The sequence below is a fragment of the Halobacillus sp. B23F22_1 genome (assembly GCF_043497005.1).
Classification (GTDB): domain Bacteria; phylum Bacillota; class Bacilli; order Bacillales; family Halobacillaceae; genus Halobacillus_A.
On record NZ_JBIEKE010000003.1, the window covers coordinates 55921 to 169388 of the forward strand.

A 113468-nucleotide genomic window follows, 5' to 3' on the forward strand; every position below is an offset into this window, starting at 1 on the left:
CGTTATTAAAATCCGTTTCGTTTTTTTCTTCATACCTTCTTCCGATCACAACAAATATTAGTTGTTTAAAACTATTTCCCCATACATTGGCTTTTCAAAAAAATAAATATTTTTTTATACAGGTTCTATACCGAAAACAGGTCTCATATATTAATGTTGATCAACCAAACCCGTTAGTTTAACGTCAGGATAAGTCAATGTATTTCAGATATAGGACTTCGTCTACTTGATATCATGTAGAAATTAGCATATAATTGTTATGAAAATAAAAAAACCAAGGTGCCCCAACACCTTGGAAAAGTTCAGAATGAGTGAAATCTTCTTTATTGTTTATTGTGTACTAGTACCGCTATCAGCATCCCAAAGCTTAGCATTACGCTTATTGCTTCAAACGGAGTCACAAGCTACCACCCCCTTCATAGAGGTTTAACTCATTCTGATACAGGTCCTGCGATTTGAGTATAACATACGTTCGTTATAGTATGTGTAATTATTTCCATTTTTCTGAAAATTGATAAAATAGTATCGGTTATTAGGTACTAAATACGTGAAATTCACTGACGGGCAGCCGTCTTTTTTTGTGCTTTTCTTTAACTTTTCTCCAAATTCCTCCACATTTCTTCTTTTCGCTTTCTACAAGATTGCCTCGTTTCATGAAGAAACTGCACCCTCATGGAAAGTGCAGTCACTTTTTATTTATTCCCTGCTTTCTGAACTTGAGGTTTGATAGGATTAACAGGTACGTCTTCTTTGAGATCGACGGGTTTCTTTGACCATATGGTAGCTAATATCGGTCCGGATATATTATGCCAGACCGCAGCAATTACATTTGGCAGCGCAGCTAATGGTCCAAAGTGGGCTGTGGAGAGGGCGACACCCAGTCCGGAATTTTGCATTCCCACCTCAATAGAAATCGCACGCCTTTTACTCTCATCGAGCTTCATAAGCATAGCTGTTACATATCCAAGGAGCAGTCCCATTAAATTATGCAGCATAACAGCTGAGAAGATGATCAAACCTGAGGTCGCAATGCTTTCTACGTTCGCCGCTACCACTGCTGACACTATAACAATGATCGCCACAACGGATATGAGCGGGATTACGGTACTGCTCTTATTAACCGCTTTAGGAAATACTCTTCTAATCAAAACCCCTAGAGTAATAGGGATAATAATTACTTGAACAATAGACAGAAACATAGCTATCGGATCAACCGGCAGCCACTGGCCGGCTAAAGTCAGTAAAATAAGCGGGGTAGCAATTGGCGCCAGCAAAGTAGAGAGCGACGTCATAGCTATGGATAAAGCTAAGTTTCCACGCGCTAAGTAAACCATGACATTTGATGCTGTACCCCCGGGTACGGACCCCAGTAAAACAAGCCCCGCAGCCAGTTCATTTGGCAGACGCAAAGCCACAGCAATAGCTAAAGCCACTAAAGGCATGATGAGAAACTGAGCTAACACTCCGATGATGACAGGTAAAGGTTTACTGGCTACTAATTTAAAGTCAACAAGTTTCAGGGTAAGACCCATCCCAAACATGACCACACCAAGAAGAAGCGTAATGTAACTGTTTAAGAATAAAAAAGGATCTGGCATAAAATAAGCAATAATTGCAATTCCTATAACCCAGAAAGCAAAATACTTACCTGCCATTTGACTGATCGCTTCTAATATTCTCATTCGTTCTCCTCCCTTTGGTGCACAAGCTTATAAGGGTTGAAGCGTCCATTCGGATCAAGAGCCCTCTTGATTTTTTCCATTACATGAAGGGCACTGCCATGTTCTTTTTCTTGATATTTCATTTTGCCTATTCCTACTCCATGTTCTCCTGTACAAGTGCCTCCACGTGCTAGTGCGTATTCGACGATCTGTTCATTTAATTGTTCAGATTTGTTCAATTCCTCGGGATCTTCCATATCCATCATTAGCAGGATGTGATAGTTTCCATCACCTACATGGCCGACAATTCCGCCGTTTAAAGCTAACTCATTCACTTTTTCTCTAGCATGCTTAATGGCTCCAGCAAGCTCAGATATAGGAACGCAAACGTCTGTGACCATAAGTTTTTTCCCAGGATGTCCATGCACAAAAGCATGAGCCAGGTTATGTCGTGCTTCCCATAATTGGTTTCTAGCCGCATTGTCATCCTCAAAATAGATTTCTTCACACTGATGATCTTGAACAATTTCCTGAGTAAACTCTACGTCATGCTTGAGACCAGGCTCATTGCCGTGAAATTCTAAAAATAATGTAGGCTGCTCCTTGTAATGGGTCTCACTAAAAAGGTTTGCCTGCTTCATAGATGGTTCATCGACCAGCTCTACTCTTGCAATCGGCACTCCTGCCTGCAGAATTGAAACGACAGCTTCTACCGCATCATCTACAGTTGGAAAAGAGGCTCTTGCAGCCGTAACGTGTTCGGGAATTCCATATACACGTAACGTTAATTCCGTAATACACCCCAGCGTCCCTTCAGATCCCACGAAAAGGCTGTTTAAGTTGTAACCTGAAGATGATTTCTGTGCCAAGTTTCCCGTATGAATGACTTCTCCATCTGCTAGTACAATTTCTAAATCACGTACTTGATCTCTCATCACTCCATACTTAACCGAGGTCGTCCCGCTGGCATTGGTGGCGGCCATCCCCCCTAAAGTTGCGTCTGCTCCGGGATCAACAGAGAAAAACAGCCCATATTTTTTCAACTCTTTGTTTAATTGAGAACGTGTCACCCCGGGCTGAACTTTCACGAGGAAATCATTCTCTCTCACTTCTAATACTCGATCCATTTGCGAGAAATCGATCGTGATTCCATGATCGTAAGGGATGATGTGACCTTCTAAGCTCGTCCCTAACCCGTAAGGAACAACAGGTTTATCGTAAGCGTTTGCAATTTTCACGACCGCTTCCACATCTGCTGTACTTTCTGGAAACACAATGAGGTCTGGAGCGCTCGGATGATGATAAGATTCATCATGACTATGCTGTTCAATCAGCGTCTCATTATTTGAGATTTGATGGTCCTTAAGGGACTGTCGCAGTTCTTCGTATAAACTCTCTGTTGTATTCATATGTAATTCTCCTTTTATAATCAACTATTGACTAGAATTATACGTAATAATCAGAAAATTACAATACACTATAATCCCCGCCTGCCATTTTTATTAATATACGCTTTAAAAATAACTACTTGAGAGAAAACATGAAAAAAGTAAAATTCTATTCTTGCTCAATTTATAGGGTTGTTAATCCTTTCAAAATACTTCAAAATAACAATATAAAAAAGGTTTGGAGAAAGGAGGGGCAGCTTTATTATGGAAGCAATGAATTCATTTGGTTCCTATGGGTATCGTTTTTCTGATTCCAAATTGCAAAAAATTGCTCAAATTTGGTCTTTAGGCTGGGAGGAACAAACTTCTTCTCTTTATGATTGGGATGGTACAAATCGTAGAGATACTGGAAAGTTTATTTTTCAATATACGATATCAGGAAAAGGTGCCATTCATATTAATGGAAAATTACATAATTTAGCACCTGGGCAAGCTTTCATTGTGAATATTCCAGGCAATTATCGGTATTTCCTTCCAGATGATAGTGATAAATGGGAGTTTATTTACCTCACTTTATATGGAGATGTTGTAGAATATTACTGGAACCTCATTCAGAAGAAAGCAGGAAATATATTGTACTTTCAGCCGGATGCTTTTCCTATTACAGAATTCCTGGAACTTTTTAAAATGGCCTCAAATCATAACATTTCCAACGCTCATCAGGCCTCTGGTTATGCTTACCAATTCACAATGGAACTTTACCACTATTGCTCTGCTTTAGAACACAACATGACGCATTGGCCTGATGAAATGATTGAAGCTGCAATGTTTGCAAAAAATCATTACGCGGAAGATATCGGTCCAGATGATATGGCTGTCTCTTCCGGTATATCTCGTTATCACTTTACAAGACAGTTTAAAAAGCTTGCCAACCAAACTCCTATACAGTATCTAACGGATATTCGTATTAATAAAGCTAAAGAGTTAATGCAAAATACGAAGTACTCAGCGGAGGATATTGCACAGAGCATTGGGTATCAGAATTCCAACTATTACAACAAAGTTTTTAAAAAAGTAACAGGAATGACTCCAGGCCAATACAAAAAAAGCATCGTATTAAAAAAATGAGACCGTTTTGAATAACGGTCTCATTTTGAATCTACTTCAATGGTTACTGAGCGACATCATAATTAATCGTCATGATTTTTCCCGAATCTACAAAGTTTTCCAGTACGTCTCTTGAGAGCTGTAAAGCAAATTCGGTACGTTCAATTTTTTCACTTACTGCCAGTTCTTCCTCCTCTACATTTTCTTTAAGCCCTAAAGCTTCCTCGTGAAGTTTTCCTAACGTCTCGTAAACTTTATGGTAAAAGGTTTCAACTGTTTGATGTAAATCACTCATCCGTCCTGCCTCCATCTATATATCATTAATGTAAGTATATCAAATGAAGGCAAGAGTTCACTTGATTATAATATACCGGCTGGTGAAAACAGAACGTAAATCAAAATCATAGCCATTGTTGCTGCAATACCTACTGGATAAACGAGCTTCCATGGTTTCATATCTACTTTAGCTTTTTCTTCTAATACGAATGCTGTGTCACGAGGCCAGAACTTCCCGATTACTACCATTAATCCCGTACAAACGACGAACAAAACTCCTAAAATGTGCAAGAAATGAATCCCTGTATCCCAAAAGAGCTGAGTGATGGCATACACAGTAATAAATAGAAATAAAGAAATTTTTGCTGCAATCGCAGGGACTCGCTTCGTTAAATAGCCAACAATGAGTACTGTGAAAATAGGTACATTATAGAACCCGTTTACAATCTGCAAGTACTGGAAAAAACCTTGCGGGACTTTATCAATTAGTGGAGCAAGACACATAGCAAAAAGGGCTAATATGATCCCTACATATTTTCCTTTTCTTACAATCTCTCGATCTGGCGCACTTGGTTTAAAGTAAGGTTTATAAATATTTAAAGATATTAAAGTAACAGAAGAGTTTAGAGCTGAATTGAATGAGGACAAAATAGCACCAAACAATACAGCAGCAAAGAATCCAACGAGAGGAGTCGGCAAAACCTCCCCTACAAGCATCGGGTAAGCATCCGCAGATTCAATGTCGGGGCCAAACATATTGTAAGCAATAATCCCTGGAAGAATTAAAAACACAGGACCAAACAGCTTAAGAAATGCGGCAATTAATACCCCTTTTTGACCTTCTTTTAAATTTTTAGCTGCGATCGCTCTTTGCATAATATGCTGAGCTGTTCCCCAATAAAATAGATTAACTAGTAACATTCCTGTGACCATCGTACTAAAAGGTACCGGACTATCTGCACCTCCTATTGAATTTAACTTCTCAGGAGAGTTTTCCATGATTGTGTTGAACCCGCTTCCAATCGATCCATCACCTAATGCATAAAGACCAAGAACAGGAATGAGCAGCCCGCCTAATAACAAACCAACCCCATTAATAGAGTCCGAAACAGCTACGGCTTTAAGTCCGCCAAAAACAGCATAAATGGAACCTACAATTCCAATTGCAAATACGGTTATCCATAAACCAGCTGTTCGACTGACGCCTAACACTTCAGGGATATCAAACATTCCATTGATAGCTACTGCACCAGAGTAGAGAATCGGCGGCAGTAAATTAAATACGTAACCAAACAAGAATAAGACTGTCACAATCTGTTTAGTTCCAAAATCATATCGATCTTCTAGAAAGTCAGGAATCGTGGTTATACCGCCTTTTAAATATCGAGGAAGCAAGAAAAAAGCCACGATTACTAAGGCAATGGCAGATCCTACTTCCCACCCCATAACCGCCAGCGTATCTGTAAAGCCCTGCTGGTTTAATCCGATAAGCTGCTCGGTCGATAAGTTTGTCAACATGAGAGAACCTGCAATTACCCAGGCTCCGAGGTTTCTTCCTCCTAGAAAATACCCGTCTTGTGAAGCCAGGTTTTCTTTACGAGTAAGTAGATATGAAATGAGGGCAACCATTCCTGTAAAAAACAAAAACGATAAAATAGTCAGTGCATTCATCTATTCTCTCTCCTTTTATGTATGCAGTATCAAAGTTGTCGCTAACCTATGTATGCGTTTTAATACTTGTTGTACATTCTATCTTTTAATATGTAAGCGATTCAATGGTAAAAATATAATTGAAAAATGCACTTTTTTGCTTTATTAATGAATTAAAAATCGTTTCTTTGCTCCCATTTACAAGCTGGATAGTAACTCTTCAATGCTTTATAGTATTTTGATAGATTAGAGAATTCACTTTTTTGCTCTACAGAGGATCTATCACTTTAACAGTTTACAAATATCGTTTCTTCGGCTACCATAAAAACTGAATCACTTAAACTGCATAACATTTCGTCAAGCACTAGGGGAGCTGTGTCACACGGCTGAGAGGAGAAGGCTCCGACCCTTATTACCCGAACTAGATAATACTAGCGTGGGGAAGTGCAGTCGACTTTCGTAGGTATTATTATAAGTAAAGCCTTATTCGATTGTAGACTGCATTCCCATGGGATGCAGTTTTTTTGTGCTTCAAAATCGAAGGAGGGAAAAGAATGAACGAAAAATGTGAAAATTCACGTGTTGCAGGGTGCTCCTTTTCGGTCCACCCCATGTCTGATCACTTTATTAAACATATTCTTGATAGCTTAAAAGAGGTGGATACATCGAAGGTTTGGCTTCACACCGATAATGTAACAACAACGATTCGCGGAAGAATGGAACAAGTATTTGATGTGACAAAAGCGATTTTGCTTACAATTGCGAAAAGCGGGGTTCACGTGGCTTTTCAAGGAACGTATTCGATTGGCTGCCCGGGAGATTCCGCTGGGGATGTGTATATGGCGGAAACCAGCGAACGTGCAAATGAACACTTCGTTCACACGATTCAACAGCCTATTGCAGCTAAGTTCTCACTCTATCCAATGGGCGGTGGTAACTATATGGATACGATTTATCAGCAGATTGAACACATGAAGGAAAACGGAGTAAATGTTTCACCTGCTCATTACTCCACCAGACTGGACGGGGATACGAATCTAATTTTCACTGGACTGGAAAACGTTTTTCGTGAAACGGAACAAAACGGCTCTTCCCATACGGTCATGACAGTAACGGTTTCAGCCAACAGTCCTTCAACAAAGGAGAATGATGCATGAAGAACTGGAGACTAAAAGAAATTGTTGTAATGTCAGCCTTATCAGTTGTGTTCGCTGTCGTTTATTTAGCTTTTTTACCTGTAGGAAAAGTACTCGTAGGTTTTTTCGGTCCAATTGGGTATGATTTCATTTTCGGCATTTGGTTTATCGTTTCCATCATTGCTGCCTATATTATCCGTAAGCCTGGTGCCGCATTTTTATCAGAAACGATTGCAGCCACTATCGAAGTTCTGCTTGGGAATGCATTAGGACCTATGCTTATCATAACCGGTATAGTTCAAGGCTTAGGTGCGGAATCGGCATTTGCAATGACGCGATATAAATACTACAACGTGCAAACATTAATGCTCGCAGGTGTTATGGCAGCTGTCTTCAGCTTTGTTTGGGGATATTTCACGTCTGGTTATGCTGCTCTCAGTTCTGCCTATGTGTTAGCAATGCTCGTGACCCGGATGATTAGCGGAGCCATTATTTCAGGACTGCTAGGAAAAGCATTAAGTGATGCGTTAGCAAAAACCGGGGTTCTCTCAAGTTTTGCTCTAGGTAAAGAACAACGAAGGAAGAAAGCCGCATGAGGAAAGAAATAATTCAAATAGACAACCTTTCTCTCTATTATGAAGAAGAGGAAACTCCAGTTATTAAAAACCTTCATTTCAACGTGAAGGAAGGAGACAGTATGCTGGTTTTAGGTCCAAGCGGCTCTGGGAAAAGCTCTCTTATACAGTGTTTAAATGGACTTTTTCCAAGAGAGCTGGATGGTCATATGGAAGGTCAAGTCACCATTCACGGAAAAGATTCACGCCATTATAAACCCGGTGAAATTAGTAAGCATGTTGGAGTGGTCTTTCAAGATCCAGAAACCCAGTTTTGTATGTTAACCGTTGAAGATGAAGTAGCCTTTGGTCTTGAAAATTTACGTACGCCTCCGGATAAAATGGAAGCAAAAATAGAAGAAGCTTTGCATCTTGTAGGATTAGGTGAGGAGAAGAAAACGCCTATTGCTACATTATCAGGGGGGCAAAAACAGAAATTATCATTAGCTTGTGTACTTGCTATAGAACCAGAAGTTATTGTCTTAGATGAGCCAACAGCCAATTTAGACCCTGTCGCAACTAAAGATTTTATAGACATTCTTGCTCATTTAAAAGAGGAGCTTAACCTTACTCTTATTGTGATTGAGCATCAGTTAAGCGAATGGTTCCCATTGCTTGAACGAGTTTTTATTTTGCAAAAAAATGGTGAACCTCTTTATGACGGTCAGATTCGAAAAGGGATTGAGAAGCATAGTTCCTCTTTACAGGAGCAAGGCATTTGGATGCCGATAGCTTCCAAATTAGCCATTGAGCACAAAATTCCTTATGTTCAATTTCCGTTAACTTTACGAGAGCTAGTCTCTCAAACACATGAGCACCAGTTAACACTTGGAGAAAATGTCAAGACCCAGGAGCGAGGGAAAAAGATCTTGGAAGCGAATGAAATAACCTGGAATTCGTCCCGGAAAACGATCATCCATTCCCTCAACCTCAGTATTTACCAAAACGAATTCATCGCAATTGTCGGGGCAAATGGCAGTGGAAAAACTTCGCTCAGTCGTTTACTTGCAGGTATCACGCAGCCCTCAAGCGGTTCCCTTATGGTTAATGAAAAGAAGCTCAATCAATGGAAGGAACGAGATTTATATCAAAAAATCGGATATGTGTTTCAAAATCCAGAGCACCAATTTATTACTGATTCCGTGTATGAAGAAGTCGCTTTTGGTCTTCGCCTCACAGGGGGATCGAATAGGGAGATTGAATCAAAATGTGAGGAGATTCTCTCTGTCTGTCAGTTAGCCCACGTAAAAAACAAAAATCCATTCACACTAAGTCAGGGTCAAAAAAGGAGATTAAGTGTAGCATCTATGATTGTGAGTGACCAATCTCTTCTCATACTTGATGAACCAACATTTGGGCAAGATGCCGGGTCTACCGAGAAACTTATGAATTTACTGCAGCAAAAATACGAAAGCGGCACCTCCATCCTCATGATTACACATGACATGGATCTCGTTGATCACTATGCTACACGCGTACTTGTGATGGAGGCTGGTTCTTTATCCGCAGACATTCATCCATCCGAATTGTGGATGCAGTCTGATTTAAACCACCATCATTTAGATTATCCTTCTCGTAAAAAGCTTGCGGAACTTTTTAATGAAAAGGAGTCATCTTATGTACCTTCATAATGTTAATCCAAGCATTAAAGCACTAACCATCCTGGGGCTGGTTTTTGTATTGGCTTTTCTTTTTGATCCAATTACGCCTCTCCTGTTTATCATTTGGACCTTATCAATAACCATGATATTTGGCTCATTCCGAAAAAAATATTATTTTCTTTATTTTTTCACCTTTTTTATATTTGCTGCCGGCATGCTTTGGTCTACGATTGCCTTTGCTGATACACCAAATAATCCGGCTGACCAGGTTACATTGGCTGGCTGGGAGGTTCCGAAAGAAGATTTGTTCGTCGCAATTTCACTATCGTTACGAATCCTGGCGTTTGCAACGCTCTCTTTACTCTTTATTTTTACAACAAATATGGTTCATTTTATTTTAAGCTTAATCCAGCAGCTAAAACTCCCGCCTAAATTAGCTTACGGTATTTTAGCCGGGTATCGCTTTTTGCCATTAATGAAAACAGAATTTCAGCAAATTAGAGCAGCTCATCGCATACGAGGGATGAATCAAGCCAGCTCTTTAAAAGAAAAAATAAAACAGTATAAGCGCTTTGTCATCCCTCTGCTTGCTGGTGCAATCCGCAAGGCAGAACGAACAGCAATTGCTATGGAATCAAAAGGGTTTACAGGCGATAGAAATAGAACCTATTACCGTAACTTATATGTAACTAAGAAAGACTGGCTGTTTCCTATCATTATGTTTACTGTACTAGGCGGGTTAATCACGCTGTCTATTATCTTTAACTACTTTGCCTGGTACAACGGCCAATTTTAAAAAAGTGGTCTGTGTAGAATTTAGCTTTCACGCAGACCACTTTTCTTCTCACTTTTAAGAGAATTGCGCCTTCTATTCCTTCATAAGTTAACCGTTCGTTTCACATTAACTGTAAAAATAACCATCGCATTTTATAACATACGAATGGTTTCATTATTGTTCACTCCTTGAATTCCACAATCAGCGTCCGGTGGTGACGCCTCCGGGGAAATAGCGAGCAGAAGATCCACTTAGTCAATTGAATTTTTGAACAGGTTAGCTGAGGCCGGGCTCACGGCAAGCGTTCACTGCCAAGTTATCCAATCGACTGCCTAACAGAATTACGTTGATATCCTTGGTTTCCTATTTCAATAATCTTTGTTCAAAAGGAAAGTCAGAGAAATTTTCTACGCCATCCTTTGTAACGAGAAGCTGCTCCTCCAGCTTAACTCCTTCTTTTCCTCCTGGAGAACCAATATAACTTTCTACCGAAAGAACCATATTTTCTTCGATTAGACCATCATATCCCTTTTCTTCAAAGTCCTGCGGATAAACAATATACGGATATTCTCCGCTAAGTCCTGTGCCGTGTGCCACAGTAAAGTAACGGTTAGGGAAAAATTCATCTGGAATCTGCCAGCTCTTCTCTGCATACTCTCTAAATGTCATTCCAGGTTTTAATAAATCAATATTGTATTGAATCTGCTCGTAAGCGACTTGGTACAAACGTTTCTGTTCATCACTTGGCTCACGATCTCCACAATAGAACGTGCGGCTAATATCTGTAAAATAACCGAACGGTCCATTCATATCGGTATCAAAAGCGACTAATTCACCTTCATTAATTACTTTATCACTACACTCTTGAAACCAGGGGTTTGTACGATCTCCAGAACTTAACAGCCGTGTCTCAATATAATCGCCGCCTTGAGCAATATTCGTTTGATGGAGGTAAGACCATAATTCATTTTCAGTAATGCCGGGCTTCAGGGCCTTCTGCATCCGAATCATACCCTCTTCCGCTGTTCGTACAGAGATTTTCATCGCTTCTAACTCTTGTTTATTTTTTATACTGCGGGCATGCTCAATCGGTTCTTGTCCATCTTTCACTTCGATGCCCAATTTAGCTAATTCAATGGCCCCTACAGACGGGATATAATCAACGGCCAGCTTTTTATTATCCCCCGCATGCTGTCTCATTAAATCTTCTATTTCTATCGCCCACTGTCCGGCATTATCATATAGATTATCTCCAGATGCTACATATGATAGAGTAATCGCTGGACGTACTTCATCAATTGTTTCTATTCCCTCCGATAAATGCTCACAGTTTGGAAAGTCAAACAATGTCACAGGACCATCAGTTGGAATAAAAACATATCGTGCTGGATTTCTCAGCATAAACACCTGCATGTTTCGGCTTCCTGTCGCATAGCGCAAATTTACTGGATCAAAAATGACGATGCCGCCGTACCCCAGTTTCTTCAACTGCTCTCTTACTCTTCCTAACCGGTATTGCCTCATGCGAACGAGGTCAATTTGAGTCTTATCATGACGGATACTTTGTAATTTACCCATCTACATCCTCCCCCTAAGGTAATACTTTTACGTTACATATTACAATAAGATAAAACTTATTACAATAAGATATTAATTTCCTATTTCAATTCTGTAGTGAAAAGAAGTTGGCAGATATTTCGTTCGGCTGTATTCAATCGGCATCTGATCCATCCCTAGCGTAATTCGTTCAATATCAATTAACGCTTCACCTGGTGTGATACCAAGCAGGTCTGCTTCATACCTAGTAGCATTACAGGCGGATACATCTTCTTTAATTGTAGAGTAGTGAATATTGTGCCTGCCAAGGTGGGGGAAAAGATCGAAGTCTTCATCGACTTTATCGTTTACTTTTTCTCCAATACTCTTTGGCATAAATAATTGTTGAATAGCAATAGGTTTCTGATCCGCTAAACGAAGCCTTGCTAAAACAAACACCTCTTCGTCTTCGGAAAGGTGCAATTGACTTTTAGCTAAATAATGAGGCCCACTATTTTCAACGCGTAGTACTTTTACATCCATGTCTTCCCCCAGTTCATGGTGAATAACTCCTGGATTGGCTGCGTTTTCTTTGGGCTGACGGAGTACTTTAGTTGGGGCTCCTCTTCGTGTTTCCAATATCCCTGCTTGCACAAGATCTCGTACTGCTTGTCTAATCGTCGTACGACTGACATTATACTGTGCCATAAGTTGACTTTCAGATGGGATCGACGCTCCAGACGGCCACGTTTCATCATTAACATTTTGAATCATTTTGTTTTTTATTTGTACATATAAAGGCATTTTTTTTTGATGGTTAAACATTTTGACTTAACTCACTCCAAACATCAAACTGATTCCCATTCAAATCGTAGAATACAAAATTCCTTCCTGGGTGGCCGCGGTCCTCAATTTCTCCAACTTGAATTCCATTATTAATAAACGTTTGATGTAAGTTTTTCAAAGCGGTTTCTCCGTTCACTTCGAAAGTAAAGGAAAAGCAGCGGCGCCCTTTATAATCTGTAAAATTTGATGTTTCTCCTCTTTTAGATTTAACGAGAAAGAAACTTTGATTCGCCAGATTCACTATCGCTTTTTCTTCATCTTTGTAACTTAATTCAGCCCCAAGTTTTCTCATATACCACTGGGCAGATGCTTCTACATCATTTACCGGCAAATATGTTGTCCCCACTCTTACTAACTCTCTCATATCTCCCTCTCCTTCACGTTCATACTTAATTATAATTATACAGGGCATTCTTAAGTTGAACACTCCTTTGTTTCAGCCTTACATCTAAGACAACGGAAAGGAAATAAGCAGAAAACTTACGAAAAAATTAGTGGTTGCAAAGCAATTTACTCATTCATCAGGCTCTTATGAATCCAAAGTGCAGCAATAGAAGCCTCTCCCATCGCAGCAGTTACAAGTTCTGAATGAGCCACCGTATCCCCAGCAGCCCAAAGGCCTTGCACAGAGGTCATTTTTGTCTGGGGATCTACTATAAGGTGGTTGTTCTTTAAGGTTTCCGCTCCTAGTTGTACCGCTAAATCAGAGCACACACGATTCCCGCCGAAGGCCACAAATGCTTTTTCTACCTCATACTTTCTTCCACTAACAGTTTTTATCATTTGGATTTGGCCGTTCTCATGAATCACTTCCTGAATTAATTCATTCTCCACTGCAATCGTAAGTTCATGTAATTTCGCCTGTAACTTTTGGGAGACTTGTTTGCTGTTATGATTGATATAAATAAGGTCTGAACTCCAATAGGACAACGTTAGCGCCATCCCAGCACCAACGTTGCCTGTACCTAAAACAGCTGTTTTTTTCTCCTTTACTTCATAGCCGTCACAATCTGGACAGACAAACACCGACAATCCTAAACATGTTTCAATTCCAGGAATATTTGGGATATGATCTTTAACGCCAGTAGCCAGCAGAACCGTCTTTCCTTTAAAGCTGAGCTGCCCTTCTGCTTCAAACCCTCCGCTTTCCTTATGTAAATTACGAATCTCATCTTTGTAAAAATGCACGCCTAGCCGCTCTGCATGCTCTCGTCCTGCCTGGCGAAGAGCATCTCCACTGACTCCATGTGGGAATCCTAAAATATTGTTGTACTTCTGACATAACGTTGAGCGACCTTCCTCAGCATCTATAACAGCTACCTTCCTCATATATCTACCTAACTGAATGGATGCCTGTAAACCAGCTATCCCGCCTCCTATAATGATACAATCATAATTCATCGTCAGCTTCCCCCTTCTCTTGTTATTTTCTTTACCTTTCCCTTATATTAAAAGATTTACTATAATGAAAAATAGTTCGAGGCGCTTTCGTTCATAATAACTACACACTAATCATAAGGGGATCCGGTTATGAGCATGCAAGACGTTATTACGCGGTTAACAAAGTTTGATCATCCTTTAAATTTTCACCAGCCTGTACAGATGAATAGTGATATCGCTGCTTATTTAAAGTTTTATGGCCTGAATATTGAAGACGTTGAGTTTAACTTGGGCAAGCTGGAAATTGATGAAACAGAAATTGCGGTACAGATTTTCACCCCACAAAAAAGTAAAGCCACCGTCTTTCTTTTGCATGGCTATTTAAATCATGTTGGTCATTTAAATAAAATTATTCGACATTTAACGAGCCATCATTACCGCGTGATCAGCTATGATTTACAAGGTCACGGATTATCTAATGGGGATCGCGCCTCCGTCAGTAGTTTTGGGGATTACGTTGCGACGTTAGAAAAATTAATGGAAAAGGTAAAAGCAGAAATGCCCGATCCTTTTTACGTCATCGGGCATAGTACCGGCGGGGCGATCATTCTCGATTATTTACTAAGATACCGCACCCACCCTTTTGATAAAGTTATTTTATTAGCTCCCCTTGTTCGGTCCAATCACTGGTACTTAACGAAGATAGCTTACAGTTTCGTTCAGCTTATCCCTTTTATAAAACAAGTTAAAAGACAGATCAAAAAGCGAGCGATGAGTAAAGAATACGTAGCCTTTTTAAAAAGAGATCCACTGCAGCCTAAAGCTATTCCATTAAGCTGGCTGAGGGCTTTAATGGAATGGAACGAAACCATCCACCGCTATCCTCCACTTTCAGCAGATTTGTTTATCATCCAGGGAAATAAAGACGTTACAGTGGAATGGGCCTATAACATCTCCTTTATCCACAAGCGTTTCAGTAACCCAACGACCGTGTTGATTGATGAGGGACAGCACGAATTAATTAATGGTGATCCAGCTACACGAGAGATTGTCTTAAAAAAAATCGTAAACTTTTTCGATCACTAAGGTCCTTTTACAGAACAAAAGCGCAAGCGCCCTGGTAGACTAAGCAAAACAGCCGCAGGAAGACGGCCTTCCCTTGCGCAAGGCGGATTGCTTATGACGCGAGTGACTAGGCGCCCGATCTGAATGTCGCTCTTTAAAGCATATATCTAAAGTTCCTAGACAATGAAAAAGTGGAAGCCATCGTAATCAGCAGCTTCCACTTCTTTTACCTTATTAAGTTGTTAAACGCTCTATAAGTTCATGCATCGGCCTCAAAGATGTCACTTTTTGATTACATATCATACTTTCCTGACAAATATAGTTGCCTCTTTTCACCGTTTGCTGCTCCGACTCTTTAATGGTTGTGGTAAACATCCCCACTTTCTCATACTCTTGACATATTGAACAAATGCCCTTGGTTCTTGATTTAGCAAAGTCTCCCGCAATCCCTTTTAAGCTGCTGTCGTCTGGAAACACAATATACTTTCGATGGGCACTATAGTCATTCCACCCTAGATAAGTCAGCTCTCTTCGGTCTATATTATTTAGCACAGGGACTTTAACCTTTTTTACTTTAGGAAACATTTCTTTAATATCATTCACTTGGACCTCTGGAAAAGGGATCACATAATGTTTTAACTGGGAAAGGATCAGTACGGCATCCGTCTGATCTTCAATTCCAGTTACTTGTTTAATCATTCCTGCTTGATCAGTTGATAATTCCTCAAATATATTAAGCACTTTTTCTTCAGAAATAGATTTCAGGGCTTGAATAACCCCGTGATCGTTTACCGTAGAATGTCCATGAATTAAATGATAAGTTTGTTCTTTAATAAAATTAAACTGATCACTGCGGATGAACGATTCCAAGGCGATTCCTCCTTTTTGGAGTCTTTCTATTTGTTAAATTCAATTAAATTACCGTCTGGATCACTAATGAAAACTTGATGCCACTCTGTTTTATTATCCGGCTTATCCACAAATTCAACATTGTGGTCCTTCAAATTCTCAATCACAGCTTCTATGTTTTTAGCGCGGATCGCAAAATGTCCATCCCGGCTGTCAATTTCAGTCGTCCCTCTTAACGTATTACCATCTTCATGGTTAATAAGGTGAATTTGGGTGCTGCCTACTTGATACCAGGCACCAGGGAAACCAAAATCAGGCCGTTCGCTGCTTTCTTCAAAACCTAGAACTTCTCCATAGAAATGCTTTGCACGTTCGATATCAGTTACAATAATAGATACATGATGAATACTTTCGTACAATGCTTGCAACCCCTTTCTTTATACTATTATCCTACTACATCTTCTCCTGAAAAGTCAGCTAGTAACTTTTTGAAAGATAAGGCATCCTAGATAGAGAAAGCATAGAAATTGACAGGCTCATGGGCATCGTTTATCGTAAGGAAAGTCAAATTCGTAGTAAATCGATAAGAATTATAAATGTATGACAAGGAGGCAGCGAAATGAGAAGTTTTTTCAAAGCTTATGCAGGCATATCTCTTATTAAAAAAATCACCGTTGCTTTATTTCTCGGGATCTTAGTTGGACTTATCTTTGGAGATAGTGCCGGCGTATTACAACCATTCGGCGACCTATTACTTCGCTTACTGCAATTTATTATTTTACCGCTTATCCTTTTCACCTTAATCGTAGGAGTAAATCAAACGAATATTGGAAGTCTTGGACGGATGGGCGGAAAGGTTTTCTTCTATTATTTAGCTACTTCCGCCGCAGCCATTATTGTGGGAGTGACGGTGGCCAGCTTATTTAATCCTGGAACAGGCGCTTCATTAAGTGGTGATGAAAGCTTTGAAGCGCCGGATAATCCTGGCGTAGTAGCAGTCTTATTAAATATTGTCCCGGATAACATTATAACGGCTTTTTCAGAACTTAATTTACTGGGAATTATCTTTACGGCACTCGTCTTCGGGATAGCTATTTCGTATTTACGTTCAACAACTGATTACCACGAAGCCGGGGATAAACTTTTCAAAGGAATTAACGCATTAAATGAAGTAACCCTCACGGTAATGAAAGGTATTCTGCAATTCGTTCCAATTGGAATTTTTGCTATTATTGCAAATGTCGTCGGTAGTCAAGGGACGGATACATTGCAATCTCTCGGGAATTTTATTCTCGTTCTATACATTGCTATATTTGTTCAACTTGCCTTCTACCTTGTTATTCTACTCATAAGCAAGATTCGTCCGGGCGGCTTTTTAAAGGAAGCACGTACACCGGTGGTGACTGCCTTTGTAACGCAAAGCAGTTCAGGTACATTGCCTTTAACGTTAAATGCAGCTCGCAATTTAGGGTTGAATAAAAGTTTGTACGGCTTCAGCCTGCCGCTTGGTGCAACCATTAACATGGACGGAGCTGCCATTCGCATTGCCGTATCGGCCGTATTTGCAGCAAATGTTATTAATGAACCGCTAAGTATGGCTGCCATTTTACAAATCGTCATTGTTGGTACGTTGGCATCCGTTGGAACAGCTGGTGTACCAGGTGCAGGCATCGTTATGATTGCTACCGTATTCGCTCAAGTCGGCCTTCCTATGGAAGCAGTCGCTTTACTGACAGCCGTGGATGTTCTTGTTGGTATGGGCGCTACCGCATTAAATGTAACCGGTGATTTAGTCGGTACATCGGTCATTAACAAAACGGAAAAAAGGTCATCTCAATCATAATAGCTTGAATATGGACACGATATCACACTCTTTCTCCATTTTGGTCTTGCGATAACTGAAGGCCAATGAAAGGTGAAATTTAGAAAAGCGGACGGTGCAGAAATTAAATTCCACACCGTCCGCTTTTCTTCTAACTATTAAGAGATCTACGACCTTTACATACTAGCTGGCCCTTGATGCGCATGCCTTCGAGACACTAAGATGAGACGACCTTGTATCTGTGTCTATTCCACTTGGTCAAGTGGTCTTCTTGACCAAGTTAGCTGAGGCCGTACCCGCGGCAAGCATCCACCGATAAACGATTCGTGAGACTCTCCTACAAACTTTAAAAGCTTTGTTAGATTAAAAGGAACTTTTCAGTGGCCTTAGTCGTTTCCTAAAGTCCTTTACTCTTTATAACGCAAGGAATTTTTACACCTTTTTATTAAAGACTGTATTAAAAGAAAGGCGGTTCACGTGTTACGAGCGGCTTATAAAAAGCAGTACGCCTTGTAAGAATTAACTTCTCCTGATCAAGCCACCAGTCTGTTTTCATGGTGTGAAATTTGTTCACTAATACAGATTCATCTATTTCTGAAGCGATCACTGTTTCATCTTCTGTATAGTTCTGATCAAGATTGTAAATTGCACTTCTCCCTTTAAAAATTTTCTCAGTGCCTACAAAGTTAGCCACGATCGTAAAAGATTGAGCACCTTTGGCAACCGCGTCCCACGTGGAGACGGTCCCTTTAGGATAAGGCTTTTCAAACATATCGTCATTCATGGAAAGCTCTACACCGTATTGGCCTTTCCAGCTAGTCGGGATGCAAATCATATCAGCTCGCTTTACAGCCATCACACTTGTCACTTCGGGAAAAACAGCATCATACCGACTCGACCAAACCCATTAACAGGGGTTATAGATATCTGATTGCCAGGCGTAGCCCAATGTTCATCCCAATCATCCAAGTGAATTTTTCGGTGCTTTCCAATCACTTCTCCTTCTGGACTTATGAGAATCGCAGAATTGTAATAATGAGGTAGTTCTTTTTCTGCGAAACCAAATACAATGTGGGCACTCTTCTCTTGAGCAATATTTTTCATTTCCCGAACGGTTGGTCCATCGTCTGTTTCTGCAAAAGAATGAATGTCTTGTTTTTTCTTCGTTTTCACTGGACCGATCACTGACACTTCAGGAAGAACAATTAAGTTAACATCTTCATCAACTTTTTCCTCTATCAACTGTTTTACTTTGTGTAAATTGGTCTCTTTATTACCAATGACTGGCTCGTATTGAATCGCTGCTGCTTTAATATGGCGTGAGTGTGTGTTTTTCGTGTAATCCCATGGACCGAGAAACAGCATCAAGTCCTTGTAAGAATCCATTCTTCGTTCCAGCAATCGATCTTTCGCAGGGTTATGATAATCTGCCGGGTTAACCTCTCCAATGAGTAAACCAGGCCCCTCTCCCTCCTCTTTACAAGAAACGGGAGCTTCAGCTATTTTATCCCCATAAGGCGACCAAATCGCACTGGCGCCAATCATTTGAAAATCTTCTTCCTTATCCGAACGGTTTGCACTTACAACGTATAGTCCGTTCATTTCAGCCCAATGCTGCAGCATAGAAATGGAAGCACTCGAAGAATTCGTAGGGAAACACAAGATATCCGCCCCATTTACTGCAGCTAACCGTGCGGATTCTAAATAAGTAGAATCCTGGCATATAATCATCGCGATTTTTCCGATTTCCGTTTCATATACAGGACAACCGATGTCGCCCCAGCACGACCAATAGTTTTCTACGACCCATTGATGAATTTTACGATATTTTCCTATATATCCTTCCGGGCCTACAAGAGCAGATTAATTGTAGTAAAGGCCTGTTTCTAAATCTTCTTCTGCGATGCCAATCACAATATATACACCATATTCTACGGCGATTTCAGAAAACTGATCTGTCGTCAGACCAGGAATGGTATCCACATAGGTGCTAATAGCTGAACGATCTAAATAATGATACCCTGTCGTCGCCATCTCAGGAGTTACGATTAACTTAGCACCTTGCTCTGCCGCTAGTTTAACGCATGATTTTAACTCTCTAATATTTGCATTGCGGCGATTCAACTTCGGATTAAACTGAACTGATGCTGCTTTAAATGGTTTGTCCATGCCCCTCCACCCCCTGCTAGCTTAAACATTATTATGTTATGTTCAGTTTATCGAAAACAGAGAATAGATACAAAAACCGCATCCCTTTAGGAGAGAAGCGCCTGAGGATATATTTCAAAAATCAGCTTACAAACAAACGAAGTAAAAATGGCGACACTACTAATAAAGCAGCACACCAAATTAAACCGAATGTTACACCTTGAGGAAGCTTTTTCCTGCCTTTTCCCTGATACCATCCCGAGAACTGCCACCGGTTTCGGTAGAGTACGAATAAATATACATAGACCCCGAGACCGGAGATCCACTGATACTTAGAAGTGACTGCATTTAGAGCATACAATTCGGTAAGGAAATACATGAAAAAACTGCCTAAAAGTCCGAAAATCAATATAATACGTATTAGTTCCAACATAACTCTCATGATTTACCACCTCTCCCCCCTTTCACCTTCGCATATATACAAGTATCTCTAAGCTGTTGACCATCAACGGCAACATCGTCATTATTTAAAATACCTTCTAATGTAAAACCTAATTTCTCAGGGATCGCTCGACTTCGAAGATTAAGAGCATCACAGCGAATTTCCACCCGCTTCGCCTTTAACTCACGAAAGGCAAACGCAGTTAAACCTGCTACGGCCTCCGTCGTATAACCTTTTCCACTAAATCTTGAGTCTACCCAATAGCCAATTTCAAACTTTGGAACCTCCCAATCCATACGGTGTAAACCAGTAGAACAAATAAGTTCTCCAGTTTCTTTATGAAAAGCCAGCATTCTAAGGTCTTCTCGCTGAAGAAACCGGATATGGGATTCCCTTATATTTATTTCAGTTTCTTCTTCCGTCTGTTCATTTTGGGCGAAAGGCAGCCATGGTTTTATTTCGGCCCTGGATGCTTGAACGGCTTGATAGACTTTTAGGCCGTCCCCCGGCTTTGGCATTCGAATATGTAATCGTTTGGTTTCAAACTCGCTTGGAAAATCAATAAGTATTGGATTCATGCGTCAAGCTCCTCTTCCTTAATTATCTAAATCATCATCCAGCCACGATACTCTTTTATCCTCCTCATTTAATTCGATGCCGTTTCTTTCTGCCAGCGCTTTTCCTAAACGTGACTTATCTATACCATTCTTTACGGCCGTTTCAATGATGTAATAAAAAACTGCCAAAGATGCTGCAATCAGCATTACATATAATAAAAGCCCCATCCAATCCCCCATTTCTATTAAACTTTCTAGTAAATATATCACAAATTTGTATTAACGCTTAGTTATTCCATAAATTTCTTTAAATCTAAATCTTCTTATCCATCAAATGTCTCATTTTACTCGTTTAAATCAATAAATGGTCCCCCTTGCTATCTCAGTGATACCAACAAATTCTCTTCTTCTACAATAAATGACAAAATCTTTTCATTTTTTACGCTTTTTTTAAATCTATTTAAATTTTTGAAACATCTAATATAATGATATTTACGTTTTTAAAATAATTTTACTTTTAATTTTCAGAAAATTTTATTACTTTAGTGATTTTCTGATGGAGAAAGGAGATGTTGAAAACATGGAAAAAGCCCGAAGAGGAGTATTCCAACGTTTTCTTGACGGGGTGGAGTATCTGGGAAATAAACTCCCTCATCCCGTTACATTATTCGCTATTTTAGCGCTTGCTGTGTTAGCGCTGTCAGCCATTATTTCTGCTACTGGAGTTAGTGTTGAGCACCCGGGTGAAGAAGGAGAAATGGTAGAGGTATCAAATTTATTAAATGCTGAAGGAATTCAATATATCTTTGAAAGCATGGTAGATAACTTTATTGGGTTTGCTCCATTAGGTGTGGTACTTGCTACAATGCTTGGGATCGGGCTAGCTGAAAGAACTGGTTTGATCAGCGCATGTTTACGTGGATTTGTACTTTCTGTCCCTAAAAAATTAGTAACACTTGGTCTTGTATTTGCAGGGATTATGTCCAGTGTTGCTTCGGATGCGGGTTATGTCGTGCTTCCTCCATTAGGAGCCGTTATTTTTGCTGCTCTGGGAAGGCATCCGCTGGCAGGTTTAGCTGCAGCTTTCGCCGGTGTATCTGCGGGATTCAGTGCCAACTTGTTCTTATCTGCAACAGACCCTATGCTTGGTGAATTAACTATTGATGCAGCCTCTGTAGTCGATCCGGCATATGCAGAAGGCATGAACATCGCTATGAACTATTACTTTATTTTTGCTTCTGTATTTTTACTTACGTTTGTTGGTGCATGGGTAACAGAAAGAATTGTTGAGCCTCGTTTAGGTAAATACACCGGAGAATACACAGAAGATCTTAAAGGGCTTGACACTATAGAGAAAAAAGGCCTAATTGCTGCCGGAATTACTTTACTTATTGGACTTATAGCCACAGCTCTGCTCATCGTTCCGCCTAATGCAATTATGCGTGGAGAAGACGGTTCGATTGTTCAATCTCCATTTATGAGTTCACTCGTACCAATCATTGCGCTGTTGTTCTTTATTCCAGGACTTGTATATGGAAAAGTTACGAAAAGTATCCGCAATGATAAAGACGTAGCCGAGCAGCTTTCCGATACGATGGCCTCTATGGGGATGTTCATTGTTCTAGCTTTCACAGCAGGTCAATTCGTCGCTTACTTTACCGAATCCAATATGGGATTAGTCCTGGGAGTATTCGGCGCTCAGTTCTTAGAATCGATAAACCTCTCAGGGATTCCATTGATTATCATGTTCATTTTAGTTGCAGGATTTATTAACCTGTTTATCGGGAGTGCTTCTGCTAAATGGGCAATGATGGCACCAGTTTTCGTACCGATTATGATGCAGCTGGGATATTCTCCTGAACTCACACAAATGGCTTACCGTGTGGCGGATTCAGCGACAAATATTATCACGCCATTAATGACATATTTTGCGATTATTATCGCGTTTGCTCAAAAGTATGATAAAAAGATGGGAATTGGTACACTTATCTCTGTTATGTTCCCATATTCCATCGTATTCTTAATAAGTTGGACCATTTTCTTGATCCTGTGGATGTCATTAGGTTCTCTAGACTTCCTTCCATTTGAACCTAATCTTGGGCCGGGCTCTCCTATCCATTACGAAAAATAATCTAAAAATGAACGATCCTCCTTTGGATCGTTCATTTTTTTATGTTCACTTTAATTTCTCATAATGGTACCAGGTACCGTGGTAGTGATCTACCTTTATTCACAGCTAATAATCCATCACACCACTATTTCGTCGGTGTATTTGCGTCATGCTGCTTTTTATCGCCTTTTTCACGTTTTAATGCATTTAAGTCTTCTTTGCTTTTATTCTTAGCTTTTTTACCCACAGCTCTTCCTCCTCTCAATTTTGGCGTACTCTTATAGCTTGTCTAATTTTCAACAAAAAATGAAAAGGAAGTCAGCTCGCTCTGCTTCCTTTATTATATAAACTAATTTGTGGGGAAGTGTGAATTCCACTACATCATCTCTTATTCGACTTCATAATCACCAATAATATCCACTGCTTTTTCCGTTAAAGAGGTATCAATAGACTTATCAAAATCAAATTCACCTCGGGTCGCGCCGTTCATTTCGTACATTTCATACTGTTTCTTAATATCTTCAATAAACATCCGTCCGTTTGGATCTAATCCTGTAATTGAAACTTTCTCCCAGATTTCAGGATCCTTTAAAGCCGTATGTTTTGTCATGATGTCGATAATCTCAGCTTTTCCTTCGCCGCTCATAAATGCATCATTATAATCCCGGACCCCTTTTAAATATGCGGCCATGAAACGTAAAGACACATCTTCTTCTTCGAGAACAAATTTAGGAGAACCTAACACCATAGCAATTTGAGCATTTGGAGCAAAGTCTGTAGCATCACCTAAACGAACGTGAATTCCTTGCTCAATCCCTTGCGTAATCAATGGTTCAATTTGAAGGGCAGCATCAATAGAACCATTTCCCATCGCAGCCAGCATATTTCCAAAGTCTGACATTAACACAAACTCTACATCTTCTTCCGTAAGCCCTGCATGCTTCAGCATTTCCTGAAAAATATAATCATCCACCGCATTACGAGAAGAGACGGCAATTCGTTTGCCTTTTAAATCTGTATAGTCTTTTATTTCATTCTGTAAGTCTTCTCTAATGACAAAAGAGAAGTAAGAATTTCCATCTATATAGTGACCTTTGTCAGCAATTATTTTTACGTCAATGCCTTGAGCAATCGCATTAAAAAAGGATGATGTGGAAACACCTCCGGCAATGTCTACTTCTCCTGCAGCTAATGCAGGAAGCATATCATCGCTATTGGCAAACTGGGTGAATTCAACATCTATATTGTAATCATCAAAGTAGCCCATTTCTTTTGCAATATAAAAGCCTGCTCCCGAAGCCGCTCCATCTTCTGCAATAAACACGGATGCTTTTTTCTCTAATGGAGCGATGTCTCCTGAAGGGTGGTCTTCACTTACATCTACGTTTTCCCCTTCATCGGATTGTTGATAGAAACAACCTCCGATGATGGCAAACAAAAAGAAAATAGGCACACATATAATTAATGCCAACTTTTTCACGATCTTCATCCTCTCACTCTTGAACCTTGAACCTCATCATGAAGATGGTTCCATATTTCTACGAAATGTTCAGCCATTTTAGGGTCGGCACGTACCTGTTCCATCGTACGCGGCCTTGGTAAATCAATAATCTTTTCATCAATGATCTGCCCTGGCTGCGAGCTCATTAATAAAATTCGGTCACTTAGCAGCAGAGCTTCATCAATGCTGTGCGTGATAAACAACACGGTCTTTTTCGTTTCTGACCATATGTTCAACAGTTCTTCCTGCAGAATAAATTTATTCTGTTCATCAAGCGCTGCAAAAGGTTCATCCATTAATAAAATCTCCGGGTCATTAGCGAATGCGCGGGCAATACTCACCCGTTGCTTCATCCCTCCCGATAACTCCTTAGGATACAGCTTCGCAAATCTATCGAGCCCGACTTTTTCTAAATAATAAGCTGTTCTTTCTTTTATATAGACTTTCGGTAAATGACGCATTTTCAGCCCGAACGCTACATTTTCTTCTACCGTCAGCCAAGGAATGACCCCGCGTTCTTGAAAAACCATAGATTGCAGGGGACGGCCTTCTTTTCGCTGATCGATCGTGAATTCGCCGGTACTCGGTTTTTCTAATTCAGCGAGAATTCGTAATAGCGTCGTTTTGCCGCATCCACTTGGGCCAATTAAACAAATAAACTCTCCATCCTTTACGTCGATAGATATATCCTGTAAGGCAGTCACGCTGTTTCCCTTTTTATAAAACACTTTCGTTAAATGACGTATAGATATTTTCGGATGATTCATTGCGGCAGTCACCTCCATGGCAGCAATTTATTTTGAAACCCTCTAAGGATGAGCGAGAATAAATAGCCAAAGAAAGAGATAAGAACGAGACCTACATACATTTCTTGTAATAAGAAAGCTTTATATGACGTCCAAATGAGATAACCAATCCCAGAGTTAGCTCCCATCATTTCTGCCGCTACGATTGTTAATAACGCGATCGCCTGCCCCATTTGAATCCCCTCTAACATGACGGGAAGCGAACCAGGCAGCGCAATTTTAAAAAAGAAGTTCTTTGAATCAGCTCCATAGTTTTTAGCCACATCTAAATAAATACGATCTATGTTAACAACCCCTGCGACTGTATTAATAATAACTGGAAAAAAAACACTGCCAGCGATCGTTACAATTTTGGAAACTTCCCCGACACCGAAAATAATTAAGATAATGGGGAGAAGCGCAAGGGTTGGGATTGGCATGAGCGCCATTATCAACGGTGAAAAGAAATGCCGTACTGGAGAATACAGCCCCATGATCAGCCCGAGAATGACAGCGGGGATCACTCCAAGTAAAAATCCGGCGAATATTCGGTATAGCGATATCCCGATGTGATTAAATAACTCCCCGCCCGTTCCCATCACAAGAAACGTCCCCACAATATCAGTTGGAGGCGGGAAAAACCTGGCGTCCACTAAGCCTGTGCGAGATAAAAACTCCCATAACAGCAATATAAAAATAGGTGAAGAAATTGTAAGTAACTGTTTAAAACGACCTTTAACCTGTCTTTTTCTCCACTCTTCCTGTTCAACCGCAACCGGGTCATGATTATGTTTATCCATGGCTTCCTTCATCCTTCACCACCTCTTTATGCAAATCATCATATGTGCAGCCGCCCAGAAGTGTGAAAATAATCCTTGAAGATATTAGCCTGGAACGAGGAGCCTCATCTTTTCCAGCAAAACAAGCATAAAAAAACAGCCCATCTCGTGATGGAGCTGTTCCCGAAATCTTCAATTAGACTTAGTCTCAATTGTCACTTGATTCATCTTCTCAGCCAATTCATCTTGCATCTGCTGCTTGACTGCTTTCTTGTGCTTTTTCTTACTTTCTAATTTGTCGAAGTGTTTTTCAAATGCATCAAGCCAATCTTTTAAGTCATTTATATTACCGAACTCATCTTGAAGCTTTTCATAAAAATCGACCTGCTCTTGGAAGTCCTCTTCATATATTTCGTCTAAATATTTATAAATGTAACGGAGGTACTTCGACTCGATACGTACGTCATGCAAAGCCTTAAGAGCCTTCTTAGAGGACCTGCCTTTTTCTTCTGACACCTCATTAAAGCCATCTACTGCCTGATTAAACCTTTTCTCATAAACATCCAGCCGCTGTTTTATATTTAATGCCATAACATATTGGCGTATGTTATCCTCCACAAACGCATTCCATTGATCATAAAAACGCTCGCTTATGACCTCAGGTAACTTCTCTGCCAACTTTTTGCGATGCTTCTCTCTCTTTTTGAATACTCTTTGATAGACTTGAGCATATACATCCGCTAAATTCTGATTTTCTTCTTCTTGCGCGCGAATTTCAAACCCATTGATCAAGACATCTCGTTCTCTTACTGCACCTAAAAGCTTATGGGCTTCTTTTAGATTCTGGAATATCTCATGATGAGAAGAAACATTTAAAAACTGAAGCAACGCTTCGATTCGACGGCCTTTCACTCTTGCTTGGTGAATATCTTCCGGATCTTCAAAATTTAATGCATTCCTGCAATGTTCCCTATACTCTTTAATAAGGGAATCCAATTTGGAGGCCCATCGATTAGACATTTGAAGATTTCCGTCTTCCAAGCAATCTTCACAAAGGTATTTGCTTTTAACCGGGAAAAGTGACTGTTCATGTTCACATACAGCACATACTTGAGATTGATCGCTAATAATAACTTCTTTGTTATTAACTTTAATCTCTACCTGTTTTCCTTCCTCCCAATGAAGCAGCTGTCGTAACTCAATCGGAATAACGATTCTCCCATAACGATCCAGCGTTTTTACTTCGCCTTCCGCTTCTTCATTAATTACTTTTATCCCTCGGCCGCTTCCAATTTCATAAACCCCTAAGTGGCGCCCTTTTAAATCCAAATCTTCCCTTATATCCTTTGGAATCACGACGCGCCCCATCTTATCCAATTGCCTCACGTATTTTGCAGCCATACGTAACCATCCACCTTTTGGAAGTTTTTTATAGTCTTCCCTTAAATGAATCGTGCCTAACTTTAACCTATTCTTTTACGCCAACGTATAGACTGTTTTTCCTTAAAGGCCAAACCCAAAAAATACATGAGTACGGGACAAAACTGAATAAAACATAAAATAATCCGAATGATTTTGTAGAAATCAGTTCGGATTATTTTATGTTAAAGAGAATTCAAACGATCGTTCCGTCAATCCACGGGCACGGCCTCAGCTTCCTCTCACTGGGTACCAGATACCGAAATTCACACTTGGCACTTCGCTCTTTTACAGCTTTTCGGTACCTGGACCTTTATGGTCCCTCGCTGCAATAGAGTTTCTCCACTGTTGCGTTTTGACTACGCTGACGATCTGCGTTTATACAAATGTTCGTTTTTTGCGATCACTGCTTTACTTATGTCCCAGACTCATGTATTACTATCATTTATGCGTTCATTTTTTTCAATTGTTCCTCTGCCATCTTTCCTGTCACCATTAAATGGTACCTTTCTCCGCGATAAGCTTTCACCATTAATATGAGCCACAAGATTAGAGAAACAGGGGCGATGATTAAACTAATTAAAATGCCTATAATCGGAATAAAGTTCACAACTAAACTTACTACAAACAGCCCACCAAATACAATCGTCGATTGCATCGCATGGAAGCGGATAAAACTGTTCTCTTTCTCAATTAGTAAAAAAACAATCCCACTAACAAAACCTAATAAGTAAGCGAGCAGACCACCAACATTTTCATCCAGTCCAGTCGATGATTTCTTCATACCAGGTGTACCTTCCTCATTTGGAGGTAACGTATTTTTGGTTTCTTTCTCCACGCTTCTGATTCCTCCTTTTGCTTTTATAACTAAAAGCTGCCCCGCCGCTCCTCGGTAAAAGGATAGAACACCAGAAAGTTTTCAAACTATTCTGTACATTAATTATACAAAGTAAAAAGAAGATCGTCAATCACACATTATAATCTACTCTTCTTAACGATAGGTATTAATATATGAAAGTGTGGATCGTTGATATCTCGGTCTTTTGGATAATGTTCATGCTTAATCGGCAGCTCATCGAAGTATGTAACACCCTTCTCCCTATAAGGAACATAGGGGCTTGTTTTAAACCATTCTCGTATGTGTGCGTACGTGAGGCCGATATCCTTGCCCTTATGATGATGAACCTTTACGTACGTCTGCCGCGGCATGTTAAATTCTATCATTCCCTCAGGAATTTCTGCCTCTCTTTCTACTTCGTAAACCGAATAATGTATAAATCCATCAGGTCTTAGGTGGTAGGATAATCCTAATTGGAGGTGAGGGTTAAGAGCTTGAGGTATATCCTGCACTCGTTCACTCATTGTCTGAATCATTTGTTTTAATGAACTTATTTCAGAATACGCTCCGTCCCATTTCATGCCGACTGCTCGATAAGCAGGAATTTCAATAATTTTTCTACTCTCACTCACGCAGGTAGCTCCTCTCAAATTTGTTACTATTACATTTCTGTTTATCTTCTCAAATTCCTGCTAGTCATGAAAAAAGACGCGTGCATAAAACGCGCCCTTATGATTAAACGGTATATACTTCGTGCGTAGGAAGCTCTAATATTGTCAGTTTACCACCATAGACAGCTCCTGTATCGATGTCGATTTGATCTTCATAATAAGCAATATCCCGGACAGGGGTGTGGCCATGAATAACTGTTTTCCCTAGTCCTATTTGCTCTGTATGCCGTGTCCATAACATCGTAAATTCATCCTGTTTTTCGAGAGGAGTATTAGGCTTAAGACCGGCATGTACAAAGATATATTTATCTGTCTCATAATACAACCATAAGTGTTTACTCATCCACTCCTGGTCTTCGCGCACGGCCTCTGCATTTCGATTGTAGGAATCAAACGTACTGGAGGCTCCATTCATTTCCCATTGAACCAATGCTTTTTTCTCATCTTTCGCTCGTATAAATAAGTCATCATGGTTTCCTTTTAAGGCAATCGCGCCATCATTTTCAACTAATGACTTCACTTTCTTAACTACTTCTCTTGATTGAGGACCACGATCTACATAATCTCCTAACAAAATAAGCTGATCCGACTCAGGACAATAAGACGCTTTATCTAGCACACGTTCAAACTTTTCCATTTCTCCATGAATATCAGAAATGACAAGGTAACGCATAACTGCCTCCTCCTCTTAAATGAAACACACTCCTAGTTGTCTATTTCTTTTTTGGATGAATTTCAAACATAGGAACGATTAATCAAACCAAACAGGGTTTCACCTTTTTAATTTTTTCCAACGGATTAGTTCCCCCTGTCTTTCGGTCCAATTTGGTCCCTCCCTTAATACTAAAGATTTAGAATTTAAATACGCTTAATCATTTACTGTATTTACACCTGTTTATATTTTCCTGCCTGACTTAACTGACAAAACTACCCGCTCTTTAAAAATTCCTTCTTCATTTATTTGAGACAAAGTATCTCTTACATCTTGTTCAAAATCACTTACTCTATCTCCTAAAAACCGCCTTGCCCCATATGACGTGGAATATAGGTTTCCCAGTATAGTATCCACCGTCCATTCGATATCATAGGGAGGTATAGAAGCCTAAGCTTCTTCAAGAGGCTGTTGAGTTTATTTTCCCTAAATGAAAAATAACTGCTTCGAACAAACCTGAATACAGCATAAAATAATCCGAACGATTTTGTAGAAATCAGTTCGGATTATTGATGCTAACGAATTATTACGCCCTCTTTCAATGGATAGAAGGCTCCGCTTATAAAATACGCTATTAATCTAACATCACTTCTTTATTTATATCCCGGTCTCTTATATATGAAATCTAATAAACGATTAGTTAGTTTTCGGTTTTCGTCTAAATAATAGCAGACCGCCAATTCCAATCATAAGCATTCCAGACAATACAAGGAGCGGACTGTTCGTAGCAGTATCCGGTAATTCTCCACCTTCTTCCATCATTTCGTCTTCTAACGGAGTTGCTTTATCGACCACCTCTTGAGGAACAGTGATCTCATCTACTCCGTTAAAGTTACTTAAGGTCATGTCGATGGTCTGAATCGTATTGGTACTTTCACCTTCCATTTCCATCTCCATTGACGTATTCAGCAAAAGGTTTGTCATGTAGTGAGTTTCTTTGTCGATGGTCATTTCATAGCTAAGGTCATTTATCGTCATGTCCCCCATCATATCTTCCATCATTGAGGACTCCTCATCAGCCATCCCGGCCCCATACAATTCCTGGGCCTCTTCCATAAGATCTTCCCCGTCTCCCTGATAGGTTAATAGATAACTATCACCTTGATCTTCAACATTCATGTCTTCAGCAAGTTCTTCCGCTTGAGCTACGTGGTCCTCTGCCATCGCCGTATTTATTAATTCATCGATACCTTCAGTAAATTCAGAAGGAAGCTCAACCCATCCTTGTTCGGGATCTTCTTGATAGAATCCATCATCCGTCCAATAAGACTCAAGAGATATTTCCCCCTCTTTCGGACTCGACGTCGTAACTACTTGCTGCATAGCAAATGGGTCAAAGGTAATGTCTTGCTTGGAATTGGAATTAATAGTAATTGTTTCTCCCGCAATCGTCATCGTTTGCTCTGTATTCGTTTCGCTGGAATAACTTTCGAGTTCCGCCATAGCTTCACTCGATTTTCGAAGTACGTCTGAAGCACTGTCCTCACCTAGAACCTGGGCGGGAGTCACAGCCATGAGTAACACTGCTAAGGACAAAGGAACAAATTTTTTGAACATAAAAACTCCCCTAATGTATGATTTGCAAGTCGATGAGATGAATAATTACGTACGTTATGTATACAACAAAGAGGTTATACACGTAAAAATTTTCCTTTCAACTTTACTCTATTCCCATATCCCACTTTTTACAAAATAAAACATTGTTCACACTTTTTTATTAAATTTTTCCATATTAATCTACGAATGGCTCTTTATCAGGAGAATTTAAATATTCATAGAAAAGTAATAATTGTGATTTGGTATTACGACTCTCAGATAGTTTGGGAAGATGGTCACGTTCAAAAAATTGCACCTCACTTGTTTCTAATGTTTCTTTAGCTGCCACACCTGATATATCACATTCTAAGAAGAATTTATAATAATGAAAAGGCTGGGGTGGATGAGAATGTTTATGATAATCCAAAACTGCTAATATACTCTTATATTTTGCTTTGTATCCAGTTTCCTCTTCTATTTCGCGAACTACATTTTCAGTTAAGGAGGATCCGACATCCGCAAACCCACCTGGCAGCGCCCATTGATCATCTGCCTTTTCTTTCACAAGTAACATTTTATTTTCCTGAAAAATTACACCTCTAACATCTATTTTAGGCTTCTGATACCCTTTTTCATTGTGAAATAAATGAACAATAGAATCCATAGAGGTATGGGAATAAGCAGCCATGATTTCAGCACTTAGTTCTAGTAACTGTCTATATCTTTCCACGTCAAATGGATCCTTCGAAAAGGTAAGTCCAGCTTGAGCAGTTGATTGTATTTGTTTAGCCCATTTCAGCCATTGATCATTCATAAATAAGCTCCAATCTAATTAATTCCTTCCCAACTGTTAATATAATCCAGATATTCTTCTGTCAGATTGTCTGGAAGGTTATCTTGGTTAAAGAACCTTACTTCTCTGCCCTCCGCCTCATTATTCTGGAACTCTCCTTCAAAAACATCTGTTACATACACAGCAGTAACGGAATAAAATTGATCGCCGTGATCAAGTTCGAAATAATACTTTTCTCCAGAAAAAACCTGCAATAGTTTAAAATCCTTAACCCTCAAACCTGTTTCTTCTCTAACTTCTCTTTGTCCCGTTTCTTCTAAACTCTCTCTTAATTCCTGAAGACCGCCAGGAAGCCCCCATTTGCCATCATTTCTATTTTGAAGAAGAATTTGATCTTCCTCATTAACAATAATAACGACGGCACCTGTAAGAATCAGTGTTTTGGTACCAATTATCTTTCTTAAATCACTTACATAATCGATGAGACCCACTCCTTTTAATCCACTGAATAAGTCGTTGCACTAAGCCCTATACCTTCACTCACATGCCTGGAAAATCATCACACCCTACTGCTCCTACCCACACTAAGCCAACTTTCCTATTATGTAATAAAGACGAGTTAGTTCAACATTCGTTTCAGGTTATCTATAAAAAAAGGCGAACCTCCCCTATATGAGAAGGTTTCACCTCTAACTTTGGTTAACTAGCTGATTCTGATTCTTCTATGATTTTTTCCTTTTTTCTTTTTTTCCTCGATTTCCAAAAACGAAAGCGTGCGTTAGCAAATAGACGATAAACAGCTGGAATCAACAGTAATGTAATTACTGTGGCAAAGAGCAATCCAGAAATAATTACCGTTGCCATGGGAGATTGATAGTTTCCTGATGTTCCTGTAGCTAAAGCAAGAGGCAGCATACCTGCAGCAGTCGTTAAACTTGTCATAAAGATCGGACGTATTCGGTTTTTACCTGCTTCGACTAAGGAATCCTCTATTTTAAACCCTTGGTTTCTTAGTTGATTCGTACGGTCAATATATAGAATGGCGTTATTCAACACGATTCCTATCAGCATGATAACGCCCATTCCTGACATGATGCTAAGCTCACGCTGAGTAACAAACAGCCCCAGTATGACACCCACAATCGTCATCGGGATCACGGACATAACAATTAACGGGTGGGCTAAATGGTTAAATTGAACAGCCATCACTAGATACACAAGAAATATGGCGATACCCAGGATTAAGAGCATCTCTTGAATCAATTCTTGCTGCTGTTCCAGGTCTCCCGCTACTGACACACTGTATCCGGCTTTAGTTTCGTAATCATTAATAAGGCTTTGGACTTCCCTGTTTACTGATCCTAAATCAGTACCTTCAATATCAGCTGTCAGGGAAACAAACCTTTCCCCATTTGAATGAGTAATTTCATTCGGTGTTTCTACTTCAGACAGATCAATAAAATTCGATAAATTCTCTTCTCCAGAAGAAGTCATCACTTTTAAATCGAGTAGAGCAGATTCAGATCCTGTTCTTTCTTCCCATTTAACCGTTAAAGGTACGTCTTCATCTTCGATCGACATTTCTCCAATAGGTCTTTCTAAGAAGGCTTGCTCAATACTTTGTCTAACCTGACTTTCAGATAATCCTGCATCCTCAATTGCATCTTTTTTCAGAACGATCTCTTGTTCGGTGGACGTTCGTTCATTTGAACTTTCGACCCCAACGATGCCTTCAATACTCTCAAGTTCCTTTTTAAAATCATCAGAGATTGCTTGAAGTTCTTCAAAATTTTCACCTTTAATATTCACCTGTACCGGCGAACCTCCAGCGCCTGCGGACATCATACTTTCCACCGAACGTATCGGCTGACTGTCTTCAAGCTCCCTTAGAGACTTTAATATTTCTTCGTTTACTTCATCCTGCTCTCTTGTGACTTCGTCTTCTTTAGTCATATTGATCATCGTATAGAACGTACCGCCCATATCAATTACGTAGTTAGACTCTACATCTTGAATGTCGGATAGCGTCTCATTCATTTCCTGGGCAATATTTTCTCTGTCATCATTTGTCAAACCTGTATCTAAATCCACCATTAACTCTGAATAACGATTAAAGACATCCGGCATGATCGTCATGGGGACTTTCGTAACAAGAAACATTGAACCAACAAACATAAGAACGAATATAGAAATAACAGCTAAGCTGTGACGTTTCTTTCTCACCGTCCAAGCAACTATTCTGCTATATTTTTCAATAATGCGGCTTTGTTTAATCGTCTTTTTCGATTGGCTGAGTTTTAAGAAATTCTCAGACAGCGAAGGAATGAGCGTAAATGAGACGATTACAGAACTAATCAATGTAATAGCCACTACGACTGAAAGCATAATCATAAACTGCCCTGTCTCTCCTCCGAGAAGACCAATTGGTAAAAATACAACAATAGTCGTAAGCATCGAAGCAATAACTGCCGTAGCTACTTCTTTTGTTCCTTCCATGACCGCATCCATATTCGCTAGACCCATCTCTTTTTTACGATAAATGGATTCTAAAATGACGATCGAAGCGTCTACCATCATTCCAATACCTAATCCTAAACCAATCAACGTTAAAATATTGAAACTGTAGTCAAACAGCCACATCGAAGCAAAAGTTAAAAGAATAGAAGTAGGAATGGCAAGCCCGATTATGAAGGTAGCTCTAATATTTCGAAGGAAGAGCAACAATATAACAATGGCCAACAGCCCGCCTATAAGGATATTTGTTGTCACTCCGTCAAGTGATTCCTCTACATAATCAGCCTGGGCTACCATTTCATTCAACTCAAACCCATCGACTAACCCTTCATCACGGATCTCCTTCACTTCTGCCCGGACTGCTTCCGCCATTTCGATTTGCGTCGCTTCAGATACACGTCCTACCTGCACAAACATAAAATCACTTGAACCATTTTTCCATACAAACGATGAACTTTCTAAAGGTTTTAAGGTGACTGTTGCTATTTCATCGAGCTGCACAAACCCTTCTTCTGTTTGGATATCAATTTCCTTAACATCGTCCACTGTTTCAAGATTCGTCGTCCATCTTAGGGAGGGCGAACCATCGTCTTCACTTAATTCACCTAGTGTGGATTCATTATTGGCTCCTTCAATTGAACCTATCACTTGATTAACGTCCAGGCCCCGTTCAGTCAGTTCCTCGCGATCAAATTCGACCGCTACTTCTTTTTCTTCTTGTCCGGAAATGGAGACGTCTCTTACTTCTGCTAAGCTTTCTAAACGCGGTTCTAATACTTCCTCCGCAAACGTACTCATAGCATCCGTATCGCCTCCCGATACGTCCATATAAAATTCATACCCTTGAGTTGTTGCGTATTGCCCAGCTTCTACTTCATCAATGGAGTTATTATCCGAAACCATTGTATTTACAATAGACTCTACATCTTTGTAAACTTCATCTCCTTCCCCTTGCTCAAAAGTCAACTGGAAAGAGCTTCTCCCCATATTTGTCGTGGAATTAATATCTGCCACACCTTCAATTCCTTCTATTTGTTGTTCTAACGGTGTGGTGATCGATCGTTCTACTTCAATGGCGGCCGTATCACCTGCATAAATTTCTATGTAGGCCCCATCCATAGTTACTTCAGGAAATAATTCTTGATCTAATTTTAGTAAGGCATAGCTTCCTAATAAAATGATGAGTACTACCATTAGACCAACTAATATCTTTCTTTTCACAATAAAACGCAATAAATTCATACTTTCCCTCCCTGATTCTAATGAATTATTTTTGTGTTATATTTTTACAATATAAGCATTATTATAGCCTAATTAATCTCAGATGTGTTGTTAATTTTGTTAAAAATATTTCATACTTAAATCATACCTTTCTTCCTAATTTTAGACACTGAGCCATGGACCTAACTTTTCTAAGACTACAGACTTATATATGAATATTTTTCTGTAATTAGAAGACTGTTTCTAAAGTCAGACAGTATGTTATAATGATAAAATCAATAAAATAAAGTCTGCCATTAAGCAGGAGAGGTTCTAGCTACACCCTCTATAAAAAACTAAGGATGGAACTGTACCTTGCCTTAGGTGCGGTTTTTTTATGGTTTTTGGGTTACTGGAATTCTCTTTTTCACAATTGAAAGGGGAATTTTTTTATGAAGAAAAATAAAGCAGTAGTTGTGTTCAGCGGCGGGCAGGATAGTACGACCTGCTTGTTCTGGGCACTAGATAAATATGATGAAGTCGAAGCGGTCACTTTTGACTATAACCAGCGTCACAATGAAGAGATTGAAGTAGCTGAAGAGATAGCAAATGATTTAAATATAAAACATCATGTACTCGATATGTCTTTGCTGAGCCAATTGGCCCCAAATGCATTAACTAGAGACGATATAGAAGTGACAGACGGAGGGGATGGCGAACTTCCATCTACCTTTGTTCCTGGAAGAAACCTGCTGTTCCTATCATTTGCTACGATTCTGGCAAAACAAATTGGGGCAAAGCACGTGATTACGGGCGTATGTGAGACAGATTTCAGCGGCTACCCTGATTGCCGGGATGTTTTTATTAAGTCACTTAACGTCAGTCTAAACCTTTCAATGGATGATCAGTTCGTTGTTCATACACCGTTAATGTGGCTGGATAAAGCGCAGACGTGGGAATTAGCTGACGATTTAAATGCATTCGATTATGTTAGAGAATATACGCTTACTTGCTATAATGGTGTGCGCGGAGATGGCTGCGGAGAATGCCCTGCATGTAAACTGCGACGTAATGGCTTAGAAACGTACCTTAAGCAGAAAGCTGAGGTGGCTGAATAATGTTTGGTTTTACCATTGTTGAAAACCTACAAAAAATCAATGAAGACATTCAAAAACATGAGCTAAAGTATCACACTAAACGAGTGCTCGTAAGCAAAGAGTTTACTTTCGACGCGGCTCATCATCTTCATTGCTACGAAGGAAAATGTAAAAACCTTCACGGCCATACGTACAAGGTAGTTTTTGGCATCAGCGGCTACACAGATGAGATTGGTCTCGTCATTGACTTTGGCGATATTAAAACCATTTGGAAAGAGCAAATTGAAATTCATCTCGACCATCGATATTTAAATGATACGCTGCCAAAAATGAATACTACGGCGGAAAATATGGTCGTATGGATCTTCGAAAAGATGCACGAAGCTTTAGTGGAAGAACGTGAAGATTATCGTGTAGAATTTGTGAAACTGTATGAGACGCCTACGAGCTATGCTGAGGTACGACGGGAGTGGATGGAAGATGAATAAGTTCCCCATTCTTGAAATATTTGGTCCGACGATCCAGGGAGAAGGTATGGTGGTTGGTCGAAAAACGATGTTTGTACGTACGGCTGGATGTGACTACAGCTGTGCATGGTGTGATTCAGCTTTTACGTGGGACGGAAGCGCAAAAGAAGAAGTACGTCGTATGACCGCAGATGAAATTATAGCAGAGCTTCGGGAAGTGGGGGGCGAGAAGTTTGATCACGTTACGATTTCAGGCGGAAACCCCGCCTTACTGAGAAACCTTCATGAGCTCATTGATCCGCTTCACCAGCAGCACATTGAAGTAGCACTTGAAACACAAGGAAGCCGCTGGCAGGATTGGTTTATTTCAATCGATGACTTAACTATTTCTCCCAAACCTCCCAGCTCAAAAATGAAAACGAACTGGGGAATTTTAGACGATATACTTCAACGTCAAGCTGACCATGAGCGACTTCCAAATACAAGTTTAAAAGTAGTCATCTTTAATGACGATGACTTACAATATGCAGAAGAGGTCCATAGGCGCTACCCTCATATTCCTTTCTTTTTACAGGTAGGTAATGATGATTTAGAAGAAGAAAAGCCGGATCGTCTGGCTTCTGAATTGCTAAATAAGTATGAATGGCTGATCGATAAAGTAATGGACTCTGCCTCCCTGAACCATGTTCGCGTCCTGCCACAAGTCCACGCTTTACTATGGGGAAACAAACGAGGTGTATAGGAACAAAGGCGCAAGTACCCTGGTAAACACGAAACGAAACGCATAATAAAATGGCCGGAGGAAGGCGGCCTTTCCGCAGTGCGGATTGGAGCTGGATGTCACCCACAGTTGGAATTTTATAATTCTCTAGTCAAAATAAAAAGCACATTGGGTACTGGACCTAATGTGCTTTTGCTTTATCATAATGTTCTTTAACAACAACAGCTGCATGAATGGCTCCTGGTACAAAGAAGATCATTGTCAGCAGTAAATTCAATAATGCTTTTCCAAATTGTCCGGTAAATAAAACGGCTACTGGTGGTAGAAATATCGCTAAAATATAAAGCATAAACACAACTTCCTTTCTTTTATTACGTTAGGTTCTTTCTTCTCCCGCGCCACAGCATAATTTCTAAAGCGGCAATACATATGAGCAGCCAGGAGAACCCTAAAGCTAATCCTCCTAGAATATCTGTAAAGTAATGAACGCTTAAATATACACGGCTTAATGAGATGGATAAAATAATGACAAACAATAGACCATTAATCAGCCACTTCGCTGATTTTGTTAATGGACTGATCAAAATAAGATAGATCAAAAAACCGTAAAACACGGTCGAGCCTGTTGTATGACCACTGGGAAAGCTGAAGCCAGTACCGTCATACTGCTCTAATAAGTCAGGCCGCTCGCGCCCAAACGCCACTTTCAACCCTTTCGTCAGTAAACTTATCCCTATCATGCTGATCGCGAAATAAATGGCTACCCACTTGCTAAATGGGATAACAAAAAGCAGACAGATAAATAAAATAATCGATAAAATAGTAATCACTGTGACTGAACCCGCTTCGGTCACCCATCCCATCGTATGAGACAGCCACGAAGCTTCTACAGCACTCACGATGTTAGATGCTGCTGCATCCACTGCAAACTTTTCCTGTTCCAAAACCTCATCTGCAATCTCCGCAAATAGGTAAGACCCGCTCCCCACGATCAGCAGTCCCACTACGATCATAACAATTGACGTTTTAGAGAGGTCCGAAACCTTCGTTCCTGAAAATAGCACATCCGGCCCTCCTCATTCTTAGAATAAGCTATGAGCAAGACTATCTATAGCTTAAGCTGTTGACTTAAAATCTATTCCCCATTTAGAGCACACTAAAACGAGCAGAGAGACTACAGGGGAAATTGAGTGTTTCACAAGCAAACCTAGAGGTTTTGAACGCGAGAATTTCAGCTTACGTATTGTAACCAACATTAAAAGTTGAAAGTAAAAAACTTTTTCATCATCGGAAAGGTTTTCTTGTCATATTTTTTCAATTCACATTGCCTTTTTTGTAAAATGTTGATAAAATTATTAGAAAATTACTAATTTTTCATACAGCTTGGAGGATCATACATGAAGTTATACCTATCGGTCGACATGGAAGGCATCACCGGTTTACCTGATGCGACTTTTGTAGATGCAAGCAAACATAATTATGAACGAGCAAGAAAAATAATGACAAATGAAGCCAATGCTGTCATTCAATCAGCTTTTGACCTTCAGGCAGAAGAAGTACTCGTAAATGACAGTCACTCTAAAATGAATAATCTTCTCGTGGAGCATTTACACCCTGAAGCCCTCCTTATTACGGGGGATGTAAAACCATATTCCATGATTCAAGGCTTAGATGACTCATACGATGGTGCCGTTTTCCTCGGATATCATGCTCGTGCCGATCAGCCTGGCGTTATGTCGCATTCGATGACATTTGGGGTTCGAAACTTTTACATAAATGACACAGTCGTTGGAGAATTAGGTTTGAACGCTTATGTCGCTGGCTATTATGGAGTTCCCCTCATTATGGTTAGCGGAGACGACCGAGTAGCACAAGAAGCCAAACAATTAATCCCTAACATAACGACGGCTTCTGTAAAAGAGAGCATTTCAAGGTCAGCTGTGAAAACATTATCACCAAAAAAAGCCGGGGAGTTATTAGAGGCGAAAACTGCCGAAGCAATACATAATATTAAAAACATTAAACCTTTAACCCCTCCTGACACACCAACGCTGCGCATCGAATTTGCAAACTATGGACAGGCTGAATGGGCAAATTTAATGCCGGGTACAGAGATAGAGCCTAATTCTACAACCGTTTCCTTTCAGGCAAAAGATATATTAGAAGCCTATCAAGCGATGCTCGTCATGACAGAGCTCGCCATGAGGACTACATTTAATTAGGGGGAGCAAAAATGGCCAGATACATATTAAAACGTTTCATCTTAATGGTCGTTACGGTATTAATCATAGCGACCCTCACATTTTTTCTCATGAATTTGCTGCCAGGGTCTCCTTTAAATGAAGAACGATCAACGAATGAAACTGTCCAGCGTAACCTTGAAGCTCATTTCAATTTAGACGAACCGCTCGTTGTTCAATACGTTCTTTACTTAAAATCAATCGCCACCTTCGATTTTGGTCCATCGATTAAACAGCCGACAGAAACCGTTAATTCTTTATTAGGACGCGGATTTCCTATTTCTGCGGAACTTGGCATCTGGACAATTTTAGTTGCCGTTGTATCCGGGATCACGTTGGGCGTTTTTGCTGCATTAAAGCATAACGGAATTATTGATTACATTGCGATGACGATTGCCGTACTTGGGATCTCCATTCCCAACTTTGTGCTCGCCACCATGCTGATACAGGAACTCGCGGTTAACCGGGGATTTTTCCCGGCTGCGACTTGGAGCACACCAAGTCATATGGTACTTCCCATACTCGCTCTAGCTACTGGCCCAATGGCCATTATCGCCCGTCTAACTCGTTCGAGTATGCTTGAAACATTAACACAGGATTATATTAAAACGGCGCGTGCTAAAGGCCTTTCCCCAGTTAAAGTCGTAGTAAAACACGCTTTAAAAAATGCATTAATGCCAGTCGTGACCATCTTAGGGACATTAATGGCCGGTATTCTAACAGGTACGTTTGTTATAGAAAAAATCTTTGCGATTCCAGGAATGGGAAAGTATTTCGTTCAAAGCATCAACCAGCGTGATTATCCCGTTATCATGGGTACTACCGTTTTCTACAGTGCCTTTTTAGTCTTTATGCTGTTCTTAGTCGATATCGCCTATGGACTATTGGATCCACGGATTAAACTTCATGAAAAGGGAGGTGGGTGATATGCTTCCAGCGACGAAACAAAAGAAATACAACCATTCGGACATTCCTGATGAGTGGTTCCAACCGAAACAAAGAGACGAAGAGCAGGCAGAAACCGTCGTCCGCCCATCCCTCTCTTACTGGGAGGATGCTTGGCGCAGGCTGAGGCAGAACAAATTAGCAATGTCTGGGCTTATCTTTCTTATATTTTTAGGATTTATGTCCATTTTCGGACCGATCCTTTCCCCCCACTCCGTATCTGATCAAATATTGTCCAATCAAAACCAGTCTCCTTCCTTAACACATTGGTTTGGAACAGATGACCTTGGACGTGATGTCTTTACGCGTACCTGGTACGGAGCGAGGATTTCATTATTCGTTGGGTTGATGGCAGCCTTAATTGACTTTTTTATCGGTGTTACATATGGCGGCATTTCTGGTTATAAAGGAGGCCGTACAGACAGCTTCATGATGCGTATTATTGAAGTTTTATACGGCTTACCATACTTACTCGTTGTTATTTTGCTTCTAGTTGTCATGGGGCCGAGCTTATTAACGATCATTGTGGCATTAACCGTCACCGGCTGGGTAGGCATGGCCCGAATTGTTCGCGGCCAGGTGCTGCAAATCAAGCATAACGAATTCGTCCTTGCTTCCCAGTCGTTTGGCGCAAAAACAAAACGGATCATACGTAAAAACCTGCTCCCCAATACAATGGGACCAATTATCGTTCAAATGACGCTTACTGTGCCGACTGCTATTTTTGCTGAAGCATTCTTAAGCTTCTTAGGATTAGGTATCCAATCGCCTTTTGCCAGCTGGGGTGTTATGGCTAATGATGCTTTAGGTACCATTTTGTCAGGCCACTGGTGGAGACTGTTCTTCCCTGCCTTTTTCATTTCAGCCACGATGTTCGCTTTTAATGTGCTGGGTGATGGCCTGCAGGATGCACTTGATCCGAAATTAAGGAGGTAACCTCATGGAAAAAATTCTCGATATAAAAGACCTCCACGTCTCATTTGTTACTTACGGCGGTGAGGTTCAAGCTGTTCGTGGAGTTAATTTAGAGTTATACAAAGGAGAAACACTGGCTATTGTCGGGGAATCCGGCTGTGGCAAAAGTGTAACCGCAAATAGCATTATGAAGCTGATCCCCTCGCCTCCTGGCAAAATTAAAAAAGGCTCTATTTACTTTAAAGGCAAGGATATGACGAAATTATCCAATAAAAAAGTCCGTAAAATACGCGGGGTTGACATCTCAATGATTTTCCAGGACCCCATGACAGCTCTTAACCCCACCTTAACAATCGGCAACCAGCTGACAGAGGGCTTAAAGCAGCATCGCAGTATTTCATCAAAACAAGCAAATGACCAGGCAATTGAAATGCTTAATCTTGTCGGAATCCCAAATCCCGATGAACGAATGAAGCAGTATCCGCACCAGTTCAGCGGCGGGATGAGACAGCGAATTGTCATCGCCATGGCTCTAATCTGTGAGCCTGAACTCTTAATAGCGGACGAACCCACTACTGCATTAGACGTTACGATTCAAGCTCAAATTCTACAGCTTTTTCAAAAAATCCAACGTGAAACCGGCGTATCCATAATTTTAATTACACATGACCTGGGTGTAGTAGCTAAAATCGCCAATCGCATAGCCGTGATGTATGCCGGGAAAGTGATTGAAACAGGTACAAGACAAGAGATTTTCTACCGGCCCAATCATCCATATACACAAGGACTATTAAATTCAGTGCCCCGTCTCGATCAAAAAGGAGAAAAATTAGTACCTATTGTAGGAACGCCTCCGGATTTATTCTCCCCACCTGAAGGATGTCCTTTTACAGCCAGGTGTCCAAAGGCGATGGAAGTTTGTTCCCGTGTTTATCCTTTTCAAACGGAGCTCAGCGACACGCACGCTGTCGACTGCTGGCTTCAAGACGAAAGGGCTAAAAAATATACAGCTTCAACGTAACAAAGGGAATCATCATTAAAATTTTGAAAGGGGAAGAGAAAAGATGAAAAAATGGTTAACCGTTCTGCTTGGTGTTCTACTTGTAGTCGCACTTGCTGCTTGTACAGCCGATGAAAATGCCGGCGAAGAAGATGGAGAAGACAATGGAGAAGAATCAAGTGGTGAAGACACAAGTACCCTTCGTTTAAATAACGGGGTTGAACCGACTTCGCTGGATCCACCCATCGGTTTTGATGCAGCTTCTTGGAATGTATTGAATAACTTAATGGAAGGTATGACTCGCTTAAGTGAGGAGCATGAGCCTGAAGAAGCTACTGCTGAAAACATTGAAGTATCAGAGGATGGTACAGAATATACCTTTACGATTCGTGACGACGCGAAATGGTCTAACGGCGATGATGTAACAGCGGGAGATTTTGAATTTGCCTGGAAACGCCTATTAGATCCTGAAACAGCTTCATCTGCAGCTTTCTTAGGTTACTTTATTGAAGGTGGAGAAGAATTTAACAACGGTGAAGGTTCTAAAGACGATGTAATGGTTGAAGCTGTGGATGATAAAGAACTACACGTTACGCTTACAGCACCAACGAACTACTTCTTAAATATCATCTCAAACCCAGCCTTTTTCCCAATTAATCAAAGTGTGGCCGAGGAAAATGAGGAATGGTATTCAGAAGCTGACAGCTTTGTAGGAAATGGTCCTTTTACTCTGGCTGAATGGGAGCATGATAATGAAATGCTTCTAGAAAAAAACGAGGAATATTGGGATGCTGATACCGTAGAATTAGAAGAAGTACACTTTGCTATGGTCGATGATTCCAATACTGAATACCAAATGTATGACAGCGGCGATCTTGATAATTCTGAAATTCCTGCTGACATGGCTGATGAACTATTAGAAAGTGAAGAAGTAACAATTGACGATCAAGCAGGTAACAGCTTCTATCGTTTTAATGTTGAAGAAGAACCTTTCCAAAATGAGAAAATCCGTAAGGCCTTTGCGATGGCTGTCAATCAGGAAGACATCGTAGACTACGTAACCAAAATGGGAGAAGAGCCTGCTCACGGGTTTGTGTCCCCTGGATTTAATGATGCAAACGGTAATGACTTCCGTGAAGAAAATGGCAAGTTAGTTGAATTTGATGCTGAAGAAGCGAAGCAGCTTTTAGAAGAAGGTATGGAAGAGGAAGGGTATGACGAGCTTCCTGAAGTTACTCTTACTTACAATACAGATGACACAAACAAAGCGATCGCTGAAACCATTCAAGAAATGTACAGTGAAAACTTGGAGGTGGATGTAAACCTTGAAAACACGGAATGGAACGTCTTCCTTGAAGACCAGAAAGCGCTGGAGCATCAGCTTTCCCGCAGTTCCTTCCTGGCTGACTATGCTGATCCAATCAACTTCTTGGAAAGCTTTACAACAGATTCTTCAATGAACCGTACAGCTTGGTCTAATGAAGAATATGATGACCTTATCGCTCAAGCGAAAGAGGAAACAGATGAAGAGCAGCGCTTCGAATACATGTACGAAGCCGAACAAATTCTATTTGATGAGATGCCGATTTTCCCAATTCATTTCTACAACCAGGTTTTCCTTCAAAAAGATAATGTTGAGGGAATTGTCCGTCACCCTGTAGGCTATCTTGAATTGAAATGGGCTACAAAAGAATAAACCAGGAAACGGAGAGGACCCATACGTTTAGTATGGGTTCCCCTTCTTTTTACTAAATGGGAGGTAAATCAGATGATCATCCCCAAACGGTTAAGACACGGAAGTACGGTGGGTGTTATTGCACCCGCCAGTCCGCCAAATTTACGATCACTGCAAAAAGCCATTCCATTTCTAAACGGACTTGGTTTAAATGTAAAAGTTGCCCCTCATGTCTCCAGTATTTATGGTTATTTAGCTGGCTCAGATGAACAACGTTTACACGATTTTCATATGATGTTTGCGGATTCCGAGGTCGATGCTATTATTTGTGCAGGCGGCGGTTTCGGTACGAGCCGCATTGTTAATTCAATCGATTATAAAATGGTTAAACAAAATCCTAAAATCTTTTGGGGATACAGTGATATTACCTATTTACATACAGCCCTACGGCAAAAAACGGGTCTCGTGACTTTTCACGGACCAATGCTTAGTTCAGATGTCGGAAAAAAAGAATTCGATCCTCTTTCCAAATCTATGTTTTCACAATTGTTTCACCCCACTCTCCTGGAATACTCAGAGTCTGTCTCCCCACTCCACGTTATTTCAGAGGGAGAAGCCGCCGGAAAGCTTGTAGGGGGTAATTTGTCATTACTCGTTAATACGATTGGTTCTAAATATGAAATCCATACGAAGAATCGTCTCTTATTAATCGAAGATATTGGTGAAGAACCTTATCGCATTGATTCATTTCTAAGTCAATTGAAGCTGGCTGGTAAATTGGATGAAGCAGCTGGAATTGTTGTAGGCGACTTTAAAGATGCCGCTCCTAAGAAAAGAGAAGAATCTCTGTCTTTGCAGGAAGTACTTGATTACTATTTTGCAAACTTAAATAAGCCAGTCATTTCTGGTTTTAAGATTGGCCACTGCCTCCCCCATTACGCGGTGCCTCTCGGAAGTGAATCTACGCTATCAAGCAGGAGTAAATCTTTAAGTGTGCAGCCTGGCGTATCCTAAACGTAGAAAGGAAGAATTACATGGAGATTCAATCCGTCGATACTTACTCTATAGCCGTGCCCTTACATACGCCTTTTAAAACAGCCCTTCGCACCGTTACAGTAGCCGAGTCAATTTTTGTAAAAGTAACGTGCACGGACGGGACGATCGGGTGGGGAGAAGCTCCTCCCACTCATGTCATCACAGGAGAAAGCTTAGCAAGCATCAAATATACGGTAGAAAGTATTTTAAAACCTGCTGTTTTGGGGAAGAGACTGGTAGAAAGAGAAAGAATTTTTGAAAGTCTCCATCGTGCTGTCGTTGGGAACACGAGTGCAAAAGCAGCTGTTGACATGGCTTTATATGACTGTCTTTCTCAAATATGCTCCCTCCCTCTTCACCAATTCCTCGGAGGGTACCACGAAGCTATCGAGACAGACTACACAGTTAGTGTCAATGAGCCGGCACAAATGGCAGCTGATGCAAGTCAGTATGTTGCGAATGGATTCAATGTATTAAAAATTAAAGTTGGAAAAGATGACATTGAAAAAGATATTAAACGGATTGGAGCTATTCGCGAGCGTGTAGGCCACGACCCTCTCATCCGCCTCGATGCCAACCAGGGATGGAGCGTAAAGGAATCGATTTATGCCATCCGAAAAATGGAAGATTTGAACTTTAATATTGAACTCGTTGAACAACCTGTAATCGCTCACGACATTAAAGGGCTTAAACAAGTGAAAGACCACACCTTCACTCCTATTATGGCGGATGAAAGTGTCTTTTCCGTTCAAGATGCCAAGCGGATTTTACAAACAGAAAGTGCAGATTTAATAAATATTAAGTTGATGAAAGCTGGAGGCATCGATCAAGCCTTAAAGATTAATAGGCTGGCTGAGGCTCACGGCATCCCTTGCATGGTCGGAAGCATGATCGAAACGAAGGTCGGAATATCTGCAGCTGCGCATTTCGCAGCAAGTCAGAAAAACATTACGCGTTTTGATTTCGATGCACCTCTCATGCTGGCCGAAGATCCTTTAGATGGAGGCATTGATTTTCAAGGACGCCACATTTCTTTTTCATCCAAAAGCGGTTTAGGCATAACAAATATTCATTTAGAACGTATACTTTCACAGCAAACATGAGGAGGAACATAAATGACGCAAGCTGAAGCTACACGAACAACGTGGGTGGTTCAAGTCCCGGTCGCTACTGTATGGACATCTGAGAACTCTCCTCGTTCCATTGATTTACCTGGTATATCCAATCCATCTCAGATAAAAGAATGGCTGGATAATCTTACGTATGAAACTAGTTTAGCGCTAAGTGATAAAAACTTAGTCCAATCCCAGCTTTTATATGGTGAAGAAGTGATCGTTGATGATGTTGAGGAAAAATGGGCAAGAGTGGTCATCCCGACGCAGCCTTCCAAAAAAGATGATCGAGGGTATCCAGGCTTTGTGCCCATCGACCAATTAAAAGAAGTTCCTGAACATGAATGGATCGGCCAGGGAGTTGCCGTCGTTAATAAGAATACAACTCTTCTTATCGATGAAAAAGGAGAACCGATGTTTGATATAAGCTATCTCACTTCTTTACCAGCACTCGCCCATGAAGAGGGATTTATTAAAGTCCGTACACCTCACGGAATCGGCTATGTTCCTGAACCCGATGTTTCGGTCTACCCATCAAAGGAAGATATCCCAAAAGGAGACGGAGCTGCCATTCTAAAAGCAGGAGAAACATTCGTCGACCTTCCTTATTTCTGGGGAGGCATGAGTTCATACGGCTATGATTGTTCCGGTTTTGCCTACAATATGCATAAAGCTAATGGCTATCAGATTCCCCGTGATGCAACGGATCAAGCCCTATCTGGCGAAAAGGTAGAATTAGATAACATTGAGCCCGGAGATTTGCTTTTCTTCGCTCACGATAATGGAAGCGGAAATATTCACCACGTCGGTATCTATTACGGGGATGGAAAAATGCTCCACTCTCCTAAAACAGGAAAAACAGTAGAAATTATCGATTTAAAAGGAACAATCTATGAAAGAGAGCTTTGTTCGGCCCGCCGGTACTGGAAAGAAGCGGAGGATCAATGATGAATGAAGAAAAGACCTTGCAAGTCCGAAATTTAAAGAAGCACTTTAACTTAGGGAAAGACCGCACTCTAAAAGCGGTAGACGGAATAAGCTTTGATATATATAAAGGAGAAACATTTGGTCTTGTAGGAGAATCAGGCTGCGGAAAATCGACAGCGGGACGGACCATTATGAATCTTTATAGGCGAACCGAGGGAGAAGTGTTATTTAACGATAAGGATGTTCACAATCTCTCAGACGAAGAGAATTTCAAACTAAAAAGACAAATGCAAATGATCTTTCAGGACCCTTATGCTTCTCTAAATCCACGCTCTACCGTAGCTGATATTATTTCAGAGCCTATGATTATTCACAAGCTTTACAAGACGGAGAAAGAGCGTATGGCTAGAGTATATGAATTACTAGAGGAAGTCGGTCTGAATCGAGACCATGCCAACCGCTACCCGCATGAATTCAGCGGGGGCCAGCGTCAGCGAATCGGCATTGCCCGAGCACTTGCACTAGACCCTGATTTAATCATTGCAGATGAACCGATTTCAGCATTGGATGTTTCCGTTCAAGCTCAAGTCGTAAATCTGCTCGAGCGCCTGCAGGAGGATAAAGGTCTCACGTATCTCTTTATCGCTCATGATCTTTCGATGGTTCAGCACATTTCCGATCGAATTGGTGTGATGTATTTAGGGCATATGATTGAACTGACAAGCAGTGAGCAGTTATATGACAAACCGTTGCACCCTTACACCCAGGCTCTTCTATCTGCTATTCCCATCCCTGATCCTGACGTGGAAGACAGCAGGGAACAAGTCATCATTGAAGGAGAAATTCCAAGTCCAATCGATCCACCGAGCGGCTGTGTATTTCGGACACGCTGCCCGCTTGCCATGGAAGCCTGTGCGGAGGTTAAGCCTGTGTGGCAGGAAGTTGAAAGAGACCACTTTGTCGCCTGTCACTTGTACAATGACGCCATCGAAGATAAAACACCGCTGAAAGACCAGCCCGACTTAATAAAAAATTAAAAAAACAACGTGGCCGGTATAAAAGGTAGATCTTTAGCACAATTAAAATGCGAAGCGTTTAGAAAATTTCTTAAACCTAAATAATCCGAACTGATTCGATTCGAATCGTTCGGATTATTTTATACTTTATTCCTTTTCCCAAGATCGTTTATCACTTTAATTGAAGGCTTAACCATTGAAATGCCTGTTTTCCATTTACTTCATGTCCCCCGTCAAATACATTGTTAGAAAAAGCATTTGGGGTATCAAGATTCTCATAAATAGATTCTACTTTTTCAATAGCTTCACGCGCTGTTTCAATAGGAAAAGTTTCATCCCTTACTCCAGCTTCAATAAAAAGCGGCTTGGGCGCAATTAATCCAAGCAACGCCGGCAGTTCACCCACTTTCAGTAAGTCTGGAATATAATTATCCAGGCAATGATCAGCAGCCAAAATACTTCCTTTAAACGTATTGGCAAACCCACTCAAAACAGCGGCTTGCACTCTTCTATCGAGTATAGCTGCGAATGCAGCAATCATCCCGCCACCTGAGAAGCCGGCCACTCCGACTCGAGGGACTCACAAAGAATCATTGTAATCACTTCTGTAGTTCACCTGTAAATGGCAATGATAAATCCAAAACTCATAAGTAAAAAAGAAGCCCTCCTCCTTGGACTGGAAAAGGTGCTTTCATTTTTTATGACATCCATTTGGGAGGCGTGTTTTTATCCCAGTATATTTCACCGATGTCATGATGTTCTTCAAACTGATCTTCATTCAAGTGATAATGAAAATTAAACCAAAATCCTTCACCAGGACGATTGTCGCGTCGTACATCGAAACGAGCAACTTCTTCTTTCGTACGAGCATCATAAATCGTAAAAATCTTTTCACCATATCCTGCTCTCGATTCCTCTGTAATTTCGTAATAAGGAATTTCCTCTTCACCGGCATCACTTACAATCATTTCTAAAGCATATTCTACTTTAGGGAAAATATCTTTCTCAAACTCATCTTCTACTTTATTTAATATTCTAGGGCCCATCTTTGAAATCATCTGATCTTTTGCCTGGGCTGTTATAGTATGTACGTAATCATCAGGTGTCTCACTGGACTCAACAGCACCATGCTCCACAGCCTCTTCCGTGGAGAAATTCAATCCATTTTGGTCTTCTTTAGAAGAAACCTCTTTCTTCTCAGAAGCATCCATCTCCACATCTGTAGGAGGAATATATAAGCCCAGCGTCATAATGGCGACTAAAACGACGAATATTTTTCTAATCCAAAGTTTCATAGAAATAACTCCCTTACACATACTCTATTTAAATTCTACCACTTTTGTGGAAGATGTCTATCCTACATTGGTAATTTTTGAAATCGTTTTCAATAAAATAAAGCACCCATGTGTAGATGGGTGCTTAGTCGAGACGATTAATTCTTGGCTTTGCAGGATTACATGACGGATTTTTTCCTTGTGTTGATTCAGCGAGTTTATATAAATAATAACATTCTTCCCTCGCCATGTGATCTGCCATTAAAGCTGAGAACGTACTTAATACTTCATCAGACAATTCCATTTCTTCAAGTTCCTGCAAGAAACCCATAAACAATTGCATCTCCACTTCTACTTCATTGTTAAATCTCGCTAAAGCCGGAAAACTCTCAAGATTAGTACGCAAATATCCCGTTAACTCAACCGCTTTTAAATAAAACTGTTCAAAGTGTTTCGCAAATTCATCACTTTTCTTCTTTAAACGCTTCTCTACTCCATCTAACTCGTCATGAATAGCACCAGCATGACCTCCTGCATCCAGCAACCACAACGTATGGTGATGCAACTCATGAAAAACCGGCGGCAATTCCCCTTTAGCTAAATAGCCAATAACCAATACGTACTCTTCCAGTTCATTAACCATATGATTAATAAAAGTAGGAGATAAATGAATGCGAATAGCACCTTGTAATTGTCTCTCTAATATTGACAGTTTAAATTGTTTGAACTGATTAACCACACCTGCTATATTTCTCGAAAACCGCGGCATATCACCTACACCTTCAGTTTTTACCCTGCTTAAGTAATCATCAAATGTTTTTACATAGTCCTTCGCCTGTTGAATGGCTTCCCGTTCATCAGGGTACAAAGAGTCCCTAATAAACCTTGCATGATCTCCTAATATCTGCAGCCAAAAAGAATGCTCAAATTCAGCACTTTCCTCATAATTTTTCATGATATTCCCCCCCAGTTATGAACTACACACTTTATTAATGTATGAAGAAAGGGAGGGCACTTATAACAAAAGAAACCTCGCATCAGCTGCCAAGGTTTCATCATGAAGTCATTCATTTACGTTCTTTGTCATTAATCATTTGCTTCAACTCATTCAACTCGTTCATTATTTTACGAGTATCCTCACTCTCTTGCTCAGAGTGTTCAGAAAGCTTTTGAGCATTATTTACAATTTCACCAACAATTAAATTTAAAATAATGAAAGTTGAAATAATAATAAACGACACAAAATAAAGCCATGACCACGTCACTTCAGCAAAAACCGGGCGAAAGACCCCGCTGGCCCAGCTTTCTAAAGTAAAAACCTGAAATAACGTTAGCGTACTAAGACCAACATTTCCAAAATATTCAGGTGCCAGCTCCCTGAAAAAGGTTGTTCCAATAATGGCGTAGACATAAAAAATAATTCCCATTAAAATCGTAACAGAGCCAATGGCAGGAATAGCCAAGAAAAGAGCTGCGGTCAATCTGCGTAATGAAGGGACTACGGAGATCGTTCGAAGGACCCTGAGAACTCGTAGAATCCTTAACACACTTACTAAGTGGGTGTTATATAGAACTAAACTGCCTATTACAATAACAAAATCAAAAATGTTCCATCCATCTTTAAAGAATTTCTGGCGGTACACGTAGAGTTTTAAAACAATTTCTATGGTGAAAACAGCAAGGATTAAGGCATCCAGCCCTAGAAAAATAGTTTCATAGTTATTATATAAAGAAAGATTAGTACCTAGCCCGATAAGCATAGCATTAATTAATATAATGGCTAATATGAACCTTGAAAACCAGGGGTGTTCAATAAAACTTTGCAGCTTCAACTTCTTTCCCACTTTCTATCGACTGTTTTAAGTAAAGTTTTTTAACAAGTAACTTCGCCCATAGTAAAAGCCCCTGCACTTGCGCAAGAGGCTCGATTATTACCCATAAACCATGATAACATACATACATCTTTGGATTCGTGTCGTTTGTTCACAAATTTCCAGATATCTACGAGGCTATAGCTAAAAAAAAGCAAAGTAAACTGCAAGTCAATTTGATAAATATGCCCTTTCTGAAAAATTCGTCAACAAATCGTCAACAACAAGCTAATATGTCAATTTAACAGACATAAGAAAAAACCCTTGCGGCGCAAGGGTTTTATTAGTGGAGCATAGCGGGCTCGAACCGCTGACCTCTACACTGCCAGTGTAGCGCTCTCCCAGCTGAGCTAATGCCCCATATATTTTCTCGACAAAAACTATTATATAATGACTACACTCAAAATATCAAGGGGAAAATTTGTTTACTATAAAGTCTCATTTCGATTACATCTGTTTAGGCAATTTTTATAACGGGAAACTCTCGTACTAAGGAGGCGATCTTATGAAACCCAAATTTAAAGTCTTTCACGACGACGAACAATTGAGTGAATCTATTGAGAGCATCCGTAAAGATGGAGTAAATGATGATGACATTTACATCCTGGCTCATGATAACGACCATGTTAGACGCAGTAAGAGAAAAACAGATGCAAATAAAATTGGTGTTAAAGAGACGGGTCTTGGAACAGCGACAAAAAACATTTTCAGAGGTAAAGATGACAAATTAATATCAAAAATGAAAGAAATAGGTTTTGAACAGGATAAAGCACAAAAACTGGAGAAAGAATTAAATAAAGGAAAATCCTTGTTAATTGTAACCAATCATGATCAGGTAAATTTCTAATGGCCTTAATTAATAGGCCATTTTTTCTTTCACCACTAAAAAACCTATCTTCCCACCTCACTTGTGTTAGGTAAAAAGATAGGCTCAGTTTCTAACTACTCAGCTACAGCTTCTTCTTTTTCTTCCTTCAGCTGATCCACTAAATTTTTCAACAGCTGCATTCCATCATTTGTGCCGATGGATTCGGGGTGAAATTGGACGCCTTCAATAGGGTATTCCAGATGTCGGATGCCCATAATTTCACCTTCGACAGTCGCTGCTGTAATTTCAAAGCACTCAGGAACGTCTTTTTTATCAACGATCAGAGAATGATAGCGCATCGCTTCCATAGGGTTGTTAAGGTCTTTGTAAATCGAACAGCCGTCGTGAAATATTTCGGAGCTTTTCCCGTGCATCAGACGGTCAGCACGTACGACCTTGCCTCCGAAGACTTGGGCGATCGATTGATGACCGAGACACACCCCAAACATCGGAATCCTTCCCTTATAGCGGTCAATAACATCCAGGGTAATTCCAGTTTCATCTGGGGAACAAGGCCCCGGGGATAGAAACAAAAGGTCTGGCTTCCGTTCGTCGATCTCTTCAAATGTTACTTCATCATTCCGTCTTACAATCACTTCTTCTCCAAGCTCACCCAAGTACTGGACAAGGTTGTAGGTGAAAGAATCGTAGTGGTCGATCATATAAATCACTCTGCTCAGCTCCTCTACTCTAGATTCATTTTACGAGTTCATGAATCTCTTGATAAAAACGTTCGAGAGCTTCTTTTTCTTTCCCGTTCTCAAACGCTTCCAGCTCGCCTTCAATCAATCGAATGATTTTACTTCCAATAATGACACCGTCGGAATGCTCTCTCACAAGCTGTACGTCGTCGTTTGTTGAGACGCCGAATCCTACGGCCACCGGAACACTGCTGTGTTCTTTTACTTTTTTTATAAACGATAACGTTTCAGCAGACATTTGATTGCTTCCACCTGTAACGCCTAGTGTGGAAACGCAATATAGAAACCCTTTGGCATGCTCAGCGATTTGCTTAATACGCGTATCAGAATTAGGAGCAACTAAAGAAATAAACTCCACGCCTTTTTCTTCTGCCAGTCTACGAATTTCTTCACTTTCTTCGTATGGAAGGTCAGGGATGAGTACACCCTCTGCGCCATTTTCCTCAAGCATTTCGAAAAATTGGGCATAGCCCAGCTGCAGTACAGGGTTATAATACGTAAATATGACGACAGGTATCTCAACACCCGCTTCACGCAGCTTAGGTACAAGCTCAATGGCCTTCGTTAGAGACATGCCCTGCTTTAATGCACGCTGTGCGGCACGCTGGATCGTGGGGCCGTCAGCCAGCGGATCAGAATAAGGTACTCCTAATTCAAGAATATCCGCACCAGCTTCCTGCAGCTTCAGAGCAAATTGTATCGTTAATTCAGGAGTTGGATCGCCCGCTACGACAAACGGGATGAACAAATCGTCTGTTTTAGTCAGCTTCCCTTGAAATGATGTTTGCATAAGCATATTACTCCTCCTCCTGAAAGTGTTCCATCAATGTCGCCATATCTTTATCTCCGCGTCCTGAGAGATTGATAAGAATCGTCTGATCAGAAGACATGTCTCCAGCTTCTTTAAATGCCTGGGCTAAAGCGTGTGCACTTTCTATGGCCGGAATAATTCCTTCTTGCTCCGTTAACAGCTTCAGTGCATCTAAAGCTTCTTTATCTGTAATCGATTCATAACGGACTTTTTTAGACTGAAAAAGGTGCGCGTGCTCGGGTCCTATACCAGGATAATCCAGACCCGCAGAAATGGAGTAGGGCTCTGTAATTTGGCCGTTCTCATCCTGCATTAAATACGTCATGGAGCCGTGAATGACGCCTGGAGTCCCTTTGGTTAAGGTGGCTGCGTGTTCTGGGGTATCAATCCCTTTTCCTGCTGCTTCTACTCCGATCAACTCAGAAGAATCTTCTAAGAATGGGTAAAAGATGCCCATTGCATTACTTCCTCCGCCTACGCAAGCATAGATACGGTCAGGCAGTTCATCTTCTACTTCTAAAAACTGCTTCTTCGACTCGTCGCCGATCACACGTTGGAAATCCCGCACCATACGTGGATAAGGATGAGGACCTACGACAGATCCAATTAAATAGAAATGGTCTTCGCAATTCGCTACCCAGTACCGAATCGCTTCGTTCGTTGCGTCTTTTAATGTTCCGTTCCCACTGGACACAGAGATCACTTCTGCACCTAACAGCTTCATCCGAAAGACGTTAAGCTCCTGACGGCGAATGTCTTCTTCGCCCATAAACACTTTACATTCCAATCCGAACTTAGCAGCTACAGTGGCCGAAGCGACTCCGTGCTGACCTGCTCCAGTTTCTGCAATGATTTTCTTTTTGCCCATGCGTTTCGCTAATAAACCTTGGCCAATCGCATTATTAAGCTTATGAGCGCCTGTATGGTTTAAGTCTTCACGCTTCAAGTAAACCTTCGCGCCTCCTAGATGCTCACTCAGCTGATCAGCGTAGCTTAAAGATGTCGGGCGGCCCGCATATTCTTTTAGTACGTGATGATATTCATCTACAAATGCTTGATCGTTCATAGCTTCATCGAGCGCTGCTTCCAGCTCTTGTAAAGGTCCCATTAACGTTTCAGGGACGTATTTTCCGCCAAAATCTCCAAACCGCCCTTTCATATCAGGAAATACTTGCAACATGTCGGCCCACCTCTTTCATGATCGCTTGAATTTTATATAGATCTTTCTGTTCGTTTGTTTCAATACCGCTGGAAATATCAACGCCTTCTGGTTCATGATCGAGAAGTTGATCGATATTCTCCGGCGTAATTCCTCCTGCAATAAAGCAAGTAACGTTTTGTTCATTCGATACGCGCACATAATCTTCCACTGTGCTCCAATCGAAGCTTACCCCGGTGCCGCCATGTGCACCTTTTACTTTAGAATCGATAACATATCCGTCCGCTACTCCTTTAAAAACTTCCATTTGCTCCAGTGCACCTTCACTATGATGGACCACTTTCCATACGGGCAGGCCAAAGGCTTCTTTGATTTTTAATATCTCAGAAACAGTTTCGCTGCCGTGAAGCTGAATCACATCCAGAGAGACAAAGGTGAGGACTTCTTCTAATTGTTCGACGGTTGGATTTACGAATACTCCAACCAGCTTCTGCTTAGGCTGCGTTTGGCGAATCCACTGCCCTACGCGTTCAGGGCGGACATACCGTTTCGTTCTTCTTACAAAAATAAACCCAAGGTGTGTGGCATTTGAGCTGGCACTCTTTTCCACATCACCAGCCGAACGATTTCCACACAGTTTGACTAAAGGTTCACGCATTATACGTTCACCCCGTTTACTAAATCCTTCACCGCTTTTTTAATATTGTTTTGGCGCATCAATGACTCCCCGACTAATACTGCATGCGCCCCATAGTCGACTACTTTCTCAATATCTTCATACGTGAAGATGCCGCTTTCTGATACGAGCAGTGATTCGTTTGGTGCCTGTTTTGCCATTCTTTCCGTTTGCTCAAGCTTCGTTTCAAACGTATGAAGGTTGCGGTTGTTAATACCTAGTACTTCTGGGGTGAATTCCTTCAATACACCTTCTAATACACCTTCACTGTGAACTTCTACAAGTACTTCTAATCCAGATTCATACGCTTGAAGGTATAATTCGTTCAGCTTCTTCGGTTCCAGCGCTTCTCCAATTAGAAGAATAGCATCAGCTCCCATCAGCTTACTTTCTTCCACCTGCAGCGGATCAATAATGAAATCCTTACGCATCACAGGAACTTGTACAAACTTTTTAATGTCTGTTAAAAAGTCACGATGTCCCTGGAAGAAATGCTGATCGGTTAAAACAGAAATCGCTTCTGCACCAGCGTCATTATATTGCTTACCCACCATCACGTGATTAAAGTCATCACGAATAATTCCTTTTGAAGGGGAAGCTTTTTTTACTTCAGCGATAAGTCCTGCTTTATTTGGTGTTTTTCGCAAAGAGTCAACAAAAGAATAATGTTCAACTTCTGCTGCTTCCGGTAAATAGAGTCGTTCAATTTCTTGTTGTTTAATCGCTAAAATGGTATCAAGCATACTGACGTCGCTCCCTTTCTTCCTGAATCGATGTGAAATAATTATACACTGTACCGCTCTCAATCGCTTGCTGCACGCACTCTACGCCTTCGCGTAGATCTGCTGCTTTTCCGGCAACATATAACCCTGCCGCTGCATTCATCGTCACAATTGTCATTGCACTTTCATTAGCTGAACCTCGTAATACTTGTTCAATAATACGCGCACTATCATCGGTTGTATTAATTTGAATATCCTTTAATTCCCCACTCTTTAATCCTAAATCTTCTGGCGTAAGAGTAAAGCGTGTAATTTCTCCATCCTTAAGCTCGACAATATCTGTTCCACCAGTGATCGTGATTTCATCGAGTCCATCACGGCCGGTCACAAGAAGAACGTGCTTGGAGCCTAACTTGTTCAGGGTTTCGGCCATCTTTTCAGCGTAAGCCGTGTCATAAATGCCGATAAGCTGACGTTTGGCATTTGCCGGATTAGACATGGGGCCTAATAAATTAAAGACCGTACGAAAGCCAAGTTCCTGACGGGCCGGCCCTGCGTGCTTCATCGCTTGATGATAATTAGGGGCGAACATAAAGGTCATTCCTTTTTCAGCAATTGCTTTCGCTCCCTCTGCTGGTGTTGTATCAATTGGGATGCCTAATGTTTCTAACACATCAGCACTTCCACTTTTTGAAGACACTTTACGATTGCCGTGTTTAGCTACTTTCACATCCATAGACGCCAGAATAATCGACACAGCTGTAGATATGTTAAAAGTCGAACTGCCATCTCCACCAGTACCGCACGTATCTACAATATCGTCATGCTCTACGTCCAGCTTCGTCATATTGGCACGCATGGCACGCACAAATCCTGTCATTTCTTCTACCGTTTCTCCACGATGACGTATAACAGATAATAAACTCATCAACTGTCCCGTCGTCACGTTGCCCTGCATAATCTCATTCATCACTTCATAGGCAGCGTCTTCCGTTAACGTTTTACCTTCTACTACTTCGCTTAAAATGTTTTTCATTTCGTCTCGACTCCTTCTCTGCTCTTCTCAAATGCTTGCTCAGCTATCTCTATCGTGCGTTTTAAGGCACTTGCTTTATTAATCGTTTCTTGATATTCGGATTCTGGATCTGAATCAGCGACCACTCCTGCTCCTGCTTGAACGTAAACTTGGTCCCCTACTTTTGTCATCGTTCGAATCGTAATACAAGAGTCTATATTTCCATCAAACCCTAAATAAACGACGCCGCCGCCGTATAAATGACGAGGGGTTGGTTCTAATTCTCGCAAAATCTGCATCGCGCGGATCTTAGGTGCACCGGACAAAGTTCCTGCAGGATAAGCGGAAATCAAGGCATCTATTGGTGATACACCTTCTTTCAACTGACCCGTTACTTTACTAATGATATGCATCACTTTGGAGAAACGGCCGATGGTCATATAATCGAATACCTTCACCGTTCCAAAATCAGCTACACGGCCCATGTCGTTCCTTGCTAAGTCAACGAGCATACGGTGTTCGGCTTGTTCTTTTTCATCGGCTAAGAGTTCTTCCGCCAGTGCATCGTCTTCTTCCTTTGTAGCTCCTCTTTTTCTCGTTCCGGCTATGGGATGAATCTCAAGTTCTCCGTCCTGAACTTCGAGCAGGCGCTCAGGTGAGCTTCCCATCACTTCTACATCTTTAAAATGCAAATAAAACATATAAGGTGATGGATTCACTTTCCTTAAAATACGGTAAAGCTCAAAACCGCTGCGTTCTGTTCTCGTTTGAAAACGCTGGGAGAGCACTGCTTGAAAAATGTCCCCTGCTAAAATGTACTCTTTAATTTTTTCAACATCTCGTTTGAAATCTTCTTTTTTATAATTACTAATGAGCTCAATGGAGTAGTCAGATGACTCGTCCGTAAGCATGAGATCAGGCAAGAAACTATTTTCTTTCAAGCGCTGGCTTACGTTCTGCAGCCGGCTGACAGCTTCGTTATATTTGCGCTCCGGAGTATCTCCGTTGATCCGGGAAAACGTTAAAATTGTCGTTTCTTTCGTTTTATGATTGTACGCAATTAACGTTTGGCAGAATAGTAAATGATAATTAGAAAGATCGATATGATCGGTTTCTGCGTAAGGGACTGGCTCATAATCTGAAATCGCATCATATGCGATATAACCTACAGCTCCTCCTTTAAACGGGAGCGGAACTTCAGCCTGTTTAACGTTTAGGTCATCTACTGTCTGTTCGAAAGCTTCTTTAAAGGATCCCGCTGTCCCGCTTTTATCATGGTGAAAGTCTTCAATTATAAAAGATCCTTCTACCTGTTTCACTTCTATCATTGGATCTAAACCAATGAATGAGAAATTAGACCATGGCGATTCAGGGTCTTGGCTTTCCAGCATATATACCGCTTCATCACGTAACGCATGAAACATATGAATCGGTGTTAAAGTGTCTGTATAAAAGGACTGGGTAACTGGAATCGTGTGGTACTCCTTCGCATCCTGAAGGAATGATTCCTTTGTTGTTAAACTCATTTGCGCTCACCTCTCCATAATTCATTATGGAAAATGAGACGTTGAGGGGTTATATGTGGGATGAAAAAGGTAGTAAAAAATTGACTAAGGCCATCTGACAGCTCCTTCGTCCGTCGATTCCTCAGTTCACTCAGCTCATCCTTCTTCCTCAACTCATCTAATCTCATTCTCTACTCGTACTCTTTAGACTTTCAAACAGTGTATAAAATTCTGATAATAATGTCAACAACCAAACGAAAAGGAAAAATTACATAATGGTGGGTAAAAGCTTTTTTGACTACTTAAATAAAACGAAACCTTAAAGGACATCGAACGTACTTATACTGAAGGAGGGATAAAATGATTTTATTATCGCAGTCTGCTGCTCAGTTTTTTAATGACAATATCGCCTTATTAGCTCCCATTATTATTATTCAACTGATATTAGTTGTAACCGCTCTAGTCAGTCTCGCAAAAACTCAATACACAAACGGACCAAAATGGCTTTGGGTACTCATCATACTTTTCTTTAACATTCTCGGTCCTATTGCTTACTTCATCTTCGGAAGGGATGATTAACCTATGCTTCAGACCAATGAACTGACAAAAACATTTGGGAAAGACACAGTAGTGAATGCTGTCTCTTTCGAACTCAAATCAGAAACTTGCGTAGCACTTCTAGGCCCTAATGGGGCGGGTAAAACAACTACGTTACGCATGATGGCCGGACTAATTCATCCTACGAGTGGTTCGATTAACATAGCCGGCCAAACCAACGATATTCGCCAGCTGATTGGCTACCTCCCACAGCATCCTCAATTTCATACGTGGATGACAGGAAAAGAATTTTTAGTCTATGTGGGAAGGCTGTCAAACTTAACTAAACCCGTCGCTCATGACCGTGCAGATCAGTTATTAGACAGAGTAGGACTATGGGAGGCAGGAAACAAACGAATAGGTAAATATTCTGGCGGCATGAAACAACGTCTCGGAATTGCGCAAGCAATGATTCATCAGCCGAAACTGTTAATGCTTGATGAACCTGTCTCAGCTTTAGATCCGATTGGACGTCGAGACGTTCTTAATTTAATGGAAGAACTAAAGCAAGAAACAACCCTCCTCTTCTCCACTCATATTCTCAATGACGCAGAAGAAGCAAGTGATCACCTTTTATTAATGAACGATGGCCATATCATAGAGTCAGGGTCTTTTGAGGAAGTAAGACGCCGGCATGCCATTAATAAAATTGTTATTCGCTTTGATGATCCTGATTCTTCCTCCTACATTGAGAGTCTTAGAAGTCTTACGTGTGTTAATCGTTTGGAGACGAAAAAGGGAGAGATTCACTTATTTGTGGATGATCTGGCTGCGGCCCGGCAGTCGATCATCAATGCAGCCGCTGAGTCTCATTGGCCGCTGATCCATTTTGAGGTAGGGAAGATGTCACTAGAAGAGTTATTTATGAAGGTGGTGGGGCTGCATGCAGTGGCTGACCGTATTTAACCGCGAATCTTTAGAATCCTGGAGGAATTTTAAATGGATCTGGGTTCCTCTCGTTTTTATTCTATTAGGACTGATGGACCCGCTCACAACGTATTACATGCCGCAGATTCTTGATGCCGTCGGTGGTCTTCCTGAAGGTGCCGTTATTGATATCCCTTCTCCCCCTGCAGCTGAGGTGCTTATGATGAGCATAGGACAGTTTAATATGCTTGGTATAGCTATTATTGTATTAATTTCTATGGGAACAATTGCCGGAGAACGGAAAAGCGGTGTAGCTGAACTCATTCTTGTTAAGCCTATTCGCTATTTTACTTACGTTACGGCAAAGTGGATGAATTATTCATTGATTTGCGTAACGGCTGTATCAGCGGGCATGTTTTTCAGCTGGTATTACGTCTCTCTTTTATTTGAAAGAATACCATTTAGTCATGTACTGACAGCTGCTGCTTTTTACAGCTTGTGGGTTATTTTTATCGTTACCGTGAATATCTTGATGAACACTTTAGTGAAAGTTCCAGGTGTAGTAGCTTTCCTAACTATTGCATTTCTAATCGTCCTTCAGATCATTGGCCAAATCTTTCAGCATGCAGCGAATTGGGTCCCTTCTCTAATCACATCCTACATAAGTGAAGTTCTTACCACAGGACAAGTACCAAAAGAGCTTTGGGGCACTTCGCTCGTTACCGTCGGATTGATTATCACTCTTTTAATCATGGCTGGCTATACATTGAAAAATAAGGAAGTTGTTTAACTTATGGTTCACTAACACACAATCAGGGTAAGAAATGGATAGCACGTTAAAAAGGAGAGATTTTGTGAAACCGACTGCATTAATTACCGGTGCCTCCGGCGGAATAGGGTATGAACTAGCCCACTTATTTGCTAAAGCCGGCTATGAACTAATCGTAGTAGCCCGCTCAGAAATCAAACTTAAGCAATTAAAATCAGAATTAAATGATCATCCGGTAACCGTGATTGCGGAAGATTTATCTCACCCTAATGGAGCAGAGAATATTTATCATAAAGTAAAAAAAGACGGAAAAACTGTAGAAGTATTAGTCAACAATGCAGGTTTTGGATTGAATGGAACCTTTGAAGAACTTACATTAAAGGAACAAAAAAACATGCTGCAAGTGAACGTTCATGCTTTAACTGAACTTACTCATTACTTTTTACCGGATATAAAAAAAGCACCTTTATTAAATATTCCAAAAGGAGTGCTGAACGTAGCGAGCGTGGCTGCTTTCCAGCCAGGTCCACGCATGGCCGTATACTATGCTTCTAAGGCTTATGTACTTTCCTTTACTGAAGCTCTCCGCGAAGAACTTAAAGGCACAGGGGTCACGGCAGCCACCCTTTGCCCAGGTGCTACCGACACCAACTTCTTTAAAAATGCAAACGCAGAGGATACAAAGCTGGTTAAACGTATGATGACAACAAAAGAAGTAGCTGATGAAGGGTTTTTAGGTTTCATTAAAGGAAAAAGGGTCATCATACCAGGTGCGCTCAATCGTTCTATGGCCTTTACCACCAAGCTCATCCCTCGTTCTGTTGCTGCCAGACTGGCTCATTATATGGATTCCTAAACTACAAGCTCCGTCTTGCAACTAAGACGGAGCTTGTTTTATAAATTATACAAATTCTTCAGCAGATTTCCTAAATCCGTAAAATGTTCTGAAGCTCTTTTGTGAATAATAGCCTTCTGATTCACTTGTGGCTAATAGTTCCACTCGTGTACTAGGATAACAATTGTGTGCTTCCTCGATTAGTCGTTGCCCTAAGTCGTGGCCTCGATGATCACTGCGAATCAATAGTTCACACACGAACAAACTGACAGCCCCGTCCGTAAGGCCCCTTAAATAACCTATGACTTCATCATTTTTTGTAAGTACAAGGGCTGGCTCAGAATTAATCCAGCCATGGAAGGTTTCATCTTTCTTCTCGACTAACTGATGCCACCCTTCCTGTTTATTCAACTCATGGATCGCATCAAAATCATTAAGCTGAAACGAACGAACGGAAATCTCACTCATCTGCTTCATTCCCCTCACAATTTATTTTCTCCTTAAAGATAACGAACCAATGGTGACTTTCGTTTCACAATTCCGCAATTTCACACCTAAAAGAAGAACATATGCTAAAATAAATGTTTGGAAGATACCTAGCACCATTTAGGAGTGACTTATTATGCAAAAATTGATCGCTGCGTTATTGGTATCCATAACGTTCTTCATAGCTGGATGCTCATCTGGAGAAGATATATCTTTAGCTACCTTAAAAGAGAATCATCCAGAATCATTCGGCAAACCTGTCGAGGATTCTTTAACAAAAGAAGAACAAGAAGCACTGGGCCTGCCTGCTGAACTCCCTTTTAATTTGGAAAGTGTGGAAGCCTCTGCTGAAGAGCATGAAGTTGAAGTGGATTATATGTCTAAGGATGCTGACCGACTGACCGTGACGACCGTTTACAACCCTGAGAATAATCTGCAGGAAGCTGATACTCGAATGACATTGGACTCCGGGGCTATTGCAGGGGTTACAGAACGTGATGCTTCTGTTTTTTTTGAATGGTATGATGATGAAGAGAATGTTATTTATCAAATGGCTTATTCTCCAATGGATGATGATAATCGTTTAGAAGATGCGCTCGAGATCGCCAATTCCATCTAAAAATACATCCAAAAGCCTGTGAGATTATATACTCACAGGCTTTTATATTATTATATCAGGCCGATATCCAGTCTCCAGGAAGTACTTGGTCGCTTGCTGAATATTCATAAATGATTTTACTCCTTCGAGCTGAATCCCGTTTTTAGTAAATTGCATAACAACTTGAGGACGTAAACCAGCCAGCACAACTTCAATTCCAAGCAGCTGAAGATTCATTACTAAATTTTTAAGTAAAACAGCCCAGTCGTTATTTATGTCAGTTATGCCAGAAAACTGAATCGCCAGCCTGCTGATATTCTGGTTACGGCATTGTTCGGGTACTCGATCAAGAAGAATATATTTTTGTTCCTCTCGCAAAATTGGCTGTAAAGGAAGTAAAGCGTAACCTTTAGCAATGGGTACAACATTTGCTGTCATCTCTTCAATCATGCGTACCAATTCCTTTTCCTCTTCGGCTGCTTTAGTTTGATCGAATATTCTTGTGATCACATACATCTCACCTTCGTGTTCGAAGTGCTTCGTGTATACTTTTAATATCATTTCATTTCCTCGCCAAGGGTAATGAAGACGCTCTACATTTAATTCTCTTTTCTCTGTAATTGAGTGGATTGTAATTTGTTTAGACTTTTCTTCGCAAGGAAACAAATCTTTTAAGCTCCTGCCAATTAATTCTTCGTTATGAAGATCGAACATGTGAAGATAAGCCGGATTCACATAAGCAACCACAAAATCATTTCTCGTAACTATGACACCCTCATCTAATAAATCAACCGCATGTTTAAGAAGCATGCCCCGCCCCCCTAAGTCGGAATATTCTTACTATTCATTATGGAGGTTCTTGTCAAAAAAGCAATAAAAAATAAGAAAAAGCACCTTTTATAATAAAAGGTGCTCAGCTTGTATAGAAACCTTAATTTTCTCTTTTACCTCGGCAATGTAAACACTTCTCGCATTAGAAAGAGAAAAGGGTTTTAGGAAACGACTCCCTTTCCATGGACGAATGGTGTGCCTCCTCGGGCTTATATCCCTCCGGGGTCACACCTTATTCGTATCTCCCATAGGAGTCTCGCCGTTTCCTAAAACCCTTTTTCGAGATAGATCACTGGAAAAACCACTTAATCAAGCTGTGTCCTTATGAAAACAGAGTTTGCAGCTTGGCATACACTTCACGATTCCATGGATTTTTTTAGTGGACTCGCGGAAAGCGGCGCTTTTTTCTTTCCTTTTCTTCATACTAATAGGAATGAACTCACCTATAATCAAACCCCTCTAAGCTTTTTCCACAGTCTGAGCACCTTTTATAGTAAAAGGTGCTTTTAAACGCCTTCAAGATCAGGCTCATTCTTATGCTCTCTTTGTTTCCTGACTATTTCTACATGCCTTAAATTTCCCAGATGATCAAAATCGATCGCCAAAATATCTCCCGGCTGGGCAAACTCGATCAGCCGTTCTTTAAAAACCATCAGTTTATTTCCTACTCGTTCTGTCTCAATCAGTATGGCGTTCATCCCTTCGTAACGATCAAGTGTATACGTATTCATGATGACACATCCTTTTTAAAATATGGCCAAATTTCCGACAATTTACTTTCTAGTTTGACAATTCCCTTCTTATAAAAAATTAAACGTAAAGTAATAAACAATGCTAGACAAAAGCAAATTATGATGTTAAGTTATAACTAACGACCGTTAGTTAGCTCAGATGATAGAGGTGAGACATATATGACTGAACAACGAATTATAGACGCAAGTCTCGAGTGCTTTGCTTACTCAGGCTATCAGAATACAAGCCTTGCAGACATCGCAGATAAAGTAGGAATTAAAAAACCTTCTCTCTATAACCATTTTTCAAGTAAAGAAGCCATTTTCTTAAGGGTTTTAGATGAAGTAGCACAGAGAGAATTAAATCATTTAAAAGGATTTACAGAGTATACGAAGGATCGTTCGATAAAAGAACAAATTCACGAAGTATTTAACTTGTATGTAGAACATATGTCTTATTCAACGGAAGGATCTTTCTTTAAACGTTTCACCTTTTTCCCACCGGAAGAGTTCGCCGATGAGATTCATCAAGTATTTATTCGTACAGAAGAACAAGTGATTAAAATTATCGGCCCCATTTTTCAAAAAGGAATTGATTTAGGAGTCATTCGTCCACTTCACTTGAATGAATTGACTTCTACATTTTATACAATTATTGATGGATTATTTTTAGAAGAAAATTTTTACAACCGAGCTACCCTTGTCGAAAGGCAGAGAGCAAGTTTTAAAATTTTCTGGCTTGGAATTCAAGCAGCGAGTCAGGAGGAGTAAAGAATGGCATGGGTTTATTTATTAATTGGTGCAGTATTTGAGGTAGGCTGGGCAATTGGTCTTAAGCTCTCCGAAGGGTTCTCCAGACCTTTCGTCTCAGTGGCGACAGTTATTTTTATTTTTATAAGTTTCTATTTTTTCACAAAAGCATTACGTTTAGTGGATATCGGCACCGGCTACGCTCTATTTACAGGCCTCGGTGCAGCAGGTACCGCCGTAATCGGAATGACATTTCTTGGTGACGAAGCAGGCACTGGGAAGGTCTTTTTTATTGTACTTTTAATTGTAGGCGTGATTGGACTGAAACTTTCTGATGGAGAAAAAGAATCGGTTCACACCGTTCAGGAGGGGTAACGATGGCTTGGATGTTTTTAATTATAGCAGGTATGGGTGAAATGATGGGGATGTTTTTCTTGAAGCTTTCTGATGGACTTAGCAAGTTAAAACCCAGCTTGTTTGCTTTGCTTTCTGGTGGCTTAAGCTTTTACTTCTTGTCCTTATCTTTAAAGGAACTGCCCATAGGTACAGCTTATGGGATATGGACCGGAATCGGTTCAGCCGGCACTGTACTTCTAGGGATATTTTTTTTCAAAGAGCAAGTCAATATGAAAAGAATCTTCTTCGTGACATGCATAATCACTGGGGTTATTGGCCTAAAACTTGTTTCTTAATTTTTTTGGAAAAAATATCTGTTCTTCTGTTGCAAGTTGAGTTAAATGTCAGTAAACTATATACTGTATTTCCTAATATTAGACATAATTCGACAAACATGATATGAGTACAAAATGCCTACACTAGGTGTAGGGTTCTTTGAAAGCAGAACTGTCTAAAATTAGTGAAATGAATCATCAGGGGGATTTTTTTATGAGAAGATTATTACTTGGTATCTTATTAACAATTGTCGTTGGTTTTAGCTATGTAGGTTACACTGATCTTGATACTAATCCTGCTCCAGAAGAAACGTCTAATGACGAATCATCGGAACAGCAATTTTAAAAGCCTCTTGAGTCTTAGCTCAAGAGGCTTTTCTTATTGTAAAGGAAGGTCAAGTTCACGATCGTCTCCCCATACATCTTCTAAATAGTCATCTCTTCCGGAATTCCCTCGATAATAATCATAGCGCCACTCGTTCTTTTTATAATAATCTTGATGGTACTCTTCAGCACGGTAGAATGAATCCGCTTCTCTGATCGGAGTTATGACTTCACCGTCAAATCGATGCGATTCTATTTGGTCCGCCTTGGAATGCTCAGCTTCTTGTTTTTGCTCCTCTGTATGATAAAAAATTCCCGCTGTATATTGAGCTCCTCGATCTATAAACTGTCCGCCATCATCTGTCGGATTAATTTGTCTCCAGAATACAGCCAGCAAATCCTCATATTTAATGACAGCCGGGTCATAATATACTTGTACCGCTTCTACATGGTTCGTCTTACCGCCGGCGACCTCTTCATAGGTCGGATTGGTTTGCCCGCCTCCTGTATAACCTGAAATGACCTCATCCACACCCGCTAGTTTTTCAAAAGGCGGCTCCATACACCAAAAACAGCCGCCTGCAAACGTAGCCACTTCAAAACCTTGAGGCACATCTGTCTCTGCGACTGCTTCACTTTCATAACTTCTTTGTGTGAAATAATTATAAGCCTCCGGGAGTATAAGAATGCCAGCCATGATTGTAACGAGAGCAGCTAACCACCATTTGGTTTGCTTTTTCATTTTTTATGAGTCACCTCGTTTATCTAGTCTTCTTATATTTTATCACGCATACCCGGAGTTCTCTGTACATAAGGCTCTACTGTACTTTGAAGGCTTGCTCCATTGTTGTCTGTTTCGTGCTACGAATATTCGCGAAGAGTGAGCGTTTAATAATTTGAAGTGCATTATCATTATCATTTGTTTTCTCGGAAGCTATACAATCTTTAGGAATCCAAAGGTCATAATCTCTCATATAAGCATCATTAGCTGTAAATAAGACGCAAATATCACCCGCTACTCCGGTTAATACAAGTTTGTTAACCTGTAACTGCTCAAGCAATATACTAAGTTGCGTACCAAAAAATCCAGAGTGTTTCGGTTTTATAATAAAATAATCGTTGTCCTCAGGCAGAACTTCATTAATGATCGTTTCTCCTGGTCCTTGTTTGCACTCTTCGATCAACTCATCAACGTTATCCTGCCATAGATTAAAGTTATCGTTTACGTAAATAACCGGAATCCCATTATGTTTTGCTTGTTTTCTAAGTTCATTTATTGGACCGACAATATCCTTCGAATGTTCTAAAAGATCGTCTCCTCCATTAAAATCCATTTTATTAATCATATCAATAATGAGTAATGCAGTATTTTGAGCCATTTATGATCACTCCTCTTCAAACTTCGGCGGTCCTGCTGGTACCTGTCTTTTATGCTCGCTTTTACTATGAAGGCTTCTAAGTGTCTCTTCATCCTCAGCACTAATTTGTTCCCCTCTTAAGTATGCATCAATCGCGTCATAGGAAATCCCCATTTCTTCTTCATCTGACTGACCTTCCCATAACTCTGCACTTGGTTTTTTAGTTACAACAGTGTCCGTTACTCCTAAATATCTTGCCATCTCTCTTACTTCTTCTTTCCTCATATGAATGAGGGGTACAAGATCCACTCCTCCGTCTCCATATTTTGTAAAGTAACCTGTGTAATCTTCTGCGGCATTATCCGTACCTACAACTAAATAGCCGTAGTTTTGAGCAACTGTATAAAGGGTGGACATTCTTAAACGAGCTTGTAGATTTGCTCCTCTTAGTTGAGCGTTTTCTTCATTCCAATCTCCTTTGTTTCTTAATTCCTCCTCAATTGTTTCATACGTTTCCTCATAGGATTTCGTCAATTCAATACCTACATAGTCCAACCCAGTGTTTTCTACTACTGCTAATGCATCCGGCTGGTCTTCTACTTTTTTATTAATTGGAAGCAATACGCCAAGAGAGTTTTCAGGAAATGCTCTCTTAATTAAATAAGCCACTACTGCTGAATCTATCCCGCCACTTATGCCTACAAGAGCACCCTTAGCTCCAGCTTCATCAATTTTATCTTTAAGCCACTTCACTAAATGTTCCACACGCTTCTCCATAATCGATCTCCTCTCTTCTTTTACCTTCTCGTTGTTATGTACCTGAAAAAATATGGGAGTAAACGTAAATAATTAGTTTACGGTATATTTATTCAGGCTATGTAATGGTAAGAGTGAGGAAAGAGAGGTTTCATGAATGCTGACAAAATATAAAAGTGCTTGGCTGTTCACCGGAGTATTAATATTTTTTATTGTAGTTTTTCTTATTGGTCTCATGCTGACTGAAAACTTGCCCATCTTTGATAGTCTTTACATGACGATTATTTCTATCTTAGGTATAGGATACGGGGATTATGTGCCTAACTCCAATGCTGGAAAGATTATAGCTATAATTCTCATTCCGATTACATTAGGATTAAGCTCCTACTTGCTCACTTACGTAGCTTCTATATTAATTGAAGGAAATTTATCTAATAAATGGGAGAGGAAAAAGATGAACAACCAAATTGATAAAATGGAGAATCATTACATCATTTGCGGATATGAACGAGTTGGTGAACAAGTATTAAAAGAATTTCAGAATCATCAATATGATATCGTTGTTATTGATACAGATGAAAATAAAGCTTCAAGGATCCCTGAAGAAGTGCCTTATATTATAATGATGCTAAGCAAAACCACGTGTTAGAGAAGGCAGGCATCAAGCGGGCCAAGGGATTAATTGCAACGACTTCAGATGATTCGTTGAACCTGTTCATCACCTTAACAGCCAAAGGATTGAACTCAGAAGTAGAAGTGATTGCCCGAGCAGAAGTAAGTGAAACAGAAGATAAATTAAAGCGTGCAGGTGCAGATCACGTAGTAAATCCTTCTGATCTTGGAGGGCGCAGAATGGCTTTATCATTAATCAAGCCTGTGAGTATGCATTACATCGATTCCATCATTCATGCCGAAAACCACAGCTTCCAAATGGAAGATTTTCACGTTGGTGATCAACTAAGTACAAGCAAAATTTCTGACTTAAAGCTTCGCGAGAAATTTGACCTTACTCTTCTAGGCATAAAAAAGGGTGATGGTAAATTCCATAACAATCCTGATGAAAATGAAACATTACAATCTACAGATGTGCTTATTTTGTTTGGTAATAAAGAGCATATTGATGTTTTTACGAGTCAAAGCAAATAGCTTTCCATTACCGATTATTTACGTAATAATGGAGAGATAGAACCATTCTCAAGGAGTGACCTCTTAATGATTGAAAATGAACATCACGTGCTAGTGATCTTCCCCCATCCAGACGATGAAGCGTTTGGAGTGTCAGGTACGATCATTTCTTATATAAAACAAGGAATCCCTGTTACCTACGCTTGTTTAACACTAGGGGAAATGGGAAGAAACCTAGGCATGCCTACTTTCGCTACTCGTGAAAGCCTGCCTGCTATACGTAAAAAGGAATTGAAGAAAGCAGCCGAAGCCATGGGATTAGAAGACTTACGCATGATGGGTTTAAGGGATAAAACGTTAGAATTTGAAGACGACGAAGATATGAAAAAATTAGTTGCACACTTAGTCGATGAATTGAAACCATCGCTCGTTATAAGTTTTTATCCTGGGTACGCTGTACACCCTGACCATGAAGCCACAGCCCGAGCTGTAGTGAATGCCCTGGGTGAGATTGAACCAGACCTGCGACCTAAACTTCATGCGGTCGCTTTTGCGAATAATACAGAAGAAGAATTAGGAAAACCTGATGTTGTACATGACATCCGCCATGTACAGGAAGATAAGTTGAACACGATGCGTGCCCATATTTCTCAAACTGCCCGCATGCTTGAAATGTTGGAAGAAGGTATTCAAAAGAACGATCCCGAAGCTTTAAAATGGGTCAATCATGAAAATTTTTATACGTACAAATGGGGAGATGAAAGCTGACCTGCAGGTCAGCTTTCATTTTTTCAGAGAAACCTTTAACTTATATGGGTCAACACTTCTTGCAACCGACTCCTGCAGGTCGAGCAGACAAGAGAATTCCCGCAAGACGCAGACCAATGAGATTTTTCTTTTCTACCAAGAAATATTTTCCAAGTCCCGCATTATAAACTCTTATTAACATTCCAGCTTTACTCAATTTTGTTTCCAAATAGCCCTGTTGGGTCATATGCTTTTACTGGAAAAACATGATATCCTGTTTCTAGTGTAAGAAAAGGGGTTTATTACATGATAAAACATTTAATTATATTTACTTGTATTATTCTTTTAGCCGCTTGTGGAACTTCTCAAGACAATGAATCTGCTAGCGAGGAAGACACAGAAATTGTGCAGCCAGAGGTTGAGGTAGTATTTGAGGACGAGCCTTTACCTATCAGTGAGGAAACTTCTATTCAAGCGATCGTAACAGCTGATGATGAGCCGATCATTGATGCTGATTATGTAGAGTTTGAGATATGGAATGAAGCAGAGGGAGAAGAGGAATCTGAGACGATTGAAGCTGAACATCAAGAAGAAGGTCTATATGAAATTGACTACACTTTTGAAGAGAGCGGAACTTATCAAGTTATCGCTCATACACAGGCTAGAGACGTGCACACCATGCCTCAAGTTGAAGTTCAAGTCGGTGATAAAAAACAAACCGGCCATGAACATGATATGGAAGAAGAATCAAATCATGACCATGGTAAGAACGAGTTCACCGTTCACTTAATGAAGGAGGAAGACTTTCTTTCTAATGAGGATTCAGAACTGCTGACCCATATCGAACAAGATGGAAAGCCTTTCGAAGAAGGAGAAGTAAGCTTTGAAATCAGCTCTGATCATTTGGATAAACATGAATTTATTGATGCAGAAGAAGGGGAATCAGGTGCTTACCGAGCTGCCTTTACCTTTCCATCCGCTGGGGAGTACTTGATTAACGTCCACTATGAAAAACCTAATGAAGAAATCCACGGACATAAAGAAGAAGAAATATCCGTAAACTGATCGTTATGTACGGTCAGTTTTTTTATGTCATTATATGCTGTGAACGGCTCTGCCCTACCCCCTCGTACATAAAAAAGAAGCAGACTACCTCAGTAGTCTGCTTCTCCAAATTACACGTCAGCGTTTTGAAGCTTTTTCTTCTTCGCATTTTTTTCACGTTCATTTTTATTAAGGTATTTCTTACGAAGACGAACCGTTTCCGGTGTTACTTCGCAATACTCATCATCATCTAAATACTCGATCGCTTCTTCAAGGGTAAGCTGACGAGTCTTCTTAATCGTGCTCGTGGTATCCTTGGTAGCAGAACGCACGTTAGTTAAGTGCTTCTCTTTGGTAATGTTTACCGTTAGATCATTATCACGATTGTGTTCGCCGACGATCATGCCTTCGTATACTTCTGTACCCGGCTCAACGAAGATAACTCCTCGATCCTCAAGGTTCATAATTCCATAAGTTGATGCTTTTCCTTTATCAAGTGAAACTAGAACTCCTTGACGTCGGCCTCCAACTTGGCCCTTAGCTAATGGTGCATAACCATGGAATGTATGGTTTAAAATTCCATACCCCCGTGTCTGGGTCATAAATTCAGTAGAATAACCAATTAACCCGCGTGAAGGTACAAGGAACTCAAGGCGAACCTGCCCATTACCATCGTTCACCATATCTTGCATTTCACCTTTTCGAAGACCGATGGATTCCATAACAGCACCCTGGTATTCTTCTGGCGTGTCAATTTGCACGTACTCTACTGGTTCACACGTTACGCCATCCACTTCTTTAAGAATAACCTTAGGCTTGGATAATTGAAGCTCGAAGCCTTCACGACGCATGTTCTCAACAAGAATAGATAGGTGAAGCTCACCACGGCCAGATACAGTAAATGCGTCTGGAGAGTCTGTAGGATCTACTCGTAAGCTTACGTCTGTTTCTAACTGTGTTAGAAGACGCTCTTCGATTTGACGAGATGTTACATACTTACCTTCACGGCCGGCAAAAGGACTGTTGTTTACAAGGAATGTCATTTGCAGCGTAGGTTCATCAATACGCGGGATCTCCATTGCTTCTTGATGGTCTGGCGGACATACAGTTTCTCCAACGTTAATATCCTCTAAACCAGCTAAAGCGATAATATCTCCAGCCTGAGCTTCTTCAATCTCAATTCGCTTTAAGCCAATGAAACCAAACAGCTTAGAAATACGGAAATTCTTCACGCTTCCATCTTTCTTCATAAGAGATACTTGCTGACCTACTTTAATACTGCCGCGGAATACACGTCCAACACCAATACGACCAAGGTAATCATTATAATCAAGTAAAGTTACTTGGAATTGTAAAGGCTCTTCCTTAGTATCTACAGGAGCAGGGATGTTGTTCATGATCAGCTTAAAGATCGGATCCATTGTTTCATTCTGGTCTTCCGGCTCATCACCAGATGTCCCGTTTAACGCAGAAGCATAGACCACAGGGAAATCTAATTGTTCATCATCCGCACCTAATTCAATAAATAGATCAAGTACTTCGTCCACCACTTCTTCTGGACGAGCGTTCGGGCGGTCAATCTTGTTTAATACGACTACTGGTGTTAATTTCTGTTCGAGTGCTTTTTTCAAAACGAAACGCGTTTGAGGCATGCAGCCCTCATAAGCGTCTACTACTAACAGTACACCATCCACCATTTTTAGAATACGTTCTACTTCTCCACCAAAGTCAGCGTGACCTGGTGTATCTAAAATATTGATTCGCGCATCATTATAATTGATGGCGGTATTTTTAGCTAAGATTGTAATACCACGCTCTTTTTCCAAATCATTAGAGTCCATTGCTCGCTCATCTACATGTTCGTTTTCACGGAATGTACCGGAATAGTGAAGCATTTGATCCACTAACGTCGTTTTTCCATGGTCAACGTGTGCGATGATCGCGATGTTACGAATATCGTTTCTGTGTTGCATGAAGCACACACCTCTTTCACAATGCTAATTATTCAACTTATCTAGTATAACATATTTACAACCATAACAATAGGTAATGTGCACTTATTTGTCATTTCTTACACATAATAAGCAAAAATACAAGCGCTTATGGTATAAGTCTTTTGTTCCTCCATCGAACCTTGTACAATATGTGTGATATATAAAATCGCACGAGAGGACGTATATCATTGAATGCTCAGCAAATTAAATGGATGATTTTCATAGTACCTGCCCTTGTTATTGGTTTGTGGGAATTCATTCGCCACGAATGGCTGCTACCGTACATTTCCATGGAATTAGGAAACTGGATGACACCACTAATTGTTTTGATATTCTCCATCTTCATTAATTATAAATTATTTCAAGTTCTTGAACGGAACCAACACGAATTAGAACAAGAAAAGATGAAGCAGGCCGTTACTAACGAGCGTCAGGAAATTTCTAGAGAATTACACGATTCGATTTCTCAATCTCTGTTTTTATTGTCTGTTAAAATCGACCAGCTTCAAAAGAACAATGAACCTGAGACTTATGGGGAGATTCAATTAACGATAGATCGTCTTCAGGAAAACGTGCGCCATTCTATTAAACAGTTGAGAACCCCTAACATTACACACTGGAAATCAGCAATTCAGCGTACGATCGAACAATTGAACCGTGAAAGACCCGAAGTTGAATATCACTTAGACTGGCAAGCCTCAGAAAGAAGCTTTTCAGCAGAAGAAAAAGTCCAATTTTACTGGATTATACGAGAGGCATATATAAATACCCTCAAACACGCAAAAAATGTGACGAGCGTAAAAATTATCGTTACTCCTATGGAAATAAAAGTAATCGACAACGGAACTGCTCTGTCTTCCTTTGACCAGAATGGCACGCATTATGGAATCGAAATGATGCAAGATCGTGCTCAATCAGTGTCATGGAAGTTGACGATCAACCGTGATAGTGAGTACACAAAATTATGCCTAGTGAAAAAGGAGGCAGCGAAGTGAGTTCATACAAAATCTTAATTGCAGATGACCATGCCGATGCCAGGGAAGGCATCCGAATGATTCTCTCTTCCTCTCCTCAATACGAAATTGCAGGCGAAGCTGTTAATGGACAGCAAGCCATCCAACAAGCCGAAAGACTACGTCCGGACTTAATTTTAATGGACATCCACATGCCTGGAATAAATGGGTTAGAAGCAACAAAGCGAATTAAACAAACAAATCCAGCTACGAAAATAATAATATTAACGGTATCAGAAGAGAGCATACATCTCTTTGATGCGCTGAAAGAAGGCGCTCAAGGTTACTTGCTAAAAAGCGTTCGTCCATCTGAATGGGAAAGCTATATAGAAGCCGTTTTAAAAGATGGGGACGTATCAAGAGGTTTAATCGAGCAGACCTTGACGAAGCTTACAAATAAACCAGCTGAAAGGCCTCCATTATCGGAGCGAGAATTTGAAGTCATGAGTCTTGCTGCTATGGGAGCGACAAATAAAGAGATTTCTAAGCAGCTATTTATCACTGAAAATACGGTGAAGAATCACTTAAAGAGTGTTTTACGCAAATTAAACATTAAAAATCGTGTAGAGCTTGCTCGCCTGGCTTACGAAAAGCACTGGCTGTAATTTAGAAAGGAAGTATGTATGAAAACGAAAAGGATAGGCGAATGGATTGAAATTACTATTCCACAAAAGTGGCACGGTTTTACGATTGAGCGAATTATGAAGAAAGAACTACTGGTACCGAGGAAGCTCCTTCATAAATTCAGGAGTGAACGGTCCGTAACTTTGAATAATGAATCCAAACATTGGAAGCAGACTTCCGTAGAAGCAGGGGACCTTTTACGTATTCAAGTGTTTGCACCGCAAGAACTTGAAGTCGTTCCTACTTTCATGGATATTGATATTGTGTACGAAGATGATCATCTGCTTGTCGTCAATAAACCCGTCGGAATCGATACTCACCCTAACCAGCCTGAACAAACGGATACTCTAGTGAATGCCGCAGCTTCTTACTTTCAAATGAACGGGATTGAAGCTACTCCAAAATATGTTCATCGGTTAGACCGCGATACATCTGGAGCCATTCTTTTTGCCAAGCATGAATTAGCGATTGCTACATTAGGTCAACAATTAAAAGAACGCAAAATTAAACGCACATACATCGCCTGGGCTCATGGGAAAGTAAAACAAAAAAAGGGAACGATCGACCAGCCGATCGGCAAAGACCGGCACCATCCTGTGAGAAGAAGAGTATCCAAAGGAGGACAGCCGGCAGAAACAAATTACGAAGTAGTGGACTATGACCCTGCTCGCAAAGCTTCCTTGCTAAAGCTTCAGCTCAATACAGGAAGAACTCACCAAATCCGCGTCCACTTAAGTTATATTGGACATCCACTATTAGGTGATACATTATACGGAGGAGAAGCTCATACTTCGTATAAACAAGCATTGCACGCTGCAAAACTCTCTTTTATCCATCCTTTCACAGAGGAGTTTATTGAATGTTTGGCCATGCCGCCAAATGACAGCCAACTATTTAAAGAAGAGCATGTAAGGGCGCTTGAATAAAAAAACACCTTGGACAAAACTGAATAAACCATAAAATAATCCGAACGATTTTATTGAAATCAGTTCGGATTATTTATATTAAAGAAACTTTAGACCCTCGCACTGTCCCACAAGTGTCTTCGCATTTGAACGTTGAACTGCGTATGGAACGTTCCATTTAAAATTGATCATTTTTCAAGAAAATTGCTTTACTTATGTCTCAGCTTTTTTATGACATACTTTTGTATAACTCATCATATTTATGAGCGCACTCTATATCAAGCTCCGTCAGCCCCTTTGCGCTCCAAGAAGTCAGTTTCATCGTTACCATTTTATAATCAATGCTTATAAAAGGATGGTGTTGAATATCTTCTGAATACTCGGCGACGGCATTTACAAATTCAACACCTTTTAAGAAATCCTTAAATCTGTACCTCTTCACGATAAATTTTTCGTCTTCAAGTTTCCAATCATTTAAGCTGTTTACTCTCTCCTGCTTCTTATCTTCGGGTATTCTTTCTAACATTACATTCACTCCTTAGAATATAAGAGATCACTAAGTTTCATGAATTCTTCCACGTCTTCTATACAGGTTTGCAGCGCTTGTTCCCAAAAATCTTCTTCCTCGAGATTTACATCTAAATGCTTTAATGCTAAATCTTCTACTCGCATGCTTCCTGTATCTTGTAATAAGGCGACGTACTTTTCTTCAAATGCCGGCCCTTCCTTAGCAGCTTGCGCATAAATTCCAAGGCTGAACAAGTATCCAAACGTATACGGAAAGTTATAAAAAGGAACTCCAGTAATATGAAAATGAAGCTTCGAAGCCCAAAAAGTTTGATCATATTCATTCAATGTCTCTTGATAAGCTTCCTCCTGTGCTTCTATCATAAGCTCATTCAATCTCTCTTTAGGTACTGTACCCGATTTTCGCTCATTGTAAAAACGAATTTCAAACAGATAGCGAGCATGAATATTCATAAAGAAGGCGACACTTCGCTGAATTTTGTCTTCAAGCAGGGCTAGTTTTTCCTTCGAATCTTTAGCATCCCTAACCGCAGCGTCAGCTACAATCATCTCAGCAAATGTAGAAGCCGTTTCCGCTACGTTCATCGCATAGCCTTGATTTAGTCCCGGTAAATCGTTCATCACATGCTGATGGTAGGCATGACCAAGTTCGTGTGCCAGGGTGGCAACGTTCGATAAAGTTCCAGAATATGTCATGAAGATCCGCGTTTCCTTACTATGAGGAAAGCTTGTACAAAAGCCTCCCGGTCTCTTTCCAGGACGGTCTTCTGCTTCAATCCATCGATTTGCAAAAGCTTGCTCTGTAAATTTAGCCATGAGCGGGCTGAACTTTCTAAAGTGTTTAATAATAAACTGTGCTCCAGCGTTATAATCCATCTTTTGATCAGAGTTCCCAATAGGAGCATGAACGTCATAAATGCTCAGTTTCTCTACTCCAAGCCACTGGGCTTTCACTTCCAAAAAACGCTTATAGTGCTTTTTATGTTTAGTAATAACTGTCCACATCGCTTTTAATGTTTTCTCACTCATGCGGTTATATTCCAACGGCTCTTTTAGAGGGTTATCCCACCCTCGATGTTTATACGTCTGCAGCCTGAATCCGGCTAAATGGTTTAAGGTTTGACTGAATAAATCTGCTTGTTCTTCCCACGCCTGCTGCCAATTTTGAAACACTTCTCTTCGAACACTGCGATCGTTATCACTTAATTTATTGGAAGCCTGCCCTACGGAAAGATCTTCTCCTCTGTACGGAATGTTCATCTTACCAACGATCGTATCGTACATTTGACTCCACCCGTGATACCCATCTACTGCTAGGTTATTAATAATCGACTCCTGTTCAATTGATAATTTGTCTTTTGCTTTCTCCCTTCGCTCATCCAGCACAAAGGCCACTTCTAATAAATCAAGATCCTTAATTATAGTTTTCCAGATGTTTGCATCAATTTGGACTAATTTTTGGTCAAATTCGATTTGGATATTTTTAAACTTAGCTCCCAGCTCACTTCTCGTTGTTACCCAGCGGTGGGCAGCTTGATCATTGACATCCTGAGCAGAGAGGCAGCTGATATAAGCACTAAACTGTCTTACACGTACAGAAACATCTTGAATACGTTCTATAAGGTCCGCTAGATCAGTCGTCTGCTCAGCAATTTTTGGCGGCATAAACCTTTCTACTAAGTTATGTAATTCAGATAATTTATTCTCTATCGTACTCACGTAATTTTTTAGCTCTTCTGATTCACTTCCCCCTTGAAAGATGGAATCGAGATCCCAAGTCGGTTCATACAAATTCATTCTTTTTCCCTCTTTTCGTCTTCTTAATGATTATTTTAATTGTATCAAAATTTTCCATAATAAGGACATAGACGCCTAATAATACCTTATCTATCTTTTTTATTGGTCCACCATATAACTATAACATCACCAGTCACCCTAAATGAGAGGAAGTTGTAATGATGCGCTATCAACGAGAGGAAAGCTTACGGTATACATTCCATTCCCCTCCTCCCACTAGATTTTCCATCATCCAAATGAAAGAACATCACCTCTGTGTACCAGGTACATCATCAATACACTTTTGTACCTGGTACCATAATAAATCTAAAAAAAGGGTTTTCATCTATTTTCGGTTGTGATACACTAGGTTTGTAACATAATTGAAACATTATCGTTACATAAATGAAACTTTTTGTAACATTTTGTCGAACTATTAAGTAGTAAGAAAAAATGATCAGAGAAAGTTTAAGATTATTTTCCTCTGGGAATTCTTTTAGTACAACAGTCACTGGCTTAGTAGGAAATCATCCATAGAAAGGGGCTTTTTAACAATGAGACACAAAGCTGAGTACGATTCTACAGATTTTATCTATGGTTTAGGTGGTTCTGCCATTCTCACAGGCTTGCTATACGTACTAATCTATATTGTCTAATACTAATTACTTACCATAATGAAACCCATTTCCTTTCAGAGGAAATGGGTTTTTTCGTGTAACAATTCAATATCTTTAGTTTTACAATTGCCTCTACTATACTTAAATGTGATGAGGTGAAATAAATGACACTATACCATGAAGGCTACGCGAACTTATTTCAAGAAAATAAACTAACCTTTGGCTTGACCATCCCACTCGAAAATTACCATAATCAACCGCCAACAATGGAACATCAGGCAGAGAGAGTTCAACTGGCTGAAAAGCTGAATTTTCAAGCTTTGTGGTTACAAGACGTCCTATTGGAAGATCCAACGTTTGAAGACCCGGCAACTGGCCAGATTTTTGATAGTTTTATCTATGCGACGTATTTGGCAAGTCATACTTCAACAATAAAAATTGGAACTGCCGCCACCGTTCTGCCTTTGCGCCATCCTCTTAGAACAGCCAAAGAAATAGCGAGTATTGATCGTTTATTTCCGGGTCGTTTTATCCTTGGAGTCTCTTCCGGAGATCGACGCAAGGATTTTGAAGGACTAGGTATTCCCATAATGGAGCGCAGCGAATGGTTTCGAGAAGCTTTTCATGATCTTAATCTTGCGCTCGATACAGAATACCCGGAATTCAGTTCAAGATTCGGAACAATGAAAAAATCAAATCTTGTACCGAAGCCTGTGAACAAGATTCCTATGCTCATGACAGGGTATTGTCAACAAACCTTAGATTGGGTAGCCGAACATGGAGATGGTTGGATGTTCTATCCCCAGCGGCCGAGTCAGCAAATCGCCTTGATACAACAATTCAGAGAAAAAGTCTTCTCCTACCACGGAAACGTTTTTCGTCCATTTGTCATGCCGCTTCCAATAGATTTAGTTAACGACCGATATGGTTCGATAGAAAAAATTCCAGCAGGTTACCGTACGGGTGTACTTGGACTTATTAAGATCCTAGAGCAATATCGGCTGGCCGGAGTAAATCATATCCTATTCAATTTATCTGCAGGTTCTAGAGCTGTGGAAGAAGTCATTTACGAAATAGGCAATGAAGTTATTCCCCATTTCCAATGATAAAGGTGGTCTTATCGTTATGAACAAACCTGAAGTACTTCTCATGGGCACTCTCCACTTAGCTATGGACCCTGATATTGTCAATCATCAAAAAGAAAATATTCAGGAAGTCCTGGAGGCCCTTAAAGCATTTCACCCAACAAAAATCGCTGTGGAAAAATCTTTTCTTATTGAAGAAGAGCTTGACCGAAAGTACGCTGAGTATAACGCAGGAAATCTACTCCCAAGTTACGATGAAGTCGAACAATTTGCTTTTCCATTAGCTCATTATTTTGAACTTCCTGCTTTATACCCGATCGACGAAATTGTTGATATGTCGAAACCTACACTCAATCAAGTGTTTGAATGGGCTAAAGAACATCAACCGGCCCTCTTTAAAGAAATTCTTGAGGTGCAAAAAAGTTTAAAAGAAATGGAAGACACTTCTTCCTTACTTACCACCCTGCGTTCTATTAATGATCCTGCTTATATTTCACAGCTGCAGCGTGTTTATATGAAGCTGACTCGCGTTGGAGATCGTCAACATCAAATAGGAGTGAAGTGGTTAAAGCAATGGCACGAAAGGGACTTAGCGATTTCCGCCAATTTATCTCGAATAGCAGAGCCAAATGACCGGATTCTCGTTATAATTGGGGGAGATCATCTTCATCTGCTTCGTCAATTTTTATCCGACAGTAAGGATTTTACTATTTCGACATATTTGGAGTACGCTCCCTAATGAAAAACGGCAGCCTTCTAAAGAGGCTGCCGTTTTCTAAAGTTTAATCCTCGTCTTTTCGATCTTCTAACACTTCTAAAGCGGAACGTTTTTTCTTCTTCCCTTTGCGCTTCCACCGTTCAATATGAATGGTAGGAGATTCATAACTATCGGAAGCTCTAATATCAGTATTAGAAGCTTTCATAAAGGACCAGGCCAGTAAAAACATAATGAAAATAAGCGGGAAACCACCCACGATACTTGCTGTTTGTAATGTCTCTAATCCACCTAAGAACATAAGAGTTAAGGGCATAATACAAAGAGCAAATGCCCAAAACAAACGATTCCATCGCAAAGGTTCTCCTTCCACCTTCTTCTGCACAACAGCTGCTAAGATGTATGATGAGGAATCAAACGTCGTTGCTAAGAAAATAATTGCTAAGATCGTAAATATTAACACTATGAACTTCGCCAGTGGCAGCTGGTTCATAATTTCAATAATTGTAGCGGGAGCTCCGTTTGCATCAAGGAAACCGATCACGTCAAGCTGACCTGTCAGCTGCATGTACAATCCAAAATTCCCCATAATTCCAAAGAATAGAATACAGCCTAATGTACCGTAAATCATCGTACCAAGCACCATTTGTCTTATCGTTCGTCCTCGAGAAATACGAGCAACAAACAAACCAACAAACGGGGCGTACACTAACCACCATGCCCAGTAAAAAATTGTCCAGGATTCTGGGAAAAGAGTTTCTTCAAAATCACCTATGTTAGCAAATGGCTCCATCCAAGTCGCCATTTTGAAAAAGTTGTCCATTATAATCCCTAGTGAATTAAACGTCGTTTCACTAATGAATCGTGTAGGTCCTACAAAGAAAATAAAAGCTAATATAAAAATAGAAAGCCAAAGGTTAATATCACTTAAAACTTTAATTCCTCTTCGAAGTCCAGAATAAGCACTAATGGCGAATATTGTTGTACATATCAGCATAATAAAAGCTTGTAAACCTAATGTGACTTCCACTCCTGTTAAGTCACTTATACCCTCAGCAATCATCGGAGTTCCAAGGGCTAAAGTTGTTCCTGCTCCTCCCATTAAACCGAACATGAACAATACATCAATAATCGTTCCTAAAGGCCCCTCAACTCTGCGGCCTAATATTGGTCGAACGGCTTCACTCACTTTAAGTACAGGTTTCTTTCTTACATAATAAAAATAGGCAATAGGTAACGCGGGCAGCGTGTAAATCGCCCAAGCAATTGGTCCCCAGTGAAAAATACCATAAGCTGTTGACCATTGGATGGCTTCCTGTGAACCTCCCTCCACACCAAACGGAGGACCTTCATAATAATAAGCCCACTCAATAACAGCCCAATATAAAATACTAGAGCCAATCCCTGCAGCAAATAACATAGCAGCCCAGGAAAATGTATTAAATTCTGGCTCTTCTCCTTCATCACCCAATTTAATCTGACCGTTTTTACTAAATGCGACAAATAAAAGAAAAGCAAAAATTAACAAGCCCATTATCATATACATAACGCCAAAGTTACCACTAACAAAAGTATTTGCCTGGTTTACTACTTCTTTACCACCCTCAGGGAATAAAATAAGAGGAATGGTTACACCAAATAAGAGAATGAGTGCACCTATAAACGTACCCCAGTCAATTAATTTTGTATTCACACCACATCGTCCCTTTCTTTTTTTCTTTTTACTTAGCAACTCGTTAACCGTAATTCCAATGTAAAGCGAAGAGTGGAGCAGATATTTAGGGGGAATCAAACACAATGAAAGAGTATAACAGATGTAATTACAGAGGACAAACAAGCATAGTGGCTATATTACCCTCTCCCTTTAAAAAGAAACGAAAATCCGCCATTTATCTAAATAATTTGACATCATTCGACATATAACTGCCGATAAGAGAAAATGACGTGAAGAGGATAGGTCATACTTACTTATTATCTGCCCCTTCCTTTGTTAAAAAAGATGATCGAATTAATCGCTGCCTTTATGTTTTTCCCTATATCAATAACATGATACAAATAGAACAATATGATACAGACTTTAAAAATTTGTTTAAAGCTGATGCAGGAATAATGAAGTTCAGTAAATGTGCATGGTTTAAATGTCAAAGTGATTCATTTACTATAGAAGTACAAGAAGAAATCAAACGCTGCCATGCCCTCACATGAATAAAGCGTAACCCCTAGCGAGTTACGCTTTGACATCTTTGGTATGTTGTTTGGTTTGTTACGATGATAGTATTTTAAGGGAGAATGAAATATGTTCAAAAAAATAAGAGAGTCTTTATCATTTATTAATCCATTATATATCCCTTTGTTTTCAGCAGTTCCAGTTGGAGTCTGGCTATTACTAGGTAACGACAACTGGCAAAGTACGTACTTAAGTCTTTATATCCTCGTCATTATGTTTCTTATCTTTACAGGTGCTGTTGAGATAAGCAGCGAGGAAGGAAAGCATCAAATTTTGGGATATATTTATATGACTTTCGGTTTGCTATTAAGTGTAGTGGGTCTCATTCGCTGGCTGTTTTAAATAAAAAAGAGAAAGGGAAGGATCATTGGAATCATTATAATGATCGTGAAAATCAGCCAGGCATTTTGATTGTCACTCGTCACTTGTTTGCGATACGACATGGCCCAAGCCATTAATAAAAGGACGGTCATTATAATACTTTGCAAGTGAAGGTCCCCTTCATTATTATTTGTAAAGATATACACTCCCCCTTCAATAATTAATAGGAGCCCCACTGCTATATTAAAAACATGTGTAAATAATCTATTCTTCATATTTTCACCTCATTTTACTATTTCCAATAAAGTTAAGTATATCAGAATCGTTAAATAAAAGTGAATAACCAGATGGCGCAGAAACCATCTGGTTATTTAAAGCGATCAACTAATTGTTTTAAGGATTCGGTAATTTCAAATGCCGGGCCATCCCTTTTTAATACTTCCCAATGATCCGGGTAAAATAAAACCTCTAATAACGTACGGTCGTTAGCCGTTAGGGTTAGTCCCCCCATGACCTCAGTGGGGGGTGCGTCTGCTTCAGACGAGGGACTTTCTTTTAACTCCGAGATAAACTTACGGATATCTTCTTCTTCCTCAATGGTTTTACTGTCCCTCTCTTCCTCAAAAGAATATATTTTGATTTCTAAGGGACGTTTATATTCCGTCCAGCTATGAGGAGTAATTTGATCTTTTTCAAAAGTAACAGGATTGAAAAAGTAATGCTCACTTATATAATAGACCCCAAATGCAATTAGCATACCCAGCGATAGGAAAGTAATAATACTTTTCTTCATAACTTCACCTCTATGTATTCTCTATTTATGTATACGACAAAGTATAAGGAATAGTTTCACTAAAATTCCCATTTTTTATGATTTTTGCATAAAAAAAACTCCTAAGTTTTAGGAGTTTTGATATTCAATATTCTTGTAATAACCCGTGGCTTTTCCTTCAAAACCCAAATGCTCATAAACAGAGTGAGCTTTATTCCTTTCTAAACGGTTCCCGCTATTAAGAGTAATGCGGGCAGCTTCTTTCTGCTTTGCCCACTCCTCTGTTTGATTCATTAACAAGCGTCCAATCCCTTTACCTTGGGCGGCTCCTTCTACAACAAATGCTATTACCCTCACATGAGTATCACCGGTGTGATATGCCATACTGTGCATCATTCCGATCATTCCCATCAGCTCTCCATCTTCTTCAAATACATATGTTTGATAGTGAGAATCAGCAAAAATGTTAGTCAGCCGTTTTCTCATCGATTGACAATCTGCAGGATACCCAAGTGTCCCCATTAAGTCAGCTAACTGTGCACTATCTCTTAATTTCGCTTCTCTAATCATAAATGAGGCCCTTAAATTGAGCTTTGTTCGTGTTTTCTTAGTTCCACTCTTCTAATTTTACCTGAAGTAGTCTTAGGCAGGCTTGAAATAAACTCCACTTTTCTTGGATATTTATAAGGAGCCGTTAAATGTTTCACGTGGTCCTGAAGATTTTTCACCAGGTCCTCATCTCCTTGGAAGCCTTCTTGAAGGACGATAAAAGCTTTAACTACATTCCCTCTAACTTCATCAGGACTGGCTACAACAGCGCATTCTTGTACTGCGTTATGCTTCACTAATGCATCTTCAACTTCGAAAGGTCCAATCGTATAACCTGAACTTATGATAATATCATCGCTGCGGCCCTCGAACCAAAAATACCCTTCTTCATCTTTCGTCGCCTGGTCACCAGTTATATAATAGTTTCCTCGTTGGGCCATTTTTGTACGTTCCGGATCTTTGTAGTACTCTCTAAATAAAGCGGGTGTTTCCAAGTGTACCGCTATATCTCCAACTTCTCCGGGTTCAACGGGCTCGCCCCATTCATTTATAATTTCTACCGTATTGCCAGGTGTAGGTCTCCCCATCGATCCCGGCCGTACTTCCATATCTTTCATAATACCAACTAATAATGTATTTTCCGTTTGCCCGTACCCATCACGAACTGTTACGTTGAAATAATTCTTAAATGTAGAAATAACTTCACGATTTAAAGGTTCTCCTGCCGAGACAGCACTATGCAGTTCCCTTAAACTGTATTCCTCCAACTGATCTACTTTTGCCATAAGACGATATTCTGTCGGCGTACAACACAATACATTAACTTTATACTCGTCCATTAGACTAAGATAGGTTTTAGGATCGAATTTACCTTGATAGATCAATCCGGTAGCACCAGTGCCTAATACAGAGAGGAATGGGCTCCATACCCATTTCTGCCACCCTGGTCCTGCTGTCGCCCAAACGGTATCTCCATCCTTAATAGCCAGCCATTTATCAGCAGCTGTCTTTAAATGAGCAAAACCCCAGCCATGCGTATGGACTACGCCTTTTGGATTTCCGGTTGTACCTGAAGTATAAGAAAGGAAAGCCATATCATCCCGATTCGTCTCTGCCATTTGAAAGTCTTCTGACTCGTCTTCCATCAGCGAATCTAAGCTTAACCACCCTTCCTTATCACCGCCTGTAGAGAAAGCGGTTACATTTTTCATTTCATCTACACCCTCGAATTGCCCAGTAAACGCTTCATAACATACCACTGCTTTTGCTTCCCCGTGGGATATACGATAAGATAAATCCTTCGGACGGAGCATTTCAGAGCTTGGAATAACAACTAAACCTGCTTTTAATGCACCAATATATACTTCATAAGCAGCAATAAGTCTTGGGATCATTACAAGGACCTTATCACCTTTTTCTAACCCATGGTTTAAAAAAGTGCTGCCAATTTTGTTGGCGTTCTTCATTAACTCGACGTATGTAATATCATCCTTTTGTCCATCACTATTCAGCCATTGTAGTGCTTTTCTAGCGGGTTCAGCCGTGTATTTCTCAATCTCCTCCACAACATTATACTGCTGAGGTGCTATTAACTCTTCTCGTTTCATGTACGTTCCTCCTATCGAATTACGTAAGACCTAATCCATTATAACAAATTTTCAAAATTATTAAAAATAAAACCAAACCTTAAAAAACCCCATTAAAACAGTAGTTCTAATGGGGTGATCATCAAGCTAAGCGTTTGAAATTTTGACCTAAAATCTCATTCATAGAGTGAACAGTAATAAAGGCTTTTTCATCAACTGCAAGCATATATTTTTTAAGTTTAGAGTAGTCCCTGCGATTCAGGATCGTCGTAATGACTTCTTTATCTTCTTGATTAAAAGCCCCTTTAGCAAAATGAATTGTAGCACCCCGGCCCAAATTTTTAACGATAAATTCACGCACTTGTTCACTTTCTCGACTTATAATAACGACTTCTTTATTATTATCAAATTGCTGAAGTGCATAGTCTATTACTAAACCATTTAATATTACTCCAAAGAACGCATACATGCCCACTGCTGGTCCAAAGATAAAAATGGATGAAGTCGCAATAGCAATATCGGAAAATAAGACACCTTTTCCTACTTCTACGGAAAAATATTTATTTAGAATCATTGCAATTATATCAGTTCCACCGGTGGAGGCTCCCTGATGAAAAACTAAAGCCATGCCAGAAGCTGCTATAATTTGCCCTATAATTAATTGAATGAGTAAATCGTCACTCAAGGCTTGCTCCATAGGAAAGAACGTTTCTAATCCCCAAACCATAAACGATAAGGCAAAGCTGGCGTAGATTGTTTTTGCTCCAAACTGAAACCCTAAAAAGATAAAACCCACAATAAATAATACAATATTGAGTAAAATCATAATTGTTCCCAACGTAAATTCAGGAAACAGCTGATTAAGAACGATAGAAAGACCACTTACTCCTCCTGTTGCTAAATCATTAGGAGAGAGGAAGAAATGAACATTAACGGCTACCGCAAATGCTCCCAGGTTCATGAGTAGAAAAGAAAATAGTTTTTTTGTCATCAGTAAGCCTCCTTTTATATCTAAATTACGTTTATACATTGCTTCAACGAATAGTACATACGGGATTATAGAAGGCTTTGTAGATCTTGTAAACCGTTATGGAGAAATATTTATAAATACTTTCATGTAAGCGATTAATAATAAATTATTGTGAAAATTATTGCGATGAAAACGTGCATAAATATCGAGTTTCTCTTATAATTTCCCAGGTAATAAGACATTTTACACAAAAAAAGAACAGCTGATATTTCAGCTGTTCTTTACGTTTTATAAGGTAATCGTACTGTCACACATGTTCCTTCTCCCTTACTGCTTTGATATCTGATTTGACCATCTAAATCGTCTATCATCTTTTTAGTTACCATTATGCCTAAGCCTGTACCTTTCTCTTTCGTGGTATAAAAAGGTTCCCCTAACTTCGAAAGCTCTTGTTCTGATAAGCCATGGCCATTATCAATAACTGATATTATAAGCTCATCGTCTTGAACGACCGTTTCAATTTGGACCTCTCCATCTCTACCTAACGATTCCATAGCGTTCGCAACCAAATTAATCAAAATTTGCTTTAATCTTTTAGGCTCACTGTAAAACCCTTTCAAATTTGAATCACAAGAATAATAGATCATGACTTCTTTGCTGCTTGAATCAGGGTCTAGTAATCGACTGACATAAGAAATAATGGCTTCTAAGTTAACATACTCCAGTTGAACGGAAGATTTCGGCTTGGATAGCATCATAAAGTCTTGGACGATCGACTCAATTCGATTAACTTCATCCAAAATAATATCGTGGTAACTATCTCGTAAATCAGGATTCGCCGCCCCAATCTGTAGAAATCCTTTAATAGCCGTTAGAGGATTTTTAATTTCATGAGCTACTCCTGCCGCCATTTGAGTAATCGTCGAAAGCTGCCGAGACTTTTCTTCTAATAGAGTCATTTCTTTTATTTGGGTTATTTCTTCATCTATTCCAACAACGTACTTTCGTCCTTGATCCTCTGCCGGGAAACCTCTCATTCGAATCCACTTTTTCTCACCGGCCGGAGTTGTAATCGTATATTCTACCTGATGCTCTTTTTGAGTCATAATAACACCAGCTTCTTTGACGATATCCAGGTACTCTTCGTCTATTAAGTTAAACAGCTGTGGTGGATCATTAAGAATTACCTGTTTGTCTACCCCGTAAATATGAGTAAAAGCGTCACTAAGATAATGAAGTTCACCTAAATCAGGGGAACAGATCCAACAAGCTTCTTTAATATTGCTGGAAAGTAAATTGAAACGCTCTTCTGTTTTTTTCATGGATTCAAGCTGAAGGTTATAGCGACTTACATCTTTTGCAATAATCGTAATTCCTTGCTCGCTGGGTACGACCGTAACATCGATCACGATTCCTGTTTTATGCACGTTACCTTGAAACTCTACAGGTTCCTGAGTCTCCATAGCTCGTAAGTAATGTTGAAAAAAACTGTTGTAGTCATTCACAGGAAATAAATCCCATAATTTTTTCCGGTAGTAATCGGATAAATTCATGTCTACCATTCGTTCCATTTTAGGGTTAGCATAAATAACTTCCCAATTACTATTTAACATCGCTAATCCATATGGAAAATAATCAGCAGCTTGAACCAAACGGTCTTTCACTTGCGAAGTTCTCGTGGTACTTACTTGAGTCGAGAAAGCTTCTTTTAAATTTAATACTGTACATGAAGGTAAAGGATTTCTTTTGGGATCTTGAATGGATTTTTGAGAAGATTTATTAGTTTTATTTGTGGGTGGGGAAAAAATTACAGCAATATTCCCGTTGGAAAGGTGGAGCATTTTACATGAAAATGCCTTAAGTTGGTCTGCAATTTGAATAGATACACCTAACTCCGTCTCATTCCATTCTGAAGAATGATGAATCACACGATAGATTTCACCACGGTTATGGATTTGAAACAGAGAGAGCCAGTTTGACAGGTGAAGCTTGGTTTCACTAATCATAAGTTCCGTGGATAATGTACGATTAAGTGTAACGGTCTGGTGATGAACATCTAGAAGACATGCTGGAGTACTACTAACCTCCAGAACGGCAAGCAATTCTCCACTATAAAGATGATCGAAATACCTTTCTTTTATCACCAAAATTATGACCTCATTTCTTTACTATTCAATATTTTCCAATATGGGTTTCATTATAACGTATATATTGGAGTTTTTGAATATGAAATTGTATATTCTTTCGCGAAAAAAATGTAGAAAAATTGAAATCGCTTAATGAGTTATAAAACCTATCCTTCAATACTTCTCCATAGAGTTAAGGATGCGTAGCTCTTAAACGGGTCCCAGTTTTCACTGAAATCCATCATTTCTTGAAAATCAGGCTTATGGTCGATGCCAAAATATTTCTTCAATGCATTCTGTATTCCAATGTCTGCTTTAGGAAATAAATTTTCCCGCCCGACACCAAACATCAGCCAATTTTCTGCCGTCCAAGGGCCGATTCCACGGATTTTTGTCATTTCTTTTACAACCAGCTCGTCAGGCTGTTCAGCTAATTCCTCTAAGTCGAGTTCTCCCGCAGCAATTAATCGAGAAGTGTCAATGACGTATTCTGCTTTTCTTTGACTAAATTGAAGTTCCCTCAGTTGACTGTATTCCAATTGAGCAACCGTCTCTGGAGATGGATAAAACCATACCCCATTTTTTTCATACCCAAAGTTCTCAACAAACCTCGTACTTAAAGTGTAGGCAAATTTCATATTAAGCTGCTGATGGATAATGACTTTAATTAAGCAGTCATAGAGATGGAAGTCTTTCACGATAGGCGTCGCTGGGTATTCGTTAAACAGCATCTCTAAGTTAGTCCCCTGAAAATGCTCATGAACTTTGTTCAGATCTCTTCCCCATTGAAACAGCCATTTAATATGCTCCAATAACTCTTCTTTTACTAATTCACTATTACTGCTTATTTCAAACTTCGGAGCCGAAGTCGTACCGATTCCTTTTACACGAACAACATGGTCTTTATTATGAAGTTTGACCGGGATAGCTACCCATCGTTCTTCTAGATCTAACTTCGTAAGGGGATCAAAAGACCACCGCTTCAGCGTATAATCAAAATTATAGGTTGTCACTAATTCTTTTTCTTCTTTCCACATCAAATACACCTCTAGTCTATATAAAAAGACCTGACTATTTTACATTGTCAGGTCTTTATTGTATCAAACTTATAAACTTACGATTGGAAAAGGAAGTAATTTTTTTACTAAAAGATCGTTAAGACTTCCAAATTGATATCCACGCATTCTCAATTCATTAATGAGATTGTCCAATGCTTCGGCATTATCTTCAGAAACGGTGTGTAGCAGAATGACGGCGCCAGGATGAATCTGTTCCATGACATTATTAAACGCGTATTCCCACCCTTTCTGGTGATTGGTTTCCCAATCGACAAATGCAATTGACCAAAAAGCATGAATATATCCTAATTCTCTAGCCCATTCTAAGGTATTCGTATTAAAGGTACCTCTTGGCGGCCGAAGAAAGGTCATCGCTTTTTGATCAGTTAGATCCTCTACAGCTGTTTGAACTTGATCCAATTCCTGCTTCATTTTACTTTTAGAAATTTTCGTGAAATCAGGATGGGACCATGAGTGGTTACCTATAATATGGCCTTCTTTCACCATTCGTTTCACTAAATCAGGTGCACTGTTAATGTAGTGACCGGTGACAAAAAATGTGGCTGGAACTTGTTGTTCTTTTAAAACATTTAATACTTCATCTGTGTACCCTTGTTCGTATCCATTATCAAAAGTAAAATAAACTACTTTTTCACCTGATTGATCCACGAAGAAACCATCATGTTCATCGATCATTGGGCCGTAACGTCCAACATCAGGTGTATTTCCATTTTTATCTTTTTCAAACCCCCATCCCTCTGCACTGGCAAAAATGGGTGAGCAAAGAAAAAATAAAACGACCATAAAAATATATTTAGTCATGCGCTGATCACCTGCTTTTTTTCTTAGTATGCGTTGAAAAGAACATACTATGAAAAAAGACGCACGGAATCTATCCGTACGTCAGAAAAAGTTATAGCATTAATGAAGCGATCCAGCCAAAAATAAATAATGGAATATTAAAGTGCAGGAACGTCGGGACACATGTATCCCAGATGTGGTGGTGTCTTCCATCAGCATTCAAACCAGAAGTCGGACCTAATGTACTATCAGATGCAGGTGAGCCAGCATCACCTAACGCTCCAGCTGTACCAATTAACGCAGCTGTCGCCATCGGTGAAAAACCTGCTCCTATACAAATGGGTACAAATAATGCGGCAAGGATCGGCACAGTGGCAAAAGAAGACCCGATTCCGATCGTTACAACTAAGCCTACTAAAAGTAACACAAAAGAAATAAACGCCTGGCTTGTTCCAATGTACTCAGAACTTGCGTCCACTAAAGCTGTAACTGATTCCGTTTCTGTCAGAACATTGGCGTATCCACCGGCTATAAGCATAACAAAAGCAATGGTTCCCATCATAGCAATCCCGTCCGTTACGACGCGATCTCCTGAACGAAAAGGTACGATTTTGAAAATAAACATAAGAACAAGGCCGGCTAAAGCCGCTAATACTAAATTTTCATAATAAGCTTGTATAAAGAGAGTAACTACAATAGCAACCAAGGTGAAGCCATGCTTATTATTAAACTTTGCATTCTTTAACTTTTCTAGTGACTCTCCAAATTGAATATCATGTCCCGCTTCACTTTCCTTCAATTCACGCGGCTTACGATACGTTATAAAAACTGCGAAAAGCAACCCTGCAATCATACCTGCCCCCGGCAGAAGTAAGGATTGAGTAATTTCCCGAATGGATAGAGTTACCCCATGTGTCTCCATTGATTCCTGAATCGTCTGGTGAAAAATGAGACCAAAGCCAATTGGAAGCATCACGTAAGGAGCTTTCAAACCAAATGTTAATGCAGAAGCAACGGCACGACGATCTAGTTTCATACGATCAAATAATTGTAATAATGGTGGAATTAATATAGGAATAAAAGCAATATGGACAGGAATGGCGTTTTGGGAAAGACATGCGATAGACGCAATAACAAGAACTGTAAATGTTCTCATATCCTTAAGTACACGTAATAAATAACCTACAAGAATACTTGTAATTCCTGAATGTGTAATGGCTACAGCAAACGCTCCAAGCAAAATATAACTTAAAGCCACACTAGCCTGCGCTCCCATCCCACTTACTAATAAGTCAAGGGAATCCATAATAGTTTGACCATTCATCACTCCTGCTGTAAGTCCAGCAGCTAAAATGGCAATAATAACATTGACTCTCAATAAACTTAATATCGTCAATACGAATACTGATACAATGACAGCAAGTGCCATAACAATAATCTCCTCTCAAAACTCTTTTTATCACATTAGCGATTTACCATGATAAAGTATTCAACCCAAAAAATCAACCCTCATTTTCCAATGAGAGCTTTCCTTTATTTTCTATCTATAGTTTACGTTCTAGTTCTTCAAGCATTTTGATCAGTTCGTCTACATCCTCAACAGACGTATCTTCTGGCTCTATTTCATCTAAGCGTTCCATAAACGCGGATAGTTTAACTTTTAAATCACTAATTTTTTCCTGCTGTGACACGTACAAGACACTCCTTTATAAGGTATCGTTTGTTTCCACCTTGCCTATCATAGTATATAGGGCTGCCCATGTCTATTCCTTTTTGTTTACAACCTACACCTTTTCAACAAGAACTGCTATAATACGACACAAGTTAGATAGGAGGTTTCGGTGTTGGACTTTTTCGATTTCGATAACAAATATGCAAATTTACTTACCAGTTCACCCGTTTTAAGGATTCTGGCAACTGCAGTTACTATCTTTATAATGGTATTCTTGCTGAGAAAACTGCTTCGAACGTTCTTTTCCAAAGCTTCCTTCATCGAAGCTAGAAAAGTCAATACTCTAGAAGCGATGATGTATTCTTTAATTAATTATGCCGCTGTACTCAGTTTCATTTTTATCTTGCTTTCCGAATGGATTGAGATCGGACGTATTTTAGCTGGTGCTGGTGTGCTTGGCCTTATCATTGGTTTTGGTGCCCAAAGTCTTATTAAAGATTTTTTCTCCGGGCTGTTCCTTCTCTATGAGAAGCAGCTCCATAAAGGTGACTTTATTACGCTGAATGATAAATTTCACGGAACAGTAGAAGATATTGGTCTGCGTTTTTTAAAAATAAGGGAATGGAGCGGAAAATTATTAACAATTAGTAATGGGCAGATCAATACAATTGAAAATTACAATTTCGAACATATGCGGGTTATCGAACATGTTACGACCACCTTTAATGAAGATCCAAGAAAAGTGGTATCCGTTTTAGAAGAAGCGTGTGTAAGACTAAACGAAGAACTACATGAATATTTATTAAAAGATCTTAAAGGAGATGTCGTCGAACCCTTTCAAATGTACGGGATGTCCTCATTAAATCATGAACACCGCGGATATCAATATACAGTCACAGGATTAGTTCAAGACCTCGTATATTGGACCGCATCAAAAGAAACGCGCTACATCATAGCCGAAGCAATGTATGATCACCAAATTGCTATGGCAGAGCAGCGCGTACAATTAAATGCCAATCAAGATAAAGATTTATTGTAATTCAAAAGAAAAGCTTACATGATCTTGTATTGGAATCCATGCTCCGATTCCTTGTCTAGTCACATTTTTAACATCTATGCTCATTTTAGAACCTTTTAATTGGATATACACATCTCCGAAGGCTACTTCTCCTTTTTCATTGAGTGCAGGGGCATAAGCGTGCAGCTTTCCTACTTTATTTACGGGAACTGCATATTTATTGTTTTGCTTTGTTCCTCTGCCAATTACACTTTGAAAGGACAAAGGAACTTTCGTGTTATTTTGCGCTTCAAGGAGAATAAGTTTCATCATTTGCTCACTGTGGGTGGCTTTCGTAGTAAGGCCGCCCTTTATGTGTTTTTCTTCTTTTTGCTCGTAACTTATCTCTTCGTTCTTTTGTCCCCCTTGATTATTTAATTCATTCACATTTATTTCTTGATACTCCCAATTCGTATTTCTCTCTTTCGACTCGTAAGACAACGGCCATCTTCCCAAAAATATCTCGCCTCGATAGCCTATTGCAAAAGGTGAAGGGCGAATAGTTGTTTCATTCAACATCTCAATCAGCTCTGGATTTGATATTCGTACGTCCGAGTTATTAATTAATTCATCCGTAAGTTTTTCTGCCTCCAAAACCTCTTGATCCTCAGTAGAATTTGGATACGTGTTATCTTTAGATATATTGAGAACATGACTAGGAATTTCTGATTGTGCTTTATTTTCTTTTTGTTCTGCAAATCCACTTAATGGCTGAACAAATGAGAAAATACTAATAAGTACAATAAGTCCTATGCAATTTAGTCTCATGGTGTTGACCACCTTTCTTTTTCTTTATCTTGTGAAAAATGGTCAAACCCTATTCTTATGAAGCGAGTAAACGGTTCATAACTTTTTCTGCTTTAGGATCCAGGAATTGGATAAAAGGGCCGATGAAAACAAGAATAATGATCGTACCTACTCCGATAGGACCACCTAAGAATAAAGCTAAAATCAAGGCAAACGCTTCAGTTATGGTCTTCGATATCGTCAGACTTAAGCCAAATCTTTTTTGTAAAGCCACCATGAAATTATCAATGGGATTGAGGGAAAATTTTGGCTGAAGATACAAAGCTACTCCCGCCGCAATTATAAAAATTCCGGCAACTAATGTAATAACTTGATAAAACCATCCAATAACCTCCATATTCGTAAAGGCAGTTATTAGCCAGAAATCAATCATTTTTCCAACAATAATAATGGTAATGACCGCTAATAAATCCGGCCGTTCTGCTGCAATTAATGCATTAGTTACAATTAAAATGCCGCCAATTATAATTACCCAATTTCCTACGGTTAAGCCGAAAGTCTCCGCTAATCCCACGTTCATAGCATCCCATGCTCCTGCCCCTAACTCTGCATTGATAGTCAATGAAATACCTAAAGAAATGGTTATTAACCCTAATAAGTAGATAAATCCTTTAATTACAAAAGCTCTCATGTCAGCCCCCTGTTTATGTAAATGGTTTCACTTCAAACAAAAAAAAGAGCACCACCCAAAAGACTGGATAGGCTCCTTTTATTTTACTTGCTCAATTCGATACACTCAAGTGTTTCTTCAATCTCTATGCTGCCTTTTACAGACTGTACCATGGAGCAGTTTTTGCTGGAAACTTCTAAATTTTTCAGAAGCTTATCTTGATTGAGACGGTACCCTTTCACTACAAAATGAAGATGAATACGTTCAATACGATTGGCTTCGTCTGCATTTCGGCTTACATCTGCAGTTACTTTTATGTCTTCAAAATTAATTCGCTGCTTATCAAGAATTTTCCGGTAGACACCAATGCTGCATCCTGCCACAGAAGCCACCATAAGCTGAAATGGACGAAAACCAAATGTTTCGTCTCCTGAAATTTCCAATTGACCATAATCAAAGGATGTACGTACTCCATCTTCTTTAATATAAAAATCCATTCCCTAACCCCTCCTTTAGTCTTATAAATCTTCCCCTTATGTATATAGTAACCGTTTTCTCCTACTATTTAACCTATTCCCAGCTGAATCTATTGCTTGAAGCTCGTCAAATCGTTTAGGATTAAAAAGATGTCATTTATACAATGGCCCGGGGGAGGTATTACATATGGTATCAAAAAAGACACGATTTTGGATACTGATCGGTCTTGTTACGATTTCTGGTTTTTCACAAGGAATGCTGCTTCCTTTACTCGCCGTTATTCTTGAACAAAATGGAGTTTCCTCCTCGGTTAACGGTATTCATGCGACAGCATTATATATAGGTATTTTAATTTCTTCTCCATTTATGGAGAAGCCTTTGCAAAGATTTGGATATAAGCCTGTCATTATGTTTGGCGGGGCTCTGGTTTTTGTCTCCCTAGCCTTTTTCCCAATATGGCAATCGCTATGGTTCTGGTTTGCTCTCCGAATGATGGTAGGAATAGGAGATCAAATATTACACTTTGGAACGCAAACGTGGATCACGGCAACAGCTGAAGAGAAATCAAGAGGAAAAAGTATCGCCTATTACGGTTTGTTTTTCAGCATTGGCTTTACTTTAGGCCCACTCATGACCAACCTTCTATCTATTAGTATGTATTTACCCTTTGTTCTATCCGCACTACTAAGTTTTATAGTTTGGGGAACAATGTGGTGGGTAAGGAATGAAATGCCTCCCGGCGAGTATACTGCAGTTCACGGCGCTAGTTCATTTAAACGATTTGGATCTGCTATTCAAATGGGCTGGGTCGCTTTCTTACCTCCTTTAACGTATGGATTTTTAGAAGCTACGCTGCACGGGATATTCCCTGTATATGGAATGAGGATCGGTCACGATGTTACTATGCTCTCTTTTATCATTCCTGCATTCGCCGCTGCAAGTTTGTTATCTCAAATACCGCTTGGTGCACTGAGCGATCATTTTGGCAGGAAGAAAATTATTATAAGCGTGGTGCTGGGCGGCATCATCGCTTTTACGCTGGCTGCATTATTTGAGGAATCTACCATAGGACTGTTTGCGACTTTTGCCATTGGCGGTTTATTTGTAGGATCGTTATTTTCCTTAGGGATTTCTTTTATGACCGACCTTTTACCTAAGGAACTTTTACCCGCGGGCAATATTTTGTGCGGCATGTCCTTTAGTATCGGCAGCATTGGAGGGCCATTTTTAACAGGGATATTTATCGATCTTTTTCCTGGGGTATCTCTTTTTTATACTATTGTAATCCTTTTAATCATTGTCCTTATAGTGACAATCGTAAAACGTACTCCGCACCATAATTAAAAGAAAAGCTGAGCAGACAGGCTGTCGAGGGTAAACATGCCATATAACAGACTTTTTTTGCGAGATGAGGTCACTGAAAAACAAAAGGTCGATAAAAGAGGAATTAAAAAGGCGTGCTGTGTGGAATTTAATTTTCACACAGCACGCTTTTCTTCTAACTATTAAGCGATTTGTACCTTCTATCCCATCATAAGTTTAACGATTCGTTTCACATGAGCTGTGATTTATCCAAACAACATATAGATGGGTTTTAGATGGATCTCTGTTAGGTTGGTGCCACGAGGTGCGTTCGGGGGTGACGCCGGGTCGATTAAAACTGGCCACGTCCTGGGGCCAACATCGATACTAGCACGTCCGGTGCGTCGCGGGAACAGCGCTAGCCGAAGATCCACTGGGTCAAGTGATCTTCTTGACCAAGCCGAGGCCGTGCCCGCGGCAAGCATCCATCGAAAAGCCATTCGTGAGACTTTTTCACTAACCTCAATAAGGCTTCGCTTCATGCGGTATAAAAAGCTTGTGGAAAACCAGGGGTTCTCCACAAGCTGACTGTGCAGGTTTCTTTTATTCTGTTAAGGCTTCATTTAATACCTCTAAGTTTTGTTTCATTAAACTAAAATAATCTTCTTCGTTTTCAATATCTTCTTCAGTCAATACAGAAAGATTATGAACACGGAGCGGATCAGCTCCAATTTCTTTTTGAACGACTTCAGAGACCTTAGGTGTAATGTTCTGCTCAAATAAAACATGATTTAATTCATGTTCTTCTGCTACTTCAATAACATTTTCCAGTTCCTTTTGTGAAGGTTCATTTGATGGGCTTAAGCCAGAGACTGCAATTTGTTCAATACCATAAGCTTCTTCCCAATAACCATAGGCAGCATGTGACACAATAATCTCGTTTTTCTCTTGCCCTTCTACTTGCTCATGAAAGTCTTCATCTAAAGATTCTAGATCAGCTTTTAGCGCGTTAAAGTTTTCTTCAAATTGTTCTTCTGAATCTGGTTGAATTTCAATTAACTTTTCTTTTATATTTTCAGCCATTTGAATGGAGCGTACTGGATCAAGCCAAACGTGCGGGTCTTCTCCTCCATGGTTATGACCGTCTTCTTCAGCTGTTTCTTCATCGGCAAGTTCATGCTCGTCTTCATCAGCATGCTCTCCCTCTTCGTGCTCATGTTCTCCATTTTCATGATCATGAGATTCAGATGAAAGATTAATGCCGCTTGAAGCTTCAATAATTTCTACATCCTCTGATTCGATCGATTCAGAGATTTTTTCTGCATACTTTTCTAAACCTGCTCCATTATAAATAAAGGCATCCGCTTCTGCCATTTCCACCATTTCTTTCGTAGATGGTTCATAGGAATGAGCATCTGACCCTGGTGGTAAAATTGTTTCTACTTCAGCATCATCTCCAACAATACGTTCAGTAAAATATTGAAGAGGATAAACGGTCGTATTTATTTTAAGCTGTTCTCCTTCATTGCTTGCTTCTTCATCTTCTGTCTGTTCTCCGCATGCGCTTAAGATAAGTATAAAGATAATAAATAGTAAGCCAATGGTTTTCTTCATTGCTTCTCCTCCTTGCTCTTCGATAAAAAAGTATATAGTAATGATCGCTGTATGTAAACAGTAATCATTACTTTTTAAAAGAAACAAAGAAAAAAGGCCTAATTGGCGACTCTAGACCTTTTTTCCAATTTTAATGACAAACTGGACACTTCCCATAAATTTCAAATTTATGATTTTCTATATCGTAACCTTGTAAATTCTCATTAATGCTTTCCATTGGACAAAAATCAATCGGCTTCGTCTTTCCGCAATCCGTGCAAATAAAGTGGTGATGGTGCCCATTTGTATCACAGCCTAATCGGAAGTGCTTTTCCCCGCTAAGCTCCGTAGACTCTAATATCTCTTCATCTGTGAGTAAATACAAATTACGATAAATGGTATCGTAACTCACGCCTGGAAAATCTTCTTGAATCTCTTTCAATATAGTCTTTGCAGCAATATATTGGTCTTGATTAACAAAAATCTCAAGGATGCGTTCCCTTTGACGTGTCTTTTTATATCCTTTTTCTTTTAGTTTTTGAATGGCAGTTTCAAGGTTCATACTGTGTCACCCTTTACATAAAGATGGTTTCTTACCTTCTTATAGAGAATGGCCATAATTAATACCATGATGGCAATCACAACAATCGTTCCTCCCGGCGGAACACTTAAGTGGTAGGAAGATATTAATCCAAAAATCACTGAAAACTCACCAAATGCGATTGACAATCCAATGGTTTGTTTAAAACTGGCTGAAATTCGTAAAGCTGCGGCTACAGGCAATGTCATAAGCGCTGATACAAGAAGAATGCCGACCACCTGCATAGAAGATGCGATAACTAGTGCTACCATAACAATAAATAACAAATGAATCCAGCGTCCATTTACTCCCGCGATCGATGCATGTTCTTCATCAAAAGATAAAACAAACAGTTCCTTATAAAAAAGTATGACTACTGTAATAACTGCAATGGTTATGAAAAAGACGGTCCACATGCTAGAGCTGCTCACCGCTGTTACACTTCCAAATAGATAGCTGAATAAATCTGTATTAAACCCATCAGCCAGTGAAATAAGAATAACACCTACCCCTATACCACCAGACAAAATGATTGGGATAGCTAACTCTTCATAATGTTTATAAAGCTTACGCAGCTTTTCAATTAGGATTGCGCCCCCAACCGAAAAGACCATCCCCATATAAACGGGGTTCAATTCGTTAATGCCCGTTACTCTTTTTTCTATTAATAAGCTTGCGGCAATTCCTGTCAAAGTGATGTGAGACAGGGCATCAGCAATCAAGGAAAGTCGCCTCACGACAATAAACACGCCTAATAATGGTGCTACAATTCCAATTAAGATCCCTGTAACCGCAGCATTTTGCAGAAACTGGTACTGAAAAAAACTATCGATCATCGCTGGCTCACCTCATGCTCGTGATTGTGCGTCAGCTGATGAACGGAATGACCATATAAACGATTTAAATCGTCATTATCGAATTCTTTATACTCTTCAGAAGCTCCGTGAAAATGAACCGTTTTATTCATACAGACGACGTGAGTTGCATGTTCAGTAATCGTCCCGATATCATGGGTAACCATGAGCAGGGAAATTTCTTTTTCTTTATTTAACTTTCTTAATAAATCGTAGAATGCCGTCACGTGTTTAGCATCTACTCCAACAGTCGGCTCATCTAATATAAGCAGGGATGGGTCACTCACTAATGCTCTCGCAATGAATACGCGCTGCTGCTGACCGCCGGACAACTCACCAATGTTGCTATTAGCATACTCTTCCATTTCCACTGTTTTCAACGCTTCTATCGCTTTTTCCTTATGCTTACGATTAAAAAATTTAAAGGTTCCAATTCTTGATACTAGACCCGTTTTTACTACTTCTAATACAGTAGCCGGGAATCCTGAATTAAAGCTGTTGGCCTTTTGAGAAACAAAGCCAATTTCCTGCCATTGATTAAAATTTTTAATCGGCTGACCAAACAACTTAACCGTTCCTCGGTCAGGTTTATTAATCCCAAGCATAAGCTTAAGTAACGTAGATTTCCCTGAACCGTTTGGTCCTACCAGGCCTAAAAACTGCCCTTGTTCAATACTTAAGTCGACTTTCTCGACCACCCATTCTTTTTCATATTTAAAAGAGACTTGCTCCAATTCTATGATTTTATCTGTTTTCATATAAAATCCCTCTCAAAATAATAATGATTACGAATTAAATTATAATACGTACATATAGTGAAGTAAAACATCGTGTCATTATTCTATTGACAAATCTATTAAATCACGCAAAAATAGTACCCGTCACATAAACAGTAATAATTACGATTAAAATCATGTCATCTATATATTAAAGGAGGACAAGCGTTGTATCAAGAAAAACCTGCAAATCAAAAATGGGGATACATACTTCTTTTCCTGTTTTTTCTACTTTTCATTTACGGAGATTTAATTCCAAGTACGCTGATTACTTCATTTATGCCTGCTTTACTAGACGTTAATACGATTTTTCTCAGTATAGTGCTGGAAGCTATTCCCTTTGTATTATTGGGGGTATTTGCCTCTGCGTTGATTCAGTCTTTCTTAAAAGAAGAAACACTCGAGCGTTTTATCCCTTCCAATCCAATACTAGCCCTTTTTCCTGCAGTCACCATCGGGGCTATTTTTCCAGTTTGTGAATGTGCTATTGTTCCTATTGTACGAAGGCTGATCCAGAAAGGGATGCCCCTCCACGTTGGAATTGTCATTCTTGTGTCTGCACCTGTGTTAAACCCTATCGTATTTTTGTCTACGTTTTATGCGTTTCAAACCGATTTAACGGTTGCCTGGGCAAGAATGGGATTGGCATTCGTAGTTGCCGTCATTATCGGCGCTGTTATTTATTCGAGATTCGGTAACAGCTGGCAGCTCAAAGAAGATAAAGGAGCTCTTGAACATGACCATCACCAGCACCGAAACAAAATAGCAGAAACTTTTTATCATGCGAGCGATGAATTTTTTGACATGGGGAAGTTTCTAATTATCGGTGCTTTGCTTGCTAGTATCATTCAAACTTTTATGGACCGTGATCTATTGATCGGGGTCGGCAGCGGATTCTTTACAGGTCCAGCTGTTATGATGGGTCTGGCTTATTTCCTTTCCCTATGCTCAGAAGCTGATGCTTTTGTCGCCTCTTCTTTTAACGGTTTATTCTCAAGCAGCTCGCTTTTAGCTTTTCTCGTTTATGGTCCAATGACTGATTTAAAAAATACGATTTTAATGGCTGCTTATTTTAGAAAAAAGTTTGTCATTATATTTGTTGTAATCGTAACAATTACCGCTTATATTATCACATTATTATTTGATTTACTTTATTTGTAGGAGGGGTTATTTTGAATAGAAACACTCATTATTTTTTGCGCAGCGTCATTTTACTTGGATTTGGGCTTTTTATTATAAAACTCCTTATCTCTGGAGATATTCAAAAGTTTATTGCCCCTCGAATGATGCCTTATATGTATTTTGCATTAGGTGTTATTGCTATTCTCGGAATGATTCAATTTTTTAAGAGTGATTCCGAGGATGACTTTGCCTGCGACTGTGGACATGACCATGATTACTCACATTCGAAAGGACGTTCATTGCTTGTCTATTCCTTATTTATCATCCCCATTTTTACGGGGATGATTTTCTCAGATCACGTTTTAGGGAGCTCCCAAGCTTCTAATAAAGGGTTTAAATATCAGCTTAATTCAGCTTCACCGAGTGATGATTACGATAAACCAAATGGGTCTCAAAATGAAACGGTCGATAGTGAATCTTCCACAGTTCATGAGCAAGATACATTAGAGGATCCTGCCATTCTAACAACAACAGAGCGGTATCCAGAATTACAAAAAAAGTTATCTGAATCTGAGAGCTTCACTTTAACAGAAGAGGACTACATTGGCACCATATCATTATTGGAGGAGCAAGTGGATGAATATATAGGTAAACAAGTGACAATGAACGGTTTTGTGTTTCGCGAAGATGGTTTCCCTGATGACCGTATGGTTGTCGGCCGTTTTGGAATCAGCTGCTGTGTGGCTGATGGAGGAATTTACGGACTTCTTATTCAAGGAGACGGCGAAGATTTTAACCAATATAAAAATGATACGTGGGTAGAAATAACGGGCACTATAAAAAAAGTAGAGCATAATAACTGGGAGCTTCCTATGATTGAGCCCACCGATATTAAGACCATCGATGTACCTAAGGAACCTTATGTATATGAAGAATTCGAATTTGCGGGATAAAACAAACCAGCTTCTAATCAAGGAAGCTGGTTTGTTAGCATTTACAAATATCTATTGTACCTTCGTTCTAAATAGTCTTGAATTGTAGAAAATATCATAGTCAGCGGCCAGTAAATCAAAGCTGCTAAGATATATAACGTCATTGAATCATTCGTCCGCCCCGCTACAATTTGTGCTTTATTTAAGATTTCAGGCACTGCAATCATGGCTGCCAAAGAAGTTGCTTTTAATAGATCAAGAAAAACATTTGCTAACGGAGGGATGGCAATTCTTATCGCTTGAGGAACAATAATCCTGCGCATCGTCTGCCAATAGGTAAAACCTAAAGCCCGGGCTGCCTCCCATTGACCACGAGCCACACTGGCTAATGACGCGCGATTAATTTCAGCGATATACGCTGCACTATTTGTTCCAAATCCGATGACTGCAGCTGTAGGACCGGAAAATGTAATACCAAGAACCGGCAGGCCGAAGTACAAGACGAATAAATAAACAAGAATAGGAGTCCCCCTCATAAACGATATATATAGTCTCGCCGGCCAGCGTAACAGACGAGTATTCGACCGACGGGCTAAAGCGAGAAAGAACCCTATTATAAGTCCTAAAGCCATACTAAGAATCGCTACTAAAACCGTATAAGGAACTCCTTCTAATACAAAAGGAATATTTTCCCAGGCACGTTCGGGAACAAATAACTTTTCTAAGTTTATTTCGTTAATATCCATGGAAAACATGAAATAACACCCTTACAAATCAAGTCCTTCAATCTCTTCTACATCTTCTTCAGGTTTCTGCGAGGCATCTTTTCCGCCAAAGAACTCTTCCGATAGTTCAGTTAAAGTACCATCTTCACGCATTTCATTTAACGTCTCGTCCATTTTTTCTTTCAATTCTTCTTCGCCTTCTCCCATTACAATGGCAGAGTCACTAGGATGAAATTGAAGATCTGGATGCTGAGTTACCTCAAGCTCAGGAAGTGCTTTCAAAGCCAACGATTGCAAGTAATAGTCATTAATAATTAAATCTGTCCGTCCATTCTCTACATCACGCAGATACACGTCATTAGTTACATTACCATACGACTCGATCTCTGCACCATAATGTTCTGCAATTTGAGCAAATACAGTCGTTGCTCCGCCACCGTGTACCTTCCCTTCTATATCTTCCAATGTCTCAATGCCTGATAAATCATCTTCACGTACAATCATAGTTGCATAAGAATGTTTATAAGGCTCACTAAAATCAAAGCTTTCGTCACGATTATTTGTTACTTCTATATCGTTAGCAACAACATCGACTCTGCCGCTTTCAATAGCTGACAGCAAACCATCTACGCCGTATTCTTCAAAAGAGATCTCCAAATCAAGCCGGTCAGCAATTTCTTTCATTATTTCAACATCATACCCTGTAAGTTCATCAGAGTCCTCGGGGTAAAAAGAAGCCGGATATAATGTACCCGAAGTCCCCACTACAAGTTCTCCTTTTTCTTGAATTTCTTCCCACTTAGAGTCGCCTGATGCGGCCTCTTCTTCATTTGAAGATTCTTCGTTATCATCTGAACCACAAGCCATCAATACAACAGCTAATGTGAGTATAAGTATAGATAAGAGCCATTTGCGCATATTTCTTCCCCCTTCTTTAAATTCATACTTACTCAATATAGCAACAGGTCCATATCAATATCAACCTTGATGCTTAAATTTTTCGGCCATTTACGTAATTGAGCATTTTAGGAAATTTAAATTGACTTCATCTCGAACTATGATAACATAATAACATATACTAAATTATAATTATTATAATCTATCCTCTTCCTAATTTTACCAATCGCACTAGGCAGACCACTATTTCTGATTTTTCAGGAGGTGAAAATATGTCGATCACCAGTTTTTCTCTTAAAAAAAGTCAGTTCGTTTCCCAAAAGAACTTCTTGTTCTCCCATAAATTCTTTAAACATATTGAATTAATAGCTGCTTTATCCAGCGGCCTTCTTCTGCTCGTCGCTGCCATTTTTTCTAACTCTTTACCTTCTGCCGTCTATATTTCACTACACCTCGCAGCTTTTATTATCGGCGGATATGCTAAAGCTAGGGAAGGCATAACCGAAACTATTAAAGAAAAGCAATTAAATGTAGAATTATTAATGATTCTCGCCGCCATTGGAAGTGCATCGATTGGATATTGGACTGAAGGCGCTATCCTGATCTTCATCTTTGCCTTAAGTGGTGCACTTGAAACTTATACAATGAACAAAAGCGATAAGGAAATCGCCTCGCTCATGGACCTCCAACCCAACACAGCTTGGAAATTAACCCCTCAAGGCGTTATAAACGTGGAGACTCATACGTTGCGAATCGGGGATCAAATTTTGATTAAAGCTGGAGAACGCATTCCTTCAGATGGAACCATTACTAAAGGGAGTACTACCATTGATGAAAGTGCCATTACAGGAGAATCATTTCCTGTAACTAAAGAATATGGGAAAGAAGTTTTTGCTGGAACGGTAAATTTAAATGGGAGCATCAGTGTGGAGATTACAAAGTTAACAGAAGATACTCTCTTTCAAAAGATTATTCAGATGGTAAAAAAAGCACAGAGCGAAAAATCACACACACAGCTTTTCATTGAACGATTTGAAAGCACATATGTTAAAGTCGTGCTTATTGCAGTTGCATTTATGCTTTTCTTACCTCATTACGTATTTGACTGGTCATGGATTGAAACGGTCTATCGTGCCATGATTTTGTTAGTTGTGGCATCCCCCTGTGCCTTAGTAGCTTCGATCATGCCCGCTACTTTATCTGCCATTTCAAATAGTGCCCGTAACGGAGTCCTTTTTAAAGGCGGTATGCATTTAGAAAATCTTGCTCACATTCAAGCCGTTGCTTTCGATAAAACAGGTACATTGACTAAAGGTGAGCCTGAAGTGACTGATGTATGGTTCAGGGAAAACTTGAAAACTCAACGCATCCTTTCTGTCACCCTATCCATAGAGGAACAGTCCAATCACCCCCTGGCCAAAGCCCTAGTCACCTATACCAATCAGTATGAGCCCAAACAGCTTTCCATTCAACATACAATAGATATACCAGGGAAAGGGATCAAAGCGGAAATTGACGGAGAGAGTTGGTTGGTAGGAAATGCAGAAATGGCGAAGCCGGACAATTCGGTTGCCGCCTATGCCGAGAAATTAGCCAGTGAAGGTAAGACTATTGTTTTTGTAGCCAATTCAAAAGAAACGGTTGGATTATTTGCTTTAAAAGATACCGTGCGTCCCGAAGCCAAGAAATTAATTGCACAACTCCAGAAAAATAAAATCTATACTTTAATGCTCACAGGAGATAACCCTACTACAGCAAAAGTTATAGCTGAAGAAGCAGGCATTGATCATTATGTTGCGGAGTGCCTGCCTCAGGATAAAGTGAACGAGCTGCAATCTCTTCGCGTCCTTTATACCCAGATTGCGATGGTAGGAGATGGTGTTAATGACGCCCCTGCTCTAGCCACAGCCAATGTAGGTATAGCGATGGGTGAAGGCACAGATGTAGCTTTAGAAACGGCTGATCTTGTACTCATGAAAAACAATTTATCTAAGCTTACAGATTCCATTACTATTTCTCATCAAATGAATAAAATTGTTAAGCAAAATATTATTTTTTCCATAAGTATCATTATGATTCTTATTGTTAGCAACTTTCTTCAGGCTCTTGACCTTCCTTTAGGAGTCATTGGCCATGAGGGAAGTACAATACTTGTAATATTAAATAGCTTGCGCCTGCTTCGATAAAAAAGAAGATATTAGGCTATCTTCCAAGCTTGTGAAGAAACTCCGTTTTCTGCCGCCAGGAGCGACGGCCACTTGAGGTCACTGAAGAAGTCCTACCTAACCTTAAAGAACCTCACGAATCGCTTGTCGGAGCGAAGAGTTGTCGATGCCAAGCTCTTCAGCCAACTCTCTGTAATTAATGGGTGCATTCAAATAGCGTTGGACCCATCGTGTTTTCTTTCAGGGGAATACTTTTTCATGTAGGAACCTCCTAAGGTTAGCTCGTGTCCAACAATAGGGGTGCAGTACAGTTTTCACAAGGAGACTCGGGCGATCGTCCGCGGAAGCGAGTGGTATTTGTCCGCACAGACGCACAAAAAAAGCTTGTAGGAAAACATGGGGTTTCTCTACAAGCTGAGATAACCTAAAGGCTATCTTCTTTTATACGGATGTCGACCTTTATGCTTTTTATGAATAAGAGCGTTGATTTCTCCACCTATTAAAATAACAATGCCTGATAAATAAAACCAAATCATCAAGACGATCACCCCGCCTAAGCTTCCATAAGTGGCTGAGTAATTACCAATATTTTCTACATAAAAAGAGAAAAGCAAAGACACTAACTGCCATCCCACCGTAGCAAACAAAGCTCCGATAGTAATTTCTTTTATTTTCATCGGCTGATCCGGCGCCATTAAATATAAGAATGAAAGTACAATAAAAAACACAATGGAGGAAATAACCCACCTCAACGTTTCCCATGCTTGCAGAAAGTCTTCAGATAAGCCAAAATTGGAAAATACGTATACACCAATAGCACTTCCTAATACCGGGAGTAAGAAAGCTACACCAATTACCACAATCATAGCTATGGTTAACAATATAGATATCACTCTTGATACAAAAAATGACCGCTCTTCCTCTGCACTATGAGCACGGTTAAAAGCTTTAATCAAAGTGTTAACCCCGTTTGAAGCTGCCCACAGAGTGCCTAGAATACCTATAGATAACAGCCCGCTGTTGCGGTCCCTTAAAATCGCTGTTACATTTTCCGAAATTAATTCATACGTATCTTGGGGAGCATAAGTGCTGATTAATAATAGTGCTCTTTCTTCATCAATGTTTAAATACCCCAATAAGGTGATCAGAAAAATCATAAAGGGAAAGAGAGACAGTAAAAAAAAGTATGCCAGTTGAGCTGCAGATCCTGGGACGTCATTATCACCTATTTGTTTAAACAGCTCTTTACCAAAGCGTATCAAATTCTCTTACTCCCCCTTTGCCTATCCACTTACGATGCTTCTTTAGAATTGTCTACCGATTCTAATTTATTATTCACCTTCTCGTCCATCTCTCCTATTTTATTTAATGCATCCTCCGCCTTTTTTAGAAGTACTAATATTTCATCAATTCCGTTATTCAATTTCTTAGAAAAGGATTCATAGCTCAATCTTAAGTCATGGATAGCTTCAGATGGCTGCTCTATATAATTTCGGCAGCAATTTCCTGCCCCTTTAGATTTACTCATTACATATTGACGGGTATTTTTATCAAACAGGACGATTGCCCCTCCGATAAGTGCTCCTGTTACAATTCCTGTGATCAATTTATTTTCTGCCATTATAATTCCTCCTTTAATTTCTGTTTTTTTATATGTTCTAATAAGCTTTGGCAGCCAGTTTCAACCAACTCATACACATGATCAAAGTTTCCTGTAAAATAAGGGTCCGGTACATCTTTTTCATCCTCATCCTTAACAAAATCCATAAACAGCTTAACTTCCACATCATTTTTCTCTCTAATCCCATTTAAATCGGATAAGTTTTGCTGATCCATTGCAATAATATAATCAAAACGATCCCAGTCAGCTGCTTCTACCTGCCTGGCTGTCATTCCCTCGTAAGTAATAGTGTTCTCATCAAGAATATTACGAGTTCCTTTATGTGGGATTTTCCCTATATGCCAGTGCCCGATTCCTGCTGAATCGACCATAATTTCTTTCTCTAAGCCCTCTTTTTCAACCAATTTTCTAAATACTGCTTCAGCCATTGGAGAGCGGCAAATATTCCCTAAACAAACGAATAAGACTTTAATCATCTTTATATTCCCCCATCATTCCCAAATCATATCATTTTCATTATATCATGAAAAAACTAGCAAAATTACACACAAAGTTACTTCCCTTCGTGTACATTATAATATTTCTTAACCTAAACCTTTTCATATTAAACCAAATATTTATAACTATATTTGGAATTAAGCTTGACATTCTACAAGAATTTTCGGAATATTTTATATATATACATGCTTTTATTACTATTTTAGAGGGGGATGAAAATGGGAAAAGTGGGTGCAATTCACAGCTTTCTAGATGCAGCAAGTGCCTTCGTTTGGGGGCCTGTCTTACTGATTTTACTAGTAGGTACAGGGGTTTATTTAACACTTAGGCTTGGCTTTCTACAATTTAAAACCTTACCCTATGCACTAAAACTTGCTTTTAAGCCTGGCAAGCAGCAAAAAGACGAGAAAGGCGATATATCTCATTATCAAGCTTTAACAACAGCTCTAGCAGCTACCATAGGTACTGGTAACATTGCCGGTGTAGCTACAGCAGTCGTGCTTGGGGGGCCTGGAGCTGTATTTTGGATGTGGATCACAGCCGTTTTTGGAATGGCAACGAAATATGCAGAGGCTATCTTAGCCGTAAAGTACCGTGTAACTGATAAGAACGGTAAAATGTCTGGTGGTCCAATGTATTACTTAGAACGAGGTCTGAAACAGAAATGGTTAGGCGTCTTATTTGCTTTATTTGGAGCATGTGCTGCATTTGGTATTGGAAATATGGTTCAATCGAACACAGTTTCTGATGTAATGGACTCTACATTCAGCATAAATCCATGGATAACAGGTATTTTATTAACTATCTTTGCTGCCTTAGTTATTATTGGTGGAATTCAAGGAATTGGAAGAGTTACAGCATTTTTCGTACCTATAATGGCGGTTTTTTACGTGGTCGGGGCACTTATTATAATTATTTTAAACCTTGATTTAGTCGGGCCGGCATTTGGTACAATTTTCTCTGATGCATTTTCTGCAAACGCTGTTGGGGGAGGTATCTTAGGTACCGTTATCCGTTACGGTGTTGCTCGTGGTGTATTCTCCAACGAAGCGGGTCTTGGTTCAGCTCCTATCGCTGCGGCCGCTGCTCGAACAGACTACCCTGGGCGTCAAGCCTTGGTATCAATGACGCAGGTATTTATTGATACTATTCTGGTTTGTACAATGACTGGGTTAACAATCGTTATGGCGTTTGGTACTGATTATAATAGTGACGGTGCAGATTTAACCACTAGTGCATTCCAACTATTTTTAGGAGATATGGGGATGTACATCGTCACATTCGGAGTCATCTTCTTTGCTTTCTCCACAATCGTCGGATGGTCCTATTATGGAGAGAAATGTTTCGGTTATTTAACGGGGGATCGTGCGCTGCCTGTTTATAAAATTGTTTTCGTCTTATTTGTTCTCGTAGGAGCTGTAGCCCAGCTGGATACCGTTTGGCTATTTGCAGATGTTATGAACGGCTTAATGGCCTTTCCAAACTTAATCGGCCTTCTTCTCTTATCAGGAGTAGTAGCGGCTGAAACGAATAGATTTTTAAAGGTTGCCAAACAAGAAAAAGAAGAAGAAAAACGCGAACGTGCCAATGCCCAATAATTTTAAAAAGCCCGTCGTTCTAAAAAAGAATGACGGGTTTTTCTTATAATCGATATTCAGTCTTTATACTTAACAACTTTTCAACTTTTTCAGGAGGAAGGGGTTTACTATAATAATACCCTTGATACGTTTCACACTGGTTTTCTTTTAAAAAGGTTAATACTCCTTCACATTCTACCCCTTCCGCTATCACTCCGAGCTTAAAAGCATCTGCCAGCTGAATAATGGCTTTAACAATTTCAGCATCGCTTGGATTGGTTCGCACACTTCTAATAAAGGTTTGATCAATCTTTAAATAATGAAGAGGAAATTGCCTTAAATAACTTAAAGATGAATACCCCGTCCCGAAATCGTCCATGGAAAGTGTAACTCCTAACACTTTTAAGCTCTGCATTGTCTTCATGCATTTTTCTGTATTTTGCATCACACTACTTTCAGTTACCTCAATTTCAAGAAACTTAGCAGGAAGTTCTGTCTCTCTTAACACTCGTTCAACCTTTTCTGTAAAATGATGCTGTTGAATTTCAGAAGCTGAAATATTCACGGCGACGCGCTCAGGAGCAAATCCACGATCTAACCACTTTTTATTTTGCCTGCAAGCCTCATAGAGCACCCATTCATCAATTTGGGCAATGAGCCCGATTTCTTCAGATAAAGGAATAAACTCACCAGGTGAGATCCACCCTTTTTCCGGGTGTTTCCATCTTACTAACGCTTCCAGTCCATTAATATAACCAGTCGTAACATCCACTTTTGGTTGATAATGAAGACTAAGCTCGTTGCGAAGAAGGGCTTTACGCAAGGCGCTTTCTAAAGAAAAAAGTTGATTGTAAGATTCATTCATCTCCTCTGTATAGGCTAAAATTCGATATCCTCCATGAACTTTGCAATAATGATTGGACATATCGGCATGAGCAATTAACGTCTGGGAAGTGTCAGCATGGTAAGACGTGGAAGCGACTCCTATACTTAAGGTGACAAATATTTCTTTCCCTGATATTGTAATAGGCTGTCTAATATTATCAAGAACCTTCTCTCCAAGTTGAAGTAAATCTAAGTCTTGCACATCGTCAGTTACCAGGATCATATACTCATCGCCAGACAAACGATACAAGTACATGTGATCACGTAAACATGATTGTAAGCGCTGGGCAATGATTTGAAGCACTTGATCTCCTGCTGCATGCCCTAAAGCATCATTGATATACTTAAAACGATCAATATCACAATACATGAGGGTTATGTGAGGGGAAGCAGAGGGGATATCAATCATCTGCTCTAAACCTGCGTGGAGTTTGCGCCGATTTGGCAGGTTTGTAAGAGGATCATGATCAACCATATACTTTATTTTTGTTTCAGCTTTTTCATACAAAGTTATTTCTACTGTACTTCCAATAATTTCTGTTATTTTTTCCTTTTCCTTAACGGGTGATAAGGTTGTGTGAAAATAACGATTATTGTAACAATGCTTATAGGAAAGTGTCTGGCCTTGAAAGGCTTTTTTATATTGTGACTTATAGAATAAGGCTTGTTCAGTACCAAAAAGTTCACCCAGTGACCTCCCTTTAACTACGTCTGACGTTAACCCAATATCGTGTGCAAGTTTTCCTTCAAACATAACATAACAATACTCTTCTAAAGTTTCGTCATATTTAACCTTAAACACTAAATTCACTAAAGCATCCATAGTTCTAGAAAAATCTGCTCTCAACTGTTCCGTTGTTTGTAATTCTTTTCTCAAATATAAAATCTCTTGAACATATTCCTTTACCAGCTCGTGATACCGTTTTAGTGTTTCTTGATAAGAAGGAGCAGTTGAAAATTTAACCAGCTCTTGATATAAGCAATTATTTTCAGCAAGCAACTTAAATTCTTTCACGTAATTACCCTCCAGAGCAGTATGACGTAATTATTCCTTCTTCTCCTGTAAAATCCTTGTCTTAAGTAAGAGGCTGGATGCATTCAGGACCTTCGTTTTTGGCCGAATTAACGTAAGTGCTTACCTGTTCAGCATAGAGGTCATCGATTGTTATTTGCTCAATAAATTTGGCAGCATCTCCCGGCTGCCATTTCACTGGTTCGATCCAATGTTTTTGAGACTCTTTCGGCAAGACAACCGGCATCCGATGATGGATACCTTTCATGAATTCATTGGCTTCCTTTGTGAGAATTGTGCACGTGAACCGCTCTTCTTCTTCCGTTTTCCAGTGATCCCATAGACCGGCAAAAGCAAATAATTCACGATTTTTCGGCATTATACGAAAAGGAACTTTATCTTTGTCCTCTTTCTTCCACTCGTAAAAACTATCGGCAATGATTAAGCAACGTTTGGCAGCCATCAAATTTTTAAAGCTTGGCTTTTCGTGGGCAGTTTCACTGCGTGCATTAATCATCTTATAACCTATCTTTTGATCTTTAGCCCATGACGGGACAAGGCCCCAGTGCATAAAACCTCCTCTCCGCTGCTTTCCATCGTCTATAATAGCTAATACTTTCTGGCCAGGTGCAATGTTATACCTGGGCTTAAATTCAGGTATCGGCACCTCTAAGTCGAACTCGCGCC

Annotated in this window: 121 protein-coding genes, 1 tRNA gene, 1 pseudogene and 2 riboswitches (1 of these 125 running past the window's edge); of the genes and pseudogenes, 46 read left to right on the forward strand and 77 right to left on the reverse strand. The window is 39.9% G+C overall.

Features of this window, described 5'->3' with window-relative positions:
• Positions 1–323: 323 nt before the first annotated feature.
• The 4 genes from ACGTNH_RS15330 to ACGTNH_RS15345 form a co-directional block, all read right to left on the reverse strand.
• Complete coding sequence (locus tag ACGTNH_RS15330) at positions 324–401, reverse strand: putative holin-like toxin (protein ID WP_394588500.1); 78 nt, start codon at positions 399–401, stop codon at positions 324–326.
• Positions 402–532: 131 nt separating this feature from the next.
• Positions 533–655 (reverse strand): hypothetical protein, encoded by a 123-nt coding sequence (locus ACGTNH_RS15335; protein WP_394587786.1) that lies wholly within the window; start codon positions 653–655, stop codon positions 533–535.
• Between the two features lie 37 nt (positions 656–692).
• Positions 693–1682: a bile acid:sodium symporter family protein gene (locus ACGTNH_RS15340; protein WP_394587787.1), complete on the reverse strand. Its 990-nt coding sequence runs from the start codon at positions 1680–1682 to the stop codon at positions 693–695.
• Positions 1679–3070 (reverse strand): FAD-binding oxidoreductase, encoded by a 1392-nt coding sequence (locus ACGTNH_RS15345; RefSeq protein WP_394587789.1) that lies wholly within the window; start codon positions 3068–3070, stop codon positions 1679–1681. The genes ACGTNH_RS15340 and ACGTNH_RS15345 overlap by 4 nt, the downstream gene beginning before the upstream one ends.
• 243 nt (positions 3071–3313) lie before the next feature.
• Here ACGTNH_RS15345 and ACGTNH_RS15350 point away from each other — a divergent pair, with 243 nt between their 5' ends.
• Positions 3314–4177: a helix-turn-helix domain-containing protein gene (locus tag ACGTNH_RS15350; protein WP_394587791.1), complete on the forward strand. Its 864-nt coding sequence runs from the start codon at positions 3314–3316 to the stop codon at positions 4175–4177.
• 43 nt (positions 4178–4220) lie between these two features.
• Here the strand turns inward: ACGTNH_RS15350 and ACGTNH_RS15355 are convergent, their stop codons facing one another.
• Entirely contained in the window at positions 4221–4451 is a 231-nt protein-coding gene (locus tag ACGTNH_RS15355) for a hypothetical protein (RefSeq protein WP_394587792.1), read from the reverse strand.
• Between the two features lie 65 nt (positions 4452–4516).
• Positions 4517–6103 (reverse strand): solute:sodium symporter family transporter, encoded by a 1587-nt coding sequence (locus tag ACGTNH_RS15360; RefSeq protein ID WP_394587793.1) that lies wholly within the window; start codon positions 6101–6103, stop codon positions 4517–4519.
• 335 nt (positions 6104–6438) lie between these two features.
• Positions 6439–6542: riboswitch (TPP riboswitch) on the forward strand.
• Positions 6543–6636: 94 nt separating this feature from the next.
• Between ACGTNH_RS15360 and ACGTNH_RS15365 the strand changes: the two genes are divergently transcribed.
• From ACGTNH_RS15365 to ACGTNH_RS15380, 4 genes are read left to right on the forward strand one after another with little or no spacing between them, the layout of a single operon-like run.
• Positions 6637–7239 carry a YkoF family thiamine/hydroxymethylpyrimidine-binding protein gene (locus tag ACGTNH_RS15365; protein ID WP_394587794.1) on the forward strand — a complete coding sequence of 201 codons (603 nt, stop codon included), beginning with the start codon at positions 6637–6639 and terminating at the stop codon, positions 7237–7239.
• The gene (locus ACGTNH_RS15370; protein ID WP_394587796.1) at positions 7236–7814 is read left to right on the forward strand and encodes an ECF transporter S component; all 579 of its coding nucleotides are present in this window, start codon (positions 7236–7238) and stop codon (positions 7812–7814) included. The genes ACGTNH_RS15365 and ACGTNH_RS15370 overlap by 4 nt, the downstream gene beginning before the upstream one ends.
• Positions 7811–9463 carry an ABC transporter ATP-binding protein gene (locus ACGTNH_RS15375; protein ID WP_394587797.1) on the forward strand — a complete coding sequence of 551 codons (1653 nt, stop codon included), beginning with the start codon at positions 7811–7813 and terminating at the stop codon, positions 9461–9463. The genes ACGTNH_RS15370 and ACGTNH_RS15375 overlap by 4 nt, the downstream gene beginning before the upstream one ends.
• On the forward strand, positions 9450–10229 hold the full coding sequence (locus ACGTNH_RS15380) for an energy-coupling factor transporter transmembrane component T family protein (protein ID WP_394587798.1): 780 nt from the start codon (positions 9450–9452) through the stop codon (positions 10227–10229). Before ACGTNH_RS15375 ends, ACGTNH_RS15380 begins: the two co-directional genes overlap by 14 nt.
• A 342-nt stretch (positions 10230–10571) precedes the next feature.
• Here ACGTNH_RS15380 and ACGTNH_RS15385 read toward each other — a convergent pair whose 3' ends face one another.
• The 4 genes from ACGTNH_RS15385 to ACGTNH_RS15400 all read right to left on the reverse strand — a co-directional run bounded on the left by ACGTNH_RS15385 (position 10572) and on the right by ACGTNH_RS15400 (position 13991).
• Positions 10572–11786, reverse strand: coding sequence for a M24 family metallopeptidase (locus tag ACGTNH_RS15385; RefSeq protein WP_394587800.1), 1215 nt, complete (start codon positions 11784–11786; stop codon positions 10572–10574).
• Between the two features lie 72 nt (positions 11787–11858).
• Complete coding sequence (locus ACGTNH_RS15390) at positions 11859–12569, reverse strand: GntR family transcriptional regulator (protein ID WP_394587802.1); 711 nt, start codon at positions 12567–12569, stop codon at positions 11859–11861.
• Positions 12562–12954: a VOC family protein gene (locus tag ACGTNH_RS15395; protein WP_394587803.1), complete on the reverse strand. Its 393-nt coding sequence runs from the start codon at positions 12952–12954 to the stop codon at positions 12562–12564. Before ACGTNH_RS15395 ends, ACGTNH_RS15390 begins: the two co-directional genes overlap by 8 nt.
• Positions 12955–13100: 146 nt before the next feature.
• A complete protein-coding gene (locus ACGTNH_RS15400; RefSeq protein WP_394587804.1) occupies positions 13101–13991 on the reverse strand; it encodes an NAD(P)/FAD-dependent oxidoreductase in 891 nt (296 codons plus the stop codon).
• Between the two features lie 129 nt (positions 13992–14120).
• Here ACGTNH_RS15400 and ACGTNH_RS15405 point away from each other — a divergent pair, with 129 nt between their 5' ends.
• Positions 14121–15056 (forward strand): alpha/beta hydrolase, encoded by a 936-nt coding sequence (locus ACGTNH_RS15405; protein ID WP_394587806.1) that lies wholly within the window; start codon positions 14121–14123, stop codon positions 15054–15056.
• A 213-nt stretch (positions 15057–15269) separates the two neighbouring features.
• On the opposite strand, the gene ACGTNH_RS15410 is transcribed toward ACGTNH_RS15405, so the two are convergent.
• Together ACGTNH_RS15410 and ACGTNH_RS15415 are read right to left on the reverse strand one after the other, a co-directional pair.
• Entirely contained in the window at positions 15270–15905 is a 636-nt protein-coding gene (locus ACGTNH_RS15410) for a FusB/FusC family EF-G-binding protein (protein ID WP_394587808.1), read from the reverse strand.
• 26 nt (positions 15906–15931) lie between these two features.
• Positions 15932–16303 carry a VOC family protein gene (locus ACGTNH_RS15415; RefSeq protein WP_394587809.1) on the reverse strand — a complete coding sequence of 124 codons (372 nt, stop codon included), beginning with the start codon at positions 16301–16303 and terminating at the stop codon, positions 15932–15934.
• Positions 16304–16503: 200 nt separating this feature from the next.
• Between ACGTNH_RS15415 and ACGTNH_RS15420 the strand changes: the two genes are divergently transcribed.
• Positions 16504–17727: a dicarboxylate/amino acid:cation symporter gene (locus ACGTNH_RS15420; RefSeq protein ID WP_394587811.1), complete on the forward strand. Its 1224-nt coding sequence runs from the start codon at positions 16504–16506 to the stop codon at positions 17725–17727.
• 436 nt (positions 17728–18163) lie between these two features.
• On the opposite strand, the gene ACGTNH_RS15425 is transcribed toward ACGTNH_RS15420, so the two are convergent.
• From ACGTNH_RS15425 to ACGTNH_RS15450, 6 genes and pseudogenes are all read right to left on the reverse strand, one after another.
• Entirely contained in the window at positions 18164–18562 is a 399-nt protein-coding gene (locus ACGTNH_RS15425) for a carbon-nitrogen hydrolase family protein (protein ID WP_394587813.1), read from the reverse strand.
• 8 nt (positions 18563–18570) lie between these two features.
• Positions 18571–19092, reverse strand: coding sequence for a carbon-nitrogen hydrolase family protein (locus ACGTNH_RS15430; RefSeq protein ID WP_394588501.1), 522 nt, complete (start codon positions 19090–19092; stop codon positions 18571–18573).
• A 99-nt stretch (positions 19093–19191) separates the two neighbouring features.
• A pseudogene (locus ACGTNH_RS15435) lies at positions 19192–19875 on the reverse strand (nitrilase-related carbon-nitrogen hydrolase); the annotation flags it as partial.
• A 121-nt stretch (positions 19876–19996) separates the two neighbouring features.
• Entirely contained in the window at positions 19997–20296 is a 300-nt protein-coding gene (locus tag ACGTNH_RS15440; protein ID WP_394587814.1) for a hypothetical protein, read from the reverse strand.
• Positions 20293–20874 (reverse strand): GNAT family N-acetyltransferase, encoded by a 582-nt coding sequence (locus ACGTNH_RS15445; RefSeq protein ID WP_394587815.1) that lies wholly within the window; start codon positions 20872–20874, stop codon positions 20293–20295. Before ACGTNH_RS15445 ends, ACGTNH_RS15440 begins: the two co-directional genes overlap by 4 nt.
• A gap of 18 nt (positions 20875–20892) precedes the next feature.
• Positions 20893–21081, reverse strand: coding sequence for a hypothetical protein (locus tag ACGTNH_RS15450; protein ID WP_394587817.1), 189 nt, complete (start codon positions 21079–21081; stop codon positions 20893–20895).
• A 352-nt stretch (positions 21082–21433) separates the two neighbouring features.
• Here ACGTNH_RS15450 and ACGTNH_RS15455 point away from each other — a divergent pair, with 352 nt between their 5' ends.
• Positions 21434–22984 (forward strand): AbgT family transporter, encoded by a 1551-nt coding sequence (locus ACGTNH_RS15455; RefSeq protein ID WP_394587818.1) that lies wholly within the window; start codon positions 21434–21436, stop codon positions 22982–22984.
• 367 nt (positions 22985–23351) lie between these two features.
• Here the strand turns inward: ACGTNH_RS15455 and ACGTNH_RS15460 are convergent, their stop codons facing one another.
• The 11 genes from ACGTNH_RS15460 to ACGTNH_RS15510 form a co-directional block, all read right to left on the reverse strand.
• Positions 23352–24392, reverse strand: a complete 1041-nt coding sequence (locus ACGTNH_RS15460; RefSeq protein ID WP_444875034.1) for an ABC transporter substrate-binding protein — start codon at positions 24390–24392, stop codon at positions 23352–23354.
• Between the two features lie 56 nt (positions 24393–24448).
• Positions 24449–25231 carry an ABC transporter ATP-binding protein gene (locus ACGTNH_RS15465; protein ID WP_394587820.1) on the reverse strand — a complete coding sequence of 261 codons (783 nt, stop codon included), beginning with the start codon at positions 25229–25231 and terminating at the stop codon, positions 24449–24451.
• Between the two features lie 8 nt (positions 25232–25239).
• Positions 25240–26061, reverse strand: a complete 822-nt coding sequence (locus tag ACGTNH_RS15470) for an ABC transporter permease (RefSeq protein WP_394587822.1) — start codon at positions 26059–26061, stop codon at positions 25240–25242.
• Positions 26062–26220: 159 nt separating this feature from the next.
• A complete protein-coding gene (locus tag ACGTNH_RS15475; protein ID WP_394587823.1) occupies positions 26221–27429 on the reverse strand; it encodes a CHAD domain-containing protein in 1209 nt (402 codons plus the stop codon).
• Positions 27430–27892: 463 nt separating this feature from the next.
• Positions 27893–28285, reverse strand: coding sequence for a DUF4870 domain-containing protein (locus ACGTNH_RS15480; protein ID WP_394587825.1), 393 nt, complete (start codon positions 28283–28285; stop codon positions 27893–27895).
• Between the two features lie 137 nt (positions 28286–28422).
• Positions 28423–28917 (reverse strand): GyrI-like domain-containing protein, encoded by a 495-nt coding sequence (locus ACGTNH_RS15485; RefSeq protein WP_394587827.1) that lies wholly within the window; start codon positions 28915–28917, stop codon positions 28423–28425.
• Positions 28918–29020: 103 nt separating this feature from the next.
• A complete protein-coding gene (locus ACGTNH_RS15490; RefSeq protein ID WP_394587828.1) occupies positions 29021–29629 on the reverse strand; it encodes a metallophosphoesterase family protein in 609 nt (202 codons plus the stop codon).
• 675 nt (positions 29630–30304) lie between these two features.
• The gene (locus tag ACGTNH_RS15495) at positions 30305–31225 is read right to left on the reverse strand and encodes a DUF6612 family protein (protein ID WP_394587830.1); all 921 of its coding nucleotides are present in this window, start codon (positions 31223–31225) and stop codon (positions 30305–30307) included.
• 175 nt (positions 31226–31400) lie between these two features.
• The gene (locus tag ACGTNH_RS15500; RefSeq protein WP_394587831.1) at positions 31401–32018 is read right to left on the reverse strand and encodes an NUDIX hydrolase; all 618 of its coding nucleotides are present in this window, start codon (positions 32016–32018) and stop codon (positions 31401–31403) included.
• A 14-nt stretch (positions 32019–32032) separates the two neighbouring features.
• The gene (locus tag ACGTNH_RS15505; protein WP_394587832.1) at positions 32033–32488 is read right to left on the reverse strand and encodes an NUDIX hydrolase; all 456 of its coding nucleotides are present in this window, start codon (positions 32486–32488) and stop codon (positions 32033–32035) included.
• A gap of 208 nt (positions 32489–32696) precedes the next feature.
• Positions 32697–35753, reverse strand: a complete 3057-nt coding sequence (locus ACGTNH_RS15510) for an efflux RND transporter permease subunit (protein WP_394587833.1) — start codon at positions 35751–35753, stop codon at positions 32697–32699.
• A 279-nt stretch (positions 35754–36032) separates the two neighbouring features.
• A riboswitch (PreQ1 riboswitch) is annotated at positions 36033–36077 on the forward strand.
• An 86-nt stretch (positions 36078–36163) separates the two neighbouring features.
• Between ACGTNH_RS15510 and queC the strand changes: the two genes are divergently transcribed.
• The 3 genes from queC to queE are packed head-to-tail and all read left to right on the forward strand — an operon-like array spanning position 36164 to position 38017.
• Positions 36164–36829 (forward strand): 7-cyano-7-deazaguanine synthase QueC, encoded by a 666-nt coding sequence (gene queC, locus ACGTNH_RS15515; protein ID WP_394587834.1) that lies wholly within the window; start codon positions 36164–36166, stop codon positions 36827–36829.
• The gene (queD, locus tag ACGTNH_RS15520; RefSeq protein WP_394587836.1) at positions 36829–37296 is read left to right on the forward strand and encodes a 6-carboxytetrahydropterin synthase QueD; all 468 of its coding nucleotides are present in this window, start codon (positions 36829–36831) and stop codon (positions 37294–37296) included. Before queC ends, queD begins: the two co-directional genes overlap by 1 nt.
• Positions 37289–38017 (forward strand): 7-carboxy-7-deazaguanine synthase QueE, encoded by a 729-nt coding sequence (gene queE, locus ACGTNH_RS15525; RefSeq protein ID WP_394587838.1) that lies wholly within the window; start codon positions 37289–37291, stop codon positions 38015–38017. The genes queD and queE overlap by 8 nt, the downstream gene beginning before the upstream one ends.
• A gap of 160 nt (positions 38018–38177) precedes the next feature.
• On the opposite strand, the gene ACGTNH_RS15530 is transcribed toward queE, so the two are convergent.
• Together ACGTNH_RS15530 and ACGTNH_RS15535 are read right to left on the reverse strand one after the other, a co-directional pair.
• Complete coding sequence (locus tag ACGTNH_RS15530; RefSeq protein ID WP_394587840.1) at positions 38178–38345, reverse strand: YqaE/Pmp3 family membrane protein; 168 nt, start codon at positions 38343–38345, stop codon at positions 38178–38180.
• A 22-nt stretch (positions 38346–38367) separates the two neighbouring features.
• Positions 38368–39060, reverse strand: coding sequence for a phosphatase PAP2 family protein (locus ACGTNH_RS15535; protein WP_394587841.1), 693 nt, complete (start codon positions 39058–39060; stop codon positions 38368–38370).
• A 333-nt stretch (positions 39061–39393) separates the two neighbouring features.
• Here ACGTNH_RS15535 and dppA point away from each other — a divergent pair, with 333 nt between their 5' ends.
• From dppA to ACGTNH_RS15580, 9 genes are all read left to right on the forward strand, one after another.
• Positions 39394–40218 carry a D-aminopeptidase DppA gene (dppA, locus tag ACGTNH_RS15540; protein ID WP_394587843.1) on the forward strand — a complete coding sequence of 275 codons (825 nt, stop codon included), beginning with the start codon at positions 39394–39396 and terminating at the stop codon, positions 40216–40218.
• Between the two features lie 11 nt (positions 40219–40229).
• Positions 40230–41162, forward strand: a complete 933-nt coding sequence (locus ACGTNH_RS15545) for an ABC transporter permease (RefSeq protein WP_394587844.1) — start codon at positions 40230–40232, stop codon at positions 41160–41162.
• A gap of 1 nt (position 41163) precedes the next feature.
• Complete coding sequence (locus tag ACGTNH_RS15550) at positions 41164–42117, forward strand: ABC transporter permease (protein WP_394587845.1); 954 nt, start codon at positions 41164–41166, stop codon at positions 42115–42117.
• A gap of 4 nt (positions 42118–42121) precedes the next feature.
• Positions 42122–43117: an ABC transporter ATP-binding protein gene (locus tag ACGTNH_RS15555; protein ID WP_394587846.1), complete on the forward strand. Its 996-nt coding sequence runs from the start codon at positions 42122–42124 to the stop codon at positions 43115–43117.
• A gap of 43 nt (positions 43118–43160) precedes the next feature.
• Positions 43161–44792 carry a peptide ABC transporter substrate-binding protein gene (locus tag ACGTNH_RS15560; protein WP_394587847.1) on the forward strand — a complete coding sequence of 544 codons (1632 nt, stop codon included), beginning with the start codon at positions 43161–43163 and terminating at the stop codon, positions 44790–44792.
• A 72-nt stretch (positions 44793–44864) separates the two neighbouring features.
• Positions 44865–45785: a S66 peptidase family protein gene (locus ACGTNH_RS15565; RefSeq protein ID WP_394587848.1), complete on the forward strand. Its 921-nt coding sequence runs from the start codon at positions 44865–44867 to the stop codon at positions 45783–45785.
• 20 nt (positions 45786–45805) lie between these two features.
• Positions 45806–46909 (forward strand): mandelate racemase/muconate lactonizing enzyme family protein, encoded by a 1104-nt coding sequence (locus tag ACGTNH_RS15570; protein ID WP_394587849.1) that lies wholly within the window; start codon positions 45806–45808, stop codon positions 46907–46909.
• A 12-nt stretch (positions 46910–46921) separates the two neighbouring features.
• Positions 46922–47866 carry a C40 family peptidase gene (locus ACGTNH_RS15575; protein ID WP_394587850.1) on the forward strand — a complete coding sequence of 315 codons (945 nt, stop codon included), beginning with the start codon at positions 46922–46924 and terminating at the stop codon, positions 47864–47866.
• A complete protein-coding gene (locus tag ACGTNH_RS15580; protein ID WP_394587851.1) occupies positions 47866–48882 on the forward strand; it encodes an ABC transporter ATP-binding protein in 1017 nt (338 codons plus the stop codon). Before ACGTNH_RS15575 ends, ACGTNH_RS15580 begins: the two co-directional genes overlap by 1 nt.
• Positions 48883–49033: 151 nt before the next feature.
• On the opposite strand, the gene ACGTNH_RS15585 is transcribed toward ACGTNH_RS15580, so the two are convergent.
• The 5 genes from ACGTNH_RS15585 to ACGTNH_RS15605 all read right to left on the reverse strand — a co-directional run bounded on the left by ACGTNH_RS15585 (position 49034) and on the right by ACGTNH_RS15605 (position 52366).
• Positions 49034–49402 carry a hypothetical protein gene (locus ACGTNH_RS15585; protein ID WP_394587852.1) on the reverse strand — a complete coding sequence of 123 codons (369 nt, stop codon included), beginning with the start codon at positions 49400–49402 and terminating at the stop codon, positions 49034–49036.
• Between the two features lie 157 nt (positions 49403–49559).
• Positions 49560–50156, reverse strand: coding sequence for a YpjP family protein (locus ACGTNH_RS15590; protein WP_394587853.1), 597 nt, complete (start codon positions 50154–50156; stop codon positions 49560–49562).
• A 124-nt stretch (positions 50157–50280) separates the two neighbouring features.
• Entirely contained in the window at positions 50281–51090 is an 810-nt protein-coding gene (locus ACGTNH_RS15595) for a DUF2935 domain-containing protein (protein ID WP_394587854.1), read from the reverse strand.
• Positions 51091–51202: 112 nt separating this feature from the next.
• Positions 51203–51967, reverse strand: a complete 765-nt coding sequence (locus ACGTNH_RS15600; RefSeq protein ID WP_394587855.1) for an ion transporter — start codon at positions 51965–51967, stop codon at positions 51203–51205.
• 326 nt (positions 51968–52293) lie between these two features.
• Positions 52294–52366, reverse strand: a tRNA-Ala gene (locus tag ACGTNH_RS15605).
• Between the two features lie 145 nt (positions 52367–52511).
• On the opposite strand from ACGTNH_RS15605, the gene ACGTNH_RS15610 reads away from it, so the two are divergent.
• Positions 52512–52853, forward strand: a complete 342-nt coding sequence (locus ACGTNH_RS15610; RefSeq protein WP_394587856.1) for a YflT domain-containing protein — start codon at positions 52512–52514, stop codon at positions 52851–52853.
• Positions 52854–52948: 95 nt separating this feature from the next.
• On the opposite strand, the gene ACGTNH_RS15615 is transcribed toward ACGTNH_RS15610, so the two are convergent.
• Genes ACGTNH_RS15615 through trpE form a run of 7 tightly spaced genes read right to left on the reverse strand, consistent with a single transcriptional unit; the run spans position 52949 to position 59484 of the window.
• Positions 52949–53545: an anthranilate synthase component II gene (locus ACGTNH_RS15615; RefSeq protein ID WP_394587857.1), complete on the reverse strand. Its 597-nt coding sequence runs from the start codon at positions 53543–53545 to the stop codon at positions 52949–52951.
• A gap of 25 nt (positions 53546–53570) precedes the next feature.
• Entirely contained in the window at positions 53571–54371 is an 801-nt protein-coding gene (gene trpA, locus ACGTNH_RS15620) for a tryptophan synthase subunit alpha (RefSeq protein ID WP_394587858.1), read from the reverse strand.
• 1 nt (position 54372) lies between these two features.
• Positions 54373–55566 carry a tryptophan synthase subunit beta gene (gene trpB / locus ACGTNH_RS15625; protein ID WP_394587859.1) on the reverse strand — a complete coding sequence of 398 codons (1194 nt, stop codon included), beginning with the start codon at positions 55564–55566 and terminating at the stop codon, positions 54373–54375.
• Positions 55547–56203, reverse strand: a complete 657-nt coding sequence (locus ACGTNH_RS15630) for a phosphoribosylanthranilate isomerase (protein ID WP_394587860.1) — start codon at positions 56201–56203, stop codon at positions 55547–55549. Before ACGTNH_RS15630 ends, trpB begins: the two co-directional genes overlap by 20 nt.
• Positions 56203–56964 (reverse strand): indole-3-glycerol phosphate synthase TrpC, encoded by a 762-nt coding sequence (trpC, locus tag ACGTNH_RS15635; protein ID WP_394587861.1) that lies wholly within the window; start codon positions 56962–56964, stop codon positions 56203–56205. The genes ACGTNH_RS15630 and trpC overlap by 1 nt, the downstream gene beginning before the upstream one ends.
• Positions 56957–57979 carry an anthranilate phosphoribosyltransferase gene (gene trpD / locus ACGTNH_RS15640; protein ID WP_394587862.1) on the reverse strand — a complete coding sequence of 341 codons (1023 nt, stop codon included), beginning with the start codon at positions 57977–57979 and terminating at the stop codon, positions 56957–56959. The genes trpC and trpD overlap by 8 nt, the downstream gene beginning before the upstream one ends.
• Positions 57976–59484, reverse strand: coding sequence for an anthranilate synthase component I (trpE, locus tag ACGTNH_RS15645; protein WP_394587863.1), 1509 nt, complete (start codon positions 59482–59484; stop codon positions 57976–57978). Before trpE ends, trpD begins: the two co-directional genes overlap by 4 nt.
• A gap of 339 nt (positions 59485–59823) precedes the next feature.
• Here trpE and ACGTNH_RS15650 point away from each other — a divergent pair, with 339 nt between their 5' ends.
• From ACGTNH_RS15650 to ACGTNH_RS15665, 4 genes are all read left to right on the forward strand, one after another.
• Entirely contained in the window at positions 59824–60042 is a 219-nt protein-coding gene (locus ACGTNH_RS15650) for a PLD nuclease N-terminal domain-containing protein (protein ID WP_188377770.1), read from the forward strand.
• A gap of 3 nt (positions 60043–60045) precedes the next feature.
• Positions 60046–60966, forward strand: coding sequence for an ABC transporter ATP-binding protein (locus ACGTNH_RS15655; protein ID WP_394587865.1), 921 nt, complete (start codon positions 60046–60048; stop codon positions 60964–60966).
• Positions 60944–61717: an ABC transporter permease gene (locus tag ACGTNH_RS15660; protein WP_394587866.1), complete on the forward strand. Its 774-nt coding sequence runs from the start codon at positions 60944–60946 to the stop codon at positions 61715–61717. Before ACGTNH_RS15655 ends, ACGTNH_RS15660 begins: the two co-directional genes overlap by 23 nt.
• Before the next feature lie 64 nt (positions 61718–61781).
• The gene (locus ACGTNH_RS15665; protein WP_394587867.1) at positions 61782–62552 is read left to right on the forward strand and encodes an SDR family NAD(P)-dependent oxidoreductase; all 771 of its coding nucleotides are present in this window, start codon (positions 61782–61784) and stop codon (positions 62550–62552) included.
• A 45-nt stretch (positions 62553–62597) separates the two neighbouring features.
• On the opposite strand, the gene ACGTNH_RS15670 is transcribed toward ACGTNH_RS15665, so the two are convergent.
• Entirely contained in the window at positions 62598–62999 is a 402-nt protein-coding gene (locus tag ACGTNH_RS15670) for a GNAT family N-acetyltransferase (protein ID WP_394587868.1), read from the reverse strand.
• A 154-nt stretch (positions 63000–63153) separates the two neighbouring features.
• Between ACGTNH_RS15670 and ACGTNH_RS15675 the strand changes: the two genes are divergently transcribed.
• On the forward strand, positions 63154–63636 hold the full coding sequence (locus tag ACGTNH_RS15675; RefSeq protein ID WP_394587869.1) for a hypothetical protein: 483 nt from the start codon (positions 63154–63156) through the stop codon (positions 63634–63636).
• Positions 63637–63678: 42 nt separating this feature from the next.
• Here ACGTNH_RS15675 and ACGTNH_RS15680 read toward each other — a convergent pair whose 3' ends face one another.
• Positions 63679–64425, reverse strand: coding sequence for a PAS domain-containing protein (locus ACGTNH_RS15680; RefSeq protein WP_394587870.1), 747 nt, complete (start codon positions 64423–64425; stop codon positions 63679–63681).
• A 527-nt stretch (positions 64426–64952) separates the two neighbouring features.
• On the reverse strand, positions 64953–65177 hold the full coding sequence (locus tag ACGTNH_RS15685; RefSeq protein ID WP_394587871.1) for a hypothetical protein: 225 nt from the start codon (positions 65175–65177) through the stop codon (positions 64953–64955).
• A 180-nt stretch (positions 65178–65357) separates the two neighbouring features.
• Between ACGTNH_RS15685 and ACGTNH_RS15690 the strand changes: the two genes are divergently transcribed.
• The 4 genes from ACGTNH_RS15690 (at position 65358) to ACGTNH_RS15705 (ending at position 66944) form a co-directional block, all read left to right on the forward strand.
• A complete protein-coding gene (locus ACGTNH_RS15690) occupies positions 65358–65948 on the forward strand; it encodes a TetR/AcrR family transcriptional regulator (RefSeq protein ID WP_394587872.1) in 591 nt (196 codons plus the stop codon).
• Positions 65949–65951: 3 nt separating this feature from the next.
• Complete coding sequence (locus ACGTNH_RS15695) at positions 65952–66302, forward strand: DMT family transporter (protein WP_394587874.1); 351 nt, start codon at positions 65952–65954, stop codon at positions 66300–66302.
• A 2-nt stretch (positions 66303–66304) separates the two neighbouring features.
• Positions 66305–66619 (forward strand): DMT family transporter, encoded by a 315-nt coding sequence (locus ACGTNH_RS15700; protein WP_394587875.1) that lies wholly within the window; start codon positions 66305–66307, stop codon positions 66617–66619.
• Positions 66620–66758: 139 nt separating this feature from the next.
• A complete protein-coding gene (locus tag ACGTNH_RS15705) occupies positions 66759–66944 on the forward strand; it encodes a hypothetical protein (RefSeq protein WP_394587876.1) in 186 nt (61 codons plus the stop codon).
• Positions 66945–66977: 33 nt separating this feature from the next.
• Here the strand turns inward: ACGTNH_RS15705 and msrA are convergent, their stop codons facing one another.
• The 3 genes from msrA to nadE form a co-directional block, all read right to left on the reverse strand.
• The gene (gene msrA / locus ACGTNH_RS15710; RefSeq protein ID WP_394587877.1) at positions 66978–67664 is read right to left on the reverse strand and encodes a peptide-methionine (S)-S-oxide reductase MsrA; all 687 of its coding nucleotides are present in this window, start codon (positions 67662–67664) and stop codon (positions 66978–66980) included.
• A 76-nt stretch (positions 67665–67740) separates the two neighbouring features.
• Positions 67741–68301 (reverse strand): cysteine hydrolase family protein, encoded by a 561-nt coding sequence (locus ACGTNH_RS15715; protein WP_394587878.1) that lies wholly within the window; start codon positions 68299–68301, stop codon positions 67741–67743.
• 6 nt (positions 68302–68307) lie between these two features.
• Positions 68308–69057, reverse strand: a complete 750-nt coding sequence (gene nadE / locus ACGTNH_RS15720; RefSeq protein WP_394587879.1) for an NAD(+) synthase — start codon at positions 69055–69057, stop codon at positions 68308–68310.
• Between the two features lie 136 nt (positions 69058–69193).
• Between nadE and ACGTNH_RS15725 the strand changes: the two genes are divergently transcribed.
• From ACGTNH_RS15725 to ACGTNH_RS15740, 4 genes are all read left to right on the forward strand, one after another.
• Positions 69194–69685: a potassium channel family protein gene (locus ACGTNH_RS15725; RefSeq protein WP_394587880.1), complete on the forward strand. Its 492-nt coding sequence runs from the start codon at positions 69194–69196 to the stop codon at positions 69683–69685.
• Positions 69679–70182, forward strand: a complete 504-nt coding sequence (locus tag ACGTNH_RS15730) for a potassium channel family protein (RefSeq protein WP_394587882.1) — start codon at positions 69679–69681, stop codon at positions 70180–70182. Before ACGTNH_RS15725 ends, ACGTNH_RS15730 begins: the two co-directional genes overlap by 7 nt.
• A gap of 66 nt (positions 70183–70248) precedes the next feature.
• The gene (gene bshB2 / locus ACGTNH_RS15735) at positions 70249–70929 is read left to right on the forward strand and encodes a bacillithiol biosynthesis deacetylase BshB2 (protein WP_394587883.1); all 681 of its coding nucleotides are present in this window, start codon (positions 70249–70251) and stop codon (positions 70927–70929) included.
• 285 nt (positions 70930–71214) lie between these two features.
• On the forward strand, positions 71215–71973 hold the full coding sequence (locus ACGTNH_RS15740) for a FixH family protein (RefSeq protein ID WP_394587884.1): 759 nt from the start codon (positions 71215–71217) through the stop codon (positions 71971–71973).
• A 110-nt stretch (positions 71974–72083) separates the two neighbouring features.
• On the opposite strand, the gene typA is transcribed toward ACGTNH_RS15740, so the two are convergent.
• Positions 72084–73925 (reverse strand): translational GTPase TypA, encoded by a 1842-nt coding sequence (gene typA / locus ACGTNH_RS15745; protein WP_394587885.1) that lies wholly within the window; start codon positions 73923–73925, stop codon positions 72084–72086.
• Positions 73926–74134: 209 nt separating this feature from the next.
• On the opposite strand from typA, the gene ACGTNH_RS15750 reads away from it, so the two are divergent.
• From ACGTNH_RS15750 to ACGTNH_RS15760, 3 genes are read left to right on the forward strand one after another with little or no spacing between them, the layout of a single operon-like run.
• The gene (locus ACGTNH_RS15750; protein ID WP_394587886.1) at positions 74135–74941 is read left to right on the forward strand and encodes a sensor histidine kinase; all 807 of its coding nucleotides are present in this window, start codon (positions 74135–74137) and stop codon (positions 74939–74941) included.
• A complete protein-coding gene (locus tag ACGTNH_RS15755) occupies positions 74938–75564 on the forward strand; it encodes a response regulator (protein WP_394587887.1) in 627 nt (208 codons plus the stop codon). Before ACGTNH_RS15750 ends, ACGTNH_RS15755 begins: the two co-directional genes overlap by 4 nt.
• 18 nt (positions 75565–75582) lie before the next feature.
• Positions 75583–76509: an RluA family pseudouridine synthase gene (locus tag ACGTNH_RS15760; RefSeq protein WP_394587888.1), complete on the forward strand. Its 927-nt coding sequence runs from the start codon at positions 75583–75585 to the stop codon at positions 76507–76509.
• A 208-nt stretch (positions 76510–76717) separates the two neighbouring features.
• Here ACGTNH_RS15760 and ACGTNH_RS15765 read toward each other — a convergent pair whose 3' ends face one another.
• A complete protein-coding gene (locus ACGTNH_RS15765; RefSeq protein WP_394587889.1) occupies positions 76718–77014 on the reverse strand; it encodes a 4a-hydroxytetrahydrobiopterin dehydratase in 297 nt (98 codons plus the stop codon).
• 5 nt (positions 77015–77019) lie between these two features.
• Positions 77020–78813 carry a M3 family oligoendopeptidase gene (locus tag ACGTNH_RS15770; RefSeq protein ID WP_394587890.1) on the reverse strand — a complete coding sequence of 598 codons (1794 nt, stop codon included), beginning with the start codon at positions 78811–78813 and terminating at the stop codon, positions 77020–77022.
• Between the two features lie 760 nt (positions 78814–79573).
• On the opposite strand from ACGTNH_RS15770, the gene ACGTNH_RS15775 reads away from it, so the two are divergent.
• Entirely contained in the window at positions 79574–80515 is a 942-nt protein-coding gene (locus tag ACGTNH_RS15775; RefSeq protein WP_394587891.1) for a TIGR03571 family LLM class oxidoreductase, read from the forward strand.
• Positions 80516–80534: 19 nt separating this feature from the next.
• On the forward strand, positions 80535–81233 hold the full coding sequence (locus tag ACGTNH_RS15780) for a DUF5694 domain-containing protein (protein ID WP_394587892.1): 699 nt from the start codon (positions 80535–80537) through the stop codon (positions 81231–81233).
• 43 nt (positions 81234–81276) lie between these two features.
• Here ACGTNH_RS15780 and ACGTNH_RS15785 read toward each other — a convergent pair whose 3' ends face one another.
• Positions 81277–82902: a BCCT family transporter gene (locus ACGTNH_RS15785; protein ID WP_394587894.1), complete on the reverse strand. Its 1626-nt coding sequence runs from the start codon at positions 82900–82902 to the stop codon at positions 81277–81279.
• A gap of 603 nt (positions 82903–83505) precedes the next feature.
• Between ACGTNH_RS15785 and ACGTNH_RS15790 the strand changes: the two genes are divergently transcribed.
• Positions 83506–83778, forward strand: coding sequence for a hypothetical protein (locus tag ACGTNH_RS15790; protein ID WP_394587895.1), 273 nt, complete (start codon positions 83506–83508; stop codon positions 83776–83778).
• Here the strand turns inward: ACGTNH_RS15790 and ACGTNH_RS15795 are convergent.
• The 10 genes from ACGTNH_RS15795 to ACGTNH_RS15840 all read right to left on the reverse strand — a co-directional run bounded on the left by ACGTNH_RS15795 (position 83775) and on the right by ACGTNH_RS15840 (position 93310).
• Positions 83775–84032, reverse strand: a complete 258-nt coding sequence (locus ACGTNH_RS15795; RefSeq protein WP_394587896.1) for a hypothetical protein — start codon at positions 84030–84032, stop codon at positions 83775–83777. The two genes, ACGTNH_RS15790 and ACGTNH_RS15795, sit on opposite strands and share 4 nt — an antisense overlap.
• 92 nt (positions 84033–84124) lie before the next feature.
• The gene (locus tag ACGTNH_RS15800; RefSeq protein ID WP_394587897.1) at positions 84125–84550 is read right to left on the reverse strand and encodes a hypothetical protein; all 426 of its coding nucleotides are present in this window, start codon (positions 84548–84550) and stop codon (positions 84125–84127) included.
• A gap of 108 nt (positions 84551–84658) precedes the next feature.
• Positions 84659–85099, reverse strand: a complete 441-nt coding sequence (locus tag ACGTNH_RS15805; protein ID WP_394587898.1) for a GNAT family N-acetyltransferase — start codon at positions 85097–85099, stop codon at positions 84659–84661.
• A gap of 11 nt (positions 85100–85110) precedes the next feature.
• Positions 85111–86685, reverse strand: a complete 1575-nt coding sequence (gene mbcS, locus ACGTNH_RS15810) for an acyl-CoA synthetase MbcS (protein ID WP_394587899.1) — start codon at positions 86683–86685, stop codon at positions 85111–85113.
• Between the two features lie 121 nt (positions 86686–86806).
• On the reverse strand, positions 86807–87655 hold the full coding sequence (locus tag ACGTNH_RS15815; protein WP_394587900.1) for a YitT family protein: 849 nt from the start codon (positions 87653–87655) through the stop codon (positions 86807–86809).
• A 260-nt stretch (positions 87656–87915) separates the two neighbouring features.
• Positions 87916–89778 (reverse strand): ATP-binding protein, encoded by a 1863-nt coding sequence (locus tag ACGTNH_RS15820; RefSeq protein WP_394588503.1) that lies wholly within the window; start codon positions 89776–89778, stop codon positions 87916–87918.
• Positions 89779–89927: 149 nt separating this feature from the next.
• Entirely contained in the window at positions 89928–90797 is an 870-nt protein-coding gene (locus ACGTNH_RS15825) for a DNA-3-methyladenine glycosylase family protein (protein WP_394587901.1), read from the reverse strand.
• A 69-nt stretch (positions 90798–90866) separates the two neighbouring features.
• The gene (gene pdaA, locus ACGTNH_RS15830) at positions 90867–91640 is read right to left on the reverse strand and encodes a delta-lactam-biosynthetic de-N-acetylase (protein WP_394587902.1); all 774 of its coding nucleotides are present in this window, start codon (positions 91638–91640) and stop codon (positions 90867–90869) included.
• 91 nt (positions 91641–91731) lie between these two features.
• A complete protein-coding gene (locus tag ACGTNH_RS15835) occupies positions 91732–93048 on the reverse strand; it encodes a Na+/H+ antiporter family protein (protein ID WP_394587903.1) in 1317 nt (438 codons plus the stop codon).
• Between the two features lie 115 nt (positions 93049–93163).
• Positions 93164–93310 (reverse strand): SE1561 family protein, encoded by a 147-nt coding sequence (locus ACGTNH_RS15840; protein WP_394587904.1) that lies wholly within the window; start codon positions 93308–93310, stop codon positions 93164–93166.
• Between the two features lie 153 nt (positions 93311–93463).
• Between ACGTNH_RS15840 and ACGTNH_RS15845 the strand changes: the two genes are divergently transcribed.
• The gene (locus ACGTNH_RS15845) at positions 93464–94330 is read left to right on the forward strand and encodes a mechanosensitive ion channel family protein (protein WP_394587905.1); all 867 of its coding nucleotides are present in this window, start codon (positions 93464–93466) and stop codon (positions 94328–94330) included.
• On the opposite strand, the gene ACGTNH_RS15850 is transcribed toward ACGTNH_RS15845, so the two are convergent.
• The 3 genes from ACGTNH_RS15850 to ACGTNH_RS15860 all read right to left on the reverse strand — a co-directional run bounded on the left by ACGTNH_RS15850 (position 94322) and on the right by ACGTNH_RS15860 (position 96262).
• Complete coding sequence (locus tag ACGTNH_RS15850) at positions 94322–95116, reverse strand: YfkD family protein (RefSeq protein ID WP_394587906.1); 795 nt, start codon at positions 95114–95116, stop codon at positions 94322–94324. The two genes, ACGTNH_RS15845 and ACGTNH_RS15850, sit on opposite strands and share 9 nt — an antisense overlap.
• Positions 95117–95171: 55 nt before the next feature.
• On the reverse strand, positions 95172–95786 hold the full coding sequence (locus ACGTNH_RS15855) for a YczE/YyaS/YitT family protein (protein WP_394587907.1): 615 nt from the start codon (positions 95784–95786) through the stop codon (positions 95172–95174).
• Positions 95787–95869: 83 nt separating this feature from the next.
• Positions 95870–96262: an OsmC family protein gene (locus ACGTNH_RS15860; protein WP_394587908.1), complete on the reverse strand. Its 393-nt coding sequence runs from the start codon at positions 96260–96262 to the stop codon at positions 95870–95872.
• Between the two features lie 166 nt (positions 96263–96428).
• Here ACGTNH_RS15860 and ACGTNH_RS15865 point away from each other — a divergent pair, with 166 nt between their 5' ends.
• On the forward strand, positions 96429–97586 hold the full coding sequence (locus ACGTNH_RS15865) for an MFS transporter (RefSeq protein ID WP_394587909.1): 1158 nt from the start codon (positions 96429–96431) through the stop codon (positions 97584–97586).
• Between the two features lie 561 nt (positions 97587–98147).
• On the opposite strand, the gene ACGTNH_RS15870 is transcribed toward ACGTNH_RS15865, so the two are convergent.
• The 4 genes from ACGTNH_RS15870 to ACGTNH_RS15885 form a co-directional block, all read right to left on the reverse strand.
• Positions 98148–99158, reverse strand: a complete 1011-nt coding sequence (locus ACGTNH_RS15870) for a metal ABC transporter solute-binding protein, Zn/Mn family (protein WP_394587910.1) — start codon at positions 99156–99158, stop codon at positions 98148–98150.
• Positions 99159–99288: 130 nt separating this feature from the next.
• On the reverse strand, positions 99289–99699 hold the full coding sequence (locus ACGTNH_RS15875; RefSeq protein ID WP_394587911.1) for a Fur family transcriptional regulator: 411 nt from the start codon (positions 99697–99699) through the stop codon (positions 99289–99291).
• Complete coding sequence (locus ACGTNH_RS15880) at positions 99696–100553, reverse strand: metal ABC transporter permease (protein ID WP_394587912.1); 858 nt, start codon at positions 100551–100553, stop codon at positions 99696–99698. The genes ACGTNH_RS15875 and ACGTNH_RS15880 overlap by 4 nt, the downstream gene beginning before the upstream one ends.
• Positions 100550–101329: a metal ABC transporter ATP-binding protein gene (locus ACGTNH_RS15885; RefSeq protein ID WP_394587913.1), complete on the reverse strand. Its 780-nt coding sequence runs from the start codon at positions 101327–101329 to the stop codon at positions 100550–100552. The genes ACGTNH_RS15880 and ACGTNH_RS15885 overlap by 4 nt, the downstream gene beginning before the upstream one ends.
• Before the next feature lie 186 nt (positions 101330–101515).
• Between ACGTNH_RS15885 and ACGTNH_RS15890 the strand changes: the two genes are divergently transcribed.
• Together ACGTNH_RS15890 and ACGTNH_RS15895 are read left to right on the forward strand one after the other, a co-directional pair.
• Positions 101516–102508, forward strand: coding sequence for a permease (locus ACGTNH_RS15890; protein ID WP_394587914.1), 993 nt, complete (start codon positions 101516–101518; stop codon positions 102506–102508).
• A gap of 11 nt (positions 102509–102519) precedes the next feature.
• The gene (locus tag ACGTNH_RS15895) at positions 102520–103422 is read left to right on the forward strand and encodes a TIGR03943 family putative permease subunit (protein ID WP_394587915.1); all 903 of its coding nucleotides are present in this window, start codon (positions 102520–102522) and stop codon (positions 103420–103422) included.
• A 41-nt stretch (positions 103423–103463) separates the two neighbouring features.
• Here ACGTNH_RS15895 and ACGTNH_RS15900 read toward each other — a convergent pair whose 3' ends face one another.
• Together ACGTNH_RS15900 and ACGTNH_RS15905 are read right to left on the reverse strand one after the other, a co-directional pair.
• On the reverse strand, positions 103464–104156 hold the full coding sequence (locus ACGTNH_RS15900; protein ID WP_394587916.1) for an amino acid ABC transporter permease: 693 nt from the start codon (positions 104154–104156) through the stop codon (positions 103464–103466).
• 12 nt (positions 104157–104168) lie between these two features.
• Positions 104169–105044 (reverse strand): transporter substrate-binding domain-containing protein, encoded by an 876-nt coding sequence (locus tag ACGTNH_RS15905; RefSeq protein WP_394587917.1) that lies wholly within the window; start codon positions 105042–105044, stop codon positions 104169–104171.
• A gap of 251 nt (positions 105045–105295) precedes the next feature.
• Here ACGTNH_RS15905 and ACGTNH_RS15910 point away from each other — a divergent pair, with 251 nt between their 5' ends.
• Positions 105296–107209 (forward strand): heavy metal translocating P-type ATPase, encoded by a 1914-nt coding sequence (locus tag ACGTNH_RS15910; protein ID WP_394587918.1) that lies wholly within the window; start codon positions 105296–105298, stop codon positions 107207–107209.
• A gap of 410 nt (positions 107210–107619) precedes the next feature.
• On the opposite strand, the gene ACGTNH_RS15915 is transcribed toward ACGTNH_RS15910, so the two are convergent.
• The 3 genes from ACGTNH_RS15915 to ACGTNH_RS15925 are packed head-to-tail and all read right to left on the reverse strand — an operon-like array spanning position 107620 to position 109285.
• A complete protein-coding gene (locus ACGTNH_RS15915) occupies positions 107620–108450 on the reverse strand; it encodes a YihY/virulence factor BrkB family protein (RefSeq protein ID WP_394587919.1) in 831 nt (276 codons plus the stop codon).
• Between the two features lie 29 nt (positions 108451–108479).
• Entirely contained in the window at positions 108480–108809 is a 330-nt protein-coding gene (locus ACGTNH_RS15920) for a YtxH domain-containing protein (RefSeq protein WP_394587920.1), read from the reverse strand.
• Positions 108809–109285, reverse strand: coding sequence for a low molecular weight protein-tyrosine-phosphatase (locus ACGTNH_RS15925; protein WP_394587921.1), 477 nt, complete (start codon positions 109283–109285; stop codon positions 108809–108811). Before ACGTNH_RS15925 ends, ACGTNH_RS15920 begins: the two co-directional genes overlap by 1 nt.
• Before the next feature lie 240 nt (positions 109286–109525).
• Between ACGTNH_RS15925 and ACGTNH_RS15930 the strand changes: the two genes are divergently transcribed.
• On the forward strand, positions 109526–110905 hold the full coding sequence (locus tag ACGTNH_RS15930) for an alanine/glycine:cation symporter family protein (protein ID WP_394587922.1): 1380 nt from the start codon (positions 109526–109528) through the stop codon (positions 110903–110905).
• Between the two features lie 43 nt (positions 110906–110948).
• Here the strand turns inward: ACGTNH_RS15930 and ACGTNH_RS15935 are convergent, their stop codons facing one another.
• Both ACGTNH_RS15935 and ACGTNH_RS15940 read right to left on the reverse strand, forming a co-directional pair.
• Positions 110949–112784 carry a putative bifunctional diguanylate cyclase/phosphodiesterase gene (locus ACGTNH_RS15935; protein WP_394587923.1) on the reverse strand — a complete coding sequence of 612 codons (1836 nt, stop codon included), beginning with the start codon at positions 112782–112784 and terminating at the stop codon, positions 110949–110951.
• A 61-nt stretch (positions 112785–112845) separates the two neighbouring features.
• Positions 112846–113468: the 3' portion of an SOS response-associated peptidase gene (locus ACGTNH_RS15940; RefSeq protein WP_394587924.1), read on the reverse strand. Its footprint extends 43 nt past the window's final position; 623 of the gene's 666 nt are visible here — the last part of the coding sequence; its start codon lies beyond the right edge, outside the window — the gene reads right to left on this strand; the stop codon is at positions 112846–112848.

What these genes read in the sequence shown, in the direction of transcription:
- ACGTNH_RS15335 (WP_394587786.1), bottom strand. Translation starts at nt 655, where the DNA reads ATGAAACGAGGCAATCTTGTAGAAAGCGAAAAGAAGAAATGTGGAGGA.
- ACGTNH_RS15340 (WP_394587787.1), bottom strand. Translation starts at nt 1,682, where the DNA reads ATGAGAATATTAGAAGCGATCAGTCAAATGGCAGGTAAGTATTTTGCT.
- ACGTNH_RS15345 (WP_394587789.1), bottom strand. Translation starts at nt 3,070, where the DNA reads ATGAATACAACAGAGAGTTTATACGAAGAACTGCGACAGTCCCTTAAG.
- ACGTNH_RS15350 (WP_394587791.1), top strand. Translation starts at nt 3,314, where the DNA reads ATGGAAGCAATGAATTCATTTGGTTCCTATGGGTATCGTTTTTCTGAT.
- ACGTNH_RS15355 (WP_394587792.1), bottom strand. Translation starts at nt 4,451, where the DNA reads ATGAGTGATTTACATCAAACAGTTGAAACCTTTTACCATAAAGTTTAC.
- ACGTNH_RS15360 (WP_394587793.1), bottom strand. Translation starts at nt 6,103, where the DNA reads ATGAATGCACTGACTATTTTATCGTTTTTGTTTTTTACAGGAATGGTT.
- ACGTNH_RS15365 (WP_394587794.1), top strand. Translation starts at nt 6,637, where the DNA reads ATGAACGAAAAATGTGAAAATTCACGTGTTGCAGGGTGCTCCTTTTCG.
- ACGTNH_RS15370 (WP_394587796.1), top strand. Translation starts at nt 7,236, where the DNA reads ATGAAGAACTGGAGACTAAAAGAAATTGTTGTAATGTCAGCCTTATCA.
- ACGTNH_RS15375 (WP_394587797.1), top strand. Translation starts at nt 7,811, where the DNA reads ATGAGGAAAGAAATAATTCAAATAGACAACCTTTCTCTCTATTATGAA.
- ACGTNH_RS15380 (WP_394587798.1), top strand. Translation starts at nt 9,450, where the DNA reads ATGTACCTTCATAATGTTAATCCAAGCATTAAAGCACTAACCATCCTG.
- ACGTNH_RS15385 (WP_394587800.1), bottom strand. Translation starts at nt 11,786, where the DNA reads ATGGGTAAATTACAAAGTATCCGTCATGATAAGACTCAAATTGACCTC.
- ACGTNH_RS15390 (WP_394587802.1), bottom strand. Translation starts at nt 12,569, where the DNA reads ATGTTTAACCATCAAAAAAAAATGCCTTTATATGTACAAATAAAAAAC.
- ACGTNH_RS15395 (WP_394587803.1), bottom strand. Translation starts at nt 12,954, where the DNA reads ATGAGAGAGTTAGTAAGAGTGGGGACAACATATTTGCCGGTAAATGAT.
- ACGTNH_RS15400 (WP_394587804.1), bottom strand. Translation starts at nt 13,991, where the DNA reads ATGAATTATGATTGTATCATTATAGGAGGCGGGATAGCTGGTTTACAG.
- ACGTNH_RS15405 (WP_394587806.1), top strand. Translation starts at nt 14,121, where the DNA reads ATGAGCATGCAAGACGTTATTACGCGGTTAACAAAGTTTGATCATCCT.
- ACGTNH_RS15420 (WP_394587811.1), top strand. Translation starts at nt 16,504, where the DNA reads ATGAGAAGTTTTTTCAAAGCTTATGCAGGCATATCTCTTATTAAAAAA.
- ACGTNH_RS15425 (WP_394587813.1), bottom strand. Translation starts at nt 18,562, where the DNA reads ATGGCTGTAAAGCGAGCTGATATGATTTGCATCCCGACTAGCTGGAAA.
- ACGTNH_RS15430 (WP_394588501.1), bottom strand. Translation starts at nt 19,092, where the DNA reads ATGGATTCTTACAAGGACTTGATGCTGTTTCTCGGTCCATGGGATTAC.
- ACGTNH_RS15440 (WP_394587814.1), bottom strand. Translation starts at nt 20,296, where the DNA reads ATGAGAGTTATGTTGGAACTAATACGTATTATATTGATTTTCGGACTT.
- ACGTNH_RS15445 (WP_394587815.1), bottom strand. Translation starts at nt 20,874, where the DNA reads ATGAATCCAATACTTATTGATTTTCCAAGCGAGTTTGAAACCAAACGA.
- ACGTNH_RS15450 (WP_394587817.1), bottom strand. Translation starts at nt 21,081, where the DNA reads ATGGGGCTTTTATTATATGTAATGCTGATTGCAGCATCTTTGGCAGTT.
- ACGTNH_RS15455 (WP_394587818.1), top strand. Translation starts at nt 21,434, where the DNA reads ATGGAAAAAGCCCGAAGAGGAGTATTCCAACGTTTTCTTGACGGGGTG.
- ACGTNH_RS15465 (WP_394587820.1), bottom strand. Translation starts at nt 25,231, where the DNA reads ATGAATCATCCGAAAATATCTATACGTCATTTAACGAAAGTGTTTTAT.
- ACGTNH_RS15470 (WP_394587822.1), bottom strand. Translation starts at nt 26,061, where the DNA reads ATGAAGGAAGCCATGGATAAACATAATCATGACCCGGTTGCGGTTGAA.
- ACGTNH_RS15475 (WP_394587823.1), bottom strand. Translation starts at nt 27,429, where the DNA reads ATGGCTGCAAAATACGTGAGGCAATTGGATAAGATGGGGCGCGTCGTG.
- ACGTNH_RS15490 (WP_394587828.1), bottom strand. Translation starts at nt 29,629, where the DNA reads ATGCGTTACCTTGTCATTTCTGATATTCATGGAGAAATGGAAAAGTTT.
- ACGTNH_RS15495 (WP_394587830.1), bottom strand. Translation starts at nt 31,225, where the DNA reads ATGTTCAAAAAATTTGTTCCTTTGTCCTTAGCAGTGTTACTCATGGCT.
- ACGTNH_RS15500 (WP_394587831.1), bottom strand. Translation starts at nt 32,018, where the DNA reads ATGAATGATCAATGGCTGAAATGGGCTAAACAAATACAATCAACTGCT.
- ACGTNH_RS15510 (WP_394587833.1), bottom strand. Translation starts at nt 35,753, where the DNA reads ATGAATTTATTGCGTTTTATTGTGAAAAGAAAGATATTAGTTGGTCTA.
- queC (WP_394587834.1), top strand. Translation starts at nt 36,164, where the DNA reads ATGAAGAAAAATAAAGCAGTAGTTGTGTTCAGCGGCGGGCAGGATAGT.
- queD (WP_394587836.1), top strand. Translation starts at nt 36,829, where the DNA reads ATGTTTGGTTTTACCATTGTTGAAAACCTACAAAAAATCAATGAAGAC.
- queE (WP_394587838.1), top strand. Translation starts at nt 37,289, where the DNA reads ATGAATAAGTTCCCCATTCTTGAAATATTTGGTCCGACGATCCAGGGA.
- ACGTNH_RS15530 (WP_394587840.1), bottom strand. Translation starts at nt 38,345, where the DNA reads ATGCTTTATATTTTAGCGATATTTCTACCACCAGTAGCCGTTTTATTT.
- dppA (WP_394587843.1), top strand. Translation starts at nt 39,394, where the DNA reads ATGAAGTTATACCTATCGGTCGACATGGAAGGCATCACCGGTTTACCT.
- ACGTNH_RS15545 (WP_394587844.1), top strand. Translation starts at nt 40,230, where the DNA reads ATGGCCAGATACATATTAAAACGTTTCATCTTAATGGTCGTTACGGTA.
- ACGTNH_RS15550 (WP_394587845.1), top strand. Translation starts at nt 41,164, where the DNA reads ATGCTTCCAGCGACGAAACAAAAGAAATACAACCATTCGGACATTCCT.
- ACGTNH_RS15555 (WP_394587846.1), top strand. Translation starts at nt 42,122, where the DNA reads ATGGAAAAAATTCTCGATATAAAAGACCTCCACGTCTCATTTGTTACT.
- ACGTNH_RS15560 (WP_394587847.1), top strand. Translation starts at nt 43,161, where the DNA reads ATGAAAAAATGGTTAACCGTTCTGCTTGGTGTTCTACTTGTAGTCGCA.
- ACGTNH_RS15565 (WP_394587848.1), top strand. Translation starts at nt 44,865, where the DNA reads ATGATCATCCCCAAACGGTTAAGACACGGAAGTACGGTGGGTGTTATT.
- ACGTNH_RS15570 (WP_394587849.1), top strand. Translation starts at nt 45,806, where the DNA reads ATGGAGATTCAATCCGTCGATACTTACTCTATAGCCGTGCCCTTACAT.
- ACGTNH_RS15575 (WP_394587850.1), top strand. Translation starts at nt 46,922, where the DNA reads ATGACGCAAGCTGAAGCTACACGAACAACGTGGGTGGTTCAAGTCCCG.
- ACGTNH_RS15580 (WP_394587851.1), top strand. Translation starts at nt 47,866, where the DNA reads ATGAATGAAGAAAAGACCTTGCAAGTCCGAAATTTAAAGAAGCACTTT.
- ACGTNH_RS15585 (WP_394587852.1), bottom strand. Translation starts at nt 49,402, where the DNA reads ATGATTGCTGCATTCGCAGCTATACTCGATAGAAGAGTGCAAGCCGCT.
- ACGTNH_RS15590 (WP_394587853.1), bottom strand. Translation starts at nt 50,156, where the DNA reads ATGAAACTTTGGATTAGAAAAATATTCGTCGTTTTAGTCGCCATTATG.
- ACGTNH_RS15595 (WP_394587854.1), bottom strand. Translation starts at nt 51,090, where the DNA reads ATGAAAAATTATGAGGAAAGTGCTGAATTTGAGCATTCTTTTTGGCTG.
- ACGTNH_RS15610 (WP_394587856.1), top strand. Translation starts at nt 52,512, where the DNA reads ATGAAACCCAAATTTAAAGTCTTTCACGACGACGAACAATTGAGTGAA.
- trpA (WP_394587858.1), bottom strand. Translation starts at nt 54,371, where the DNA reads ATGCTTATGCAAACATCATTTCAAGGGAAGCTGACTAAAACAGACGAT.
- trpB (WP_394587859.1), bottom strand. Translation starts at nt 55,566, where the DNA reads ATGTTGCAAGTATTTCCTGATATGAAAGGGCGGTTTGGAGATTTTGGC.
- ACGTNH_RS15630 (WP_394587860.1), bottom strand. Translation starts at nt 56,203, where the DNA reads ATGCGTGAACCTTTAGTCAAACTGTGTGGAAATCGTTCGGCTGGTGAT.
- trpC (WP_394587861.1), bottom strand. Translation starts at nt 56,964, where the DNA reads ATGCTTGATACCATTTTAGCGATTAAACAACAAGAAATTGAACGACTC.
- trpD (WP_394587862.1), bottom strand. Translation starts at nt 57,979, where the DNA reads ATGAAAAACATTTTAAGCGAAGTAGTAGAAGGTAAAACGTTAACGGAA.
- trpE (WP_394587863.1), bottom strand. Translation starts at nt 59,484, where the DNA reads ATGAGTTTAACAACAAAGGAATCATTCCTTCAGGATGCGAAGGAGTAC.
- ACGTNH_RS15650 (WP_188377770.1), top strand. Translation starts at nt 59,824, where the DNA reads ATGATTTTATTATCGCAGTCTGCTGCTCAGTTTTTTAATGACAATATC.
- ACGTNH_RS15655 (WP_394587865.1), top strand. Translation starts at nt 60,046, where the DNA reads ATGCTTCAGACCAATGAACTGACAAAAACATTTGGGAAAGACACAGTA.
- ACGTNH_RS15660 (WP_394587866.1), top strand. Translation starts at nt 60,944, where the DNA reads ATGCAGTGGCTGACCGTATTTAACCGCGAATCTTTAGAATCCTGGAGG.
- ACGTNH_RS15670 (WP_394587868.1), bottom strand. Translation starts at nt 62,999, where the DNA reads ATGAGTGAGATTTCCGTTCGTTCGTTTCAGCTTAATGATTTTGATGCG.
- ACGTNH_RS15675 (WP_394587869.1), top strand. Translation starts at nt 63,154, where the DNA reads ATGCAAAAATTGATCGCTGCGTTATTGGTATCCATAACGTTCTTCATA.
- ACGTNH_RS15680 (WP_394587870.1), bottom strand. Translation starts at nt 64,425, where the DNA reads ATGCTTCTTAAACATGCGGTTGATTTATTAGATGAGGGTGTCATAGTT.
- ACGTNH_RS15685 (WP_394587871.1), bottom strand. Translation starts at nt 65,177, where the DNA reads ATGAATACGTATACACTTGATCGTTACGAAGGGATGAACGCCATACTG.
- ACGTNH_RS15690 (WP_394587872.1), top strand. Translation starts at nt 65,358, where the DNA reads ATGACTGAACAACGAATTATAGACGCAAGTCTCGAGTGCTTTGCTTAC.
- ACGTNH_RS15695 (WP_394587874.1), top strand. Translation starts at nt 65,952, where the DNA reads ATGGCATGGGTTTATTTATTAATTGGTGCAGTATTTGAGGTAGGCTGG.
- ACGTNH_RS15700 (WP_394587875.1), top strand. Translation starts at nt 66,305, where the DNA reads ATGGCTTGGATGTTTTTAATTATAGCAGGTATGGGTGAAATGATGGGG.
- msrA (WP_394587877.1), bottom strand. Translation starts at nt 67,664, where the DNA reads ATGAAAAAGCAAACCAAATGGTGGTTAGCTGCTCTCGTTACAATCATG.
- ACGTNH_RS15715 (WP_394587878.1), bottom strand. Translation starts at nt 68,301, where the DNA reads ATGGCTCAAAATACTGCATTACTCATTATTGATATGATTAATAAAATG.
- nadE (WP_394587879.1), bottom strand. Translation starts at nt 69,057, where the DNA reads ATGGAGAAGCGTGTGGAACATTTAGTGAAGTGGCTTAAAGATAAAATT.
- ACGTNH_RS15725 (WP_394587880.1), top strand. Translation starts at nt 69,194, where the DNA reads ATGCTGACAAAATATAAAAGTGCTTGGCTGTTCACCGGAGTATTAATA.
- bshB2 (WP_394587883.1), top strand. Translation starts at nt 70,249, where the DNA reads ATGATTGAAAATGAACATCACGTGCTAGTGATCTTCCCCCATCCAGAC.
- ACGTNH_RS15740 (WP_394587884.1), top strand. Translation starts at nt 71,215, where the DNA reads ATGATAAAACATTTAATTATATTTACTTGTATTATTCTTTTAGCCGCT.
- typA (WP_394587885.1), bottom strand. Translation starts at nt 73,925, where the DNA reads ATGCAACACAGAAACGATATTCGTAACATCGCGATCATCGCACACGTT.
- ACGTNH_RS15760 (WP_394587888.1), top strand. Translation starts at nt 75,583, where the DNA reads ATGAAAACGAAAAGGATAGGCGAATGGATTGAAATTACTATTCCACAA.
- ACGTNH_RS15765 (WP_394587889.1), bottom strand. Translation starts at nt 77,014, where the DNA reads ATGTTAGAAAGAATACCCGAAGATAAGAAGCAGGAGAGAGTAAACAGC.
- ACGTNH_RS15770 (WP_394587890.1), bottom strand. Translation starts at nt 78,813, where the DNA reads ATGAATTTGTATGAACCGACTTGGGATCTCGATTCCATCTTTCAAGGG.
- ACGTNH_RS15775 (WP_394587891.1), top strand. Translation starts at nt 79,574, where the DNA reads ATGACACTATACCATGAAGGCTACGCGAACTTATTTCAAGAAAATAAA.
- ACGTNH_RS15780 (WP_394587892.1), top strand. Translation starts at nt 80,535, where the DNA reads ATGAACAAACCTGAAGTACTTCTCATGGGCACTCTCCACTTAGCTATG.
- ACGTNH_RS15790 (WP_394587895.1), top strand. Translation starts at nt 83,506, where the DNA reads ATGTTCAAAAAAATAAGAGAGTCTTTATCATTTATTAATCCATTATAT.
- ACGTNH_RS15795 (WP_394587896.1), bottom strand. Translation starts at nt 84,032, where the DNA reads ATGAAGAATAGATTATTTACACATGTTTTTAATATAGCAGTGGGGCTC.
- ACGTNH_RS15800 (WP_394587897.1), bottom strand. Translation starts at nt 84,550, where the DNA reads ATGAAGAAAAGTATTATTACTTTCCTATCGCTGGGTATGCTAATTGCA.
- ACGTNH_RS15805 (WP_394587898.1), bottom strand. Translation starts at nt 85,099, where the DNA reads ATGATTAGAGAAGCGAAATTAAGAGATAGTGCACAGTTAGCTGACTTA.
- mbcS (WP_394587899.1), bottom strand. Translation starts at nt 86,685, where the DNA reads ATGAAACGAGAAGAGTTAATAGCACCTCAGCAGTATAATGTTGTGGAG.
- ACGTNH_RS15815 (WP_394587900.1), bottom strand. Translation starts at nt 87,655, where the DNA reads ATGACAAAAAAACTATTTTCTTTTCTACTCATGAACCTGGGAGCATTT.
- ACGTNH_RS15825 (WP_394587901.1), bottom strand. Translation starts at nt 90,797, where the DNA reads ATGTGGAAAGAAGAAAAAGAATTAGTGACAACCTATAATTTTGATTAT.
- pdaA (WP_394587902.1), bottom strand. Translation starts at nt 91,640, where the DNA reads ATGACTAAATATATTTTTATGGTCGTTTTATTTTTTCTTTGCTCACCC.
- ACGTNH_RS15835 (WP_394587903.1), bottom strand. Translation starts at nt 93,048, where the DNA reads ATGGCACTTGCTGTCATTGTATCAGTATTCGTATTGACGATATTAAGT.
- ACGTNH_RS15850 (WP_394587906.1), bottom strand. Translation starts at nt 95,116, where the DNA reads ATGAGACTAAATTGCATAGGACTTATTGTACTTATTAGTATTTTCTCA.
- ACGTNH_RS15855 (WP_394587907.1), bottom strand. Translation starts at nt 95,786, where the DNA reads ATGAGAGCTTTTGTAATTAAAGGATTTATCTACTTATTAGGGTTAATA.
- ACGTNH_RS15860 (WP_394587908.1), bottom strand. Translation starts at nt 96,262, where the DNA reads ATGGATTTTTATATTAAAGAAGATGGAGTACGTACATCCTTTGATTAT.
- ACGTNH_RS15865 (WP_394587909.1), top strand. Translation starts at nt 96,429, where the DNA reads ATGGTATCAAAAAAGACACGATTTTGGATACTGATCGGTCTTGTTACG.
- ACGTNH_RS15870 (WP_394587910.1), bottom strand. Translation starts at nt 99,158, where the DNA reads ATGAAGAAAACCATTGGCTTACTATTTATTATCTTTATACTTATCTTA.
- ACGTNH_RS15875 (WP_394587911.1), bottom strand. Translation starts at nt 99,699, where the DNA reads ATGAACCTTGAAACTGCCATTCAAAAACTAAAAGAAAAAGGATATAAA.
- ACGTNH_RS15880 (WP_394587912.1), bottom strand. Translation starts at nt 100,553, where the DNA reads ATGATCGATAGTTTTTTTCAGTACCAGTTTCTGCAAAATGCTGCGGTT.
- ACGTNH_RS15885 (WP_394587913.1), bottom strand. Translation starts at nt 101,329, where the DNA reads ATGAAAACAGATAAAATCATAGAATTGGAGCAAGTCTCTTTTAAATAT.
- ACGTNH_RS15900 (WP_394587916.1), bottom strand. Translation starts at nt 104,156, where the DNA reads ATGTTTTCCATGGATATTAACGAAATAAACTTAGAAAAGTTATTTGTT.
- ACGTNH_RS15905 (WP_394587917.1), bottom strand. Translation starts at nt 105,044, where the DNA reads ATGCGCAAATGGCTCTTATCTATACTTATACTCACATTAGCTGTTGTA.
- ACGTNH_RS15910 (WP_394587918.1), top strand. Translation starts at nt 105,296, where the DNA reads ATGTCGATCACCAGTTTTTCTCTTAAAAAAAGTCAGTTCGTTTCCCAA.
- ACGTNH_RS15920 (WP_394587920.1), bottom strand. Translation starts at nt 108,809, where the DNA reads ATGGCAGAAAATAAATTGATCACAGGAATTGTAACAGGAGCACTTATC.
- ACGTNH_RS15925 (WP_394587921.1), bottom strand. Translation starts at nt 109,285, where the DNA reads ATGATTAAAGTCTTATTCGTTTGTTTAGGGAATATTTGCCGCTCTCCA.
- ACGTNH_RS15930 (WP_394587922.1), top strand. Translation starts at nt 109,526, where the DNA reads ATGGGAAAAGTGGGTGCAATTCACAGCTTTCTAGATGCAGCAAGTGCC.